The organism is Winogradskya consettensis, assembly GCF_018332715.1.
Lineage (GTDB): Bacteria > Actinomycetota > Actinomycetes > Mycobacteriales > Micromonosporaceae > Actinoplanes > Actinoplanes consettensis.
Map to the genome: position 1 here is coordinate 1 of NZ_BOQP01000032.1, position 99107 is coordinate 99107.

94 protein-coding genes and 1 pseudogene are annotated in these 99107 nt (G+C 69.5%); 41 read left to right on the forward strand and 54 right to left on the reverse strand.

What is annotated here, in order from left to right:
• Positions 1-254: 254 nt before the first annotated feature.
• Entirely contained in the window at positions 255-1211 is a 957-nt protein-coding gene (locus Aco04nite_RS28215) for a Dyp-type peroxidase (RefSeq protein WP_244876359.1), read from the reverse strand.
• 69 nt (positions 1212-1280) lie between these two features.
• Here Aco04nite_RS28215 and Aco04nite_RS28220 point away from each other — a divergent pair, with 69 nt between their 5' ends.
• A complete protein-coding gene (locus tag Aco04nite_RS28220; RefSeq protein WP_213000295.1) occupies positions 1281-2111 on the forward strand; it encodes an SDR family NAD(P)-dependent oxidoreductase in 831 nt (276 codons plus the stop codon).
• A 50-nt stretch (positions 2112-2161) separates the two neighbouring features.
• On the opposite strand, the gene Aco04nite_RS28225 is transcribed toward Aco04nite_RS28220, so the two are convergent.
• Together Aco04nite_RS28225 and Aco04nite_RS28230 are read right to left on the reverse strand one after the other, a co-directional pair.
• A complete protein-coding gene (locus Aco04nite_RS28225; protein WP_213000296.1) occupies positions 2162-2887 on the reverse strand; it encodes a hypothetical protein in 726 nt (241 codons plus the stop codon).
• 2 nt (positions 2888-2889) lie between these two features.
• Complete coding sequence (locus Aco04nite_RS28230) at positions 2890-3417, reverse strand: SigE family RNA polymerase sigma factor (RefSeq protein ID WP_213000297.1); 528 nt, start codon at positions 3415-3417, stop codon at positions 2890-2892.
• Between the two features lie 96 nt (positions 3418-3513).
• On the opposite strand from Aco04nite_RS28230, the gene Aco04nite_RS28235 reads away from it, so the two are divergent.
• The 5 genes from Aco04nite_RS28235 to Aco04nite_RS28255 all read left to right on the forward strand — a co-directional run bounded on the left by Aco04nite_RS28235 (position 3514) and on the right by Aco04nite_RS28255 (position 8974).
• Complete coding sequence (locus Aco04nite_RS28235) at positions 3514-3984, forward strand: SigE family RNA polymerase sigma factor (protein WP_213000298.1); 471 nt, start codon at positions 3514-3516, stop codon at positions 3982-3984.
• Complete coding sequence (locus Aco04nite_RS28240; protein WP_213000299.1) at positions 3981-5096, forward strand: hypothetical protein; 1116 nt, start codon at positions 3981-3983, stop codon at positions 5094-5096. The genes Aco04nite_RS28235 and Aco04nite_RS28240 overlap by 4 nt, the downstream gene beginning before the upstream one ends.
• Before the next feature lie 8 nt (positions 5097-5104).
• Positions 5105-6013 (forward strand): hypothetical protein, encoded by a 909-nt coding sequence (locus Aco04nite_RS28245; RefSeq protein ID WP_213000300.1) that lies wholly within the window; start codon positions 5105-5107, stop codon positions 6011-6013.
• Between the two features lie 40 nt (positions 6014-6053).
• Positions 6054-7379: an NAD(P)/FAD-dependent oxidoreductase gene (locus tag Aco04nite_RS28250; protein WP_213000301.1), complete on the forward strand. Its 1326-nt coding sequence runs from the start codon at positions 6054-6056 to the stop codon at positions 7377-7379.
• 98 nt (positions 7380-7477) lie between these two features.
• Entirely contained in the window at positions 7478-8974 is a 1497-nt protein-coding gene (locus Aco04nite_RS28255) for an MFS transporter (protein ID WP_213000302.1), read from the forward strand.
• Positions 8975-9028: 54 nt separating this feature from the next.
• Here Aco04nite_RS28255 and Aco04nite_RS28260 read toward each other — a convergent pair whose 3' ends face one another.
• From Aco04nite_RS28260 to Aco04nite_RS28275, 4 genes are read right to left on the reverse strand one after another with little or no spacing between them, the layout of a single operon-like run.
• Positions 9029-9397 (reverse strand): VOC family protein, encoded by a 369-nt coding sequence (locus tag Aco04nite_RS28260; RefSeq protein WP_213000303.1) that lies wholly within the window; start codon positions 9395-9397, stop codon positions 9029-9031.
• 30 nt (positions 9398-9427) lie between these two features.
• Complete coding sequence (locus tag Aco04nite_RS28265; protein WP_213000304.1) at positions 9428-9634, reverse strand: 4-oxalocrotonate tautomerase family protein; 207 nt, start codon at positions 9632-9634, stop codon at positions 9428-9430.
• A gap of 11 nt (positions 9635-9645) precedes the next feature.
• Positions 9646-10512 (reverse strand): SDR family oxidoreductase, encoded by an 867-nt coding sequence (locus Aco04nite_RS28270; protein WP_213000305.1) that lies wholly within the window; start codon positions 10510-10512, stop codon positions 9646-9648.
• On the reverse strand, positions 10512-11246 hold the full coding sequence (locus Aco04nite_RS28275) for an SDR family oxidoreductase (RefSeq protein ID WP_213000306.1): 735 nt from the start codon (positions 11244-11246) through the stop codon (positions 10512-10514). Before Aco04nite_RS28275 ends, Aco04nite_RS28270 begins: the two co-directional genes overlap by 1 nt.
• Before the next feature lie 90 nt (positions 11247-11336).
• Here Aco04nite_RS28275 and Aco04nite_RS28280 point away from each other — a divergent pair, with 90 nt between their 5' ends.
• From Aco04nite_RS28280 to Aco04nite_RS28305, 6 genes are all read left to right on the forward strand, one after another.
• Positions 11337-12098 carry a TetR/AcrR family transcriptional regulator gene (locus Aco04nite_RS28280; RefSeq protein WP_213000307.1) on the forward strand — a complete coding sequence of 254 codons (762 nt, stop codon included), beginning with the start codon at positions 11337-11339 and terminating at the stop codon, positions 12096-12098.
• Positions 12099-12137: 39 nt separating this feature from the next.
• Entirely contained in the window at positions 12138-13451 is a 1314-nt protein-coding gene (locus Aco04nite_RS28285; RefSeq protein ID WP_213000308.1) for a hemolysin family protein, read from the forward strand.
• Positions 13452-13461: 10 nt separating this feature from the next.
• Positions 13462-14502, forward strand: a complete 1041-nt coding sequence (locus Aco04nite_RS28290) for a sporulation protein (RefSeq protein ID WP_213000309.1) — start codon at positions 13462-13464, stop codon at positions 14500-14502.
• Between the two features lie 44 nt (positions 14503-14546).
• A complete protein-coding gene (locus Aco04nite_RS28295) occupies positions 14547-15521 on the forward strand; it encodes a hypothetical protein (RefSeq protein ID WP_213000310.1) in 975 nt (324 codons plus the stop codon).
• Between the two features lie 87 nt (positions 15522-15608).
• On the forward strand, positions 15609-16577 hold the full coding sequence (locus Aco04nite_RS28300; protein WP_213000311.1) for an ATP-binding cassette domain-containing protein: 969 nt from the start codon (positions 15609-15611) through the stop codon (positions 16575-16577).
• Complete coding sequence (locus Aco04nite_RS28305) at positions 16577-17368, forward strand: ABC transporter permease (RefSeq protein ID WP_213000312.1); 792 nt, start codon at positions 16577-16579, stop codon at positions 17366-17368. The genes Aco04nite_RS28300 and Aco04nite_RS28305 overlap by 1 nt, the downstream gene beginning before the upstream one ends.
• On the opposite strand, the gene Aco04nite_RS28310 is transcribed toward Aco04nite_RS28305, so the two are convergent.
• Both Aco04nite_RS28310 and Aco04nite_RS28315 read right to left on the reverse strand, forming a co-directional pair.
• Entirely contained in the window at positions 17343-20468 is a 3126-nt protein-coding gene (locus tag Aco04nite_RS28310) for an ATP-binding protein (protein ID WP_213000313.1), read from the reverse strand. The two genes, Aco04nite_RS28305 and Aco04nite_RS28310, sit on opposite strands and share 26 nt — an antisense overlap.
• 3 nt (positions 20469-20471) lie before the next feature.
• Positions 20472-21224: a TetR/AcrR family transcriptional regulator C-terminal domain-containing protein gene (locus tag Aco04nite_RS28315; protein ID WP_213000378.1), complete on the reverse strand. Its 753-nt coding sequence runs from the start codon at positions 21222-21224 to the stop codon at positions 20472-20474.
• Positions 21225-21277: 53 nt separating this feature from the next.
• Here Aco04nite_RS28315 and Aco04nite_RS28320 point away from each other — a divergent pair, with 53 nt between their 5' ends.
• Together Aco04nite_RS28320 and Aco04nite_RS28325 are read left to right on the forward strand one after the other, a co-directional pair.
• Positions 21278-21685 (forward strand): VOC family protein, encoded by a 408-nt coding sequence (locus tag Aco04nite_RS28320; RefSeq protein ID WP_213000314.1) that lies wholly within the window; start codon positions 21278-21280, stop codon positions 21683-21685.
• A gap of 72 nt (positions 21686-21757) precedes the next feature.
• Entirely contained in the window at positions 21758-22492 is a 735-nt protein-coding gene (locus Aco04nite_RS28325; RefSeq protein WP_213000315.1) for a hypothetical protein, read from the forward strand.
• Positions 22493-22506: 14 nt separating this feature from the next.
• On the opposite strand, the gene Aco04nite_RS28330 is transcribed toward Aco04nite_RS28325, so the two are convergent.
• Together Aco04nite_RS28330 and Aco04nite_RS28335 are read right to left on the reverse strand one after the other, a co-directional pair.
• Positions 22507-23649, reverse strand: coding sequence for a PQQ-binding-like beta-propeller repeat protein (locus tag Aco04nite_RS28330; RefSeq protein ID WP_244876360.1), 1143 nt, complete (start codon positions 23647-23649; stop codon positions 22507-22509).
• A gap of 11 nt (positions 23650-23660) precedes the next feature.
• The gene (locus Aco04nite_RS28335) at positions 23661-25754 is read right to left on the reverse strand and encodes an alkaline phosphatase family protein (protein ID WP_244876361.1); all 2094 of its coding nucleotides are present in this window, start codon (positions 25752-25754) and stop codon (positions 23661-23663) included.
• 224 nt (positions 25755-25978) lie between these two features.
• On the opposite strand from Aco04nite_RS28335, the pseudogene Aco04nite_RS28340 reads away from it, so the two are divergent.
• Positions 25979-27124 (forward strand): annotated as a pseudogene (locus Aco04nite_RS28340) (glycoside hydrolase family 18 protein); the annotation flags it as partial.
• Here Aco04nite_RS28340 and Aco04nite_RS28345 read toward each other — a convergent pair.
• From Aco04nite_RS28345 to Aco04nite_RS28375, 7 genes are all read right to left on the reverse strand, one after another.
• Positions 27111-27836, reverse strand: coding sequence for a LamG-like jellyroll fold domain-containing protein (locus tag Aco04nite_RS28345; RefSeq protein WP_213000317.1), 726 nt, complete (start codon positions 27834-27836; stop codon positions 27111-27113). The pseudogene Aco04nite_RS28340 and the gene Aco04nite_RS28345 overlap by 14 nt on opposite strands.
• Positions 27837-27924: 88 nt before the next feature.
• A complete protein-coding gene (locus tag Aco04nite_RS28350; RefSeq protein WP_213000318.1) occupies positions 27925-29541 on the reverse strand; it encodes a putative PEP-binding protein in 1617 nt (538 codons plus the stop codon).
• On the reverse strand, positions 29534-29806 hold the full coding sequence (locus Aco04nite_RS28355; RefSeq protein WP_213000319.1) for an HPr family phosphocarrier protein: 273 nt from the start codon (positions 29804-29806) through the stop codon (positions 29534-29536). Before Aco04nite_RS28355 ends, Aco04nite_RS28350 begins: the two co-directional genes overlap by 8 nt.
• Entirely contained in the window at positions 29803-30252 is a 450-nt protein-coding gene (locus Aco04nite_RS28360) for a PTS mannitol transporter subunit IIA (protein WP_213000320.1), read from the reverse strand. Before Aco04nite_RS28360 ends, Aco04nite_RS28355 begins: the two co-directional genes overlap by 4 nt.
• Positions 30249-30965 (reverse strand): hypothetical protein, encoded by a 717-nt coding sequence (locus Aco04nite_RS28365; protein WP_213000321.1) that lies wholly within the window; start codon positions 30963-30965, stop codon positions 30249-30251. Before Aco04nite_RS28365 ends, Aco04nite_RS28360 begins: the two co-directional genes overlap by 4 nt.
• Positions 30966-30997: 32 nt before the next feature.
• The gene (locus Aco04nite_RS28370; protein WP_213000322.1) at positions 30998-31318 is read right to left on the reverse strand and encodes a PTS lactose transporter subunit IIB; all 321 of its coding nucleotides are present in this window, start codon (positions 31316-31318) and stop codon (positions 30998-31000) included.
• Between the two features lies 1 nt (position 31319).
• Positions 31320-32321, reverse strand: a complete 1002-nt coding sequence (locus tag Aco04nite_RS28375) for a PTS transporter subunit EIIC (protein ID WP_213000381.1) — start codon at positions 32319-32321, stop codon at positions 31320-31322.
• 181 nt (positions 32322-32502) lie between these two features.
• Here Aco04nite_RS28375 and Aco04nite_RS28380 point away from each other — a divergent pair, with 181 nt between their 5' ends.
• Positions 32503-33522: a lysylphosphatidylglycerol synthase transmembrane domain-containing protein gene (locus Aco04nite_RS28380; RefSeq protein ID WP_244876362.1), complete on the forward strand. Its 1020-nt coding sequence runs from the start codon at positions 32503-32505 to the stop codon at positions 33520-33522.
• On the opposite strand, the gene Aco04nite_RS28385 is transcribed toward Aco04nite_RS28380, so the two are convergent.
• The 3 genes from Aco04nite_RS28385 to Aco04nite_RS28395 all read right to left on the reverse strand — a co-directional run bounded on the left by Aco04nite_RS28385 (position 33485) and on the right by Aco04nite_RS28395 (position 35841).
• Positions 33485-34195 carry a tetratricopeptide repeat protein gene (locus Aco04nite_RS28385; protein WP_213000323.1) on the reverse strand — a complete coding sequence of 237 codons (711 nt, stop codon included), beginning with the start codon at positions 34193-34195 and terminating at the stop codon, positions 33485-33487. The two genes, Aco04nite_RS28380 and Aco04nite_RS28385, sit on opposite strands and share 38 nt — an antisense overlap.
• A 75-nt stretch (positions 34196-34270) precedes the next feature.
• Positions 34271-35236 carry a cyclase family protein gene (locus Aco04nite_RS28390; RefSeq protein WP_213000324.1) on the reverse strand — a complete coding sequence of 322 codons (966 nt, stop codon included), beginning with the start codon at positions 35234-35236 and terminating at the stop codon, positions 34271-34273.
• Between the two features lie 14 nt (positions 35237-35250).
• A complete protein-coding gene (locus Aco04nite_RS28395; RefSeq protein WP_213000325.1) occupies positions 35251-35841 on the reverse strand; it encodes a TMEM165/GDT1 family protein in 591 nt (196 codons plus the stop codon).
• Positions 35842-36077: 236 nt separating this feature from the next.
• Here Aco04nite_RS28395 and Aco04nite_RS28400 point away from each other — a divergent pair, with 236 nt between their 5' ends.
• The gene (locus Aco04nite_RS28400; RefSeq protein WP_213000326.1) at positions 36078-37031 is read left to right on the forward strand and encodes an NAD(+)/NADH kinase; all 954 of its coding nucleotides are present in this window, start codon (positions 36078-36080) and stop codon (positions 37029-37031) included.
• Here the strand turns inward: Aco04nite_RS28400 and Aco04nite_RS28405 are convergent.
• Together Aco04nite_RS28405 and Aco04nite_RS28410 are read right to left on the reverse strand one after the other, a co-directional pair.
• Positions 37025-38620, reverse strand: a complete 1596-nt coding sequence (locus Aco04nite_RS28405; protein WP_213000327.1) for an alpha/beta hydrolase — start codon at positions 38618-38620, stop codon at positions 37025-37027. The two genes, Aco04nite_RS28400 and Aco04nite_RS28405, sit on opposite strands and share 7 nt — an antisense overlap.
• A gap of 90 nt (positions 38621-38710) precedes the next feature.
• Positions 38711-39949: an MFS transporter gene (locus Aco04nite_RS28410; protein ID WP_213000328.1), complete on the reverse strand. Its 1239-nt coding sequence runs from the start codon at positions 39947-39949 to the stop codon at positions 38711-38713.
• Positions 39950-40027: 78 nt separating this feature from the next.
• Here Aco04nite_RS28410 and Aco04nite_RS28415 point away from each other — a divergent pair, with 78 nt between their 5' ends.
• Positions 40028-40615, forward strand: coding sequence for a TetR/AcrR family transcriptional regulator (locus Aco04nite_RS28415; RefSeq protein WP_213000329.1), 588 nt, complete (start codon positions 40028-40030; stop codon positions 40613-40615).
• Between the two features lie 15 nt (positions 40616-40630).
• On the opposite strand, the gene Aco04nite_RS28420 is transcribed toward Aco04nite_RS28415, so the two are convergent.
• Entirely contained in the window at positions 40631-42433 is a 1803-nt protein-coding gene (locus Aco04nite_RS28420) for an MFS transporter (RefSeq protein ID WP_213000330.1), read from the reverse strand.
• A gap of 40 nt (positions 42434-42473) precedes the next feature.
• Complete coding sequence (locus Aco04nite_RS28425; RefSeq protein WP_213000331.1) at positions 42474-42926, reverse strand: MarR family winged helix-turn-helix transcriptional regulator; 453 nt, start codon at positions 42924-42926, stop codon at positions 42474-42476.
• A gap of 137 nt (positions 42927-43063) precedes the next feature.
• Between Aco04nite_RS28425 and Aco04nite_RS28430 the strand changes: the two genes are divergently transcribed.
• The gene (locus Aco04nite_RS28430; RefSeq protein WP_213000332.1) at positions 43064-43591 is read left to right on the forward strand and encodes a hypothetical protein; all 528 of its coding nucleotides are present in this window, start codon (positions 43064-43066) and stop codon (positions 43589-43591) included.
• Positions 43592-43882: 291 nt separating this feature from the next.
• Here Aco04nite_RS28430 and Aco04nite_RS28435 read toward each other — a convergent pair whose 3' ends face one another.
• The 7 genes from Aco04nite_RS28435 to Aco04nite_RS28465 form a co-directional block, all read right to left on the reverse strand.
• Positions 43883-44437: a Panacea domain-containing protein gene (locus tag Aco04nite_RS28435; protein WP_213000333.1), complete on the reverse strand. Its 555-nt coding sequence runs from the start codon at positions 44435-44437 to the stop codon at positions 43883-43885.
• A gap of 184 nt (positions 44438-44621) precedes the next feature.
• Entirely contained in the window at positions 44622-45920 is a 1299-nt protein-coding gene (locus tag Aco04nite_RS28440; RefSeq protein ID WP_213000334.1) for an APC family permease, read from the reverse strand.
• Between the two features lie 62 nt (positions 45921-45982).
• Positions 45983-46960 carry a zinc-dependent alcohol dehydrogenase family protein gene (locus Aco04nite_RS28445; RefSeq protein ID WP_244876363.1) on the reverse strand — a complete coding sequence of 326 codons (978 nt, stop codon included), beginning with the start codon at positions 46958-46960 and terminating at the stop codon, positions 45983-45985.
• 8 nt (positions 46961-46968) lie between these two features.
• Complete coding sequence (locus tag Aco04nite_RS28450) at positions 46969-47838, reverse strand: carbohydrate ABC transporter permease (protein ID WP_244876364.1); 870 nt, start codon at positions 47836-47838, stop codon at positions 46969-46971.
• On the reverse strand, positions 47835-48764 hold the full coding sequence (locus tag Aco04nite_RS28455; protein ID WP_213000336.1) for a carbohydrate ABC transporter permease: 930 nt from the start codon (positions 48762-48764) through the stop codon (positions 47835-47837). The genes Aco04nite_RS28450 and Aco04nite_RS28455 overlap by 4 nt, the downstream gene beginning before the upstream one ends.
• Before the next feature lie 59 nt (positions 48765-48823).
• Positions 48824-50185, reverse strand: a complete 1362-nt coding sequence (locus tag Aco04nite_RS28460; protein WP_213000337.1) for an ABC transporter substrate-binding protein — start codon at positions 50183-50185, stop codon at positions 48824-48826.
• Positions 50186-50265: 80 nt separating this feature from the next.
• Positions 50266-51027 carry a DeoR/GlpR family DNA-binding transcription regulator gene (locus Aco04nite_RS28465; protein ID WP_213000338.1) on the reverse strand — a complete coding sequence of 254 codons (762 nt, stop codon included), beginning with the start codon at positions 51025-51027 and terminating at the stop codon, positions 50266-50268.
• 352 nt (positions 51028-51379) lie between these two features.
• Here Aco04nite_RS28465 and Aco04nite_RS28470 point away from each other — a divergent pair, with 352 nt between their 5' ends.
• Together Aco04nite_RS28470 and Aco04nite_RS28475 are read left to right on the forward strand one after the other, a co-directional pair.
• Entirely contained in the window at positions 51380-53569 is a 2190-nt protein-coding gene (locus tag Aco04nite_RS28470; RefSeq protein WP_244876365.1) for a putative bifunctional diguanylate cyclase/phosphodiesterase, read from the forward strand.
• Positions 53570-53701: 132 nt separating this feature from the next.
• Positions 53702-55468, forward strand: a complete 1767-nt coding sequence (locus tag Aco04nite_RS28475; protein WP_213000340.1) for an ATP-binding protein — start codon at positions 53702-53704, stop codon at positions 55466-55468.
• Between the two features lie 14 nt (positions 55469-55482).
• Here the strand turns inward: Aco04nite_RS28475 and Aco04nite_RS28480 are convergent, their stop codons facing one another.
• On the reverse strand, positions 55483-55833 hold the full coding sequence (locus Aco04nite_RS28480) for a winged helix-turn-helix transcriptional regulator (protein ID WP_213000341.1): 351 nt from the start codon (positions 55831-55833) through the stop codon (positions 55483-55485).
• Positions 55834-55919: 86 nt separating this feature from the next.
• On the opposite strand from Aco04nite_RS28480, the gene Aco04nite_RS28485 reads away from it, so the two are divergent.
• Positions 55920-56729 carry an NAD(P)H-binding protein gene (locus Aco04nite_RS28485; protein ID WP_213000342.1) on the forward strand — a complete coding sequence of 270 codons (810 nt, stop codon included), beginning with the start codon at positions 55920-55922 and terminating at the stop codon, positions 56727-56729.
• On the opposite strand, the gene crcB is transcribed toward Aco04nite_RS28485, so the two are convergent.
• On the reverse strand, positions 56720-57070 hold the full coding sequence (gene crcB, locus Aco04nite_RS28490; RefSeq protein WP_213000343.1) for a fluoride efflux transporter CrcB: 351 nt from the start codon (positions 57068-57070) through the stop codon (positions 56720-56722). The two genes, Aco04nite_RS28485 and crcB, sit on opposite strands and share 10 nt — an antisense overlap.
• On the reverse strand, positions 57067-57429 hold the full coding sequence (locus tag Aco04nite_RS28495) for a fluoride efflux transporter FluC (protein ID WP_213000344.1): 363 nt from the start codon (positions 57427-57429) through the stop codon (positions 57067-57069). Before Aco04nite_RS28495 ends, crcB begins: the two co-directional genes overlap by 4 nt.
• A 192-nt stretch (positions 57430-57621) precedes the next feature.
• Between Aco04nite_RS28495 and Aco04nite_RS49100 the strand changes: the two genes are divergently transcribed.
• Positions 57622-58440: a helix-turn-helix transcriptional regulator gene (locus Aco04nite_RS49100; RefSeq protein ID WP_244876366.1), complete on the forward strand. Its 819-nt coding sequence runs from the start codon at positions 57622-57624 to the stop codon at positions 58438-58440.
• Positions 58441-58472: 32 nt separating this feature from the next.
• Here Aco04nite_RS49100 and Aco04nite_RS28510 read toward each other — a convergent pair whose 3' ends face one another.
• From Aco04nite_RS28510 to Aco04nite_RS28540, 7 genes are all read right to left on the reverse strand, one after another.
• Entirely contained in the window at positions 58473-58832 is a 360-nt protein-coding gene (locus Aco04nite_RS28510; RefSeq protein ID WP_213000345.1) for a VOC family protein, read from the reverse strand.
• Positions 58833-58899: 67 nt separating this feature from the next.
• Entirely contained in the window at positions 58900-59910 is a 1011-nt protein-coding gene (locus tag Aco04nite_RS28515; RefSeq protein ID WP_213000346.1) for a hypothetical protein, read from the reverse strand.
• The gene (locus tag Aco04nite_RS28520; RefSeq protein WP_213000347.1) at positions 59907-60854 is read right to left on the reverse strand and encodes a hypothetical protein; all 948 of its coding nucleotides are present in this window, start codon (positions 60852-60854) and stop codon (positions 59907-59909) included. Before Aco04nite_RS28520 ends, Aco04nite_RS28515 begins: the two co-directional genes overlap by 4 nt.
• Positions 60851-62431, reverse strand: coding sequence for a hypothetical protein (locus tag Aco04nite_RS28525; RefSeq protein ID WP_213000348.1), 1581 nt, complete (start codon positions 62429-62431; stop codon positions 60851-60853). Before Aco04nite_RS28525 ends, Aco04nite_RS28520 begins: the two co-directional genes overlap by 4 nt.
• Before the next feature lie 18 nt (positions 62432-62449).
• Complete coding sequence (gene pseI / locus Aco04nite_RS28530; RefSeq protein WP_213000349.1) at positions 62450-63490, reverse strand: pseudaminic acid synthase; 1041 nt, start codon at positions 63488-63490, stop codon at positions 62450-62452.
• Positions 63487-63975 carry a GNAT family N-acetyltransferase gene (locus Aco04nite_RS28535; RefSeq protein WP_213000350.1) on the reverse strand — a complete coding sequence of 163 codons (489 nt, stop codon included), beginning with the start codon at positions 63973-63975 and terminating at the stop codon, positions 63487-63489. The genes pseI and Aco04nite_RS28535 overlap by 4 nt, the downstream gene beginning before the upstream one ends.
• Entirely contained in the window at positions 63972-65012 is a 1041-nt protein-coding gene (locus Aco04nite_RS28540; RefSeq protein WP_213000351.1) for a glycosyltransferase family 2 protein, read from the reverse strand. The genes Aco04nite_RS28535 and Aco04nite_RS28540 overlap by 4 nt, the downstream gene beginning before the upstream one ends.
• A gap of 121 nt (positions 65013-65133) precedes the next feature.
• Between Aco04nite_RS28540 and Aco04nite_RS28545 the strand changes: the two genes are divergently transcribed.
• Both Aco04nite_RS28545 and Aco04nite_RS28550 read left to right on the forward strand, forming a co-directional pair.
• Positions 65134-67452: a putative bifunctional diguanylate cyclase/phosphodiesterase gene (locus Aco04nite_RS28545; RefSeq protein ID WP_213000352.1), complete on the forward strand. Its 2319-nt coding sequence runs from the start codon at positions 65134-65136 to the stop codon at positions 67450-67452.
• 30 nt (positions 67453-67482) lie between these two features.
• Positions 67483-67656, forward strand: a complete 174-nt coding sequence (locus Aco04nite_RS28550) for a CsbD family protein (protein ID WP_203837046.1) — start codon at positions 67483-67485, stop codon at positions 67654-67656.
• Here Aco04nite_RS28550 and Aco04nite_RS28555 read toward each other — a convergent pair.
• From Aco04nite_RS28555 to Aco04nite_RS28565, 3 genes are all read right to left on the reverse strand, one after another.
• Entirely contained in the window at positions 67653-69785 is a 2133-nt protein-coding gene (locus Aco04nite_RS28555) for an MMPL family transporter (protein ID WP_213000353.1), read from the reverse strand. The two genes, Aco04nite_RS28550 and Aco04nite_RS28555, sit on opposite strands and share 4 nt — an antisense overlap.
• Positions 69786-69947: 162 nt before the next feature.
• Positions 69948-70592 carry a response regulator gene (locus Aco04nite_RS28560; RefSeq protein WP_213000354.1) on the reverse strand — a complete coding sequence of 215 codons (645 nt, stop codon included), beginning with the start codon at positions 70590-70592 and terminating at the stop codon, positions 69948-69950.
• 17 nt (positions 70593-70609) lie between these two features.
• Positions 70610-71872, reverse strand: a complete 1263-nt coding sequence (locus Aco04nite_RS28565; RefSeq protein WP_213000355.1) for a sensor histidine kinase — start codon at positions 71870-71872, stop codon at positions 70610-70612.
• A 106-nt stretch (positions 71873-71978) separates the two neighbouring features.
• Here Aco04nite_RS28565 and Aco04nite_RS28570 point away from each other — a divergent pair, with 106 nt between their 5' ends.
• The 6 genes from Aco04nite_RS28570 (at position 71979) to Aco04nite_RS49735 (ending at position 78539) form a co-directional block, all read left to right on the forward strand.
• A complete protein-coding gene (locus Aco04nite_RS28570; RefSeq protein WP_213000356.1) occupies positions 71979-73082 on the forward strand; it encodes a serine hydrolase domain-containing protein in 1104 nt (367 codons plus the stop codon).
• A gap of 34 nt (positions 73083-73116) precedes the next feature.
• Complete coding sequence (locus tag Aco04nite_RS28575) at positions 73117-74559, forward strand: SulP family inorganic anion transporter (RefSeq protein WP_213000357.1); 1443 nt, start codon at positions 73117-73119, stop codon at positions 74557-74559.
• A 29-nt stretch (positions 74560-74588) separates the two neighbouring features.
• Complete coding sequence (locus Aco04nite_RS28580; protein WP_244876367.1) at positions 74589-74996, forward strand: MerR family transcriptional regulator; 408 nt, start codon at positions 74589-74591, stop codon at positions 74994-74996.
• 98 nt (positions 74997-75094) lie between these two features.
• Positions 75095-76285: an MFS transporter gene (locus tag Aco04nite_RS28585; RefSeq protein WP_213000358.1), complete on the forward strand. Its 1191-nt coding sequence runs from the start codon at positions 75095-75097 to the stop codon at positions 76283-76285.
• A gap of 1340 nt (positions 76286-77625) precedes the next feature.
• Positions 77626-78120: a MarR family winged helix-turn-helix transcriptional regulator gene (locus Aco04nite_RS28590; protein WP_213000359.1), complete on the forward strand. Its 495-nt coding sequence runs from the start codon at positions 77626-77628 to the stop codon at positions 78118-78120.
• A gap of 290 nt (positions 78121-78410) precedes the next feature.
• Positions 78411-78539: a hypothetical protein gene (locus tag Aco04nite_RS49735; protein WP_280519389.1), complete on the forward strand. Its 129-nt coding sequence runs from the start codon at positions 78411-78413 to the stop codon at positions 78537-78539.
• Here the strand turns inward: Aco04nite_RS49735 and Aco04nite_RS28595 are convergent.
• The gene (locus tag Aco04nite_RS28595; RefSeq protein WP_213000360.1) at positions 78509-79093 is read right to left on the reverse strand and encodes a TetR/AcrR family transcriptional regulator; all 585 of its coding nucleotides are present in this window, start codon (positions 79091-79093) and stop codon (positions 78509-78511) included. The two genes, Aco04nite_RS49735 and Aco04nite_RS28595, sit on opposite strands and share 31 nt — an antisense overlap.
• Before the next feature lie 53 nt (positions 79094-79146).
• Between Aco04nite_RS28595 and Aco04nite_RS28600 the strand changes: the two genes are divergently transcribed.
• A complete protein-coding gene (locus tag Aco04nite_RS28600; protein WP_213000361.1) occupies positions 79147-80136 on the forward strand; it encodes a glycoside hydrolase family 113 protein in 990 nt (329 codons plus the stop codon).
• Here Aco04nite_RS28600 and Aco04nite_RS28605 read toward each other — a convergent pair.
• The 7 genes from Aco04nite_RS28605 to Aco04nite_RS28635 are packed head-to-tail and all read right to left on the reverse strand — an operon-like array spanning position 80121 to position 87934.
• A complete protein-coding gene (locus tag Aco04nite_RS28605) occupies positions 80121-82412 on the reverse strand; it encodes a hypothetical protein (RefSeq protein WP_213000362.1) in 2292 nt (763 codons plus the stop codon). The genes Aco04nite_RS28600 and Aco04nite_RS28605 overlap by 16 nt on opposite strands.
• Positions 82409-83389 (reverse strand): glycosyltransferase family 2 protein, encoded by a 981-nt coding sequence (locus Aco04nite_RS28610; RefSeq protein ID WP_213000363.1) that lies wholly within the window; start codon positions 83387-83389, stop codon positions 82409-82411. The genes Aco04nite_RS28605 and Aco04nite_RS28610 overlap by 4 nt, the downstream gene beginning before the upstream one ends.
• A 14-nt stretch (positions 83390-83403) precedes the next feature.
• Entirely contained in the window at positions 83404-84603 is a 1200-nt protein-coding gene (locus tag Aco04nite_RS28615) for an acyl-CoA reductase (RefSeq protein WP_213000364.1), read from the reverse strand.
• Positions 84600-85637 (reverse strand): LuxE/PaaK family acyltransferase, encoded by a 1038-nt coding sequence (locus tag Aco04nite_RS28620; RefSeq protein ID WP_213000365.1) that lies wholly within the window; start codon positions 85635-85637, stop codon positions 84600-84602. Before Aco04nite_RS28620 ends, Aco04nite_RS28615 begins: the two co-directional genes overlap by 4 nt.
• Positions 85634-86965, reverse strand: a complete 1332-nt coding sequence (locus Aco04nite_RS28625) for an AMP-binding protein (RefSeq protein WP_213000366.1) — start codon at positions 86963-86965, stop codon at positions 85634-85636. Before Aco04nite_RS28625 ends, Aco04nite_RS28620 begins: the two co-directional genes overlap by 4 nt.
• A complete protein-coding gene (locus tag Aco04nite_RS28630; RefSeq protein ID WP_213000367.1) occupies positions 86962-87699 on the reverse strand; it encodes an SDR family NAD(P)-dependent oxidoreductase in 738 nt (245 codons plus the stop codon). The genes Aco04nite_RS28625 and Aco04nite_RS28630 overlap by 4 nt, the downstream gene beginning before the upstream one ends.
• On the reverse strand, positions 87692-87934 hold the full coding sequence (locus Aco04nite_RS28635; protein ID WP_203837107.1) for an acyl carrier protein: 243 nt from the start codon (positions 87932-87934) through the stop codon (positions 87692-87694). Before Aco04nite_RS28635 ends, Aco04nite_RS28630 begins: the two co-directional genes overlap by 8 nt.
• A gap of 205 nt (positions 87935-88139) precedes the next feature.
• On the opposite strand from Aco04nite_RS28635, the gene pseB reads away from it, so the two are divergent.
• The 7 genes from pseB to Aco04nite_RS28670 are packed head-to-tail and all read left to right on the forward strand — an operon-like array spanning position 88140 to position 94517.
• Complete coding sequence (pseB, locus tag Aco04nite_RS28640) at positions 88140-89114, forward strand: UDP-N-acetylglucosamine 4,6-dehydratase (inverting) (RefSeq protein WP_203837106.1); 975 nt, start codon at positions 88140-88142, stop codon at positions 89112-89114.
• Positions 89114-90238: a DegT/DnrJ/EryC1/StrS family aminotransferase gene (locus tag Aco04nite_RS28645; protein WP_213000368.1), complete on the forward strand. Its 1125-nt coding sequence runs from the start codon at positions 89114-89116 to the stop codon at positions 90236-90238. The genes pseB and Aco04nite_RS28645 overlap by 1 nt, the downstream gene beginning before the upstream one ends.
• A gap of 4 nt (positions 90239-90242) precedes the next feature.
• Positions 90243-91052, forward strand: coding sequence for a hypothetical protein (locus tag Aco04nite_RS28650; RefSeq protein ID WP_213000369.1), 810 nt, complete (start codon positions 90243-90245; stop codon positions 91050-91052).
• Positions 91049-92473 (forward strand): hypothetical protein, encoded by a 1425-nt coding sequence (locus Aco04nite_RS28655; protein WP_213000370.1) that lies wholly within the window; start codon positions 91049-91051, stop codon positions 92471-92473. The genes Aco04nite_RS28650 and Aco04nite_RS28655 overlap by 4 nt, the downstream gene beginning before the upstream one ends.
• On the forward strand, positions 92470-93204 hold the full coding sequence (locus Aco04nite_RS28660) for a cytidylyltransferase domain-containing protein (protein WP_213000371.1): 735 nt from the start codon (positions 92470-92472) through the stop codon (positions 93202-93204). The genes Aco04nite_RS28655 and Aco04nite_RS28660 overlap by 4 nt, the downstream gene beginning before the upstream one ends.
• The gene (locus tag Aco04nite_RS28665; RefSeq protein WP_213000372.1) at positions 93201-94190 is read left to right on the forward strand and encodes a PseG/SpsG family protein; all 990 of its coding nucleotides are present in this window, start codon (positions 93201-93203) and stop codon (positions 94188-94190) included. Before Aco04nite_RS28660 ends, Aco04nite_RS28665 begins: the two co-directional genes overlap by 4 nt.
• 9 nt (positions 94191-94199) lie before the next feature.
• A complete protein-coding gene (locus Aco04nite_RS28670; protein ID WP_213000373.1) occupies positions 94200-94517 on the forward strand; it encodes a nucleoside triphosphate pyrophosphohydrolase family protein in 318 nt (105 codons plus the stop codon).
• Here the strand turns inward: Aco04nite_RS28670 and Aco04nite_RS28675 are convergent.
• Positions 94506-96755 (reverse strand): putative bifunctional diguanylate cyclase/phosphodiesterase, encoded by a 2250-nt coding sequence (locus Aco04nite_RS28675; RefSeq protein ID WP_213000374.1) that lies wholly within the window; start codon positions 96753-96755, stop codon positions 94506-94508. The genes Aco04nite_RS28670 and Aco04nite_RS28675 overlap by 12 nt on opposite strands.
• A 128-nt stretch (positions 96756-96883) precedes the next feature.
• Here Aco04nite_RS28675 and Aco04nite_RS28680 point away from each other — a divergent pair, with 128 nt between their 5' ends.
• Both Aco04nite_RS28680 and Aco04nite_RS28685 read left to right on the forward strand, forming a co-directional pair.
• Complete coding sequence (locus Aco04nite_RS28680) at positions 96884-97357, forward strand: response regulator transcription factor (RefSeq protein WP_244876369.1); 474 nt, start codon at positions 96884-96886, stop codon at positions 97355-97357.
• Positions 97358-97449: 92 nt separating this feature from the next.
• Entirely contained in the window at positions 97450-99030 is a 1581-nt protein-coding gene (locus Aco04nite_RS28685) for a DHA2 family efflux MFS transporter permease subunit (RefSeq protein ID WP_213000376.1), read from the forward strand.
• Positions 99031-99107: the final 77 nt, after the last annotated feature.

A 99107-nucleotide genomic window follows, 5' to 3' on the forward strand; every position in this document is an offset into this window, starting at 1 on the left:
GACGCCCTGCCCAGGGCCCGGGGCGATGCCGTGGTCGGGGGTGTGGTCGGCGGTGACTGAGACCGGGCGGGTGCCGATCGGATGGGCGTCGAGCACGACGGGCTCTGTTGGGGTGGGAGCCCAGAGCCCGTCGTGGGGGCGTTCGTTGACGGTCATCGCAGCGCATCTCCTCGGTGATCAGCCAGATCTACCGAGAAGAGTGCGCATTGTGCCTGTGCGCCTGCTGTGCCACGAATAGGTGCAGCGTGTGCTTTTCAGGGCGAGTCTGGGAGATCGTCCAGGAAGTCGCCGGTGGGGGCGAAGAACAGGCTGCCGGTCAGCGCGGTGGAGAAGTCGAGGATGCGGTCGTAGGTGCCGTAGGGATCGCCGAGGAACATGCGGCGGAGCATCAGCTCGGGGACGTCGGGTGTGGCTGCGTACGCGATGTAGTAGGTGCCGTATTCGCCCTTGCCGAGCTCTCCGAACGGCATGTTGTCGCGCAGGATCTTGAGTTCGTTGCCGTCCTTGTCCTCGACGACGTTGAGCTTGACGTGCGAGTTGGCGGCCTTCTGCTCGTCCGGGATCTCGATGTTGTCGAGTTTGGTGCGGCCGATCGCCGCCTCCTGCTCCTCGACGGTCAGTTTGTTCCAGGCGGACATGTCGTGCACGTACTTCTGCACCATGACGTAGCTGCCGCCGGAGAAGTCCGGGTCGTCGTCGCCGACCAGGACGGCCTTCTCCGCCGTCACGCCGGCCGGGTTCTCGGTGCCGTCGACAAAGCCGAGCAGGTCGCGCTCGTCGAAGTATTTGAAGCCGTGCGTCTCGTCGACGACGTCCGCCGCGCCCGCCAGCCGTCCGACGATCTTGGCGGCCATCTCGAAGCAGACGTCCATCTGCCCGGCCCGCAGGTGGAAGAGCAGGTCGCCCGGGGTCGAGGGCGCGGTGTGCGCCGGGCCCTTCCACTGGCGGAACGGGTGCAGCTGCGCGGGGCGCGGCCCGGTGAAGAGGCGGTCCCACAGCTGCGAGCCGATGCCGGTCACGCAGGAGAGCTGCGCGGCGGGCACGCGGAACCCGACGGAACGCTGCAGGGCGCTGAGGTCTCCGAGCAGGTCGCGGACGACCCCCTCGCCACCTTCCCGGAGCGTCGCGACCAGGAAGATCGCGGCGTCGGTGAGCGGGGCGAGCACCGCTTGCGAGGTAACGGTCGGTCCCACTGATCGAGGTGCGGTCACAGGGACAACCTAAGGCGTACGACGGCGATAATCAGGGCACGTGGTTGTAATCACGACGAGGGGACGATCATGGACCGTTTCGTTTTCGCCGGGCGTACGTGTGTCATCACCGGCGCCGCGAGTGGCATAGGCGCGGCACTCGCCCTCCACCTGGCCCGTCGCGAAGCGTTGCTCTTCCTCGTCGACCGCGACGCGGGCGGCCTGGCGCGGGTCGCCGCCCAGGCCAAGGCGGCCGGCGCGCGGGACGTGGCCACCGAGGTCGTCGATCTCGCGGACGGCGGCGACCGGCTGGACCTGGCGGCCGCCGTCGAAGCCCGGTTCGGCGGGACGGATCTGCTGATCAACAACGCGGGTGTGACGCTGAGCGGTTCCTTCGAGCAGGTCTCGATGGACGACTACGACTGGCTCATGGAGATCAACCTGCGCGCGGTGGTGCGTACGACAAAGGCGTTTCTGCCTCAGCTCCTGGCCCGGCCGGGTGCCCATCTGGTGAACCTGTCGAGCCTGTTCGGGCTGGTGGCGCCGCCGCGGCAGGTGGCCTATGCGACGAGCAAGTTCGCCGTGCGTGGCTTCTCGGAGGCGTTGCGCCACGAGCTCGCCGGGCGGCAGGTCGGCGTGACGGTGGTGCACCCGGGCGGCGTACGGACAAATATCGCCACCAGTGCCCGGCTCAGCGGTCCCGACCTCGACGGGCAGCAGGCCGCGGCGGCCAAGGCGTTCAGCGAGAAGGCGCTGACCATGCCCCCGGAGGAGGCGGCCCGGCAGATCGTAGCGGCGGTCGAGTCCCGCAAACCGCGGCTCGTCATCAGCAAGGAGGCCAAGGCGGGTGACCTCTTGGCCCGGCTCATCCCCGGCCATTACTGGAACGTCATCGCCCGTGTGCTGCCAAAGGGCCTGTAAACGCACCGAACCGGCTCGGCATCTGCCGGTCCGGTTGGGTGGGGTACAGCCTATTTCTTGATGATTCCCTCGGCGGCGGCGGTCTTGTTGATGGCCTCCTGGTGGACGTGCAGGCCGGCGCCGAGGGCGAGGACCTGGTCACGGCTCAGCGGAACGTCGACCTGGATCGTGGCGTAGACCTCCGGGGCGACCGCCATGAGCAGCTGCTGCGTCGTGCCGATGGTGTGCAGAACCGCCTGGTAGTCGCCGACGGTGAGCTTCTCGCCGCTCAGCTCGCCGCGGTAGTCCTTCCGCTCCAGGTAGACGCCGATCTTGCCGGTGAGCACCCGCGGGTCGTACATCGGTTCCGTCGACGGGTTGACGTCGGGGCCGGGGTTCTTGAACCGGTCGGGTGCGATGGTCAGGCCGGTGAAATCGTCGTTCTGGACGAAGTAGCCGTCCGGCACCTTGTCGATCGTGAAGTCCTTCGGCTGCGGTCCCCGGTAGTCGACCAGCGTGAGACCGCCCGGTGCGACTTCCGTCGCCGCGGAACTACCTGTGGGTGCCTGGGCCACGGCCGGCGCCCGGTTGGGGACCCCGTCGGTGCCGGGGGTGCCGCCCACGAAGGCGACGGCGGCGACGATCGCGGCGACGGCGAACGCGGAACCGGCGGTGGCCTGGACCGTACGGCGACGGCGCACCGCACTGCGGCCGCGGCCCAGATCGGCGGCGATGTCCTCGGCCGACGCGGATTCGACCGGGCCGCCGAAGCGCTCGAGCCTGCTGTGCAGATCCATGATCAGTTCACTCCTTGCAAGGTGGTTGTGGTGAGGATGGCGCGCAGCTTGTCCAGCGCCCGCGCCGTCTGGCTCTTGACCGTGCCGGGGGATACGCCCAGCGCCGCGGCGGTCTGCGCGACGTCGAGCTCGTGGAAGAACCGGAAGACGATCGCCGCGCGCATCTTCGGCGGCAACTGCCGCAACGCGGTGGCGAGCTCCGGGTCGAGCAGCTCCGCCGGTCCCCCGCCGGCCTGGTCGGGTGGCTCCGGGACGCTGCGCTCGAACCGCCGCCAGATCCGCTTGCGCTCGTCGACCAGGGCATTGACGAGCACCCGCCGCACGTACCCTTCCGGGTTGTCCGCCCGCCGGAACGCCGACCACGAGACATACAGCTTGGTCAGCGCCGTCTGGACGAGGTCCTCGGCCAGATGCGCGTCGCCCGCGGTCAGCAGCCGCGCGGTATGCAGGAGTCGCCCCCGCCGCTCGGCCACGAATTCGTGGAACTGCCGGTCACGCTCGCTCTCGCCCGGCCCTCTGTTTGGTCTCACACCCTCAATGACCGCCTCCGGCCGCCGAGGGTTGCACGCAATGAAAACTCTTCGTGCGCGGCACAGCAGATCGCTCCCGTAGAGCGTTACGGGCACATGCGGTTCGAAGAGTTCATGGCGGCGCGGCTGCCCGCGCTGCTGCGGTACGCGACAGCGCTCAGCGGCAACCGCGCTGAGGCTGATGACGTGGTGCAGGAGGCGCTCACCCGGGCCCTGGTGCGGTGGGGGCGGATCGGGAGGCTCGAGGAGCCGTACGCGTACGTGCGCACCATGGTCACCAACGAGTTCCTGTCCCGTCAACGGCGCCGCCGGTTCTGGCTGGTCCCCCTGGACCGCCACGACCGGGCCGAACCACCACCACCTCAGGGCGGCGGCGATCTGTGGTCGCGGCTCGAGACGCTGCCCCGCCAGCAACGGGTCGTGCTGGTGCTGCGGTTCTACGAGGGGCTGAGCGACGACGAGATCGCCGAGGTGCTCGGCTGCCGCGGCGGGACGGTCCGCGGATATGCCAGCCGGGCGCTGGCCACACTGCGCGTCGAGCTTGCGAACGAAGGGGTGCTGTCATGACGACGACCGACGATCTGCTGCGCTCCATCGAGGAGATGGCGGCGACCGCCTCGGACGGGGCCGGGATGGCCGAGCGGGTGCAGGCCGGCGCGCGGCGGGTGCGACGCCGGCGACGGATCGGTGCAGCTGCTGCGGTGGCCTGCCTGGTGCTGATCGGAGCATTGGTCCCGGCCGCGGTGGTCAGGCTGCGTGCCGACGATCCACTGCCCGCTTCGAGTACGCCCACCAGGGCACCCGGCCAGCTGACCGTACGCGGGGCCGCCGGGTCGCCGTACACCTGGTATCGCGGCACCGATGGAGCCCTGCAGTGGATGACGCCGTTCCGCAAGGGCGGGGACGAGGGGGCCGAGGTCCGCGTCTACGACCCGGGCACGTACGACGCCCGCAAGCTGAAGAAGGGCGAGCGCGTCACCGTCGGGGACCACCAGGCGTACTGGGGCACGGCAGGCGTCGACGTCCACCTCAGCGGCGGCGGGAACTGGGCCGGCACGAAGGAAGGGGTACAGCTGCTCCCAACCGTCGGCTGGCAGGACAAGTCGGGCGTCTGGGTCACCGTCATCGACGCCGAACCGAGCCAGCCCCGCCACCAACCGGTCAAGAACCTGCTGATGGACGTCGCCAAGTATGTGGAGATCGGCCCGGCCGAGGACCTCAAGGTCCCGGTGCACTTCCCCGCCATCCCCGGAAACCGGAAAATGACCTTCGCGGACGTCGACGAGCTGCCCAACACCAGCGGCACCTACCAGGCCGACCTGGGCTTCGGCGGCGACCGTACGCCGACGGTCGACCTCTATCACCCCAGCTACATGAGCATCGACACGCCGCTCCAGATCAAGGTCATGACGCTGGGTGCGAGCTGGAACGAGATGACCTACGACCCGGTCAACACGACCATCGCGGGCCGCCCGGCGCGTTACTTCGAGGGGAAAGCCCAGAGCGTCATGGTCCCGAAGGGTGGCAGCTCGCTGCTCGTCGAGGTCGGCACCTGCGGCATCCTGGTCCAGGTCAGCGATCGCAGGGCCATCCCCCGCTCTGCCCTGGACGCGATGTTCAAGGGTGCCACGTTCGACAGGTGCGATTCCCTCACCACGTGGACCAGGCTCGCTCCATAGGATGCGGCGTGGGCTATTGGGGGACGATCGTGGTGGCCCGGCCGGCCGGGCTGCTTGTTGAGCAGGCCGGTGTGGACGGTTTCGGGTACGAGCACCGGTGGCTGCGGGAGCTCGGCGACGGCTGGCAGATGCTGGAGACGACGGGGTTCGACGATCCGCCGGACCTGTGTGCGCCCGCCGGGGCGGTGGCGGCGTCGACCGGGCAGCCTGTCTTCGCCGCGTACGTCAGTGACAGCGACTGTGCGGTGATGTGCTCGGCGGTGCCGGGAGCGGTAGCGGCGCTGACCCATCTGTGGGACGTCGGTGGGCCGTGCGGGTCGTACCGGCATCAGCCGCGGCACCTGCCGGAGCCGGCCGGCCGTGAGCTCGACGATGTCGTCGCGGAGCTGATCGGGTGGGCCGCGGTGGCAGGACTGCGGGCGGACGTCGCGGCGGTCCGGACCCTGCTGCTCAGCGACGGGCCCGCCGACGATCTGGTGTTCGGGCTGGTGAAGGCGTTCGGCGCGGCCGGCATCGGGCGGACCCTGCCATGGTCGTTCGATCCGATGGCCGGGCCGTTCCGATTGGTGACCGGCACCTGGGGCCTGCCCGAGAAGGCGCGCACCGAGGCGAACTGGCGGCGCACTCCGGAGCAACCGTGGGAGGCGGCCTCGCTGGTGCTGGCGCGGGAGATCTGGGCTTCGCTCTACACCGCGTCGCCCGACGTCGCGGGGCTGGCGCGGCGGGCAGTCGCGGTGCAGGCCGAATACTGCGCGATCCATGATCCCGACGAGGAAGCGGAAGCGTTCGAGTCGTACTTCGCCGGGCTGGCGGACGGGAGCCTGCCGCCGGAGAACCCCGAGTGGTCCGGGCGGGAGTGGGCGGATTCACGGGCCACCGGGGGTGTTTCGACGGCGTCCGGTGGGCAACGCTCGTAGGGGCGGCGCCCGCCCGGCGCCCGGGACGGAAGGATCGCCGATGGCTCGTCCGCGGATCGTCATCGTCGGGGCCGGGTTCGCCGGCTTCGAGGCCGCTCGTACGCTCGCGAGACAGTCGCGCGGGGCGGCCGACATCGTCATCATCAACCCGACGGACTACTTCCTCTACCTGCCCCTTCTTCCCGAGGTGGCGGCCGGGATCCTGGAGCCACGGCGGGTTTCCGTGTCGATCACCGGGGCGCTGCCCGGCGTGAAGCTGGTGCTCGGGGAGGTCGACGGGTTCGACTTCGACGCGCGCACCGTCTCCTATGTCGACCCGGACGGCAGCAAGGGAACCATCGGCTATCACCGGCTCGTCATCGCGGCGGGCAGCGTCAACAAGCTCCTGCCCGTGCCCGGGGTGACCGAGTATGCGCACGGGTTCCGCGGCATTCCCGAGGCGCTCTTCCTGCGCGATCACATCATCCGGCAGATCGAGATGGCCGACACGGCCGAGGACCCTGCCGAACGGGAGGCCCGCACCACCTTCGTCGTGGTCGGGGCCGGTTACACGGGTACGGAGGTCGCCGCCCAGGGTGTCCTCTTCACCGAGGCGCTGACCCGGCACCGGCCGCAGCTCGCGGGGCGGGCGCGGTGGCTGCTCATCGACACCGCCGACAGGGTGCTGCCGTCGCTGGACGAGCGGCTCGCCCGGACCGCCGGGGAGGTGCTGGGCAGGCGCGGGGTCGAGGTGCTGCTCGGGACCTCGGTGAAGGAGGCGGGGGCCGAGGGCGTACATCTCAGCAATGGTGATTTTGTGCCGACGCGGTCGTTGATCTGGTGTGTCGGGGTGCGTCCCGATCCGCTCGTCGACAACCTCGGGCTGGAGGTCAAGCAGGGGCGGCTGGTCGTGGACGAGTTCCTCAACGTGCCCGGGCTGCCCGATGTGTACGCGATCGGCGACGCCGCCGCCGTGCCCGACCTGACGCGTCCCGGCGAGATCACCGGCATGACCGCGCAGCATGCGAGCAGGCAGGGCAGGACAGCCGCGCACAACATCGCCGCTTCGTACGGTAAGGGGCGGCGGCGGGCGTACAAGCATCATGATCTCGGCTTTGTAGTCGACCTCGGTGGGCTCGACTCGGCGGCGAACCCGGTTGGCGTACCCCTGAAGGGGTTCCCGGCAAAAGTCGTCACCCGCGGATATCACCTGATTTCCATGCCGGGCAATCGGGTGCGTGTCGCCGCGGACTGGTTGCTCGACGCCGTGCTCCCCCGCCAAGGGGTACAACTCGGACTTGTCTCCGCCACCGCCGTGCCGCTCGACAGCGCGCTGCCGCAGGGGCTGCCGGATACGGGTCAAACCCAGGAAAAGAGTGATTCCTGACGCAGCGGTATTCCCAGGTCAAGGCCTACGAACATCTGTACGATCGCGGTTTCGAGGGTCGGTGCACGACGGCCCGCAAACCGTCGAAAGGCACTGCCATGTCCGCAGCACCCGACACTCATCACGAGGCGGGGCCGGGGCTCTACCCGCGTCGATGGGCCGCACTCGGTGTCATCGCGATCTCGCAGCTGATGGTCGTCCTCGACGCCACCATCGTGAACATCGCACTGCCCAGCGCCCGCGCCGACCTCGGCATCAGCGAGGCCGACCAGCAGTGGGTGGTCACCGCCTACACGCTCGCGTTCGGCGGGCTGCTGCTGCTCGGCGGTCGCATCGCCGACTACTGGGGCCGCAAGCGCACCTTCATGGTCGGCGCGATCGGCTTCGCCGCGGCGTCCGCGATCGGTGGCCTCGCCACCGCCGGCCCGATGCTCTTCGGCGCCCGCGCGCTGCAGGGTGTCTTCGGTGCCCTGCTCGCGCCGGCCTCGCTGGCGCTGCTCACGGTGCTGTTCACCAATGCCAAGGAGCGGGCCAAGGCCTTCGCCGTCTACGGCGCGATCGCCGGTGGTGGTTCCGCGGTCGGCCTGCTGCTCGGTGGCGTGCTCACCGAGTATGCGAGCTGGCGCTGGTGCCTGTTGGTGAACATCCCGATCGCCCTGCTTGCGCTCGCCCTGGCGATCAAGTTCGTCCCGGAGAGCCGCGCCGACGGCGACACCACCTACGACATCCCGGGCGCGGTCATCGTCACGCTGGGTCTCGCCTCGCTGGTCTACGGCTTCACCGAGGCCGCCAAGGTGGGCAAGGGCTGGGACTCCGGCACGACCTGGGCCTTCATCGGCGCCGGCATCGTCCTGCTGATCCTGTTCGTGGTGGTGGAGACGCGCACGAAGAACCCCCTGCTCCCCCTGCGCATCGTGCTCGACCGCAACCGGGGCGGGGCCTACCTGACCTCGGTCCTGGTCGGCGCCGGCCTTTTCGGGGCGTTCCTGTTCCTCGCGCTCTACCTGCAGAACGTCCTCGGCTACACGCCGCTCAAGACGGGCTTCGCGTCCCTGCCGGTCACGCTCGGCGTGCTGATCGCGGCCACGGTCGCCTCCAACGCGCTGCCCCGGACGGGCCCCAAGCCCCTGATGATCCTCGGCCCGGTCCTGGCCGCGGCGGGCATGGTGATGCTCCGCTTCATCGACCTCGACACGTCGTTCTGGGCCCACCTGTTCCCGGCCCAGATCCTGCTGGGCCTCGGCCTCGGCTTCACGTTCGTGCCGCTCTCCAGCCTGGCCCTGGTCGGCGTCCCCGAGCACGACGCCGGTGCCGCCAGCGCCGCACTGAACGCCACCCAGCAGGTCGGCGGCTCCCTGGGCACCGCCCTGCTCAACACGATCGCCACCAGCGCGATCACCGCCTACCTGGTCGCGAACCCGCCGCAGAACCCCGCGGAGGGCCGCCGCGCCGGACTCCTGGCCCAGGCGGACGGCTACTCCCACGCGTTCACCTGGTCGGCCGCCCTGATCCTGCTGGCCGCCGTCGTGGCCGCCGTCTTCATCAAGGTCGGCAAGCAGGACCTTCCCACCCCCGAGGGTGCCCACATGGGCTGACCAGCCCCCGACGCAGCCCGGTCCTCCTTCAAGGAGGGCCGGGCTGCGTTCGTTCTAGTCGAGGCAGAACTCGTTGCCCTCGATGTCCTGCATGTTGAGGCACGACTCGTTGTCCTCATCGGCAAGCAGCAGTCGCCCCCGCGTCGCGCCCAGCGGGATCAGCCGTGCACACTCGGCCTCCAGCGCGGCCAGCCGCTCCGCACCCACGAGCCCGGTGCCGGCACGCACGTCGAGATGCACCCGGTTCTTGACGACCTTGCCCTCGGGAACCCGTTGGAAGTAGAGCCGCGGTCCCGCTCCGGTCGGATCGACGCACGCCGTCGAGCCCTGCGCGACGTACCCCAGCGCTTCGCACCAGAACTGAGCAACACGCTCGGGTTCTTCGCAATCGAACGTGATCTGGACCTGCCTGAGCGTTGCCATTGATCCACCATAGACACCGACCGGCGGGCCTCAGCTCCTGCCGAGCATCTCGGCGGTCAGGACGTCGCCACCGAGGCCCCAGCCGCCCTCGGTGACCTCCTCGACGAGGACCAGGGTCGTGGCGCGGGCGCGCTCACCGTAGACGTCGGCGTAGGCGTCGGTGACCGCGTCGATCAGCTTCTTCTTGGACTCCGGGGTGAGGGTGTCAGCGGGGACCTTGAGGTTGGCGAACGGCATGGTGATCTCCTTCAGAGTGCGGGGTTGGCGGACAGCAGGTCGGCGATGCCGGCCCGGTGGTAGAACTCCTGGCGGATCCGGTCGGCGACCGCCGAGACGACCTCGCTGCCGTCGCGGCTCGGGTCCACGTGGGTGCGGAACGGGCGGGCGTCGGAGGGCAACCCGATGACGCGGACGATCTCGTCGGCGACGCTCTGCGCCTCGCTGCCGGGCGGGATCAGCGCGGCGAGCCGATCGCTGAGCCCGGCCCGCAGCTCGCCGTAGCGTTCGTCGTACGCCTTGTCCCGCTCGGTGTCGGCAGGGGTGCCGGCATGCGCGAAGTGGTTGGTGCCGGAGGTGAACGCGCCGGGTACGACGATCGAGGTGTCGATGCCGAAGCGGATCAGCTCGCCTGCGTAGCTCTCCGCGAGCGCGTCCATCGCGGCCTTGGCGGCGAAGTAGGGCGCCAGGAACGGCGGGTGGCCGCCGCGGGTCGACGAGCTGCCGACCCAGACGAGCAGGCCGGAGCCCTGTGCCCGCAGGTGTGGCAGCACGGCCCGGTTGACCCGCTGGGTGCCGAGCACGTTGACGTCGTAGACCGCGGCGTATTCCTCGGGGCTGAACGCCTCCGCCGGGCCGAGGACCATGTGCCCGGCGTTGTGCACGACCACGTCGATGCGACCGTGGCGGTCGAGGACGGCGGCGACGGCGGCGTCCACCGACTCCTGGGACTGCACGTCGAGTTCCACCGCCCGGCCGTCCAGCGCCGCGGCGGCGGGTGCGTTGCGGCCGGTGACGTCGCGCATTCCGGCGGCGACCTGGTGGCCCGCGGTGGTCAGGGACTCGGCGGTGAGCCGGCCGAAGCCGCTCGACGCGCCGGTGATCAGGACGACGGCCATCAGATGATCCCGCCGTTGGCGCGAACGGTCTGGCCGTTGACCCAGTGGCCGTCGGGGCCGGTGAGGAAGGCGACGACACCGGCGATGTCGTCGGGGGTGCCGAGCCGTTCGAGTGGCGGCTGCTTGGCCAGCTGGTCGATCTGGGCGTCGGTCTTGCCGTCGAGGAACAGGTCGGTGGCGGTCGGGCCGGGGGCCACGGTGTTGACGGTGATGTCGCGGCCGCGCAGCTCGCGGGCGAGGATCAGGGTCAGCGCCTCGACCGCGCCCTTGCTGGCCGCGTATCCGCCGTAGGTCGGGAACTGCAGGCCGACCACCGACGTGGAGACGGTGACGACGGCGCCACCGTTGCGCAGGCGGCGGGCGGACTCGCGGGCCACCACGAAGGTGCCGCGGATGTTCGTGCGGTGCATCCGGTCGAGGTCGGCGAGGTCCAGGTCGGCGATGGTCGACAGCGCCATCCGGCCGGCCGAGTTCACCACCACGTCCACGCCGCCGAAGGTCTCCTGCGCAGCGTCGAACATCGCGGCGACCGCCTTCTCGTCCGCGACGTCCGCCTGCGCGGCGATCGCCCGGCCACCGGCCGCGGTGATCTCGTCGACAACCTCCGCGGCAGCGTCCGCGCCGCCCGCGTATCCGACGACCACGGCCGTGCCCTGCGCCGCCAGCTTCGTGGCGATCGCACGCCCGATGCCCCGCGAACCGCCGGTGACGATGGCTACCCGTTGCTCGTTCATCGTGACTCCATATCGGTGTTATTAACGTTGATATGACGACGGTAGCACGACCGCCATAGCGCCGCTACAGGTTTGGCGTAGCATTGATTCATGACGACGATCACCCCCGACCTGCGCGCCGCGATGATCGCCGCAGCCGATCAGCAGCTCGTGGTCTCCAAGGACGGCGACATCGCCACCCGGGCGGTCTGCGAGGCGGTCGGCGTCACCCAGCCCGTGCTCTACCGGCTCTTCGGCGACAAGAACGGCCTGCTGGACGCGCTCGCCGACGACGGGCTGCGCCGATACGCCGAGCAGAAGGCCCGGATGCCGCAGACCGGTGACCCGGTGGCAGATCTGCGGGCGGGCTGGGACGACCACATGGCGTTCGCCCGCGACAACCCGGCGCTCTACCAGCTGATGTTCGCCCCGCGCCCGCGCTCACACGCGCAGGCGCGCGGCAAGATCATGGAGCTGCTGGAGGCCAACCTGCTGCGCTGCTCGGCGGTCGGTGCACTGCGGATCGCGCCGCCGCTCGCCGCCCAGCTGATCCTTCCGGCGAATGTCGGGCTCGCACTCAGCCTGATCGCGCAGCCCTCGCTCTTCGCCGACCCCGGCCTCTCGCACCGCATGCGTGACGCGGTGTTCGCCTCGGTGCTGTCCTCTTCACCGAGGCAGCCGTCCTCTTCACCCGGGCAGCTGTCCTCTTCACCCGGACAGCCGTCCTCTTCACCAAGGCGGGAGGACGACTCGCAGGTGAAGCCGGTGGCGATGCAGTTGCGGTCCCAGCTCGCGATCTCCGGCACCGACGCTCTGGAACCGGTCGAGACCGCGTTGCTCGACCGCTGGCTCGAACGCCTCACACAGTCCTGAGCGGGTGTCCGCTCATCGCCGGGTGGGTATGTGCCGGGGATGGGTGGATATACAGGGCAGATCGCGCTCGTCGTAGTGCTGGTTCTGCTCAACGCGGTCTTCGCCGGCAGCGAGATGGCGCTGGTCTCGTTGCGCGAGAGCCAGCTGCAACGGCTCGAACGCGAGACCAAGACCGGGGCCACGCTGGCCAAACTCGCCCGTGACCCCAACCGGTTCCTGGCCACGATCCAGATCGGCATCACCCTCGCCGGCTTCCTGGCCTCGGCGGCCGCGGCCGTATCGCTCGCCAAGCCGCTGATCGAACCGCTCGGCTTCCTCGGCGCGCTCGCCTCGCCCGCCGCGATCTTCCTCGTCACCATGGTGCTGACGTTCTTCACCCTGGTGGTCGGCGAGCTCGCCCCGAAACGCATCGCCATGCAGCGGACCGAGGGCTGGGCGCTGGCCGTGGCCCGGCCGCTCGACGTGCTCGCCACCATCACCCGGCCCGCGGTGTGGCTGCTCGGTAAGGCCGGGGACGCCGTGGTGCGGCTGGCCGGCGGCGACCCGAACGCCGGCCGCGACGAGGTCACCACCGAGGAGATCCGCGAGATCGTCGCCGGGCAGGAGGACTTCTCCGCCGAGCAGCGCACGATCATCAGTGGTGCCTTCGAGATCGACGACCGGACGCTGCGGGAGATCTTCGTCCCGCGGCGTGACGTGTTCATGCTCCCCGCGGTGCTGCGCGCGGACGACGCACTCAAGCGGATGGTCGAGGCCGGTCACTCCCGAGCGCCGGTGACCGGGCCGCTGGGGCTCGACGATGTGCTCGGCGTGGTGCATCTGCGGGATCTGGTGGGGGCGGAGGGGCCCGTCATCGCGTACGTGTATGAACCGCTCTTCCTGCCTGGGACCGTGAAGATCGCGGGCGCGATGCGCGAGATGAGGCTGCAGCGCCAACAGCTCGCGCTCGTGGTGGACGAGCACGGCACGGTCGGCGGGATCGTCACGATGGAGGACCTCGTCGAGGAGGTCGTCGGCGAGATCTACGACGAGACCGACGCCGACGTGCGCGGCGTGATCCACGAACCGGACGGCGCGATGCTGCTGCCCGGGACGTTCCCGATCCACGACCTGTCGGACATCGGCGTCGACACCGAGGGCCTCAGCACCGGATACACCACAGTGGCCGGTCTCATGTTGTCGCTACTCGGACACATTCCCGAACAGCCCGGCGAGACGGTCACTCTGGACGGGCACCTCGCCGAGATCACCGAGGTCACGGGCCGGGCCATCACAGGGGTACGGCTCCGCGCACTCTCAGCAACCACTCAGCCGGACTTGTTAGCTTCTGCCCGACCTGACAGTCCTGTGTAGGGGGAAGTTCGTGGGTTTCAAGAAGATGCTGGGCGCCTTCGGTGTGGGCGGACCGAGTGTCGACACCGTGCTGACCGACATGAACACGCGGCCCGGTGCGCCCCTGGTGGGGCACGTGAACCTGGTCGGCGGCAACCATGACGTCGACATCGAGCACATCACGCTGGGTCTGGTCACCCGCGTCGAGGTCGAGGGTGGTGGCGGCGACTACGCCGCGAACGGCGAATTCCACCGCGTCGGGGTCAGCGGCCCGATGCGACTCGCCGAGGGTCAGCGCCTCTCGCTGCCGTTCCAGATCGTGATGCCGTGGGAAACCCCGATCACCGCGGTCTACGGCCAGCACCTGCACGGCATGACCATGGGCGTACGCACCGAGGTGTCCATCGCCAAAGCCGTCGACAAGGGTGACCTCGACGCCGTCGCCGTGCACCCGCTGCCGGTCCAGGAGCGCATCCTCGACGCCTTCGCCCGGCTCGGCTTCCGGTTCAAGCACGCCGACCTCGAATACGGCCAGATCAGCGGCGTCCACCAGACCCTGCCGTTCTACCAGGAGATCGAATACTTCCCGGCCCCGCAGTACGCGCAGGGCATCAACGAGGTCGAGCTGACCTTCGTCACCAACCCGCAGACCGTCGAGGTCATCCTCGAGTTCGACAAGCGCGGCGGCATGTTCAGCGGCGGCCACGACTCCTACGGCCGCTACACCGTCCCCCACGGCGACGCCGACTCGGCCGACTGGGCCCAGGTCGTCGACGGCTGGGTCAGCCAGGCCCTCAACCAGTACCGCAGCTTCGCCCCCGGCCACGGATTCGCCGGCGGCCAGCCCGGTTACGGCCAGCCCGGTTATGGGCAGCCGGCCTACGGCGGTCACGGCGGCGGCTACGGCCATGGCGGCGGGCACGGCGGTTATGGCCACGGCGGCGGTCATGGCGGCTCGGGTATGGGTGGTGTCGTCGCAGGCGTGGCCGGCGGCATGGCGGCCGGCTACCTCGCGGGCGAGGTCATGGACGAGGTCTTCGACGATGACGAAGGCGGCGGCGACGAGGAGTGATCGAAACCCCCTGCGGACATGATCCGCAGGGGGTTTCGCGTTACATGAACATTCGGTGGCGCGCGCAGCAGATCAGCTTGTGCGGGCGTTACTCGCACATGCGCTTCAAGGAATTCATGGCTCGACGCCGTTTCTGGATCACCGTAGTCGCCGGCCTCGCCCTGATCGGGGTCGTGTTCTCGGCGGCGGTGGTCCGGGTGCGGGCTGACGCCGCACCTCCCGCTTCGAGCAGCACGCACCCTCGCGGGCCGGGCCAGCTGACGGTGCGTGCAGCCGCCGATTCGCCGTACACATGGAATCGCGGCACCACCGGCTCCCTGCAGTGGATGCAACCGGACGGCCAGGCGGCCTGCTGTGCCGAGGTTCGCGTCTACGATCCCGGCACCTACGACAGCCAGGCTCTGGAAAGCGGCGAACGGATCACTGTCGCGGGCCATCAGGCGTACTCGGCCACGACGGACGTCAAGAACCTGTCCGGCGCAGCCGACCGGGTTTCGAAGATGCCGACGGTGGGCTGGCAGGACAAGTCGGGTGAGTGGGTCACCGTCGTGAACATCGACTCGGTCTCGGCCCGGAAGAATCCCGGCACGGACCTGCTGACCGGGATCGCAAAATATGTGGAGATCGGGGCACCGGCCGACGTCGAGGTGCCGATGCACTTCCCGGCCGTCCCCGGAGCTCTGCCGTTGAAGTACGTGAACGTCGGCGACGGCACGGCCACGCTCGGGTTCGGCGGCGACGCGACGCGGACGCCCTGGCCGCTGCAGGTTCAGGCGTCGGCGAAGGGTTCGCCGGACATGGCCCCGTCGTTGCGCGGAGCGCCGAACACGACGGTGGCGGGGCGCCCGGCGTACTACTTCGAGAAAAGTGGCAGCATGCGCGTGCCGGCGGGCGGCAGCGGGTTGGCCGTCGAGATCGACACATGTGCCGTCCAGGTCACCGTCGCGGACCGGACGGAGATCACCCGGGACGACCTGGAGAAGATGTTCGAGGGCGCGACGTTCGACAGGTGCGACTGACCTGAGCGGCACCGGTGTGGCCGGGGTGTCAGGCCGTGTCGGTGGAATGTCGGTGGCGTGTCAGCGGGTGGGTGCAGGCTCATTGGCATGACATCGGAGCTGATTATCGAGGCCGTTGGGCTTCAGAAGCATTTTGGGGCGACAAAGGCGCTACAGGGCGTCGATCTCGCGGTGCGGCGTGGCACGGTGCTGGGTGTTCTCGGGCCCAACGGCGCCGGTAAGACCACCGCCGTCCGGATTCTTTCGACGCTGCTGACGCCGGATGCGGGCAGGGCGACGATCGCCGGGTACGACGTGGTGCGCGACGCCGAGAAGGTGCGCCAGAAGATCGGGCTGACCGGGCAGTACGCGTCCGTGGACGAGGATCTCACCGGGCGGCAGAACCTCGAGCTGTTCGGGACGCTCCTGGAGCTGGGGCGGGCGGGGTCGCGCAAGCGGGCCACCGAGCTGCTCGAGTGGTTCGACCTGTCCGACGCGGCGAACCGGGTGGCGAAGACGTATTCCGGTGGCATGCGGCGACGGCTCGACCTGGCCGCGAGCCTGGTCGGGTCGCCTGACGTGATCTTCCTGGACGAGCCGACGACCGGGCTGGACCCGAGCAAGCGCGAGGACATGTGGGACGTGGTCCGGCAGCTCGTCGCGAACGGGTCGACCGTGCTGCTCACCACGCAGTACCTGGAGGAGGCCGACGCACTGGCCGACGAGATCACCGTGATCGACCACGGCCGGGTGATCGCCCATGACACCCCCGAGGGGCTGAAGCGGGTGGTCGGTGGGCTGACGCTGGAGGTGCGGCCCGCCGAGCCCGGTGACCTGCCACGGGCGGCGGAGATCCTCACCAAGGTCTCGTCGGGGACGAAGGCCGATGAGATCCGCCGCGGTGTGCTGGCCGTGCCGGTCGCCGACGACTCGGCGATGACGGAGGCCGTCTCCTGGCTCGCCGCCGCGAAGATCCCGGTGACCGAGCTCTCGCTGCACCTGCCCAGCCTGGACGAGGTGTTCTTCACCCTCACGGGCCCCAAGAGCAACACCAAGAAGGAAGAGGTGGCGGTCTGATGGTCTCGCTCGCCATTGCCCCCGGCCCACGGCCGCTCCGGCTCGTGCGGCACTCGTTCGCCCTGGCGAAACGCAGTCTGATCAAGACGTGGCGTACGCCCGAAGCCCTCATCGACGTGACCCTGCAGCCCGTGCTGTTCCTGGTCCTGTTCGTGTACATCTTCGGCGGCGCGATCAGCGGCAACACTCATGACTACCTGCAGTTCCTGCTCCCCGGCATCCTGGCGCAGACGATCGCGACGGGGTGCATCTCGATCGGGGTCAACCTGAACACGGACATGGAGAAGGGCATCTTCGACCGGTTCCGATCGTTGCCGATTCCCCGGGCGGCGCCGCTGCTGGGCGCGGTTCTCGGTGACATCGTGCGCTATGTGATCGTCACCGCGGTGACGATCGGGTTCGGTTACATCCTCGGCTTCCGGGTCACCACGAACTTCTTCGAGGCGCTCGCCGGGTGTGCGCTGGCGGTGCTGTTCGCCCTGTGCCTGAGCTGGATGCCGGTGTTCGTGGGCATGAAGGTGCGTACGCCCGGCGCGGTCCAGGGCATGATGTTCGCTCTGATCCTGCCGCTGAGCTTCGCGTCCAGCGTGTTCGTCTCGCCGACGACCCTGCCGGGCTGGATGCAGGCGTTCGTCAAGGTGAACCCGTTGACCCACCTCGTGGGTGCGATGCGGGGGCTGTTCCTGGGCACACCGATCGGCAATCACATCTGGTGGACGCTCGCTTGGTGCGCGGGGTTCGTGGTGGTGTTCATGCCGTTGGCGCTCAGGGCGTACCGGAAGAAGGTCTGACCAGATCTGTCATGAGCTCGCGAATGCGGCCGGAGACGTTGTCCGGCCTGGTGTCCCGGCGGTGGTCCTCGTTCTCGAGGGCCGCCGCCAGCCGCATCGTCTCCCCCGGCGGGAAGAGGCTCGTGATGTTGGCCCCGCTCCGCATGCCCAGTGACCACAGCTCGCGTGCAGTCCGCTCGTCGCCGTTGTGCGCCGCGAGGACGGCCCCGCCGACGGACCACGCCCCGATCATCTGGGCGTCGTGCGAGGCGAACGCCTCCTCCTGGGTCAGGGCCAGCAGGGATTTCGCGGTGGTGGCCGCGCCCGGCGTGGGATGAACGGCCGTGACCGAGAGGTAGAGGACCGCGGCTGCGATCCGCAGGCCGACCGACTGCTCGGGCAGGGGCCCCCGGGTGTCGTGACTCGGCTCCACCCGGGTGATGGCGTCGGCGTAGCGCAGCACCTCACCCCAGCTGTGGTGCTGCCAGGCGAGGTGGGCGAGCCCGAGATAGGCCTGTGCCTCGTCCCAGGCCTCGGCCAGCCCGGACGACGCGATGTCCCGCAACCGCTGCTCGGCGTCGGCGTCGCCGCCCAGTGCCAGCTGGGCGTCGAGCACCACCCGCAGCGACCGGGCGTCCTGGGCCGCGCCGACAAGGTCCATGTTGTGCACGCCGCGGGCCAGCCACTCGACCGAGCGACCGGCGTCACGGGTGAGCACCGAGTTGCCCACCACCTGCGCTGCCATCGCCATGCCCCAGTGATCGCCGACCGCCTCGAAGTCGGCGTACGCCGCTTCGGCGTTCACCAGTCCCTCCGCGAGCAGGCCGGAATTCTCCTGGAACGCGGCCCGGGCGAAGAGGCCGAGCGCTCGTACGTAGCGGTCGTCGCTCGCGATCATCCGTTCCACGCCGGCCCGGCTCTGCGGGGACTCGAAATTGTGGAACATGGGCAGCACGTCGGCCAGCGCGGTGTTGCGGGCGGACACCTCGGCCGCCCGGGTGGCCATCAGTGCGCGCAGGACCCGTGCCGACAGCGCCGCGAGCCGTGGTGGCCCGGTGATGCCGGAGTTGATGGTGATCAGCAGGCAGACCCAGGCGAGCCGGTCGGCGTCGGGCAGCGGGTCGGCGTCGAGGATGCGCCGGCGGTTCGCGGGTTCGTCGATGTGCAGCATGATCCGGCCCAGCGCCGACACCTCGAGGTGCAGCCCGCGGACCGTCCACAGGTGCAGGACCGCAGCGGCGACGTCGACCATGGCCGCGGTGTCGTCGTGGGCCATCGTCCAGCGCAGCGCGCCGGCGAGGTTTTCCAGCTCGCGGGACGCGGTGGCGAACGCGTCGAGCTGGTGCGGCCCGATGAACCGCCCGGCCAGTTCGACCGAGACCGTCCGGGCCCACGCCACCAGCCCGTCCATCGCCGGGTTGCGGTCGCCGAGCCGGGCCTCGCCGTATTCGCGGACCGTCTCCAGCATCCGGTAACGCGGCGGCCCGCCGTCCCCGTCCTCCAGCACCAGCAGGGACTGCTCGACGAGGGCGGCGAGGCCACGGCGTACGTCGGGGCGCCCGGCAACGGACGCGGCCGTCGCCGCGGTGAAGGATGCGGGGATCACGGCGAGGCGCTGCATCAGCTCCTGGTCGGCGGGAGCCAGCAGCTCGCGGCTCCAGTCGACCATCGCCCACAGGCTCGCGTGCCGTTCCGGCAACCCGCGCAGCGCGTCGTCCAGCAATGCGAACCGGTCGCCCAGGCCGGACAGGACGTCGTCGATCGGCATGTATCGCAGGCGGGCCGCGGCGAGCTCCAGCGCGAGCGGCAGATTGTCGAGCCGGTGACAGAGCCGCAGGGCCCGCTCGTCGTCCCAGGTGGGCACCGCGCCCCCGGCCCGCGCGCGGCGTTGGAGCAGGTCGAGGGCCTGCTCGTCGGGGAGTGCCGCGAGCCGGTGCACGATCTCCCCGGCGAGGCCCAGCGGCGCCCGGCTGGTGGCCAGCACCGCGACCTCCGGAGCGGCGGCGATCAGGTCGGCGACCACGGTCGCGGCCGCGTTGAGCACGTGCTCACAGTTGTCGAAGACGATCAGCCCGTCGAGGTCCGGGGCGACCGCGCGCAGCCGTTCCGGCGGGGTCAGGACCCGGCGTTCCAGGGTGATGGTCGAGGTCGTGTCCGCCCCGCCCAGAGCGGCGAGCACGGCCGGAAGAACCTCTCCGGGGGTACGCACACCGGCCAGCTCGATGACCCGGACAGCCCCCTCGGCCCGCCTCGACACCTCGGCCGCCAGCCGGGTCTTGCCCGCGCCCCCGGTCGCCACCACGGTCACGAGCGGGGCTTCGGCGAGCCCCTCGACAACGGCCGCGAGGTCGCGTTCGCGCCCGACCAGCGTGGTGCCGGACCGTCGCCACGACGCGGGCAGGGCTGTCGTCCTCGGCTTGAGTCTCGTCACGGGTGCCGGGGTCAGCTCGCCGCGCAACAGCGCGAGGTGCACCTCCGTGATGGCCTGCGAGGGATCGGTGCCGTACCGGTCGGCCAGCTCGGCACGCAGCCGCTCGACGACCTCGAGCGCCTCGGCGTCGCGGCTCTGCGCGGCCAGCACCCGCACCAGCAGGGCGGCGGCGGGCTCGTCGGGCGGTGTCCGCACGACCAGCCGGCGCAGATCATCCTCGTCGGGTGCCCCCGCTCCGGCCAGCGCGGCCTGCGCACGCACGGCGGCGATCTCACTGAAGAGTCGTGCCACCCCGGCGTCCACCAGGTCGGGAACCGGCGGAAACAAGGCCCGCGCCTCGTCGGCGTCCTTGCGCGCGGCCGCCGGATCTCCGTCGTTCAGCGCGGCGCGGGCCCGATCGGCGAGCGTCCGGGCCGCGACGACGTCGGTCTCGACCTGGTCGGCAGGCACCCGGTAACCACCGGCAACAGCGTTGACCGGCACGCCCAGACGACGCACCCGCGACACGAGAGCCTGCACAGCCCCGGCGGCGTCATCGGGCGGATCGCCGTGCCAGACGGCCTCGGCGAGCGCCCCGGCGGAAACGGGCCGCCCCCGCGCCCCGACCAGCTCGCGCACCACGACGGCCAGCCGCTCGCCCCGCACCGGCTGCCCGTCGACGGCCAACGGCCCGAGCGTCGTGATCCGCACCCGTCAAGTATGTCGGGGCAGGACCAGAGCCACGCCGTCGAGGACGCGCCCGAGTCCGAACTCATAGACATGCTCGGGTTCGTACGCGCTGCCGTGCGCCTCCCCCGCCGCTGCCCCGACCCTGCTGGCCAGCGGAAACGCGTCGGGATCGACCAGCCGGCCGAGCACCGGCCCAGCGGCGGCCCACCACTGCTCGTCGGTCATCGCGGTGGCTTCCCGGACGACGCGGGCCTCATGCTCGGTGCGGGCGGCGGCGTGCACGAACAGCAGCAGGTAGGTCAGGCAGTCGTCCATCTGCACATCGGTCAGCCCGAGGCCGTCGAGAGCGGCCAGCTCATGCTCGTACTTGCCGAGCGCACCGGGCCCGAGCGCCGGCCGCTGCGTGGAGACGGCGATGGTCCACGGGTGGTCGCGGAACAGCGTGCGGTTGTCCGCGGCCACCGCCGTCAGCTTCTCTCGCCACGGCCGTCCCGCGGTGCCGGTCCGGGGCATCCGGGCGTACGCCGAATCGATCATGAGGTCGAGCAGTTCGGCCTTGCCGGGGACGTGGGTGTAGAGGGTCATCGGCGAGGTGTCCAGTGCCTGCGCGACCCGCCGGATCGACAGCACCGCGAGCCCCTCGGCATCGGCCACGGCGATCGCGGCGTCGACAACCTGGTCCAGGCTCAGCCCCCGCCGCGGCCCCCGCCGGGGAATCGCCGCCTCGTCACGCCAGAGCAGCGCGAGCGTACGCGCGGGGTCGCCGCCATTCGTCATCTCCGTGGGCACGGAGACATTCTGCCCTTGCCCTACTCTGTACACTGTACAACGTGAACATCACCGGTTCCGCCGTGTCCCTGAACGTCGACGACGTAGCAGCCTCCACCGACTTCCTGAAACGGCACTTCGGCTTTCACGAAGAGATGGCCGCCGACGGGTTCTCCTCCCTCACCCGCGACGATGTCGGCCTCAGCGTCGTCCTTCTGCGCCGCGGCCTGGCGACACTGCCCGCCGACCAGCGCGACGACCACGCGAAGGGGCTGATCCTCGCGTTCGTGGTCGACGACCTGGAGGGCGAGCTGGCCCGGCTGCAGGGCGAGGGCGTCACGATCACCATGCCGCTGACCAGCGAGGAATGGGGCGAGCGGGCCTTCCAGGTCCGCGACCCGAACGGCGTCATCGTCCAACTCGTCGACTGGAACGGCGCCGAATCCGACGCTGAATCCGACGCGGCGTAGCTCAACTCGCCGCGTGTCCTGCCGATCCTGCTGTCCGTGCCGGGCGGACGCGGCGGCACGCGGTGAGGGGACATGCAGACGACATTGCCAACCGGTTCCGCGGGCGGCCCGTGGCGGGCGGGTGCCGGGCCGATAGGAATGCTCCTCGTCGTGATCGCATCGCTGCTGCTGCTCGCCGCGCCGTTGAGCGTGCTGCTGATCAGCGCGGCGGAGCACGATGAGATCTTCGATGCCAACGTCGGACTCTGGATCGCCCGGAGTACGAACGAAAGCGACAAGGGCAAAGCGTCCGGCTACGCCGAGAACATGGGTCGTGCAGTGATGTTGGCCCGGGACGAGTCCGGCACGAGCAGGGGCGGGGTCGCGCAGGAAATCGAGGACGCCTACCAGGACGCTCTTCCTGGAGTGGCCTTCAGACTGCCGCCGGAGTTCTCGCCGACGGGGACCGCGCAGACGCTGGGGATCGTGGACGCGGACGGCAGCCCCGAGGAAGAGCAGCTCGTAGCCGCGCTTCAGCAGTTCCGTGATGAGTGTTTGACGGAACTCAACCGACCAGGCCCGCGCGCAGGGTTTCCCCTGCGGGAGCCCGCCGGGCTGGCCGCCGCACGGGAGCGCGTGGTCGCGGCCGCCGAAGCCTGGGGGCGCTCCGAGAACATGTCCAGCCAGCGGGACGCCGACGAGGAGATTCGCCAGATCCGGCAGGAACGCGGATGGCAGAAGATCCACACCGCGGCCGCGCTCGCCCTGAGCGGCCTGCTCGCCTTGAGAACCGCTCGCTCACTGGCCCGACGACGACGCGCCGCGTAACGGCATCGCCGGGGTCAGCCGAACAGGGCGTAGCGCTTGTGGGTGTGGCCGGCGACGCGGGTGAAGTCGCCGACTGCCGACAGCGTGTGGCGTGCCGGGTCGGCGGTGAGGGCTCGGACGCCGATTACGCCGTTGGCCTGCGGCGACCAGGCGGTCAGGGTGCCGGTGGGAGAGAAGGCGGCGAGCTTCACGCGGGGGATCGCCCCACCGACGCAGGCGCCGCGGGGGTTGATGCCGGTCGTTGTGCAGGCACGGTCGAAGTGGCCGCCGACATAGATCGTGTTGTCGAGCGCCGCGATCGCGGAGGCGTCGCCGTCGAAGGCTCGCTGCCAGCGCAAAGTGCCCCCGGCGCCGTACGCGAGTGCCCGGCCCCCCGTGCCGCCCGTGGCCGCGTACACCTGGCCGGTGGGGTCGACGGTGATCGCATTGACCCTGGCCGGTGGCTGAGGGCGGAATGTCCCGGTCACCGAGCCGGTTGTCGCGTCGAGCCCGGCCAGTCGCAGCATCGCGACCCCGCCGACCCGGTGAAAAGCGCCGCCGGCGAACACCCGCGAACCGTGGACCACGACAGCGTGCACGGCGGCGTCGGCGGCGGGGTGCCAGGTGGGGTCGAGGCGACCGGTGGCCAGGGAGAACGCCGCCAGGTTGCGTCTCGGGGTGCCGTCGATCGCGGAGAAGCTGCCCGCGGCGTAGAGGCGGCCGTTGCCGGTGGCCAGGGCGTACGGCGCTCCGGTGACGGTGTGGGCGAGGGCGTCGACCCGGCCGGAGGTGGCGTCGAGGCGGGCGAGATTGTCGCGGCGGTGGCCGGAGACGGTGCTGAAGTCGCCGCCGGCGTAGACGGAGGTCCGGTCCACCGCGAGCGCCCGGACCAGGCCGTTCGCGCTCGGGGCCCAGCTCAGCACCCGCCCCGAGACCGCGTCGAGGGCGGCGAGGCGGTTTCGCGGGTACGTCGTGCCGCCCCAGGTCAGCCTCGTGAACGATCCGCCGACGTAGATCGTGCTGCCGCGGTGGGCGATCGCGTAGACGGAACCGTTGAAGAGGGGTGCCTTCTGCGGGACAGGGCTGACTGCCAGCGCCGGGGCCGTGGTGCCGACGACTAGCGCGGTGGTGAGGAGGGCAGTCAGAACAAAACTTCGGACAAAGCGGATAAAACGCACATGTCGTTCAACTACCCCGGCTGCAGGAAGGACGCGTCGAGCGTGCCCTCTTGCCGGTCGGTTTCGAGTAGATCAGCCCTGTCGGCGGTGAGCTCGTCCTCGCGGGCTGCCTGCGTGCGCAGGCCCAGCTGGTCCAGCCACTCGACGAGCTGGCGGTGCACGGAGTCTGGCCCGATCAGCTCCGCGTGGGTGACCTGCCACTCGGCCGGGTGCACGAGCATCGCGTCGGTCTGCCAGCCGCCGATGCCGCCGTGCGAGCCGACCAGCTCCTCGAACGCCGCGACCTCGCTGGTCACCGGGTCGACGCTGCTGATCAGCACGAGGTCGCCGACGTGGGCGGCCTCCTGGTGGCGCAGCAGGTCGGCGCGGGCGTGGTCACCGTACGGCAGCAGGGGGTCGATGCCCTCCACCTCGCCGTCGGTGAGCCGATGCCGCCCGGCCGGCCCGTAGGCGACCGGGCAACCCTCCTCGCGGACGACGACCAGCCCGACGCCGGGGTGCCCGGCGAGACCGGAGACGAGCTGCGGGTAGGCCTTGTCGATCCGCGCCTTGTCGAGGCGCTCCCTGTAGCGGGTGAGGTAGAGCAGCGCGAGGTTGCCCGAGGAGACCACCAGCAACGGCGCGACCGGCGAGGGCGGAAAATCCGGCTCCTCGGTCGCCTCGTCCTCGGCGGCACTCGCCGGGGCGTCGGCCGGGTCGGGCACCGAGAAGCGCTCGACCGCCTGGTCGAGGGTCTCACCGTGCCGCTGCCGGAACGTGGCGCCCTGGCTCTGCCCGTGATCGGAGAGCACCACGATCTTGTACGCCCGGGCCGCCTCCGGGCCGAGCCGTTCGAGCACGCCGAGCATCCGGTCGAGGCTCTCCAGCTGGCGCATCGATTCCGGCCGCGCGGGCCCGGCGTGATGCGCGACCTCGTCATAGTCGACCAGGTCGCAGTAGACGGCCGGGGCGCCACGGGCCATCTGCTCGGCGATCAGGGAGATGTTCACGTCGCGAAGCAGCATCGAGGCCGGGCGCAGCGCCAGGAACGCACCCGATCGGCTGACCCGCGGCTGCAGGTTGCGCCGCCGCTGCAGCCGGGCCTGGTAGAGCTCGGTCATCACCTCGCCGACGCCCAGCACGAGCGCGCGGGTGAAGCCGAACGGGCTGGCCATGAACGCCGCCCAGCCCCGGGCCGAACGCCCCGGCAGGGCCGCGTGGCTCACCGTCAGCAGGTTGATCGCGGCGTCGCCGGAGAACGCGTTGCCGATGCTGACACCGCCGTCGCGCAGCAGCCCCCGCCCGTCGGAGAGTCGCGGCTGGATCTGCGCGGCGTCCCGGGGCCGGTTGGAGACCATCAGCTTGCCGGTCTCCTTCTCGAACCAGCGGAAACCGGGGATCTGCCGGGAGGCGCCGTGCAGGATGCCGGCCTGCGATGCGGGTGTCGTAGACGGGATGCCGGTGTGCCAGCCGCGCATGGTGTGGGTGCCCGAGCGCAGCCAGCGGCCGAGCGTGGGCAGGTTGCCGGCCCGGACCGCCCAGCGCAGCACCGGCTCACTGACCCCGTCGAGCTGGACCATGAGCAGCCCCGGCTCGGTGCCGGGGGCCTGGCGCCGGAAGGTGAGCAACCGGGCACCGGCCTGCCGGGCCTGGCGGCGCCGGATGCCGCGCATCAGCCGCTTGGCTTCCTTGATGAACGTGTCCTCGGTGCCGCTGTCCACCATCCAGTCGAGGATCGCGGCGCCGATCACGGCGAGCAGGGCGGCGACACCGACCGTGGGCCAGCCGCTGAGCCGTTTCGACGGGTCAAGCTCCAGGGCCACCGCCATCACGATGACCTGGGCGGTCACGCCGAGCAGCATCGCACCCCAGCCGCCGAGCGCGGTGACGCCGAACAGCAGCAGGGGGCGCAGGACCGCACCGACCCCGGCGACCATCAGCACGAGACCGATGGTGTCGATGACGTCGGTGCTGCGCACGCCGGGCATCAGCCACAGCGTGAAGGTCAGGACGAGGAACGTGATGATGCCGTTGCGGAGCACCGCCTTGACCCGGTCGAGAACTCGCGGCCAGGCGAACAGCGCACGCCACTCGTCGGTGCGGCTGCCCCGGGTTTGTACGACCACCGGAAAACGATCGCACAGCCGGGCCCACCTGCGCTCGCTACGTAGTGAAGGACACTCCCCCACCAGGTGGAGCGTCGTATTACTGACATCCATCGTTCGGATTACCCGGGAACTTCTCACCTTGCCCTACCGGTAGCTTCGGGTTCCACCGAAGCCCGGAGGTCCGCGTGCGGGTCAGACCCGTTGTTGGCGTCATCGCCCTGCTGCTCGCCGGTTGCTCGTCTCCCGGGCCGGAGACGCCCGCGATGGCCGTCCCCGCGGAGAAGCGAGTGGTGGGCTACTTCACCGACTGGGGTGTCTACGGCCGCAACTTCCAGGTCCGCAACGTCGAGGCCAGCGGTGCGGCAAAGAGCCTCACCCATCTGCTGTACGCGTTCGGCCAGGTCAAGGATGGCACCTGCGCGCCGAGAGACACGTGGGCCGACTACGAGAAGCCGATTGCCGCCGCCGACAGCGTGGACGGCACCGCCGACCTGGCGGGTAACGCCCTGCGCGGCAATTTCGGACAGCTCCGCAAGCTCAAGGCGCGCCACCCTCAGCTGCGGGTGCTGTGGTCGTTCGGCGGATGGAACGGTTCCGGCGGTTTCCCGGCAGTGGCCAAGGATCCCGCGAAGTTCGCCGCCTCGTGCGCGAAGGTGCTCCGTGATCCCCGCTGGGCCGGGCTCTTCGACGGCATCGACGTCGACTGGGAATATCCGAACGCCTGCGGCCTGACCTGCGACACGAGCGGACCGGACGCCCTGCCCCGGATCGTGTCGGCGCTGCGTTCCGAGCTCGGCCCGGACGCCCTCGTGACCGCCGCGATCCCGGCGGACCTCGCCAAGATCACCGCCACGGACTATGCGGGTGTGGCGGCGCAGACGACGTGGCTCAGCGCCATGACCTATGACTTCTTCGGCACCGGGGACACCGCGGGACCTACGGCGCCGCATTCGCCGCTCAGTGCGTACCCGGGAATTCCGAAGGAGACAGCGACCACCGACGCCGCCGTCCGTGGCCTGCGAGGCCTGGGAATTCCCGCCGGAAAGATCCTTCTCGGCGTGGGTTTCTACGGCCGCGGCTGGACCGGGGTCAGCGCTGCCGCACCCGGCGGTAAAGCGACCGGCGCGGCCCGGGGCACGTATGAGAAAGGCATCGAGGACTACGCCGTTCTCAGCCAGAAATGCCCACCGACAGGCACGGTCGCGGGCACGGCCTATGCGTTCTGCCGCGGGCAATGGTGGAGCTACGACACCCCGGAAACCATCGGGACCAAGATGTCGTACGCCCGGAGCAACGGCCTCGGTGGCGCTTTCGCCTGGGAATTGTCCGGCGACACCGCGGACGCGAAACTGCTGACCGCCATGGCCGAAGGTCTCACCCGACCCTGACCCAGACGTCGTCCAGAATGCCCTGGAACTGATCGTTGTCCCGAAAGGCGCCCTTGCCCCCGATGCTCAGCGGAAGCTCGTTCGAAATGGCCAGCTCCGCGGAGATCGTGCGATTGCCCCGCACCACGCCGTCGACAACGATGGTGAACTGCGTGCCCCGGCGCAGACATTGCAGGGTGTGCCAGTGGCCGTCGGTCACGGACACCGAGCTGCGCACCATTTTTATGCCCGGCCGCGCGCCGACGAGCACACAACTGGGCTGCCCGGCCTCGCCGTCGATCTGCATCTTCCACTGGCTGCTGGTCGCCGAGTAACCCTTCTGGACGATGTTCTGGCCCTTCGTGGTCTGGCTCTCGGCAAGCAACACGGAAGCGCCGAACGCCAACGGTCGCGTGCCGGGGTTGAGCGACGCGGTGCTGGGGCTCTGCAGGGCGATGTGCGGGCACTTGCTCTGGTCCTTGAGGCCGCACTTCGCCGGAAAACGCAGCGCCTGGCCACTGCGGTGCGCGACCACTCGCACGGCCCCGCCACCGCTGCTGACCTGCCCGAGAACGTGGCCGTTCCCCGACTCGTCGACGATCGCCCCGGACCGCCCGCCGTCGAAGTCGTACCGCGCGACGAAGTCAGTGGTGGCGGCCCGGGCGGACGCTGTACCGACGCCCAGCACCATTGCGGTGAGGACCACAGCAGGAACGGAACGACGAAGAGTCATGCCCGAATTATTACTTGTGAAGTGAATATTCCCTTTGCGACCTGACGGATTCGGCGATCCGCCGGGCTGCTTCGGCCTCGGTGTCCACCTAAAAACGGGAGACCGCTGCGCGCGCCGCTGCGGGGTCGGTCGCGGCGAGGGCCTGCTGCGCTGCCATCCGGGCCTCTTCCAACGTGTACGCCGCCAGCGCCGCCCGCACCGGGGGAACAGCAGCGGGTGTCATCGACAGGCTCGTCACACCCAGCCCGGCGAGCACCACCGCGAACGCCGGGTCGGCGGCCGCTTCACCGCACACCCCGACCGGGCGGCCGGCTGCCGAACCCGCCGCAGCACAGAGCGCGACGAGTGACAGCAGGGCCGGCTGCCACGGGTCGAGCAGGTCGGCGAGCTCGCCGCTGCGCCGGTCGGCGGCGAAGGCGTACTGGCTGAGGTCGTTGGTGCCGATGCTGAGGAAGTCGACGGCCCCGAGGATCTGAGCGGCGCGGACGGCGGCGGCCGGCACCTCGATCATCACTCCGACGGTCGCGAGCCCGGCGTCGCGGCAGAGCGCGGCGAACTGGGCCGCCTCGGCGACGGTGGTGACCATGGGGGCCATCACCTCGACCCGGGCCTGCGAGCTGCGGGCCGCGGCGGCGATCGCGGCGATCTGGGTGCCCAGGATCTCGGCACGGCGGCGGACCACGCGCAGGCCACGGATGCCCAGCGCCGGGTTGGGTTCGTCGCCCGCGGACAGGAACGGCAGCGGCTTGTCGGAGCCCGCGTCGAAGGTGCGCACCACCACGCGCCGGCCCGGCATCGCGGCGAAGACCTGCTCGTACGCCGTGACCTGCTCGTCGAGCCCGGGCGGGTCGACGTGATGCTGGAAGAGCAGCTCGGTGCGGAACAGCCCGACCCCTTCGACGCAGGCCCCGGCCAGCTCCGCCGCGCCGCCGATGTTCGCGAGCAGCGCGATCCGATGCCCGTCGGCGGTCGATCCGCGCGGATCGCCGTTGTCCGTGGGCGCTGTCACCGCGGGGGCCGGCGGGACGCTGCCAGAGGTGACCCGGCCGGTTGTTCCGTCCACAGTGATCACGGTGCCGTCGGCGATGTCGAGCGCTCCCCCGCAGGCCACCACCGTCGGCAGGCCGCGGGCGCGGGCGAGGATCGCGGTGTGGCTCACGAAACTCCCGGCCGAGGTGACCACGGCCAGCACCTGCGAGAGGTCCAGCAGGGCCACGTCGGCGGGGGCGAGGTCCACGGCGATCAGGACGTACGGGCGCCCGGGCGCGGGCATCGCGGGCATCGGCAGGCCCAGGCACCACGCGACGATCCGGTCCCGCAGGTCGTCCAGGTCGGCGGCCCGGGCGGCGAGCAGACCCCCGACGGCGAGCAGCGCGGCCCGGTGCTCGGCGAGGACGGCGGCCACCGCGTGCGGTGCCTCCAGACCGTCGCGGATGACCACGGCGACGCCGTCGCGGAGCGTACGGTCAGCAGCGAGGTTCGCCTGTCCCCGCAGGATCTCCGCGGTTGTCGAATCCGTTGCGGCAGCCGCGCGCCGGCCTATGTCATCGCGCACCGCGTCCATGGCCGCGAAGGCCCGGGCCAGCTCGCCGTCCACGTCGGTGACCGCACGCGGGCGTGGCAACCGTGGCGGATCGCCCAGCCGGTAGGCAGGCCCGGTCGCCGCCCCGGAACTGGCACCGAGCCCCTTGAGCAGGTCAGGCACCGACGGCGTCCGGGTCGACGGCGAACAGCTCGGCGAGCCGGTCCAGTGATTCGGCCGCGCCGTCGCCGTACGCCTCCAGGATCAGCTCCGTGCCGCAGAGCGCACCCAGGCCGAGCAGCGAGAGCACACTGTCGGCCGGCACCGGTCTGCGGTCGAGGGTGCGGACCGTGACCTGCGTCGGCAGCGCGGACGCGGCGTCGGCGATGCGGGAAGCCGCACGCAGGTGCAGACCGGCGCGCCCGGCGAGGAGAACCGTGCGGATCATTCTTCGTCGTCCGCCTCGAGCATGGCCACGATCGCCTCCGGGTCGGTGGCCGAGCGCAGGATCTCGGCCTTGCGGGGGTCGAGCAGGATCAGGGCGAGCTGGGAGAGCAGGGCGACGTGTCCGTCACCTCGGGCTGCGATCGCTACGCAGACGGTGACCCTGCCGCCCTCCCAGTCGATGCCGCCGGGGAAGCGCAGCACCGCCAGCGAGTCCCGGCGTACCAGGTCACGTGACATGTCGAGGCCGTGCGGGATCGCCACGCCCTCGCCGACATAGGTGGACATCGCCCACTCGCGGTCCAGCATGGCCTCGCGATAGGCGGGGTGCACCGCGCCGATCTCCTCGAGGACATCGGCGCAGCGGTGGATGGCCGACTCGCGGTCGGTGGCGATCTCGTGCACTCGCACGGCGCGCGGCTCGAGCACACCGCTGATGTTCGTCGTCATCCCGCCAGCCTCACCAGCGCACGTCCCAGCACGCCGTCATTGTCGCCGCTCTCCCAGACGACCACCAGAGCGGGCGGCTCCCGCGACGGTACAGGTACCTCGGTCGTGAAGGCATTCGTCACGATCAGCACCCCGTGTACCTGACGTTGCGCAAAGACCCGGTGCGCGTCCGCGACTGCGACCGCCGGCAGCGGACCGTCGGCCACATGCCGCAGTGCGACCCCGAACAGCCGGTGGAAGACGCCTGCGAGCAGGTTGCTGCCGTGGTCGTCCGGCACCCATTGCAGGGTCGCGGCGGTGCCGCGCAGGGCTTGGATGACCGCTTTCTCGTACGCGACCCGGCGCAACTCCGCGTCCCGCAGCGGATCGAGCACGGCGACGAGCCGGGTCCGCTGAGCCGCGGGCATCGCCTCCAGCAGCATCGCGACGTGCTCCGGCGCACCCCGTTCGAGCTGCGGGCGCGCCCGCTCGGTGGGAAGCACGGCCAGCACCGCCGCGGCCTCGACCACCGGCAGCAGGGCGAGCTCGGCGGCGAGGCGGGTGTCGTCGAGATGGCCGAGCAGCGCCAGCCGCCGGGCCGCGTCGGTGGCGATCAGCATCCGCGCGATCAGCCTGCCGTCCATCACCGCGAGGAGCCGGTCGATCCGGTCCTTGGGCATGGCGAGCAGCGCCCCGGCTGCGCGTTGGGGCGGGGAGGCACGGAGCATCGTCACGATGTGCTCCGTCGGCATGGAGCCGAGCACGGTCAGCTCCCCGGCGTACCGAAGACAACGCCACCCTGTTTGACCGCGGCGACCACCCGGGCCACCGCGGGGTCGCCGAGGAACATCCGGAAGCCGACCACGACCGAACCGGGTGCGCCGGCCCGGGCCCGGCCCGCGAGGCCGAGCTGACAGAGGACCACGTCGGCGTCGTCGGGGATGGTCGCGATCGAGTGGTGTTCGACGATAACCGGAGCCCCGCGCAGCTCCCGACGCAGCTGCGAGGCGAGCATCACGCTGCTGCCCATGCCGGCGTCACAGGCCACCACCACTTTGCGGATGCTGCCGCCGTGGATGCTGGTCATCTCAGAGCTCCCCCTCGCTGCGGGACAGGTCGTCGCGGGTCAACCGGCCGACGCCGAGCAGCAGGGAGCCGATCAGGAAGGACACGCCCGCGGCCACGGCGACACCGGCGAGGACACCGAAGTAGCCACCGCGGGGGGTCTCGGCGAGATAGGCGAAGATGCTGCCCGGCGATGGCGTGGCGACCAGACCGGCCCCGGTCGCCATGAACGTCACGATGCCCGCGGCGCCGCCCGAGATCGCGGCCAGCACCATGCTGGGCTTCATCAGGACGTACGGGAAGTAGATCTCGTGGATGCCGCCGAGGAACTGGATCGCCATCGCGGCCGGCACGCTGGGCCGCAGCGAGCGCGGGCCGAACAGCAGATAGGCGAGCAGGATGCCGAACCCGGGCCCCGGGTTGGTCTCGAGCATGAACAGGACCGACTTGCCGGCCTCGGAGGACTCGGCGATGCCCAGCGGGCCGAGCACGCCGTGGTTGACCGCGTTGTTGAGGAAGAGCACCTTGGCGGGCTCGATCAGCACCGCCGCGAACGGCAGCAGGTGATGCTGGACGAGGAACCGCACGCCCTCGCCGAGCGCGTCCGTGAAGACCCGCATGACCGGGCCGACGGCCAGCGCCCCGAACAGCGCCGCGAACGCGCCGACGATGCCCGCGCTGAAATTCTCGACCAGCATCTCGAAGCCGGACCGGATGCGGTTCTCGGTGAGCCCGTCGACGTACTTCAGCGCCCACGCGGCGAGCGGCCCGACGATCATCGCGCCGAAGAACATCGGCGACGGTGACCCGACGACCAGGCCCATCGTCGCGACCGCACCGACCACGGCCCCCCGCTGGGCGTGCACCATCCGCCCGCCGGTGTATCCGATCAGGACCGGCAGCAGCACGTGCGACATCGGGTCGATCAGGGCCGCGAACCGCTCGTTGGGCCACCAGCCGTGCTCGAAGAAGACCGCGGTGATGAGCCCCCAGGCGATGAACGCCGCGATGTTGGGCATCACCATGCCGGAGAGATAACCGCCGAACCGCTGGACCTGCGCTTTCAGCCCGGACTCCCGGGTGGGAGGCGCGTACAGCTCCGACAAGGCACGGCTCCTCACGCTCTGGTGGAATCGTTGTACCGACGAGATCACCTACTGTCAATCTCCCCAGCGTGCGCACGGGATCTTTGCGACGATCGATCAAGTGGCCGACACCGTCCAGCCGTGGTGGCGCCGCGGGCCCGTAGTGGCCGCGGCGGTCCTCGCCGTGTTCGCCGTCGAGCTCGTGTTCGGGTGGCGGTCGCTGCTGGAGGCGCTGGGCCAGTTGCGTACGCCGCACTGGAACTGGGTGGCCGGCGCCCTGGTCGCGGAGATCGCGTCGATGGGCAGTTACGCCCGCATGCAGCGGGCTCTGCTGCGTGGTGCGGGCACGAAAGTGGGCATCCGGCGGCACGTGGCACTCGCGTACGCGGCTCATTCGCTGAGTGCGACGCTGCCCGGCGGACCGCTCTTCTCCACCACCTTCAACTTCCAGCACCTGCGCCGCTTCGGTGCCTCGTCGGCGGTCGCGTCCTGGTGCATCGCGCTCAGCGGGGTGCTCTCGGCGGGTGCGCTGGTGGTCATCGGCGCTGTCTTCGGGATCCTGACCCGCAGCACCGGCAGCTGGCGCACGCTGCTGGTCTACATGGGCGGGGCGTTGCTGGTGGCGGTCGGCGTCCGGCTCGTGGCCCAGCACCCCGAATGGCTGATCAACCCGGCGCGGATGCTGCTCGGCCTGCTCAACCGGGTGCGGCACCGGCCCGTCGACACCGGCCAGGCGGGGCTGACGAGCTTCATCGACCAGTTGCGCTCGGTGCGGATGCGGCCGGCCGAGCTGACGTACGCGATCCTGCTCGCCGTCGCGAACTGGCTCCTCGACGCGCTGTGCCTCTGGATGTGCTGCATCGCGCTGGACGCCGAGGGGATCCATCCGAGCCAGCTCGTCATCGCGTACTGCGCGGGGATGGCCGCGGCCAGCGTCCCGATCGTGCCGGGCGGGCTCGGCGTCGTCGACGGCGCGTTGATCCTGGGCCTGGTCGCGGGCGGCCTGACCACCGGTTCGGCGGTCGCGGCCGTGGTCCTCTACCGCCTGATCAGCTTCGTCTTCGTGATCGGTACGGGCTGGCTCGTCTGGCTCGTGATGCGCTCTAGGGCAGGAACTCCTCCGGGCGTGATGGCCCGTTAGCGCCACGGCGGCCGAAGATCTTCCAGCCACGCTTCTTCTTCTCGGGCTCCTTGACCGCCTCGCCGTTCAGGACGGCGAGGCGGTGCCGCGCGACGGGGTTCTCCGGCTCCATCTTGAGCGAGATCAGGAACGCCTGGCGGGCCTGGTCGGAGTGGCCGAGCGCGTCGAGTGTCACGCCGTGGGTGAAGTAGTAGTGCGCCTCGTGTGGGTCCAGCCCGACGGCCGTACGCGCGGCCTGCTCAGCGTCCGCATACTGCCGGTCGGCGGCGAGCAACGCCCACGCGACCCGGTCGTGCCACAGCGGGTTCTTCGGCTCGACGATCACCGCGCGGTAGGCCATCGTCACGGCCTCCTCGTGCCGTCCGAGCAGCGTCAGGGCCCGGCTCGCCGTCGCCAGCGGGCGCGGGTCCTCGGGCGCGACGGCGACAGCGCGTTCGGCCGCCTCCAGCGCCTGCGGAACCTGGTCGAGTGCCAGCCGGATCCGGGCCATCAGGATCCACCCGGGCCCCGACACCGGGTCGGCGGCGAGGATCGGCTCGAGGTGCTGGGCCGCCGCGGCGGGGTCGACCCGTTCGAACAGGGCGGCGGCCCGGGCCACGCCGATCTCCGTCGGGGTCTTGAGACCTTCGGACCCGATCCGCAGGACACCCGGCACGGCGTCAACATCGGTCATCGGCGCGCGCCGGCCATGCGGAAGATAAAGGTCACACGGCCATCATCGGCACCAACGGTACGGATCTGAGCCCGTTCACGCTTTTTCGGTGGGCAACCAGCCCGCGGAACGCCGGTGGTCGTGCGCTTCCTCCACGGGCATCGTCGCGTACGCCCGCACGGTGAACGTCCCGAATGCGACCACCCGCGGCGGCACCGCCGTGAAGCGCGCCCCCGTCGGCGGCAGCTCCTCCAGGCCCGTCAGGTGCTCGACCACGGGAATGCCCGCGCCCAGCAACAGGCTGTGAGCGGGACGGGCACCGGCGGCGTCCGGGGAGGTGTCGTCGATGTTGATCGCGTCGATGCCGACCAGAGCCGCACCCCGGTCGACCAGCGACTGCGCGGCGGCTCCGGTCAGGAACGGGGCATTTTCCGCGTACGCAGGAGTGCCCCAATGCACGTCACCGCCCGTGTGCAACAGCACCGCCCGCCCCGCGACGTCGAGGTCCTCCAGCGCGTCGACGCCCACGCCACGGACGCCGCTGCCAACCGTGCGGACCACGACGGCGGGCAGGTCGGCGACCCGGTCGAGCGGGATCCCGGCCAGGTCGGCGCCGTCGGCGTACCGGTGGAACGGGCTGTCGAGATAGGTGCCGGTGTTGCCGATCATCGTGATGACGTCCATGGCGAACTCGGTGCCCTCGGCGTAGATACCGCGGGAGTCCTCCCTGGTCAGGTGGGGTGTGATCACCGGCGTCGGCAGACCCGGATAGGTGATCATGCCGGCCTCGATGACGTGGCTCAGCTCGACCCAGCGCAGCCGGCGCCGGATGTCGGACGGCCCGGCGGGGGTGCCGAGGTGCGGGTCGGCGAAGATGCGCACGTTCGACAGCTCGACGCTGCCGACCATGAGCAACCGGCACGCCGACACGAAGAGCGCGGAGATCTCCGCCTCGGTCACATCGGCGTGCGGCACGTCCACCCGGAAGCCCTGCGTCTGCAGGCCGCCGCCGTTGCTGAACGTCACGACGGCGTCGAATTCGGCGCGGTACTGCAGCGGCACGTGGTCCCCCGGGGTCAGGTGAGTTCGCGGATGGCTTCGATGAGGAGCCAGACGCCGAAGATAACGAACAGCGCGGCGGCGCCGTACTTGATCGCCTTCTCGGGCAGGTGCCGGCCGAGCAGCCGGCCCACCACGATGGCGAGGGCGTCCGCCGCCACCATGCCGAGCGTGGAGCCGAGCCAGGTGCCGAACCAGCCGTGCTGGGTGGCCAGGGTGATGGTCGCGAGCATGGTCTTGTCACCGAGCTCGGCCAGGAAGAAGGCGCCGCCGACCGCGAGGATCGCCGAGCCGGTGGTGCGCTCGGCCTTCTGCTTCTCGTCGTCGGTGAGCTTGTCACCCCGCAGCGTCCACGCGCCGAAGGCGAGGAACGCGATGGCGGCCACGAGCGAGATCCAGCCGGTCGGCAGGGTCGCGCCGAGGCCATAGCCGATGCCGACCGAGACGAGGTGTACGACCGCGGTGGCCACCGTGATGCCGATCAGCACCGGCACGGTTTTGAAGCGGGTCGCGAACGTCAGCGCCATGAGCTGCGATTTGTCGCCGAGCTCGGCCACGAAGATCACGGCGAAGCTGAGCGCTGTCGCGGCGAGGAAACCGTCGAACAAGGGGGACTCCCGGTGGAATGGTCAGACCGGGTTCTGGGCGCAGGGCGACCTCGACCCGGCCAGATGAATCGGCCAAGTCGAAGGTCTCGCTCGCCCCGGAGTGGTGAACCGAGGCCGTGCGGCCGGACTTCAAGATTTCTCTTGTCGTCAGTATGTCGACCGACACGTTGGGAGCTACTCCCCTTCGCACTCGCCAGCCTACCGGGTACGGAACGGATCATGGCTAGGGTGGGCGTGTGAGCCTGGAGACAGCGGTCAAGACGTTCGGCCTGGTGGTCCATCCGAACAAACCGGTCGGCGACTCGGTGGCGACCATCGTCGAGTGGTCCCGGACCCACGAGGGCACGGTCCTGATCCGCGAGTCGGAGGCCGCCCGGATCACGACCGACGGGCTCGAGGTCGTCGGTGACGAGGAATTCCTGCGCCGGGTCAACGGCGTGATCGCGCTCGGCGGCGACGGCACGATGCTCGGGGCGATGCGGCTGGTGATCGACCGGCCCGTGCCCGTGCTCGGCGTCAACCACGGCAACCTGGGCTTCCTGGTCGAGATCACCCCGTCGAGCCTGGCAGCCGCCCTGGAGCAGCTGGGCCGTGGCGACTTCACCATCGAGTCGCACGGCTGCCTGGTCGCCGATGCGGGGCCGGTACGGCTGCGGACCAGCTTCGGCTTCAACGACGTGGTGCTCGCGCGGCTGGGACGCAAGGGCGCGGTGAGCGCCGACCTGACCGTCAACGGGCGTCAGTACGGCTACTACCGCTGCGACGCCGTGGTGGTTTCCACGCCCAACGGGTCGACGGCTTACAACTACGCCGCCGGAGGCCCGATCCTCTCCCCCTCGGCCGCCGCGACGGTGATCACCCCGGTGGCGCCGATGGCGGGCATCGGCCGGGCGGTGGTGCTCGGGGCCGGCGACCAGATCACGCTGACCGTGGCACCGGACAGCGCCCCCGTCGCGGTGGACGTGGACGGCACCGACGCCGGCGAGCTGGCGGCGGGTGGCGTCCTCTCCGCGCGGTTCCGGGAGGACGCCGCCCAGGTGGTCCGGCTCTCCGCCGGGACCCACCAGAACCGCAGCCAGATCAAGCTGAGCCTGCTGGACCTGCCGCTGCGCCGGGATCAGCTGCTGGAGCTGATCCCGGAGAACCTGCGGCACAACGCGGCCCTGCACGACCGCCGGGCAGCTCAGTAACCGGCGATCCTTCGCTGCAGATCCAGCCGGGAAAGCGTGGCGATGCCGGCACGCTTCGCCGACGGCTCGGTCGGGTCCGGCTTCGGCACCGGGTCACAGCGCTTGTCCGCGGTGTTGCCCTTCGCTCGTTGCGGGAGCTTTCCGGACGCCAGATACTCCGCGACGGCGTTGTCGACACAGGCGTTGCCGAAGAGCGACCCGGCGTGGGTGGTTCCTCCGACGCCCTCGATCAGCGCGGCACGCGGGAAACGGCGGCGCACCTCGAGGCTGCCCGAGAACGGCGTCGCGGCGTCCAGGGTCTCGCTGAGCAGCAGGATCGGCGGGGCATTCGTGCCGCTTACCCTGACCCGCTTGCCCGGCGCCGCGGGCCAGGTCAGACAGGGTGCGTTGTACCAGGCGTTGCCCCAGGTCAGGAACGGCGCCGCGGAGTGGATCCGCGTGTTGTCCGCGCGCCACTTCTGCCATGAGGTGGGCCATGGGGCGTCGGTGCACTGGACTGCGAGGTAGACCGCGTACCCGTTGTCGGCGCCGTCGTCCGTGGGGTTGGCCGACTCGAACAGCGACCTCAGCGGGTCCGGGTCACGGTCGTTGACCCAGGCGGAGAACGCGTACGCGACCGACTCCCAGCCGAAGACGTAATAACCGGCCTGCAGGAACACGTCGGTGAGCTCGTCGGGCCCGAACTCGCCGTCGGCGGGATGCTCGAGCAGCCGGGCCCGCTCCCGGTAGAAGACCTTCTCGACAGCTTTCGCGTTCCGGCCCAGGTGGTAGGTCTTGTCGTACCGGGCGATCCAGGCGAAGTAGATCTTCATGTTGCGGTCGAAGGCGATGTTCTGATCGAGGTTGGCGTCGTACCAGACCCGGCGGGGGTCCACGTTGCCGTCGAGCACCATCCGGCGTACCCGCTGGGGGTAACGGGTGGCGTAGACCTGGCCCAGGTAGGTGCCGTAGGAGAAGCCGTAGAAGTTGATCTGCTCGGCACCGAGCGCGGCACGCAGGCTGTCGAGGTCCTGCACGGTGTCCGTGGTGCGCAGGTGGTCGAGCAGGTCACCGGCGATCCGCGCGCAGTCCGACGCGTACCCCTTGGCCTTCTTGAGCCAGGCCTTCTCGATCTTCGGACCGGTCGGCTCGTAGGGCGGGCGACCGTAGCCGAGATACCCCCCGTCGCAGCCCAGGGACGGTTCGCTCGCGCCGACCCCGCGAGGATCGAACCCGATCCAGTCGTACGCGTCCCCGGCGTCCTTCGGCACGTATTCGCCCAGCACCGACAGGTCCAGACCCGAGCCACCCGGCCCGCCCGGATTGACCAGCATGACGCCCTGGTAGTCGGCATCCTTCGTGGTGTGCTCGATACGCGAGACGGCCAGCTTGATCTGCTCGCCGCCGGGCTGCGCGTAGTCGAGCGGCACGCTGAGCAGGCCGCACTGCGCGTTGCGAGCCGCGAGGCCGGTGCTCTCGCAGGTCCCCCACCTGATCGGCTCGTAGGTGGCGGTGCCCCGGCGCGGGGTGTCGGATGCGGCGTACGCCACGGCCACGCCGGAGGAGAGCGCCAGGCCGAGCGTGACGACCGTTGTTAGAATTCGTCTCATATGTGGCCCTTCTTGGGGTTTCGCCACATATGGTCCGGCGTGGGCGGCGGGGTCAGCCGCCGCCCACGCCGGGACGCTCCTGTTTTCCGCTCAGGCCTTACGTGCCCTCTGGGCGATCATGGCGATGCCGCCGAGGGCGACCACGACCAGGCCGTAGACCAGAGCCGTCGAGTGCAGGCCGAACGTCGTAGCCGCGAGGCCGGCGATGACCGCCGGGATACTGAAGGCCACGTACGCGATGGTCAGCGCGACCGCGAACAGCTCGCCCCGCTCGTCGGGGGCCGCGAGAACCGCCAGTGTGCCGAAGGAGGCGAGCGACGAGGCGCCGAATCCCACCCCGGCCAGGACCGTGCCGATCGCCGCGACCAGCGTCGACTCGGTCTCCATGCCGATCAGGGTCACCGCGGTGCCGATCGTCAGCAGCGCGCCGGCGATCGTCAGGACCCGGCTGGTGGCCCGGCTGCGCAGCGCATAGGCAGCCAGCGCGCCGGTGCCGCAGAGCAGGGTCACGACCAGGCCACCGATCAGGTGACTGCCGAGACCGAAGACGCCGACCGCGACGGACGGGCCGAGCGAGAGATAGAGGCCGCCTAGCGCCCAGCTGGCCACGATGATCGGGACGAGCGCGAAGAGGTCCTTGCGCAGCCGGGCCGGCACGCCGAGCTTCGGCAGCAGGGAGGACATCACGCCGGGACGGCGGGTCGAGGTCTCCGGCAGCAGCAGCACGACGACACCCGCGATGACCATGATCGTCAGCAGGATCGCCCACACCAGGTGGGTGGGGCCGGGGGCGTACTGGACGAGCGCTCCGGTGCCCAGCGAGCCGAACGCGAGCCCGGCGGGCGGCACGATGCTGTTGAGCAGGCCGGCGCGGCCGGGGGCGTGCGGCGGGTTCAGGTCGACCAGGGTCGCACCGAGGGTGGTCAGCGCCGCACCGGTCGCAATGCCCTGCAGGAAGCGGGCCACTAGCAGCACGTTCACGTCACCGGCATTGAGGAACAGCACCAGCGCGACGGCTTCGAGCACGATCGCGGCGGCCAGCACGGGCCGGCGGCCGACGTGATCGGAGAGCGCCCCGAGGATCAGCAGCGATCCGACGAGCCCGACCACGTAGACGGCGAAGACCAGCGTCAGGGTCGTCGCGGAGAAACCCCAGAGCTGCTGGTAGACGACGTAGAGCGGGGACGGTGCGCTGGACGCCGCGGTGAACGCCACGAAGATCGCGGCGATGGCGGCGAAGGCCACCGGATGGGAGAGCCGTCTCCGGCGCGTGGCCACCTCACCGGGGGTCGTGGTCACGGGTGGGGCGGTGGTGGGTGAGGTGGTCATGTCGCTCCCAGAGTCGCACAGACAGGTCTGTCTGGTAGATCACGACAGTAGACAGATCTGTCTGCTATCGTCAAGGGCATGTCCGCTGCATCACCTGCCGTGCGCAAGCAATCCGCACGGGACCGCCTGCTCGCCGCCGCCGATGAGCTCTTCTACGCCGAGGGGGTGCACACCGTCGGCATCGACCGCGTCATCGAGCAGGCGGGTGTCGCCAAGGCCTCGCTCTACAGCTGTTTCGGCAACAAGGACGGGCTGATCCGGGCATATCTGCAGGGCCGGCACGAGAGCCGGCAGAAGCGGATCCTGACCGGGCTCGAACGCTTCGACACCCCCCGCGACCGCCTCGTCGGCGTCTTCGACGTGCTGATCGACTACGTGTCCGCGCCGGCCTACCGCGGCTGCGCGTTCTACAACGCGAGCGCGGAATCGGAGAAGGGCGGCGTCGCCGAGGAGATGAGCGACGCCAACCGCGCCTGGACCCAGGAGCTGCTCGTCGGGCTGGCCCGCGAGGCCGGCGCACCCGATCCGGCGACGCTGGCGGCCCAACTGGTGATCCTCTACGACGGCGCCTCCGCCGGGGCCCGGCTCGACCGCCACCCCGAGGCCGCTGTGACGGCAAGGGCGATGGCGGCAATCCTGGTGGACGCCGCCATCACCGCTCTCTGAGCTTGCTGCCTTTGTCTAGGCCTTGACCCCTGGGGCGTCGATCGGCTCGGCGACCCGCGTGGCCGGGGCCAATCCCTGCGCCTCGGCCAGCTCCGAGGCCAGTTCGGCCTCGTGCGCCACGAACTCGCCCTCCGCGGCGACCTCGGGCGTCTCGGCCTCCTTCGGCGCGGGCTTGCCGCGCAGGAGCGAGGCCAGGGCACCGATGACCGTCATCGCGATCGCCAGCCAGAAGACGATCACCAGGCCGTCGTGGAACGGGCCGGAGATCAGCCGGGGGAAGAACTCCAGGCCGGTCAGGGTGTCGGCGTTCTGCGTGGGCAGGCTGTCGAGGGTCGGCTGACCCAGCAGCTCCGCGATCGGGTTGTACCCGAGGAACGCCGCGAACAGCGTGCCGACCGGCGGGATCTGCGCGACCTGATCGGCGGTCGCGGCCGAGACGCCCTGCGCGGTCAGTCCCGAGCTGAGCGTCGACGGCAGCGACCCGGCCAGCCCGGCGACCATCAGCGAGAAGAACAGCCCGATCGACAGCACCTGCCCGGCGTTCTGGAACGTCGCCCGCATCCCGGACGCGGCGCCACGCATGTTGGCGGGAACGCTCGACATGACCAAAGACGTGTTCGGCGCCGCGAACAGGCCGCCACCGAGCCCGTTGACGAAGATCAGCACCGCGAAGACGGCGTAGTTGAAGTCGCTCGGCAGCAGCAGCATCCCGACGAAGGACCCGGCCATCACCAGCAGACCGCCTGCCGCGAACAGCCGTGGACCGAAGCGGTCGGAGAGGGCACCTGCCAGCGGACCCGCGACGAGGAAGCCGATCGTCAACGGGACGAGGTAGATACCGGCCCACAGCGGCGTCTGCTCGTAGTCGTACCCGTGCAGCGGCAGCCAGATCCCCTGCAGCCAGATGATCAGCATGAACTGGAGCCCGCCCCGCGCCACCGCGGAGAGCAGGCTGGCGATGTTGCCGCTGGTGAACGCGGTATTCCGGAAGAGTGCGAGCGGGAACATCGGATCGGCGACCCGGGTCTCGATGATGCCGAAGGCCACCAGCACCAGACCGCCACCGATCAGCCCGGTGAGCACCCACGGACTCGTCCAGCCCATGGTGTGACCGCCGTACGGCTGAATGCCGTACGTGATGGCGGCGAGCACCGCGGTGAGCCCGACCGCGAAGGTCGCGTTGCCCCACCAGTCGATCTTCGCCTTGCGCCGGACCCCGGTGTCGTGCAGCGACCGGTACGCCCAGACCGTGCCGAGAATGCCCAGCGGGATGTTCACCCAGAACACCGAACGCCAGTCCCACTCGGCCAGCACGCCACCGACGACCAGGCCGATGAACGAGCCGGCCAGCGCGGCGACGATGTTGACGCCGAGCGCCATGCCGCGCTGCTTCGCCGAGAACGCGTCGGTGATGATCGCAGCGGAGTTGGCCATCAGCATCGCCCCGCCGACCGCCTGCAGCACCCGCCAGCCGATCAGCCACAGCGCTCCCCCGCCGCCGTCGAACGGGTCCAGCGCCAGGATCACCGAGGTCAGCGTGAAGATGGCGAACCCGGCGTTGTAGATCTTCACCCGGCCGTACATGTCACCGAGGCGGCCGAGCGTGACCACCAGCACCGCCGTGACGAGCATGTAGCCCATCAGCATCCAGAGCAGATAGCTGACGTTGCCCGGCTCGAGGGCGTTCAGGTGGATGCCCTTGAAGATCGCCGGCAGCGAGATCAGGACGATCGAGGAGTTGATGGTGGCCAGCAGCGTGCCGAGCGTGGTGTTCGACAGAGCGACCCACTTGTACCTCGGATGATCAACTGTGAGCACGGCGAGATGACCCCCCTTCAGGGCTTCGGTGGTACGGAGTTCAGGTGGTGGTGTGCGCTGCGACGGCATCGACGAGCCGTTCCATGGCCGGCAACGCGGCGATGATCGCCGCACGGTCCGGCGCGGAGAGACTCGCCAGCACGGTGTCGAGCGCCTCGGCATACGCGACTCTGCGCTGCTCGACGAGCGCGCTCCCGGCCTCGGTGATGCTCACGAGCACGGCCCGGCGATCGGCGGGGTCTCCGCCGCGCACGGCGAATCCGTCCTTCTCCAGCCGGGTGACCAGCTGGGTCATCGCGGGCTGCGTGACACTCTCGGCGGCATGCAGCTCGGAGAGCCGCTGCGGGCCGAGCTGATCAAGGCGTTTCAGGGTGGAGTGCGCGGTCAGGCTGAGCCCCATCCGCGGCGCGAGCCGTCGCAGCGCGTCATAGAGCCGCGCGAGCCCGAAGGCAACGAACGCACTCTCAGGCTGGGACTCGATCACCGGCTGCATACCAAGATTTATATCACTGGCTTATACATGTATCTCCGCGAAGTGACGCACCCCTCACCCCCGACGCACATTGACCACCCTTACGCGCGCACCCCGAAGTCCCCCGCGCCCCACACCCGAAATGCCACGATGCATCCATGGACCCGCGCCGCCACCACAGTTGGCTGCATCCCCACCTGGGAACAACGACGCTCCACAGCCCCACCCCCGAGGCCTACCTGGCAGCCCTCCGCCACGTAGCCCGAACCCTTGACGAGGACCCCGCCTGGCGCCTCTGGTGGCAAGCCGCCGGAATCCCCCACTGCGAACTGGGCATCGTCGCCGAAAACCACCTGGACCACCGACGCCCCAGCGCCGACATCCGAAAAATCAAAGGCAATCTCCACGCCAACTTCACCTGCGCCGCCCCCGCAGCCACAGCCCGCCCCGCAGCCCTCCTACCCCTGGCCATCCACGAGGTAACGGGCATATTCGAAGTCATCCGCGAAGCAATCGGCCTACCACCCCTGCCCCCGGCCCCACCCCTGCCGGCCCTCCCCGAACACCTGACCGACCTGCAGGTAACCCACCGAACCCTCCCGCCGGACCAGGGCCCCCTCGAACCCCAGGGCTACCTCACCCTCACCCAGATCCAGGAATTCTTCACCGACGACCCCACCCGCTGACGGCCCTCAAACGGGCCAGCTCAACGTGCCGAACCCCTTGCAGCGCACCTCACACAACGACTCGAAGACTTCGTAATGCAGATGACTATTTGCCCATTCCGGTTGGACTGCGGGACCGGCGCGAACCAGAGGTTCGGAAACCCAGATTCGCGACGGGCCCCCTGATAAGGGTTTTCATCGCGGCGCATGGCCCAAGCCAGGACATGGATTCGCAGATCGACGTCGGGCTTCTCGAGGCCGATCCAGATGTCGATATGCTCGATGAACTCCTTGAGGCGCCACGGGGAAGGCTCAGGATTCACGCCGCATCCTTGCCAGGATCTCTTCCCGGGTGTCGACCTTCCCGGACGTCGAAGGTGGCCGGCTCATCACCTCTTCGAGCATCCGACGCAGCTCACCACCGTCGAGCGGGATGGCATCGTCCGTTCCCTGGGCGCCCCGGGTCTGGAAATAATGCGTGAGCGATTCAAGCTCGATCGGGACACTCCGCAGGGGACTGCGGCCCCGATCAGCCGATTTCCAGGGAGTCTCGTTACGGGTCAGATTCTCGAGATCATTACCCGTGAGATTGCCGTAACGACTCAGCACATAGCCGATCGTGTTGAGCTCCGCCTCTCCCAGCGGCCTCGGTGAAGGGCTCGGCTCGCTCGTCGCCTCCTGCCGCCAGAGCGCCCCGACCACAGGGCCCCCGTCCCAGGCATGAATCGTCTCTGCGAACAGCGGTGCTTCGAACGTCGCCAGGTGGTGGCCCTGGCAGTAGTAGAGCAGCTTGTGGAGCTTATTGACCGACAGCTCGGGGAGCCGATCACGGAGGACAGCGGCGACGTCGCGTGCGGAGACGGTCATTCGCGAATGGTATGGCTGGTCAGGGGTGTCAGGCGAGACCTCGACGGGGTGCTGCGCCAGGGAACTTTCGGATGCCGCCGGGGCATCAGCGAGTGTGACTGACATGGTGATGAGGCTAGTCGTTGCGCAAGGGTTGCGGAAGGCCTAGTAGGCGTTTGTCAGGTATTGGCACGCGACAAGGTCGTCAGCCGGTCATTTTCTCCGGGTTTATCCGCTCCGGGCGATGGGCGCCGGGCACCCGGGACGGCGGAATCGAGGGGGCGATGGGTTCAGTGGAAGCGGACGGGGAGGGGGCGACCACGATCGCTGCGCCGCCGAGGCCGATTCCGGCATATACAACGGGTTTGGCCAGGCGGAGCACCGCCGCGTGCAGCAGCCCGACGACCAAGGGTCCCGCGGCGCAGGCCAGCAGGACGCGGTGGTTCTCGCAGGCGAGCCACCCCAGCACCCCGAACCCCACAGTGGACACTGCGGGTGTGAAGAGGCGGCGCCAGAACCCCTCGCCCGATGGGTGACGGTTGAGGAAAAGCAGCGCGGAGAGGGAGGCGCCGAGGAGCAGGACCACGATGCCCAGCCCACCCGCGAGCATGATGTCCTGGGGATCCACCGGGACGAAGATCAGTGCTGCGATGGACAGTCCGGCAACAACGGACTGCGTTGCGGACGCGGGGCGGAGCCGGGCCAGCGCGGGCGGCAGCACGCGTTCTCGGCCCAGGGCGGCGAGGTAGCGGACCATCACGTGGTGCAGGGCGAGCTGGCCGGCGAGGAGGCTCGCGGTGAACGCCCAGGTGGTGGCTTGGACGTCGGTGGACGACCTGAGCGCGTACAGGATGATCAGAAGCAGGACCACGACGTAGGTCGCGGGGGCCGTGGAGCGTCGCACGTCCTGACTGAATGCCGCAGTGACCTCGATGCCCGCGAAGGTGAGGGTCGCGGTTAGCAGCAGCAGACCAAGCTCCGGGCGACCGGTTTCGGTCAGGCGGAAGGCGTCCAGGGTGTGCGGGAGGTCGGCCGCGACCGGGATGGCGAGGGAGGCGAGGGCGCCTACGACCAACAAGATCATCAGCCAGGCGGCGAAGCCGATCGGGAGCATTCCGCTGAGCGCGACCACCGCCCAGCACGCACCCGCCACCGCCCACCACGGTGCTCCGAAGCGCGGCGCGAGCACTGCATAAAGACCGAGTTGCATTGATTGGTACGCCGTGAGCGCCAACCACCCCGCCGCCACCCCGAACGGCCGCCCGAGCCCCCGCGCCGCGAACGTGTACAGCGCACCCGAGGACGGCAGCCGGCGGGTCAGTCCCGCGTAGGCAGTGGCGAAGATCAGGAGGAGGAGCCCGGCGGCCGCCACGACCAGCGGCGGCGGGAGATCGGCGGGGAGCAGCGGGGTCGCCGCGGCGAGGGCGACGCCGATCACGGACGCTCCGCCGAGGCGCCCCGCCTTCAAGGTCAGCGGCGTGGGCACCGCTCCATTGACGCCCATGCCGGACGTCGTTGGCAACTACCTGTGATCACGCAATGACCAATGGTGAAAAGATTGGCACATCAGGGTTCTATCAGCGTCTTCCTGCCCACGCCGGCGCGGAACTGGGAGAGGGCCTCGGCGTAGTCGGTCAGCGGGAAGCGGTGACTGATGAAGATGGCCGGATCGAGGACCCCCGCGGCAAGGAGTTCGCCCGCGCGGTCGAAGCTGTGCAGGACTGCCATCGAGCCGGTGATGGTGATCTCGCGGCGGTAGATCTCGTACGGCTCGATCTCGACGCGGGCGTCGTACGCGGAAACGCCGAACTGCAGGAACGTCCCGCCCCGGCCCACCCGGGCGAGGCCGTCCCGGATCGCGGCCGGTGCGCCGGTGCAGTCGATGACGACGTCCCAGCCGCGGGGTGCGTCCAGCTCGTCGGCGTTGGTGACCGCAGCCGTACACCCCAGCAGTTTTGCCGTTTCGAGCCGTTCGGGGTTGATGTCCACCATGGACACCGTTGCGGCGCCGGCCCGTTTCGCGAGCTCAAGCATCATCAGGCCCATCGTGCCCGAGCCGTAGATGAGGAACGTGTCGGACATCCGGCGCGGGAGGACGTCGAATCCGCGTACCGCGCAGGAGAGGGGTTCGATCAGGGCCGCGTCGCGGGCCGCGAGGTGCGACGGGAGCCGGAAGAGGTTGGCCCGGGGTGCGAGGACGAATTCCGCCGCCGCACCGGGCCGGGTGACCCCGATGGCGTTCCAGTTCTCGCACTGGTTGCCGCGGGCCCGCTTGCACTGGTAGCAGTAGCCGCAGTACAGCGACGGGTCCACCGCGACCTGGTCACCGATGGCGAAGTCGGTGACGGCCGCGCCGACCTCCACGATCTCCCCGGCGAACTCGTGACCGGGGACGATCGGGAAGGCCGGCGCGAACTCGCCGTCCATGATGTGCGCGTCGGTGCCGCAGATGCCCACCGCCGCCGGCCTGACCACCACGTCGGTGGGGCCGGGCGCCGGGTCCGGCACGTTCTCGATCCGGATCGTGCCGGGCGTGACAACCACGGCGGCTCTCATTTGACCGCGCCCATCGAAAGACCGCGGACCAGCTTGTTCTGGGCGACCCAGCCGGCGATCAGCACCGGCAGCGAGACCAGGGTGGCCGCCGCGCAGAGCCGGGCCAGGAAGAGGCCCTCGGAGGAGATGAAGCCGACCAGGAAGATCGGGGCGGTGCCGGCGTTCGTCGCGGTCAGGTTCACCGCCAGGAAGAACTCGTTCCAGGCGAAGATGAAGCAGATCAGGGCCGTCGCGGCCAGGCCCGGCGACACGATCGGCAGGATGATCTTCCGGATCGACGTGAGCAGCCCGGCGCCGTCGACCTCGCCGGCCTCCAGCACCTCGCGCGGCACCTCGAGCAGGAACGACCGCATCATCCAGACCGCGAGCGGCAGGTTCATCGAGGTGTAGAGCAGCACCATCGTCCACACGTTGTCGAGCATGCCGAGGTTCTTCACCAGCAGGTAGACCGGCAGCAGCGCGGCGACCGCGGGCATCATCTTGGTCGAGATGAAGAAGAACAACACGTCGGTCCATTTCGCGACCGGGCGCAACGAGAGGGCGTACGCCGCGGGGGTGGCCAGGATGACCACCAGCAGCGTGGAGAACACGCTCGCCATCAGCGAGTTCAGCAGGAACGGCATGATGTTGCGGTCGAAGACCTGCGCGTACTGATCGAAGGTAGGCGTGAAGACCCAGGTGGGCGGGTTGCTGGCGGCGTCCTGCTCCTGCTTGAAGCTGGTGAGCACCATCCAGATCACCGGGAACACGAAGATGATCCCGGCGACCCAGGCGACGACTCCCCAGATCGCACTGCCCATGCGGCGCCGTGCGGCGGGTTTCAAGGCCGTGGAGGACTTCACTGCGGGCGTGGCGAGTGTCGTCATCGGGACTCCTCCATGCGGAACAGGCTCGAGATGACGCGCAGCGCGAACGTCGCCACGATGATCGTCAGGATCACCACGATGACGCCGGCGGCCGACGCCTCGCCGTACTCGAACTTGCGGAACGTCGTCAGGTAGATCTCGTACGGCAGGTTGGTCGTCGCCGTACCCGGTCCGCCCTGGGTGATGGTGAAGACCGCGTCGAACGTGTTGACCAGGTAGATCGAGCCGAGCAGTGCGCCCAGCTCCAGGTACTGACGCATGTGCGGGAGCGTCATGTGGGTAAAGATCTTCCAGGCGCCGGCCCCGTCGACGCGGGCGGCCTCCAGGATGTCCTCGCTCTGCGACTGCAGGCCGGCCAGCAGGATCAGCATCATGAACGGCGTCCACTGCCAGACGAGCGTGGCGATGACCGCGGCCTTCGGGTACGACGAGACCCAGTCGGTCGAGCCACCGAAGATGCCGTTGATCAGGCCGTACGCCGGGTTGTAGAGGGCGTGCTTCCAGAGCAGCGCCGCCGCGATCGGCATCACCAGGAACGGCGTGATCAGCATCGTCCGGACGACGCCGCGGCCGAAGAACTTGCGGTCCAGCAGGATCGCGAGCGCCAGCCCCAGGATCATCGAGAAGATCACCGCGCCGGCCGTCAGCAGCACCGTGTTGAGGAGGGCCGACTGCAGCCGCGTGTCGGTCAGCACCGTCACGTAGTTGTCGAGGAAGACGAACGGCCGATCACCCGGGCGCAGGGCGTTCCAGTCCAGCGTGGACAGGTAGATGGTGACCAGGAACGGCACCTGGGTCACGACGATGGCGAAGATGAGTGCGGGCAGCAACGGGGCCCGGCGGACCCAGCGGTCCTTGGCTCCGCCCTTGGGTGACACCACGGGAGCTTCCGGCTTCGGATCCGCCCGGGTGATGACGTCGGTCATTGTCGGCCTTCCGGGTAGGTACGGAGGCGCTGCCCGTGGGGGCAGCGCCTCCGCGGGCGCTACTTGTAGTTCTTCGCCACGTCTTCGGCGAGTTTCTGACCGTCCGTCAGGGCCTTGTCGACCGTGGAGCTACCGGCGATCGCCGCGTTGACCTCCTGCGACACCTTCGTGCCCAGGTCGGCGAACTCGGGGATGCCGACGAACTGCACGCCCAGTGCGGGCCGCGGCTGCACACCCGGGTTCTGCGGGTTGGCGTTCTCGATCGAGCCGAGGGTCACGTCGGCGAACGCCTTCGCGGACTCCTTGTACTCGGGGATCGAGTAGGTCGAGGTGCGCTTGCCGGAGGGCACGCGCGACCAGCCGAGGTTCTTGCCGACGACCTGCTCGTAGTCCTTGCTGGTGGCCCAGGAGATGAACTTCCAGGCGTCGTCCTCGTGCTTGGTGGTCTTGGGCATGGCCCACGCCCAGGTCCACAGCCAGCCGGAGTACGCGGTCTTGTCCACCGGGGCGTACGCGTAGCCGACCTTGCCTGCGACCTTCGACGCCTTCGGGTCTTCGAGCGTGCCGGCGGCCGACGTGGCGTCGTACCACATGGCGGCCTGGCCCTGACCGAACGTGTTCAGGCACTCGGTGAAGCCGGCCTGCGCCGCGCCCTTCTCGCCGTAGTTCTTGACGAGGTTGACGTAGAAGTCGGTCGCCGCCTTGAACTCCGGCGAGTTGACCTTCGGGGTCCAGTCCTTCTCGAACCAGGTGCCACCGTACGTGTTGACCACGGTGGTCAGCGGCGCGAACAGCTCGCCCCAGCCGGGCAGGCCGCGCAGGCAGATGCCGGCGACGCCCTTCTGCTTGTCGTCGAGCTTCTTGGCGAACTCGGCGACCTGCGCCCAGGTCGGCTTCTCCGGCATGGTCAGGCCCGCCGCGGCGAACATGTCCTTGTTGTACATCAGGAACGAGGACTCGCCGTAGAACGGAGCGGCGTACATCTTGCCGTCGTCACCGGTCAGCGACTGCACCATCGGCTTGAGTAGGTCGGCGCTGTCGTACGCGGTGTCCGCGGCCGACTTCGTGGACAGCTCGTGCAGCCAGCCGTTCTTCGCCCAGATCGGCACCTCGTACGCGCCGACGGTGGCGACGTCGTACTGACCGCCCTGGTTGGCGACGTCCTGGGTGACCTTGTCGCGGAGTTCGTTCTCCGGGAGGATCGTGAACTTCACCGTGATGCCGGTCTGCTTGGTGAAGTTCTCGGCGGTCAGCTTCTGGATGTCCTCCATCTGCGGGTTACCGACCATCAGAGCGGTGATGGTGTGGTCGCCGTCGGAGCCTCCGCTGGTGGAGCCCGCGCCGGAACAGCCCGAGAGCACGAGCGCGCCGGTCGCCGCCCCCGCGATCAGCAAAGAGAGCTTGCCATTTCTTTTGTGCACTGCAGATCCTCCGTTTGAAGACATGCGGGAACGTGCCGGCCATTCCGCGAAGGGCCGGTTCTGCTCTATCAGTTGTGGGGTCAGACCCGGATTACCTGTGGGCCCAGCCGTGAATAGCGGTGCGCCTCGGACGCGGGAAGACCCGTGTCCGTGACCAGTGACTCGAAATCGGATATCTCGGCGAAGCGGCAAAAGGTGCGTACGCCGAACTTGGTGTGCATGCCGACGAAGATCCGCCGGCGTGCCGCCCGCACGGCCCGCGCCTTCACGTCCGCCACGGCGGGGTCGGGGGTCGTGAGGCCCACCTCCCGGGAGATGCCGTTGGCGCCGACGAAGGCGAGATCCAGCACGAAGCCGGCCAGCATGCTGCTGGCCCAGTGGTCGACCGTGGCCAGCGTGCGGCCACGGACCCGGCCGCCGAGCAGGAGCACGGTCGCCGGGCTGTTGGTGGACAGCCACGCCGCTGTGTTGAGCGAGGCCGTCACCACTGTCAGGGGGCGGTCGATGGGTAGCGCCTCCGCGATGAGCTGAGGCGTGAATCCCTCGTCGATGAAGATCGTCTCCGCGTCGCCGATGAGTCCGACGGCGGCGGCGGCGATCCGCCTCTTCTCGGGGACCCCGCGCGTCGTACGCATCGCGAGGTCGGTCTCGAATTTGGCGGTCTCCACCGGGTAGGCGCCGCCGTGCGTACGCCTGAGCAGACCGTGCTTCTCCAGCAGGCGAAGATCACGTCGAATGGTCTCCGCCGAGACGGAGAGCTCCGCCGCGAGCTTGGCGACGTCGACCTCGCCCTGCCGCCTGGCCAGGGCGACAATCTGATGCTGTCGCTCGTCCGCGTTCAAACCACACCTCCCCCGCCTGCCGTACGCCATTTGTAACACCGAGGAAACGTGTGGCCGCCGTCACAATGTACGGTGATTCGGCCTGTCTCTGCCCGTTTGGCAACCGCTCCGCTCCGCCCTTTATCGTGCCATCCAGGCACGAAACAGGATGAAAGTCATGCCCGTTTGCCCGAAAATACCGCCCAGGTAGTGCCCGAGGCTGTGAGGTCGGTTAGCTCCGCGCTGTGGGTTCGGGCGTCCGAGGCCCGTCCCGGACCGCCCCGGACCGGACCGGACCGGTCGCCATGACCAAACGGTCACGCCGTTTTTGCTCAACTCCCGCCCTCGCAGACCGTTAGTCGAGGTCATGGGCATGCTCGCAACGCAGCAGCTGACGGATTTCCTCTCCGCCGTTGCTGACCGGCCGGACGGACCAGCGGCGCAACACGCCGCCGTGGAGTGCGCTGCGCGCGCCCTCGACGCGCAGATCGCCGCGCTGGTGATCGACGGAGAGATGGTCGCGTCGGTCGGGCAACCCGCCCCGGGCGACTTCGTCGGAGACGACTACGCGATCACCTCCGCCCCGATCGGTGGCCCCACCCCCGGCCGGCTCCTGCTCGGCCGTCGCGGCGCCCAGTTCACCGACCAGGAGATCTGTCTGCTGCGCGGCATGGCCCGGGTCCTCGAACTCAGCCTGCAGGCGCTGCACGTCACCGCCGCCGAGCGCCGGCGTGCCCAGGAGAACGTCCGGCTGGTCGGCTCGCTGCAGGAACACCAGCGCCTCCTCGACCACCTCACCCGGGTCCAGCGGCTCATCGCCCGTCGCGCGCCGCTCGACCAGATCCTCGACTCGATCACCGCCGGCGCGGCCGAGCTGCTCAACGTCGAGATGGCCTCGCTCAACCTGCTCGAACGCGACGACCGCTCGGTCGGCAGCATGGTGTCCAGCGTCGGCTTCGCCCCGGACATCCTGACCCGCATGCAACGCGTACCGCTGCCGTCCGCGGGCGCGGCCGGACTCGCCGTCATGGGCGACGAACTGGTCATGGTCGAGGACTACGCCGGCTCCCCCATCGCCATCCCCGATGTCGTCCGCTCCCGCCTCAAGGCCGTCATGGCCGTGCCCGTGCACGAGAACGGCGAGGTCGTCGGCGCGCTGACCGTCGGCACGTACGTGGGCCCACGCCAATGGGACAAGACAGCCCAGGAAGTCCTGCGCGCCTTCGCGGAACACGTCAGCCTGGCACTCACCGACGTGCAGACCCTGGAGGCGATGAACCAGGCGTTCCACGACTCTCTGACCGGACTGGCCAGCCGCGCGCTGTTCCTCACCCGGATGGAACGCGCGTTCGCCACGTCGACAGGGGTCGCGGTCCTCTTCGTCGACCTCGACCGCTTCAAGGTGGTCAACGACTCCCTCGGGCACGCCGCCGGCGACCTGCTGCTGCGTGGCGTCGCCGAACGCATCCAGGCCTGCCTGCGCTCCGGCGACACCGCCGCCCGCCTCGGTGGCGACGAGTTCGCCGTGCTGCTGCCCAACGGCGCCGGGATCGAGGAGGCCGTACCCGTCGCGAAGCGCATCCTCGAATCCCTCCGGCAGCCCTTCGACCTGGCCGGCAAGGAAACGTTCATCAGCTGCAGCATCGGCGTCGCCTACAGCGTGACCTCCGGCCCGGAAGAGCTGATGGTCCGCGCCGACCTGGCCATGTACCACGCGAAGAAGCAGGGCAAGGACCGCTACGAGATCTTCGAACCGGAGCTGCAGGCAACGTTCCAGGCCGGCCTGCAACTGGAGGCGGACCTGCGCCGAGCGGTCGTCCGGCACGAGTTCGAACTGCGCTACCAGCCCATCGTCCACCTACGAACCGGCGAGATCACCGGCCTCGAGGCCCTCATCCGCTGGCAGCACCCCGAACGCGGCGTGATCCCCCCGCTCGACTTCATCCCGCTCGCCGAGGAAACCGGCATGATCGTCCCGATCGGCGAATGGGTCCTGCGCGAAGCCTGCCGCCAGGCCGCGACCTGGAACGCCCGCCGCGACAGCCAGCACCCGCTCAGCGTCAGCGTCAACCTCTCCGCGGTCCAGCTCGACCAGCCCAACCTCCCCGCGGTCGTCGCCTCAGCCCTGGCCAACAGCGGCCTCCCGGCCACCTCCCTGATCATCGAACTGACCGAATCCCTGCTCGTCGATCACCGCGACTCCACCCTGCACCAACTCGAACAGATCAAGGAACTGGGCGTCCGCCTCGCCATCGACGACTTCGGCACGGGCTACTCATCCCTCGCCTACCTGCGCCGCTTCCCCGTCGACATCATCAAGATCGACAAAAGCTTCGTCGACGACGTCGGCGACGAACCGACCGCCGCCGCCCTCACCATGGGCATCATCCAGCTCGGCCAGGCCCTCAGCCTCTCCACCATCGCCGAGGGCATCGAGGACAAATTCCAGCTCACCGAACTCACGGACGGTAACTGCGAACTCGGCCAGGGCTACTACTTCGCCGAACCCCTCACCGACATCGCCACGGACGAACTCCTCTTCCCGACCGGCGCTTCCTCCTAAGCTTGCTCCTAAGTCTGGATGTTTTTCCTCCTAAGTTAGGAGCAAAACCGCTCCAACCCGTGCCCGGGGCCGGTTTTCTCCCAAGTAAGTTAGAATTTCTCCTAACTTGCTCCTAACTGAGGAGGAACGGCCGTGGATGCCGAGTTCGTGCGCAACACCATCTGGGCCTTGCGGACCTTCGGCTCCGAGGACTCCGGCATTGAGGCAAAGCGGGCAGAGTCAAAGCTCCCCGAATCCCTGGCCGAGAGCCTCTCCGCCTTCGCGAATACGCCCGAGGGCGGCACTGTCCTTCTCGGCGTCGACGAGAGTGCCAACTTCGCCGTTACGGGTGTCACCAACGCCGCCAAGGTCCAAGCCGATCTCGCGGCCATGGCTCGGGATCGCTTCACGCCACCGCTGCAACCGTCGATCGGGATGTTCGAGATCGAGGGGAAGGTGGTCATATGCGCGGAGGTAGTGGAGCTTCCCAGAGACCAGAAGCCTTGCTACGTCACGTCGAAGGGCATCAGCAGGGGTAGCTACATCCGCATCGGCGACGGTGACCGGCGGCTGACCAGCGAGGAGGTGCAGCAACTGATCTCCGATCGCGGTCAGCCGAGGTTCGATCAGGAAACAGTTCAGGAGGCCGAGCTCGATGATCTGGACCCTAGAGCGATCCAGGTCATGCTTGCCCGGGTCCGGTCCAACAACCCCCGACTCTTCGCCAACGAATCGGATGACGTCGTTCTCAAGATGCTCGGCGTGCTCAAGAAGGCTCCGGACGGCGACCTGCGACCCACAGTGGCCGGACTCCTGACACTAGGCAGATACCCCCAGCAATACTTCCCACAGCTATGCCTTACGTTCGTGCATTACCCCACCACCACTGGCGAGAATCCGGCGACATCAACGCGGTTCCTGGACAACGTTCGAGTGGACGGCCCCATCCCAGAAATGGCCCGGGAAGCGCTGGCGGTCATTCAGCGGAACATGAGCCGGCGGGCGCTCATCAGTGGAACCGGCAGGCAGGATGTTTGGGAGTATCCGCCTGAAGCTCTCCGCGAAGCCGTCGTCAATGCGCTGGTGCACAGGGATCTGAGCCCCGGATCGCGCGGAACTCAGGTTCAGGTGGAGATGTACCCCGATCGTCTGCGCATCCTGAACCCTGGCGGCCTGTTCGGTGCCGTCGACATCACGAGGTTGGGCGAAGAGGGTGTCTCTTCATCCCGCAACAGTTCACTGCTCAAGATCCTCGAGGACGTCGTCATACCTGGAGAGTCGCGGACCATATGCGAGAACAGAGGCTCCGGGATCAGGACCATGCGAAACGAATTGTCGAGGGCCGGCATGAGCCCACCGAACTTTTACGATCGGGTCACATCCTTCGAAGTCGTCATGCCGAACCACACTCTGTTCGACGAAGCCACAGTTCGCTGGCTCGCAGTGATCGGTCGTGACGGACTGCGGGACACTCAACGAACTGCGCTGGCCCTGATGCGGCGCAACGAAGTTCTCGACAACGCCAAGTACCGGGCAGCCACCGGGATTTCCGACAGCCGGATCGCAACAACTGAGCTGCAGGATCTGGTGGCTCGCGAGCTGGTAGAGCAAACCGGCACCCGGGGCAGTGCTCGGTATTCGCTCAGCGACTCTGCGAAGTCCTGGGAAGAAGCCGACGACACGAAGCGCGTCCGGCCAAATCGCCGGCGGCAGTTCCTCGACCTCTTGGCCGCGCACGGAAACTTGTCAAAATCAGAGGTTTCTTCGCTGCTCAACGTCAATGTCAAGACCGCTGAGCACTGGCTTGGCACGCTCCGGCGCGAAGGGAAGATCCAATTTGCCGAGCCGGGACGCGGCTCAAAGAACACCAGATACCGGCTCACCGACAAAGCTGACCAGGGCGAGATTTTTGAGGTCTGACCTGACGACCCGCCCTATCGGCCGTCGTAATCGGTGCGGGCCTCGTCGACCTTGGGGAGGTTGTCTTCGCCCCAGGCTGCCAAGTGGTGGAAGAGGGGGGCGAGGCTGCGGCCCAGGGCGGTGATCTCGTATTCGACGCGGGGTGGGACCTCGGGGTGGTAGGTGCGGGTGACCAGGCCGTCGCGTTCGAGTTGGCGGAGGCGTTGGGTCAGGACCTTGGGGGTGATGGTGCCAATGTGGGTGGCAAGTTCGACGAAGCGTTGGCGGCCGTGTTCGTTGAGGGTCCAGAGGATCGGGGTGGTCCAGCGGCTGAAGACCAGGTCGACCACGGGGGTGATGGGGCAGGTCTGCACGGAATCGGCCACGGCGGGATAGTCGCTTTCTTCTAGGTACCTACTATCCGCATGATGTTAGCGTCCCTCGAACTCGACGGAGTGTGAGGGAGATTTCCATGTTTGTGATCACGGGGGCTACCGGGAACGTCGGCCGGGTGCTGGTTCGGGCGTTGACCGAGGCCGGGGAAAAGGTTGTTCCGGTGTCTCGGAATGGTGGGGTGCGCGCGGATCTTTCTCAGCCGGAGACGTTGCGGCCGGTGGTGCAAGGCGCCGAGGCGTTGTTCCTGCTGGTCTCGGGGGCTGGGGCTCACCTGGATCCGGAGGCGATTCTGGGTGTGGCGAGGGACGGCGGGGTGGAGCGGGTCGTGTTGCTCTCGTCGCAGGCTGCCGGCACTCGGCCCGACTCCGGGTCGCACGCACCGCTGCGGGTTCTGGAGAATGCTGTGCAGGGGTCCGGGCTCGGGTGGACGATTCTGCGGCCGGGTGGGTTCGCTTCCAACGCGTACGCCTGGGTGGAACCGATCCGAAAGAGCCGGACGGTTGCGGCGCCGTTCGGGGATGTCGGGTTGCCGGTCATTGATCCTGCGGACATTGCCGCCGTCGCCGATGTGGTGTTGCGGACGGGCGGGCATGACGAGCGGGTCTACGAGCTGACCGGGCCGGAGTTGAGCACGCCACGGCAGCGGGCCGGGGACATCGGGGTTGCGCTGGGTGAGCCGGTCACGTTCGTGGAGCAGACACGCGATGAGGCGTACGCGCAGATGTCGGCCTTCATGCCCCCGCCCGTGGCCGAGGGGACGCTGGCCATCCTCGGCGCACCCACCCCGGCCGAGCAGCTGGTCAGCCCGCATGTCGAGCAGATCCTCGGCCGCTCGCCCCGCACGTTCGCGCAGTGGGCAGCCGGCAACGTGCAGGCCTACCGATGACCGCCGGCAATGAGTATGCCCAGGTAGGCGGCCGCGAGACCCGCCACAAGACTGATGATCACGTAGGCGCCGGCCCGGAGTCGCTGACCGCCGCGGGCCAGTTGCAAGGTCTCCAGGCTGAAGGTGGAGTACGTCGTCAGCGCTCCGCAGAACCCCGTGCCCAGCAACGCCGCTAGCCAGGGAGCGACCGGGAGCCCGATGAGGAAGCCGAGGAGCAGCGATCCGGCGACGTTGACCGTGAGCGTGGGCCACGGGAACTTGGCCGATGTGACCCATCGTCCGGTGAGGTAGCGCAGCGCGGCGCCGGCGGCGGCGCCCAGGGCAACAAAGAGGACGGTCATCGGGCGACCACCCGCTCGGCCAGTGCCGTGCCCAGCCAGACGGCGAGCAGCGCTGAGACGATGGTCGCGCCGAGCAGGGCCAGAGCCGTGGCGGGCGTCGCGCGGACCACGTCGACGCTCGCCGTCGAGAAGGTGGTGTAACCGCCGAGGACGCCGGTGGTCCAGAACGGGCGGATCAACCGGGACTCCGGCCGGCGCCGGGTGATCAGAACGGTCAGGACGCCGATCAGGAAGCAGCCCGTGACGTTGATGGCCCAGACCGTCCACACGGACGGCCACAGCGTGGACAGGCCGTACCGGGCGAGCGCCCCTACGACCCCGCCCACAGCGACCGCCACGACAACCGGGATGTTCCGCACCTGATCAAGCTAGCCCGCCGGACTCCCGCCGCGCGGAGCGGTGGTGCATCCACACACCTCGGCACGGTCAGCGGAGGTGGCCACCATCGTGATCTGGTCGATCTCCACACCGGCGGCGCGTTCGACGAGGATCGGGGACCAGGCGTCGCCGGTGCCGGCAGAGTGTCGTACCCCCGGTCTAGCGTTCGGTAGGTGAACCGCACCGACCGCCTCTATGCGCTCGTCGAGGAGTTACGCGCTGTCGCCCCGCGCCCGCGCAGTGCGCGGTGGCTCGCTGACCGTTTCGAGATCAGCGTCCGGACAGTCGAGCGCGATATCTCCGCTCTGCAGCAGTCCGGCACCCCGATCTGGGCCGAGCCGGGCAGGACCGGGGGTTACTGCCTCGATCGGGCGCACACGTTGCCGCCGGTCAATTTCAGGCCCGACGAGGCGGTGGCCATGGCCGTCGCGCTACAGCAGCTGTCCGGCTCGCCGTTCCACGCCGCCGCTGCGGCCGCGCTGCGCAAGCTGGTCAACTCCATGCGTCCTGCGGACGTCGCCCGAGCCCAGGATCTGGCCAGCCGGGTGCTGCTGGCCGACCGGCCCCAAAGCGCAGGCCAGCCCCAAAGCGCGGGCCAGCCCCAAAGCGCGAGCCAGCCCCAAAGCGCGAGCCAGCCCCAAAGCGCGAGCCAGCCCCAAAGCGCGAGCCAGCCCCAAAGCGCGAGGCGGCCCGAGAGTGGCATGCCCCGGTTGGTCGCCGACGCGCTGTCGGCACGCCGGGTGCTTCGCATCCACTATGCCGACAAGGCCGGCGTGATGACCGTGCGCGAGATCGAGCCGCTGGTCTTCGTGGGTTTTCCCGCGAGCTGGTATCTGGTGGCCTGGTGCCGGCTGCGCCAGTCGGTGCGGGTGTTCCGCACCGACCGGATCGCCGCCGTCACCGTCACCGCCGAGGAGCCGCCGCAGCGCCACCTGGAGTTCGGCGATCTCCAGGTCCCGGGCGAACCGATGGATGCCCTGAGCCTGGTCTAGGACGCAGCTGAGGGATCACGACGGCCTGCGCCCTAATGGTCTGCCGGTGTGTAGATGCCGATTAGGTTGCCGGACGGGTCGAGTAGGTGGGCGAAGATCAGGCCGCCACCGCCGTCCTGGGGCGCCACCAGCACCTTTGCGCCGACGGCTTCGGCACGGCGGCAGGCTTCCGCGGTGTCGGGGACGTTGATGAAGAAGATGGCGTGGTTCGACGGGCTCGCGGTGAGGCCGCCGCTCGGGCCGGTCTGACCTGGCGTGGTCGCCAGCCGGTAACCGGGGGCGTCGTCGTCGCCGGTGAAGGTCCAGCCGAAGACCTCGCCGTAGAACCGTTCGGCCTCGGCGGGCTCGCCGACGCCGAGCTGGAACCAGTCGACCTTGTTGATCGCGGGCATGTCGTGCTCCTTGAGGTTGGGAGAAACCCACCCTCGCCGGTGGCAGCGACAGCCCCCTGTCGGTGTTTCAGCCGAGGTGGAGCCGGCAGCAGTCCTCGGAGCCCGCGGTCGTGAGTGTGATCTGGTCGATCTCTACGCCGACGGCGCGTTCGACGAGGATCGGGGACCAGGCGTCGCCGGTGCCGGCGCCGCGGAGGGTGCAGTTGCGGATCGCGGTGTCGCGGTAGGTGAGGACGCTGACCTCGCCGTCGATCTCGCTGCGGCCCCAGCCTGCGACGCGGATCGCGTAGCGGGGGCCGTTCCAGGTGACGCAGACGTCGGAGATGTCGATGCGGGAGCCGACGAGGTCGGACGTGACGAAGCGGTCGGTGTTGTCGCCGGGGAGCAGGCGGAAGCCCATCTCGACGTCGGTCAGGCAGGCGCCGTCGACGCGGACGTCGTGCACCGAGCTGAGGTAGAAGCCTTCGAGGGCGTCGCTGACCCGCAGGTCGGTGATGGCGAGCCGGTGCGGGTGGTAGGTCGGGCCGACGATCGAGGCGACGTCCGCGCCGACGGCTCCCCAGTGCACCGCCACGCCGGTGTAGCCGCCGCGGATGGTGATGTCGTGCAGGGTGATGTCGCTGACCGCGCCCATCAGCGCGATGCAGTTGGCGTGTTTTTCCCCCGCGCGCTCCACCTGCATACGGCGCAGGTCGACGTGCGTGATCCAGTCGGGGGCCGCGGCGTAGAGGTAGTCGCCGACCGTGATGGCCGTGCCGCGGTCGCCGCCGTGCTCGCCCGGGTCGGCCGGCGGCGGGCGCAGGCCGAGGTCGCTGACCGCGACGTCCGAGCCGACGATGTGCAGTACGGGGTGCCCGGTCAGGCCGGCCGAGACCAGCCAGGTGCCGGGCGGGCCGCCGTTCGCGCCGGCGACCTCCGAGCCGCGGATCGTCCAGCCACCGGGCACCCGCAGGCCGTCGGCGATGGTGTGCGTGCCGGGCGGCAGCTCGAGTTTGCCGGCCGGCACGGTGTCCAGCACGTCCTGCAGCACGCGATGGTTGTCCTCGGCGTTCGCGCCGAGGACCGGGCGGTGGATCACGGGACGATCCGGCACGACAGGCCGCGGTCCGGCTGTTCCAGCCCGAGCAGGATCGGGCCCTGGGCGGCACCCCGGCTCAGCGTGACGCTTCCGGCTCCGCGGGACACGACCGTCAATTCGACGGGTACGCCCGTCAGCAGGTCGGTCGCGCGCACCCCGAAGTTGTCGGTGGGACGGGACTTGACCACCTCGGCGGCGACCCGGGTGCCGGCGCGGCGGGCGATCCGGAGGGCCTTGAATCCGGCGCGGGCCGGCTTGCGGCGACTCCACTTGTGCGTGGGTGAGCGCGGGAGCGGCGGCGCCGGTGTCACGGGGCTGACTTCCAGGCGGAACTGCTCCGGCCCGTCCGATGCCAGGAGTGCGAGGTCGCAACCCGTGGCATAGGGAGACGGCGCCGGTGCGGTCGTGGTCGGCTCCGGGCGTACATAAATCTTGTCGATGCGCAGGCCGAGAGCGGAACGCGCGGCCACGCGGCCGGACATCCACTCGGGTCGCGGGGGTTCGGCCAGCTCGATCATGAGCAGGCCGTCCTCGTCGAGCTCCTCGGCGGTGAGGTCGAACTCGACCGTGACCTTCGCACCGCCCGCACTGCGCAGGCCCTGCCGCCGGGCGAGCAACGCGGCGCCACGCAGCTCGCCCTGAGCGCGCACCAGCACCAGCCGGGGCAGTTCGGGGGCGTGCCGCGGCGGGCGCACCCGGTCGGACCACCAGCGCGTGCCCAGCTCGTCGAGATGGACCACGACCGAGACCCTGGTGGGTACGCCCGGACCACGCACCTTCAGCCCGACAGCCCCGAAATCCCCGGTGACCCGTCCGACGATCGCGTTGCCCCGCACCACCTGGTCGACGATGCCGAGGTCGCTACCGCTGCTCACCTCGATCGGCAGGCCTTCGATGAAGCGCACCGGCTCGTCGTAGTCGGTGGCGAACCAGCGGCCGATCATGCGCCGAAGTCCGTCCGGGTGAGCATCGGCTCGCGCCGGGTCCACATCCGCTCGACGGAGTCGTACATGGGGTCGGCGTCGGCCTCGATGTGGCGGAACGTCGCCCGCATGGTCTTGAGCAGGATGTCGGCCGGCCACACCTCCCACTGCGGGACGAGCGGGGTGACGACGTCGGTGCCGCTGCGGTAGAGCCACAGCCAGAGCCGCGCACGACGCACCTGCTCCTCGGTGACCAGCTCCTCACCGGCGCGGATGGCGGTGATGCTCTGCTCGAGGGTCTTCCAGTACGCGTCCTGGTCGTCGACGACGATCGACAGCCCGCACGAGCTCCACTCCGACCAGCCGGCCTGGATCACCGGGATGCCGTACGCGGGCAGCTCGTTGCTGACACTGCCCCGCACCGTCACGCCGAGGTCGGTGAGGCTCCACAGCGCGTTCTTGCTCAGCGTCGCGCTGGGCCGGAACGCCATGTACTTGACCTTTTTGTACTGCGCGGCAACCGAGTCGAAGAAGCTCGTGGAGTCGTAGAGCGCCTGGCTCGGGTGGTCCAGGAAGAGCCACTGCGCCTCGGGGTGCTCGGCCGCGTACGCCGCGGTGTCGGCGAACCAGTCGGCGAGGCTCGGGAACAGCTCGCGGTTGGTGCCGAGCGCGTCGGAGACAGCGTGGTTGTAGACCGTGATGATCGGCTTGGTGGCGTCGAAGCCCAGCCGGTCGACCACGTGGGTGCGCAGCCGCGCCCGCTCGGCCGGGTTGTTGAGGTCGACCGACGCGGTGACGCCGCCGCGCCACCAGCTCGGGCGGCCCAGGTTGACCTTGGCGCGCCAGGCGACCAGCTCGGCTGTGGAGCGCAGCTCCTCGCGGCGGGTCCAGACCTTGGTCTCGAAGACCTCGCCGATCTGCCGGGTGAGCTCCTCGCGGAACGTGCCGGTCCCGCTGTCGTGCTCCGGGAACAGGCCGTACGCCTTCATGCACCCGGTCTGCTGGGTGTGGATGATCGGTACGCGGGCCTGCCGGGCGGCCTCCGACGCGAGCCCCCACTGGTCGTAGTCGACGTGACTGGTGACCAGGGCGACGACGTTGCGCTGGAAGAGCTCCTGGTAGATGTCGTGCAGGCGGGTCGCGTACGCGTGGCGTTGCTGGTAGTCCGGCCTGGACCTATATCCCTGCGGGAGCCGCGGCAGCTTGGCGAGCCGGCAGTAGGTGGCGTCGGTGTAGGCGACGATGGTCTCGTCGTCGCGGGCCGGCGTAGTCGAGCGGCGCACCTGTTCCCAGACGTCGATCACCTCGGAGCCTGCGAACGCGTCGCTGACCTTGCGGACGACCTCGACGTCGAAGCCGCTCCACAGCGTCCGCATCCACGCGTCCTCGACGCCGGTCAGCACCACCATCCGGGCCGGGTGCAGCCGCCGGAGCGCGTTCGCGAACACCAGGTTGCGCAGGTTCACCCGGATGTCCTGGTGGAACATCTCCACCACGATCACGGCATCGTCAGCCGGATGCGGGAGGTTCTTCTCCCAGTACACCGTCGCCGACTCCAGGAAGACCTGGAGTTCCTTGCTGTTCGCCTTCAGCCACACCGTGTTTGTCCGTGCCTCTCAGATCAGTTCCCAGGAAAGCGGCGTGCCCTTGGCCGCGTCCTGCGTGAAGGTGCGGCCCAGCACGAGGCCGATGGCGTCGGGTGCGAGTCCCCCGGTCGGGCGGATCGAGCGCACGTTCTCCTCGGTGACCAGGTCACCGGCGCGCACGTCGGTCACCACGTAGAGGGACCGGCGGAACCGCAGCCCCTCCTTCTCGGCCTCGGTCGGACCGATCGCGGTGGTGCCCAGCCCCTGCCAGGCCCGCTCGGACTCGACGACCAGCGCCGCGAGCTCCTGCGGGTTCAGCGAGAACGCCGAGTCCACGCCACCGTCGGCGCGGTCGAGCGTGAGGTGCTTCTCGATCAGGCAGGCGCCGAACGCGACGCTGGCGATCGGTACGCCGATGCCCATCGTGTGGTCGCTGAGCCCGATCGGCACCCGGAACGCCTCGGCGAGCACGGGGATGCGGCGCAGGTTCGTGTACTCCGGCGGGGCGGGGTAGGAGGCAGTGCACGAGAGCACCACGATCTCCTGCGCACCGGCACCCCGGGCAGCGTCGACAGCGGCGGCGATCTCCTGCACGCTCGCCATGCCGGTCGAGATGATCAGGGGTTTGCCGGTGCTCGCGCAGAGCCGGATCAGCGGCAGGTCGGTGATCTCCGAGGAGGCGATCTTGTACATCGGGGCGTCGAGCTTCTCCAGGAGCTCGACCGCGGTCCGGTCGAACGGGCTGGAGAACGGCGTCAGGCCGCGCTCGCGGGCCCGCTCGAAGATCGGCTCGTGCCACGCCCACGGGGTGTGCGCCCGCTCGTACAGGTCGTAGAGGTACTCGCCGCCCCACAGCTCGTGGCCCTGGGACAGCTGGAAGCGCGGGTGCTTGACGTCCACGGTCATGGTGTCGGCCGTGTAGGTCTGGATCTTGATGGCGTGGGCGCCGGCCTCCGCGGCCACGTCGACCAGGGCGAGCGCCCGGTCGAGCGAGCCGTTGTGGTTGCCGGACATCTCGGCCACGATGTACGGCCGCTTGCCGGCGCCGATCTCCACGTCGTTGACGATCACTGGTCAGTTCCTCTCTCGGTCCACACCACGGTCTGTGGCACACCGTCGATCAGCCGTTCGTAGCGCCGCTTCTCCAGGAATCCGAAGCGCCGGTGCAGGGCGATGACCTGCTTGTTGGCGGCGAGCGTCTCGCCGCCGAGCCGGGTCAGGCCCAGCGGGCCGAAGGCGTACTCGACCGCTGCCTGTTCCAGCCGCATCCAGGCCGGCAGCAGCTTGCCGTCCAGGCCCTCGACGTCGAGGTAGAAACTCCAGCTGGACGGATCCTCGCGCAGGTCGAAGATGACGACGCCGCAGTCCCGGGTCTCCTCCGCAAAGATCATGATGTGCCGTTGCGGGTCCGCGGTTGCCGCTTCCCACCACTTCGCGTGCTCCTCCGGGAGGATCTCGTGGGTGGTCAGGCTGACAGCGCGCACGTCCGGGTGGTTACGCCAGGAGAGCACGATGTCGCGGTCGGAGTCACTGGCGGGGCGAAGCACGGGCGTCAACGTATGGTCACCGTTTGAGCCGGTTGTGGCGCGGAGGCGAGGACGGGCTGAACCGCAGGTGACGGCTCGGGGTTGCGCTTGACGACCCGGTACGCCTGCCGCATGGTCGCGTACGCAGCGTAACTGCGCGCTTGCACCAGCTTGTGCTTGATGCCCGGGTGACCCGGGTAGTCCGCGGGCAGATAGCGGCGGTAGTGCGCCGCGAGCCGCTTGAAGAAGGCGCGCCGCTGCCTCGGGTGGACACGACCGTCGTTACCCAGGACGACCAGCAAGTGGTTGACCATCAAGGTGAACAACGCGTGTCGTAGCCACGGCTCGAGATCGCGCTCGGCGGTCCACGCGAGCATCCGGTCGTACTGCTCGAACGCCTCGAAGTGCCGCTCGCTGCGGGTCGCGGTGATCGCGCCAAGCCGGCCGACCCGGTAGTGGTAGCAGACCCGGTCGAGCACGGCGACCCGGTCCGCGGCAATCAGAACGGGGTTGCTGAACGGGACATCCTCGTACCAACCGGGCAGGAAGCGCAGGTTCAGCTCCTCCAGCAGGCCGCGCCGCACGATCCTGTTCCAGGCGGTGTGCTGCAGCTTGATCAGGCTCGCGAGCGTGGGGTCCCTGAGCGCGCCGCTGCTCGCGTCGCGCTCCAGCCGGCCGTTCTCCTGCACCCGCAGATGGTCGATGAGCAGCAGGTCAGGACCGGTGCGCAGCTGCTGCAGCACGGCACGCACCGAACCGGCCGGCAGCCAGTCGTCGCTGTCCACGAACCAGACGTATTCCCCGCGCGCCTCGGCCAGGCCGGCGTTGCGGGCCAGCCCCAGGCCCACGTTGTGGCTCAGGTGCACCACCCGCAGGTCACCGTGGCGGGCCGCGTAGCCGTCGAGCATCTCCCCGCAGCCGTCCGGCGAGGCGTCGTCGACGGCGATGACCTCGACCGACGCCGATTCCTCGGCGGTCAGGCCCGCCCGGATCGACTCCAGGCACTGATAGAGGTAGCCCTCCACCGCGTACACCGGGACGACGACCGTCAGCAGCAAGGAATTCATTCCGCTCACGTTCGACCTCTTGAGTGACGAAAGCCGAAACCCTGGTTGGCCACGCCACGAATAACTCACGCGCGCCCCGGCACGACCGATAGGACCTTTGACCGATCGGGAAGGGGCGAGCGTGGACCGGCTGATGCGGGCCTCCGCGGGCACAGCGCTGTTCGCCCTGCTGTGGGTCGCCTTGAACCTTGTCCACCCGGTCGGCCCCCGGTTCCTGCTCTGGCTGCCGGTGGTCGCCGGCGGCATCGTCGCGTTCCTGGTGCTCCTGCGCACCGCCCGCAGCGACGCACTCCCCCAGCCCACCCGCCGGTTCTGGAAACAACTGACCGGTGCGGTCGCCCTGGTCACGGCCGGGATGGCGGCGCAGGCGATCGAGGTGCTCACCTCCGCAGACCCGCGCGGCCCGCACAGCGGTGCGGCCATGCTCTCGTTCTGCGGCCCGGCGGTCCTGATCATCATGTACGCCCTCTTCCGCCTCCCCCTCGGCCGCCAGTCCGCCGGGGAGATCGTCCGGATCGTGCTCGACGCCGCCACGGTCGCGCTGGCCGCCGCCGTGTTCATCTGGCACTACTCCACCCGTCAGGCGCTGGAGAGCAACGACAAGACCGGCGTCTACCTCTCGCTGCTGGTCACCCTCATCGCACTGCTCGCCGTGTTCGCCGTCGTCAAGTTCGTGCTCACCAGCCGCCTGCACGTGGACAACAAGGCGCTGCGGCTGCTGGGCGTGGCGATGTTCGTCGGCGCGGTCGGCCCGATGTTCCGGCCGCTGTTCGAGCGTGCGGACCCGACAGTCTTCCCGAACATGGCCGGCCCGCCGCTCGTCTTCTTCCTCGCCGCGTGGGCCGCCGACCGTCAGCGGAGCGCCGCCACGGTGGCGACGCGGCGCCGGGGCGTGGTCGAGCCCCGGCGGCGGCCGTTCAGCCTGCTGCCGTACGCCGCCGTGGCAGCCGTCGACACCCTGCTGATCTCGGTCACGGTCAGTGACAGCCCCGACGAGGGTGTCGTCGTCGGCTCCGCGGTCCTGCTCATGGCCCTCGTCGTCATCCGGCAGAGCCTCGCCTTCCGCGACAACGGCAAGCTGCTGGCCCGCCTCGACCACGGCGCCACCCACGACGGGCTCACCCAGCTGCCCAACCGGGTGCTGTTCCACGCCAGGCTGGACACGGCGCTGACCGCACCCGGGGACCGGCCCGTCGCCGTGGCGCTGATCGACCTGGACGACTTCAAGGAGGTCAACGACACGCTCGGCCACGAGGTCGGCGACCAGTTGCTGATCGGGGTCGCCAAGCGGCTGGAGGGGTGCGTACGCGTCGAGGACACCGTCGCGCGGCTCGGCGGCGACGAATTCGTGGTGGTCCTCGACGACGCCGATCCGGGCGCCGCCGACCTGGCGGCCGAGCGGATGATGAACGCGCTGCTCCAGCCGATCTACGCGGACGGGCACGAGCTGCCGATCAGGGCCAGCATCGGGATCGCCGACGGGCGGACCGGGGATGAGGCGTCGGTGCTGCTGCGGCACGCCGACATCGCGATGTACGCCGCGAAGAAGCTGCACGGGACGGCGTACCTGCACTACGACCCGACCATGGCCACCACCGGCAGCGACCACGCCCACCTCGGCGCGGAGCTGCGTGAGGCGATCACCGACGGCCAGTTGTTCCTGCTCTACCAGCCGATCGTCTCCCTCGACGACGGCCGGATCATCGGCGCGGAGGCGCTGGTCCGCTGGGCCCACCCGACCCGCGGCACGCTCGCCCCGGACTCGTTCATCCCGGTCGCCGAGCGCACCGGGCTGATCGTCCCGCTGGGCCGCTGGGTGCTGCGGACAGCCTTCGCGCAGCTCGCCTCGTGGATCGCGGAGTACGACGAGGCCGCCCCGCGCGTGCTCAACGTCAACGTGTCGGCGCGGGATCTGCGTGAGGCCGGTTTCGCGGACGCAGTGGCGGCGCTGCTCGCCGAGCACCGGATCACCGCGGACCGGATCGTTCTGGAGATCACCGAGACCATGGCGGTGGAGCCGGGGCAATCGGTCACCAACCTGCACCGGCTGCGGGCGCTGGGCGTACGCATCTCGCTCGACGACTTCGGCACCGGCCACTCGACACTGACCCTGCTGCACGACTGCCCGATCGACGAGATCAAACTCGACCGTTCGTTCACCCAGACGCCGATCGACAACCGGGTGCCGATCTCGGCGGCGGTGATCCACCTCGCCCAGGTGCTCGGCCTGCACGCGGTCGCCGAGGGTGTGGAGACCGCCGAGCAGGCCGAGCAGCTGCTGGAGCTGGGCTATCTCGCCGCGCAGGGCTACTACTTCGCGCGCCCGATGCCGCCCGTCAGGCTCGGTGAGCTGCTCGGCGCGGGTGTTTCGCTGACCCCGGCTTTCTCACAGCCCGATACAGGGTTGCCGGAGCTGACGGCGGGTACCCCCAGGTCGTAGGAAGTTCTCACCGTCCCCCTGGAGGTTGACATGGCTGCCGATGACAAGATCGAGAACAAGTCCGAGGAGCTCGGCGGCAAGGTCAAAGAGGGCGTCGGCAAGGCGACCGACAACGAGCGCCTCGAGGCCGAGGGCAAGGCCGACCAGTCCAGCTCGAAGCTGAAGCAGGCCGGCGAAGCCATCAAGGACGCCTTCAAGAGCTAGTAATTCGCTTGTACGAGTTCCCGCTCCGGTGCGTTCTCCACCGGGGCGGGCTCGTGTGAGACCTTCGGCAACCAGTTCAGCCAGCGCGGCAGCCACCAGTTGCGCTCGCCGAGCAGCGCCATCACCGCGGGCAGCAGCACCGCCCGGATGAGTGTGGCGTCCAGCAGCACCGCGGCGGCCAGCCCGACTCCCAGCTCCTTGGTCGAGATCAGCGGCAGCGTCGCGAAGAGGGCGAAGACCCCCACCATCACCACTGCGGCACTCGTGATCACCCCGGCCGTGCTGCCGATGCCCCGCGACACCGCTTCCCGGGTGGACATGCCCCCGTCGTAGCCCTCGCGGATCCGGCTGAGAACGAAGACGTGGTAGTCCATCGACAATCCGAACAGGATGATGAACAGGAAGAGCGGCATCCACACGGTGATCCCGCCGCCCGACCGGAAGTCGAGCACGTTCTCGAAATGCCCGTACTGGAAGACGAAGACCAGCATTCCGTACGCCGCGCCGACCGACAGCAGGTTCAGCAGCACACCGGTCGCCGCGACCACGACCGACCGGAACGACACCAGCAGCAGCAGGAACGCGAGCCCCAGCACGAACCCGAAGACCCAGGGCAGCGAACTGGTCAGCCGGTTCGCGAAGTCCATGTTCTCGGCGGTGTCCCCGGTGACCAGCACGGTCGCGCCCTGGAAACCGTCCGGCGCCTTCGCACGCAGGTCCTCGACGGCGGCCTTGGACGTACTGTCATTGCCATCACCCGGGATCGGAACCCTGACCACCGCGACCGTCCCGGCGGGGTTGATGTCGATCTCCTTGCCAAGCCCGGCCAGCGCCTTCTCGTACTTCTCGACCGCGGGCGCCTGCACGACGACCTGCGCCGTGGCCTGGTCACTCGGGTAGGCCTCGTTGATCCGGGCCATGGCCTGCGCGATCGGCAGCTTCGGCGACAGGTCCGTCACGCCACCCTCGCCCCGGGTCTTCATGTCCAGCATCGGCGCGGCCAGCGCACCCAGCGCCACGACGGCGAGCACCGCCGAGATCAGCGGCTTGGCGAGCACGACCCGCAGGATCGCCTTCCACACCCGGCCCTCGCTGTTCCGCCGGTACAGCCCCGGGATCTTGATCGAGTCGACCCGGTCACCCAGCGTGGAGAGCAGCGCAGGCAGAACGGTCAGGCTCCCCAGCACCGCGGTCGCGACGACCAGGATCGTGCCGACCGCGAAGCTCGTGAACACGGCGTCCCGGGTGAGGAACATGCCGGCCATCGCCACGATGACAGTGAGACCGGAAACCCAGACCGAACGCCCCGACGTCTGCGCCGCGATGACCAGCGCCCGGTGCGGATCGGCCCCACGGCGCCGCTCGTCGCGCTCCCGCCGGATGTAGAACAGGCAGTAGTCCACCCCGACCGCGAGCCCCACCAGCAACATCACGTGCATGGTCGTATCCACGGTCGGCGCCCACCGGCTTGCGAAAGCGAGCAACCCCGTCGCAGCGACCACCGCGGTCACGGCAAGACCCACCGGCAGCAGCGCGGCCACCAGCGCCCCGAACGCCACCAGCAGAATCCCCAGCGTGATCGGGATCGACAGCATCGACAGCCGGGTCAGCCCCTCATCCAGCGCATCCCCGATCAGCAGGTCACCGCTGGCATCCCCGGCCTCGGCGACATACAACTGCGGATACTTCTTCTGTACGCCCGCCACGGCATCCAGCACCGGCTGCACTCGGTCCTTCGCGGTCTCGGAGTCCCCCGCCATCGTGAACGACACCAGCGTCGACCCCTTGTCGGGCGACACCACCGGCTTCGCCACGTCCCCGACCGCCGCAAGCCCCGTCAAGGACTTCGTGACATCGGCGACGGCCGCCTCCCGCCCGGCCCCCTGAACCAGCACCGACTCCCCCGCCGGCCGCTCCGGGAACCCCGCCGCCGCAACGATCCGATCCGCCCGCCCCGAATCCCCGTGCCCCGTGTCGCTCTCCGTCGCCTCGAGCGTGCCGAAGTGTCCACTCAGCACGGTCACCCCGACCACAAACGCAATCCACCCAAGAATCGCCAGAGTGCGATGCCGCGCACTCCACACCGCGGCCCGAGCCGCGATCCCCGTGACGTTTTCGCTCTTCTTCATACCGAAAACGCTATGAAGAAAGCTGCCCGGTAACGAACCCGCCAGCCACCCGCTTCATGGTGGTGCTACCCCCACCATCCACCGGTTGACGGATGGGTTTCGCCGCCCGTCGGGCGCGACGGGCTGACCGGCCGGATCGGGTGCGATCGCCTGCCGGGCGCCCTAGCCCTGCAGGTAGGTGAGGACGGCGAGGACGCGGCGGTGTTGTTCTTCGTCCTGGTGCAGGTTGAGTTTGGTGAAGATGTTGCGGACGTGCTTCTCGACGGCGCCGTCGGTGACGACGATCTTGCGGGCGATGGCGTTGTTGGAGCGGCCCTCGGCCATCAGGCCCAGCACCTCGCGTTCGCGGGGGGTGAGGGCGCGCAGGGGGTCGTCGCGGCGCCGGCGGACCAGGAGCTGGGCGACCACTTCGGGGTCGAGGACCGTGGCGCCGCCGGCTACCTGGCGCAGGGCCGTGAGGAATTCGGCGACCTCGGCGACGCGGTCCTTGAGGAGATAGCCGACCGCGCCGCGGCGGTCGGCGAGCAGGTCGTCGGCGTATTCGACCTCGACGTACTGCGAGAGGACCAGGATCGGGCTGCCCGGGACCTGGAGCCGGGCCTCGACCGAGGCTCGCAGGCCCTCGTCGGTGTGGCTGGGTGGCATCCGGACGTCCACGATGGAGACGTCCGGGCGGTGCTCGACGATCGCCTTGACCAGGGACGGGCCGTCGGCGACCGCGGACACGACCGTGAAATCGTTCTCCTCCAGGAGCCGGACCAGGCCCTCCCTCAGGAGGACGGCGTCGTCGGCAATCACCACCCGCATGCCGACGAGCGTAGCGGTCAGACCGGGAGGGCCACCGTCAACGTCGTGCCCGCCCCGGCCGGGCTCTCGAGGCTGAGGACGCCGCCGGCGGCCTCGACCCGGTCGGCGAGGCCCGCGAGTCCGTGGCCTTTCGCCTGGCTGGCGCCGCCCACGCCGTCGTCGGCGACGGTGAGCATCAGCCCGTTGCCCGCTCGGCGGACCGTCACCTGGACCTCCAGCGCGTTGCTGTGCTTGGCGACGTTCGTCAGGGCCTCCGCGACCACGAAGTACGCCGTGCTCTCCACCGACGGGTCGAAGCGGTCCATCGCCGGGGCGTCCAGGTCGACCGGGATCGTGCAGCGGCCGGCGAGGGCGGTCAGGGCCGCTTTCAGGCCGCGGTCGACCAGGATCGGCGGGGCGATGCCGCGGGAGAGGGCGCGCAGCTCGTCGAGGGTTTCGCGGGTCTGGGTCAGCGCCTCGGCGACGGTGGCCCGGGCCTTGTCGGGGTCGGTGGCGAACTGCTGCTCGGCGCGGCCCAGGTCCATGGCGAGCCGGACCAGGCGCTGCTGCGGGCCGTCGTGGATGTCGCGTTCCAGCCGGCGCAGGGCGATCGCCTCGGCGGAGACGGCGGCGGCTTTCTGGGCCCGGGCCGTGTCACGGTCGGCGTTCGCCTCGGCGACCTGGGCTCGCAGCGTGGTCATGCCGCTGAGCAGGGCCCGGCCGAACTGGGCTTCGAGCAGCGCGACACCGCGGACGACCGGGAAGAGCGTGCCGACGAAGAAGAAGCCGAGGCACATGTGGAAGATGATCCGGGTGGAGGCGGCGTCGCCCAGGCCGAGCAGTTCGGGCAGGTCGTGCTGGTCCGGGCCGCGGGGGATCGCCCAGTCCCAGAGCGGGGTGGTGATGCCGCCCAGCGCCACGGTGAACCAGGTGATCACGACGATGAAGCCGAACATCGCGGGGACCAGCCGGAAGACGGCGTGCAGCAGGTCGAGCCAGGACTGGCCGTCGGTGGCCGGGGTGATGAGCTTGCGGCCGAACCCCGCCTCCGGCTTCGCGCTCTTGTAGCGGGTCGGCGGCAGCTGGTATCCGAGGACCGGGCCGATCCGGTTGCGCTCGAGCACGGCGAATCCGCGGGACATCATCAGCGTGCCCATCAGGATGGGCACGCCCAGCCAGATGATCGCCGTGCCCAGGCCCAGGCAGAAGCCGGTCACGCCCAGGACGAACGTGATCAGCGACAGCGGGAAGCCGAGCAGGACATAGGAGGAGTCGGTTCCTAGCTGACGCAGAGCTCTCATGGGTCAAACCCTAGGCATCGGCGGCGGCCGGGCCGAGCCCGCAGACCCCCCGCGCGAAAGTAGGGTTAACCCCACCCAGCTGTCCGTTCTGCGCCATGCTGGAAACGTGAGCGACTGGGCGCAGCTGCAGACAAAGGTGCAGCGACAGATCGAATCGCTGGTCTTCGCGGGCCGGGAGATCGGCGTGCAGGTCGCCGCCTACCTCGACGGGCAACTCATCGTGAACTCGGTGTGCGGGCTCGCCGACGAGTCGACCGGCGCGCCCGTCACACCGGAGACGCCCTTCTTCAGCTTCTCGACGGGCAAGGGTCTGACGAGTACGGCGGTGCACGTCCTGGTCGAGAAGGGGAAACTCGACTACGACCTGGTCATCGCGGACGTCTGGCCGGAGTTCGGTAAACACGGCAAGAAGGGCGCCACGCTGCGCCACGCACTGCTGCACGCCGCCGGGGTGCCGACGCTGCCGTCGTACACGACCGCCGAGGACTTCCTCGACTGGGACAGGATGTGCCGCACCATCGCCGGCGCCACCCCGACGTGGGAGCCCGGCACCCGGCACGGCTTCCACGAATGGACGTACGGCTGGCTGATCGGCGAGGTCGTGCGGCGCGCCACGCAGCGACCGCTGGCCTGGGTGCTGGCCGAGGACATCGCCCGGCCACTGGGCTGCGAGCGGGAGCTGTTCTTCGGGGTGCCCCCGCAGGACGTCAACCGGGTCGCGCGGCTCAAGGACCGCAACTGGCGCCAGGCCCTGGAGCTGCTCAGCCAGCACATCGAGAACTTCGACGCGATCGCCCCGCCGAACGTACGCCCGGAGTCCGGCCTCGCGAACCGCCGCGACATCCTGCAGACCGACATCCCCGCGGTGGCCACGGTGAGCGCCCGCGCCATCGCGCGCATGTACGCGGCGCTGATGGGCGAGGTGGACGGCGTACGCCTGATCTCCCCCGAACGCCTCAAAGAGGTCACCACGGTCCTGACGGAGGGCCCGGACTGGGCATTCGGCGGCGACCTGCCCAAGACGATGGGGTACGTCTCCCAGCTCGGCGGCACCCGGTTCGGCTGGAGCGGCAACGGCGGCAGCCTCGCCGGCTTCTACCCGGAGCTGGGTCTCTCGCTGGCGATCACCAAGAACTACCTGGGCACGACCGACGACGACCCCATGGAGGGCATCGCCGCCACGATCCACGCGGCTGTCGTGGGCGGGTAGCAACTCTCCTCTTACGGGAGGGTAGGGTTCGCCGGTGCTGATCTCTCCCCGCGTCCTGCGTACCGAGGTGCTGGCCGGGCTGGTCGTCGCCCTGGCGCTCATCCCCGAGGCGATCTCCTTCTCGATCCTCGCCGGGGTCGACCCGCGGGTGGGGCTCTTCGCGTCGTTCACGATGGCGGTGACGATCGCGATCTGCGGTGGGCGCCCGGCGATGATCTCGGCGGCCACCGGGGCGGTTGCCCTGGTCGTGGCGCCGGTTGTTCGTGAGCACGGCGTCAACTACCTGTTCGCCACGGTCATCCTCGGCGGGCTCATCCAGATCGTGCTGGCCCTGCTCGGGGTCGCCAAGCTGATGCGCTTCATCCCCCGCAGCGTCATGGTCGGCTTCGTCAACGCACTGGCCATCCTGATCTTCGTAGCCCAGGTGCCGCATCTGATCGGCGTCCCGTGGCTGGTCTATCCGCTGGTCGCCGCCGCGCTCGCGATCATCTGGATCCTGCCCCGGTTCACCAGGGTCGTGCCGGCGCCGCTGATCGCGATCCTCGCCCTGACGGTGCTCACCGTGAGCGTGCACGTCGCCGTGCCGACGGTCGGTGACGAAGGTGCGCTGCCCGACAGCCTGCCGATGTTCGCACTGCCCGACGTGCCGTTCAGCTTCGGGACTCTGCAGACGATTTTTCCGTACGCACTGGCTGTCGCTCTGGTGGGTCTGATGGAGACCCTGATGACCGCGAAGCTGGTCGACGACATCACCGACACCCGCTCGAACAAGACCCGCGAGGCCTGGGGCCAGGGCGTGGCCAACATCGTCACCGGCTTCTTCGGCGGCATGGGCGGCTGCGCCATGATCGGTCAGACGATGATCAACGTGAAGACGTCGGGCGCGCGTACCCGTATCTCCACGTTCCTGGCCGGGGTCTTCCTGCTGATCCTGGTCGTGGCCCTAGGCGACGTGGTCGCGCTGATCCCGATGGCCGCCCTGGTCGCGGTCATGATCGTGGTCTCGGTCGGCACGTTCGACTGGCACAGCATCACCCCGGCCACCCTCCGGCGCATGCCCCCGGGCGAGCTGGTCGTCATGGTCGTGACGGTCGCGGCGACCCTGGCCACCCGCAACCTGGCGATCGGTGTGGTGCTCGGCGTCCTCACCGCGACCGTCATCTTCGCCCGCCGCGTCGCCCACCTGGTCGAGGTGACCAGCGTCCTCGACCCCGCCGGCGGCACCCGGATCTACTCGGTGCACGGGTCGCTGTTCTTCGCCTCCAGCAACGACCTGGTCACCCGGTTCGACTACGCCACGGATCCCGACTCGGTGATCATCGACCTGTCCCAGGCACACATCTGGGACGCCTCGTCGGTCGCCGCCCTGGACGCCATCAGCGCGAAGTACGCCGCGCGCGGCAAGACGGTGGAGATCACCGGTCTCAACCCCCCGAGCGCGAAGCTGCGTGACCGGCTGGCCGGGACGCTTTCCTGACCTTTTCCCCCGACGGGCACACTATGGGGATGACCACGGGACGGCACATGCAGATCGGCGAGGCAGCCGAGCGCGTCGGACTGAGCATCCGCACGATCCGGCACTACGAGGAAGCCGGACTGATCATGCCGTCGGCCCGCAGCGAGGGCGGCTTCCGCCTCTACACCGAGCCCGACCTCGCCCGTCTCGCCGTGGTCAAGCGCATGAAGCCGCTCGGCTTCACCCTCGACGAAATGCGCGACCTCCTCGAACTCCTCGACTCGCTCACCGAGGCCAACCCCGCCGACAACCGCGCCGCGCTGCTCGACCGCCTGACGATGTTCCACGAGGCGGCCCAGGCACGGGTCACAGCCCTGCGCGACCAGCTGACCATGGCCGAGGGATTCGCCGGCCAGATCCAGGACCACATCGACATTCATGTCGTACCCCCCGCCTAGTTTGGGGGCATGAGCGATTGCACCGAGCCTCGCTGTGCGCAAGCTGCGGACGGCCGCGACGGCGAGGGCCATGAGCGCATGCCAAAGGCCGGCTCAGCGTGAGGGTTCCGCCGCTCGGTCGTGACGCCTGGCTCGCGCTGGGGATGAACGCGCTGTCCTGCCTGGGCAGCGGCCTCACCATGCCGTTTCTCCTGGTCTATCTGCATGCGGTGCGAGACCTTCCCTTGGGTACGGCCGGAGCCGTCCTCGCCGTCTCCGGTGTGGCCGGGCTCGTGGTGGTGCCCCTGACCGGCCCGCTGGTGGACCGTGTCGGGGCGCGCCCGGCGTTCGTGGGCGGGCTGCTCGTGGGCGGAGCCGGGATCGCGCTCTTCACCGTGGCCACGAGCCTGGGCTGGGCATTGCTGGCCGCCGTCGTCTACGGCTTCTCGGGTGGCCTGACGTGGAACAGCTTCGCGAGCCTGCTGGCCCAACTGGTGCCGCCCTCGTCGCGGGGCGCCGTTTTCGCGCTGCGCTACACGAGCGCCAACGCGGCTTTCGGCGCGGGCGCCCTGATCGCCGGGTTCGTGACGGTGGGCTCGACGGCCGGGCCGTACGTGGCGATTCTGCTCGTGGATGCCGTCTCCTACGTGGCACTGGCGGCGGCGATGCTGCTGGTCCCGGCCCCCGTGGTGACGTCCGCCGACACCGGTGGCGGTTACCGCGTCGTGCTGCGGGACCGGGCGCTGTTACGGGTGCTGGTCATCAACACGCTGCTCACGGTCTTCGCCTTGGCCCAGCCGAGCGCGATCTTCACCGCCTGGGTGACCGGCCCGGGCGGCGAGTCGTCGCGGGTGGCCGGGATCGCGTTCGCGGTGAACATCGCGGTGCTGCTGGCCTGCCAGCTCCCGGTGCTCGCCTGGGCCCGCGACCGCTCCCGACTACGCGTGGCCGCCGCGTCGGCCGTCGTCTTCGCGGGCGCCTGGGTGCTGCTGGGCCTCGGCGCGGGAAACGCTGCGCTGATCGTCACGGCGCTCGGGGTCTTCGCCGTCGGGGAAACCCTGCTCGCGCCGACACTGCCCGCGCTCGTCAACGACCTGGCACCCGACGAGCTGCGCGGACGCTACAACGCGGCGCTCGCGCTCTCCCAGCAGTCCGGCCCGGTGCTCGCCCCCCTGCTCGGCGGCCTCGCCCTCGGCCACGACCTCGGCGTGCCCTACATCCTCCTACTGGCCGCCGTCTGTCTCGCCACTGCCGCGCTGGCGCTGCGAATCAGGACTCAGACGGAAACCCCGACCCTGGCCGGCAAATGAGGCCCTCGCGGCTCGGACAGGGAGCTGAGACCCCTGCGGCCCGGACGGGAAGCTGAGACCCACGGCCCGGACGGGAAGCTGAGACCCACGCGGTCCGGACAGCCCACTGGGACCCGCGCGGTCCGGACAAGCCCGCTGAGGCCTGCGCGGTCCAGACAGGGAGCTGGCCTGCGCGGTCCAGACAGGGAGCTGAGGCCTGCGCGGGAGGCCGGGGAACCTGCGCGGCCCGCGCGGCAGTTATGTGGGACGCGTCACAGCGCGTAATGGGGCAAATATGCAACAAGTGTGACTGATTTTGGGCAGAGCTCCGCCCAAGTTCAGCGTTCCATTCTGGACAGTAACACCAACCGGCGACGCCGCAAAGGCCTGACCGACCGCCCTCGCAGGGCTCATCGCCCCCGGGAACGGAACCCTGCCCGAGCTTGCCGCAACCCTGACACCGGACCTCCGGACCACACTTCGGCGATGGCCTCCCCGCTGCAACAGGGAGGCCATCAAACGCCGGCGCCGGCCCCTACCAAAGATCGACTTCCAGGCATTCGTGCAGCTCAGCCGTAACAACATCACAGCAAACAGCCGCCCCGAGTATGCCACACCATATTCGTCGGCGCCGGAGCCGAGACGCAAAGATATCAAAATTGACGACTGCTCAAAACGCAATCACCGGCGCACAGCGAGCAATTAACGATAATCACGGATTGCGCTTCAACATTTTTAAAGCCGCCCCGGCAAACCGCGCAACATCAGGACGATTTACATTCGACACCTTCGGGACCCATAAGCTCAATACTCCTGCGAAGATCAGGCAAAATCGCTCAAACAGCATCTCATTTTTCCAAGTTTTTCCTGCTCAGAGCCCATGCAGCAGCTCGCACGGCCATAAGACACACACCTTTCTCAGGGCAATCACAACGAGACGATGCATGCGCGACGGCGTGACGGTCGATTCGCTCGGCCGACAAGCAACGCGTGATCGGGTACTGTCCCCTGCGTCGGGTTTTCCGCGAGTCGGGATGGGACTGCAATTCCATCCTCCGCCGGAAGCGCCAGAACCCGGCCGGCCCCTACTGAGCATCGATCCAAGGAGAGCCCTATGCAGTCCGATGAGCTGTTCGTACAGGTCCGCGCTTCACCGAAGGTCGTTATCTACATCGTCGTGGTTGTCCTGATCCTGACCGGACACGTTGCCATGTAGGGGTCACGCCGATCGGGCAGGCGAACCCGCCTGCCCGCTGAGGCGGCGGCCAAAGCGGGCGGCGGTCAAGCCGGCGGCGGTCAAGCCGGCGGCGGTCAGAGTGGACCGTGGCTTGCTTCAAGTTCGAAGTAAGTACAATTGACCGGTGACCGACACCGCGCCGCTCGACCCGCGACAGCTGACCGCCTATCTGGCGCTCAAGGACGTCGCCGCCCTGCTGGAGCATGCGGTCGAGCAGCAACTGAAGGAGGACGGCGGGCTCACCACGCCGCAGTTCCAGATTCTCGCGACCCTGGCCGACGCCCCGGACGGGCGGCGCCGGATGACCGATCTCGCCGACGGGCTGGTCTACAGCCGCAGCGGGCTCACCTACCAGGCCGCCCAGCTGGAGAAGGCCGGCCTGGTCACGCGCGCGTCAGCCGAGGACGACGAACGCAGCGTGATCGTGACGCTGACCGAGGCCGGGCGCGCGGTGCTGTTCAAGGTGATGCCCGGGCACATCGAGGTGGTGCGCCGGCTCTTCCTGACGCCCCTGGGAGACGCGGACATCACGGCGATCACTGACATCCTGGGGCGGGTCCGGGCCCAGATGCGCAGCGCGCCGCCCCGCTCGGCAAAACCGAGACGGACCAGATCGTGACCGACGACGAGATCGCCGCAGCCCTGGCCCCGATCGCCGCAGGGGCCTCGTTGTTCCCTACCCCGGCACGTGGGTCGCCCCGCCCTACCCGGCCCGCGACGGGCGGCTGGTGGTCGCCGAGGACCCCGGGTTGTCCGTGATCGCCGTCGATCCCGGCCCGGACACGTGCTCGTTCGAATCCGTGGGACCGACGCGGAAGCAGGAGATTCCTGGGCTTTCGCCGCCGAGGAGGTCGGCTACGGCATGCACGGAGCGGCACGGCCACGCGCAGCCGTGGGGCCACCTCCCGCATGACCGAGCAGGAAAGCGACGCGACGTTCGCCGCCGACCAATGGCTCGCCGACCCGGTCAGTGCGATCGTTGCCGCTCTGGTCGACCAGGGTCTGATTCAACGCGGGGAACGCAACAACGGCAGATAGACGTCGTCGATGATCTCGATGAGGATGTCGTCCGGGACCGAGGACGTGCCGCGGGTGACGTATTCATTGCGCAGCAACGCGATCGCGACCGTGGCCACCCGTGGCTTCAGGGCTTTCTCGGAGATTTCGCCGCGGGTCACCGCACGGCCGAGGACGGTCAGCCACAGGCCTGAGCCCGCGTCGATGATGCTGTCGCGCAGCTGGGCCATCAGGTCCGGGTCGTCGGCGGCGGCTGCCAGTAGTCCCAGCACGATGCCGCTGACCGCCGGGGCGGACAGGTGGTTGTTGGCACCCCGGAGCAGTTCCAGGACGTCGCCTCGGAGGGTGCCCGTGTCGGGCGGCTCCCGGTCTGCGCCGATCAGTTCGCGATAGGCGGCCAGGGCGAGTGTGGCCCGCGAAGGCCAGCGGCGGTAGATCGCGTTCTTGTTGGTGCCGGCCCGCGTGGCTACGCCGTCCATGGTCAGGCCCACGTAGCCGGATTCGGTGAGCTCCTCGACCGCGGCGCGCAGGATCGCCTGTTCGAGTTCGGACCCGCGACGCCGTGACGATCCCATGGGTACTGACCGTACCGTAGACGAGATAGGGTACGTCGAGTACCTTAATCGTCATGCGAGGTAGAGGCATCAGCTATGACACCGGATGGGTCCTCAGGGGACGGAACTCACGTGATTTCTTCGAGCCGGAGCAGGTCGAGCGGGACCTGACAATCATCCGCGACGACCTGCACTGCAACACCGTGCGCATCATGGGCGGTGACGCCGGGCGGATCGAGATCGCCGCACGGTACGCCGCCCAGCTCGGCCTGGAGGTCTGGTTCTCGCCATATCCGCTGGACCTCACCACCGACGAGATGCTGGACCTGTTCGCCGATTGCGCCGACCGGGCCGAACGTCTCCGGACGGACGGCGCCGAGGTCGTTTTCGTCACCGGCGCGGAGTTGAGCCTGATGGCGCTTGGCTTCCTGCCCGGCGCGAACACCGAGGAGCGCGTTGACGCCCTGCTGAGCAACCGGCAGTTGATCCCCGGGCTCGCGGCGCAGATCAACGAGTTCCTGGGCCGGGCGGTGAAGGTTGTCCGCGAGCGGTTCGGCGGCCCGGTCACGTACGCGTCCGTGCAGCTCGAGCAGGTCGACTGGACGCCGTTCGACATCATCTCGGTCGATCTGTACCGCTCGAAGGAGATCGTCGACCAGTTCGCGGCGGGTGTGAAGATCCTCGCCGCGGAGGCCAAGCCGGTGGCGGTCACCGAGTTCGGGACGGCGAGCTACCGGAACGCGGGCGACCTCGGCGCGCAGGGGATGCAGATCGTCGAGAACGACGAATCCGGCACGCCGGTAAAGCTGAAGGGCGTCTTCGAGCGCGACGAGGCCGGCCAGGGCGCGTACCTCCGCGAGCTGCTGGAGATCTTCGACGCGGGCGGGATCGACACGGCGTTCGTGTTCACCTTCGCGCTGTCGTCGTTCCCGCACCGGCCCGACGGCGACCCACGTGACGACCTCGACCTGGCCAGCTATGGCATCGTGAAGATCGGCGAGGACGGCACGTGGGAGCCGAAAGAGGCGTTCCGGGCGGTGGGTGACTTCTACTCGAGCTCGTAGATCGTGACGCTGCCCGCGGTGTAGGCGACCTTCGCCTGCATGGCCAGCTGCGGGGAGACCGTTCCGGCACGGCTGTCGGCAAAGAGCCACTTCACGCCGTACGCCTCCCGCAGCGCACGAACATCAGCCACGTCGGCAACGGTGAACACCCGCTCGTTCAGCGCGAACAACGCCGGGTCGGGAGCGGGCTGCAACGGGTACTTGATCCCGTTCACCCCGTTCGCGGCCACGGTGGCGTCCGAGTATCCCCAGCTCTCGACGAGGGTGCGCCGGCCACCGAGACCCGCAACCCAGAAGGCGCGGGCGTCGCACGGCTTGGCGCGCCCGATCGGCTGGCAGTGCACGTTGGTGGCGACCACGGCGTCGTTGCCCGCGTTCTCGTCGAGCCACAGCGCGGCCCGCATCTCCGCCCTGGTGAGCTGCCGGGCAGGTGCGGCCGCTGCCGGCGCCGGGCCGAACTCGGCGTTCCACCACGACTTCGTGTAGCTGGACGTGCCATAGGCCAGGCTCGCACCGACAACGGCGGCGACCACCGCGACAACCAGCGACCGGTAGCTCTTGCGCAGGACCAGGACGAGGATCGCGCCCGCGACGACGAACCCCAGCGTGCGCAGCACGGGCAGACCCAGCGCCCACGACCACTGGGACCACGACGTGCGGTACTCCGGCCGGGCCACCGCGGGTGCGATCAGCGCCCACGCGGCGCCCGCGAGCAGTCCCGCGACGGGCACCCACCAGCGGCGTACGTTCTCGGCCAGCAGCCAGACGGTCAGCACCGACCCGAACGGCACCATGCAGAGGAAGAAGTAGAGCATGCTGGCCGACGGGTGCCAGAGCAGCCACGTCGCGGCCGTCCCGGCGACGATCATGCCGCCGAACATCCAGGCGACCGGGTCCGCGCGCATCCGGCGGTTACCGATCCCGAGGATGCCGAGCAGCCGTGGCGACTCCATCAGCAGCCACCAGCCGATGATGCCGACGGCGAAGACCCAGCCCTTGGCGTCGGCGCCGGCGAGACCCGGCGGCAGGAAACCGTTGGGCGCGATGCCGTCGTTCTGACCGAGGCTCATCGAGTACGGGTCCATCCACCGGATGACCGCGAACGGCTGGAGCCCCAGGGTTCCCGCGCCACCACCGGCGAACAGCTTGGTGCCGATGATCATCGGGATGAGCACCGCGACCAGGAACAGCGCGATCCTGAGCGGGAATTTCCGGTGCCGGATCCACAGCACCAGACCGGCCAGGCCGATGCCCGCGACCAGCGGTGGCAGGGCGCTGGACTTCGATCCGGCGACGGCGAGCGCGAGCGGCGGGGTCACGTACCAGAGCGGTCCGAGCGGCCGGCCACGCAGCACATCCACGGCGATCAGGGCGAGAAGACCGAGCAGCGGCATGGCGTACGTCTGGGAAGGGCTCGCAAAAACCAGAGCCGATGTCCCGTACGCCATGAGCGGCGCACCCAGGCTGAGCGGAATCCCGATGAACGCCAGCGCCCCGGCGAGCGGCCCGGCCCACCACTTGCCGATCACCTCACGGGCCAGGACCGCGGTCACCAGCACCCCGATCGCCCCGATCGGCACGTTCCACAGCCGCAGCAGCACGACGTGCTCGGGAATGCCGGTGATCATGCTGGCCGCGGCCATGTCGGCGTCGGACAGGTAGTGGTAGCGCAGCGTGTCCCCGGCGAGCTGGGGCACCTCGAACGGCATCGAGCGCGTCATCTCGTGCACGAGCGAGAGGTGGTACATCACGTCCTGGTAGTACGCCCCGGAGAACGGCGGCATCGGCGCACCCGACCAGGCCACCGCGCCCCAGGCGACGATGACGAGCAGCGCGGCGCAGATCATCCAGGCCCAGCGCAGCGGCAACGGCCGCGGGTCGTCGATCCGCCAGTGCCGGCGCAGCGACGGCACGGCGATGAAAGCCGCGATCACGAGCAGCGGCCAGGCCCAGAGGACCTGCTGGAGCCCGATGGCAGCGGCGATCGCCCAGCCCACGAGCTGCACGAACAGGCCGGTCCCCGCGCCGAGTCCGAGGTCCTCGGGCAGGTTGCCACGGCTGCCGCGCACGGCCCGCCAGACGAGCGTGCCCGGCACCACGATGCCGAGCACGAGGTAGACGCCGTAGATCGCGATGTCCCTGGCGGGCGTGTCGGCGTTGAGCAGCGCGGCGACGTAGACGACCGTCACCAGTGCCCAGGGGAGCAGCGCTCCGGCCCTGAACCGCGGTGGAGTCGCGACCGCGGGTGGAGCGGGCCGGGTCAGAACGCTGGTCACCGGGCTCCCGCCGCGGTCCGCTGCTGCGGGATCGCCGGCGGCTCGGCCGCGGCGGAGTCGAATCCAATGTGGAACGTGGGGCGGTTCTGCACGGTCTTGTAGATCCGCGCGACGTACTCGCCCAGCAGCCCCAGGCAGATCAGCTGCACCGCGGAGAGGAGCAGCACCGCGAGGAAGAGCGAGGTCCAGCCCGGGATCACCGTGCCGTTGGAGTAGACCACGATGCCGAAGATCATCAGCGCGATGCAGGCCGCGAACGCGATCGCGCCGAGCCACGTTGCGATCCGCAGCGGGGCGGCCGAGAAGTTCGCGGCGCTGTCCCAGGCCAGGGCCACCATCTTGCGCAGCGGGTATTTGGTCTCGCCGGCGGCGCGCTTCTCCCGGGCGTAGGCCACCTTGCCGGAGGAGAAGCCCAGCGACGGCACGAGCAGCCGGTAGACGGGGGTGCGCTCGGGCAGGACCTTGAGCACGTCGACCACCTCGCGGCTGAGCAGCCGGAAGTCACCCGCCTGCGAGGGCACGTCGGCGCCGACCATCCGGCGCATCAGCTTGTAGTACGCCCCGGCCGTGTGCCGTTTGAAGAACGTGTCGGTGCTGCGGTCGGAGCGCACGCCGTACACGACGTCGAGACCGTGCTCCTGCGCCGTGTGCAACATCTCGGCGATGGTCTCCGGCGGGTCCTGCAGGTCGGCGTCGATGCTGACCACCCACTCGCCGAGCGAGCGGTGCAGCCCCGCGGTGAGCGCCGCCTGGTGGCCGCTGTTGTGCCGCAGCTTGATCAGGCGCAGCTCCGGCCACGTGCGGCCGTTCTCGAACAACAGCTGGGCCGTACGGTCGGCGCTGCCGTCGTCGACGGCGACGACCTCGTAGCTGACGCCGAGCCCGTCGAGCGCCGGCCGCAGACGTTCGACCAGGGCGGGGATGACCGCTTCCTCGTTGTACATCGGTACGACGACCGACAGGACGATGCTGCTCACGGCTGGCGGATCCCCTATGTCTCGAGCGTGGTCAGCCGCGTGAACTCGCGCGGCAGGTCGTAGCCGTCCCAGATCGCGCTGAACGTCAGCGCGGAACCGAACGGGACGATGCGGTCGACGCCCCGGCCACCCAGCGCCTCGGCGAACGAGCGCAGGTCGGCCGGCGCGAAGCCGAAGTGGCTGAACGTCTGGTCCTGGCGGTTCATGGCGGGCACCAGATCGGCCAGCGTGGCGACGTGCGCGAAGGGGAACGCCCCCGCGCCGATCCAGCGCCGCGGCGCGTCGCCGGGTTCGCTGAGGGACAGCGAGGTGATCGTGTTGTCCGGGAACGCCACCGCCGACACCGCTCCGGTCGCGGCCAGCTCGTACGCGTTGACCCGCTTCTCCACCGCCATCGCTGCGTCGATGACCCAGCCGCGCTGCGCGACCACCTCGGCGAGGACGGTCAGGAACTCCTCGCGTACCTCGCCGGCCTGTTCCGGGGTGCCGCCGACCAGGAACACGGTCCGGGGTGAGGAGCAGGCGGCCTGGTCGAACCAGTACGCGTCGTTGGAGAACCCGAGCACCGCGGCACGCTGGGCACCGGGGTCGGCCGAGCGCCACCCGGGCACCGACAGCGCGGCCCACGAGGTGCGGTCGGGGAACGTCAGGTCGCGGCCGGACGGGCGCAGCGGGTGCTTGCGGATCGTGGTGACCGCCGAGTCACCACCCCAGATGACCCGCAGGTCGGACCACGCGCTGAGCGCGGCGGTCAGGGCGTCGTCGCGGCCGTACGTGATCATCCGCTGGGTACGCGCGATCACCGGGTCGGCGTCCGGCAGGGTCGCGTTCAGCGTCTCCAGCACGGTCTCCGCGGCGCCGGCCGAGCGCGACGAGATGCGGACGACGTTGTGGTTGCCGGCGAGCGCGGACAGCGCCCACGAGTACACGAAGATGGTGTCCACATTGGCCGGGGGCACGTGGAAGACGTTGCCGCGCGGGAAGACGTACGTTCCGTCGTCCCTGGTCATCCGGGTCGCGGCGCGCTTGAGCTCCGCCGGCCGCAGGAAGTAGCCGAGCGACCCCAGCTCCGGGTGCTTACGCGCGACCGCGGGTGCCAGCAGCTTCCGCGCGAACCGCGACAGAAAGTCCACCACCCGCGGATCGCCGACAGTCAGCCGATCCTCGGAAGGCGCGGTCAGGTCCTCGGTGGCGTCACCAAATCGGAAAATCATGAAGCCTCCCGGTACGTGTCAGAGCAGCCCCGGGCCTCCGCACGCGGAAGGCGGCCGAGGACGGAGAAGCGCTTGCCGGGCCAGTCGCCGTCGTCGACGCCGTCGAGGACTCCGAGGTCCTCGGTGAGCAGGACGTGCCCCGGGTACGAGGTGGGCAGCGTGCTCACGACCTCGATCAGCCCCGGCTCGCCGACCGGCTGTTCTTCCCAGGTCCGCGGGTTACGGATGATGACGTCGGCGAAGTCGGGGCAGTAGAGCGAGCCGCCGGAGGGACCCTCCAGGAAGACCGTGCCGATCTGCTCGACCATGCCGTAGAAGTTGTGCATCCGGGTGAGCCCGGTGTCGTCCTTGAGCCGGCGCCGGAATTCCTCGGGCGACACTGCCTGGTCGACGAGCTTCTTCCAGCCGCCGGAGTGGATCAGGATGCCGTTGCTCAGGTCCAGCCCGTTGTCCCGCGCGACCTCGTAGAGGTGCAGCCAGACGAGGTAGGTGAAACCGAAGATGAGGAACGGCTCGCTGCCGTGCTTGCCGAGGAAGGTGCGCAGCGCCTCGATGTCCGGGTGGCCCTCGGGGTCGAGCGCCCAGGCGTGGTCCCGCCCGTAGGTCGCCATGCCCAGCACCCCGGCGCCGCGCGCGCTGAACGAGCGGCGGTCCTTCAGCAGGCCCTTCGAGTCGACCAGGATCATCGGCAGCCGGCGCGGGCCGAGCACGGTCTGCATGGTCGCGCCGAGCTGGCGGGTCTGCGTGGCCGCCGCGGCCTTGTCCAGGTAGATCCTGCTGACCTCGCCGGTGGTGCCGCTCGAGGTCAGGACCTTGAAGACCTCGTCGTCCGGGATGCTCTTCAATTCCAGGTTCTTGAAGAGGCGTACGGGCAGCCACGGCAACTCAGCAACCGTGGCAGCCGACGTGAACCCCGACGCGGCGAGTATCCGGTCGTACTCGGCACAGTTCGCGCGGTGATGCTGCGTGAGCTCGGACAACTCCTTGTGCAGCAACACCTCCCGCTCAGGCTGGGACAACGTAAATACGCTCACTTGTGGGCCTCCAGCGACCGGTAGTCGACTTTCCCGGTCGGAAGCAGCGGCAGCGCGTCGATGCCGCGGACGTCGAGCCCGGTGAAGTGGGTGCCGAGGAACGCGGCCAGCTCGCCGCGGATCGCGCGGGCCCGGTCGGCGTCCGCGCCCTCGACGAAGACGTGCAGCTTGTCGTCGCCGGCGACGGCGGCGATCGCGCCGTGCGCGGCGAGGGTGCGCTCGACGTCGTCCAGGTTGACGCGGACACCGAAGACCTTGCCGATGCGTTTCAGCCGGCCGGTGAGGAAGAGGAAGCCCTCGTCGTCGAGGTGGCCCAGATCGCCGGTGCGCAGGATCCCGCCGAGTTCGTCCGGCTTGGCGAGATCTGCGGCGCTGTCGGCGTACCCCATCATGACGTTGGGTCCGGTGAAGACGACCTCGTCGTTGTCCACGGAGAACGACCCACCGGGGATCGGCAGTCCGGCGGAGCCGAGTTTGTCCTTGATCCGGTCGGGCGGGAGGACCGCCATCCGCGCGGTGGCCTCGGTCTGGCCGTACATCACGAAGAGCCGGCCGCCGACGGTTGCCATCCGCTCGGCGAAGTCCTGCACCAGCTCGGTGCGCAACCGCCCACCCGCCTGGGTGAGGGTGCGCAGCCTGGGGTGCGCGGCCGGGTCGAACCGCAGGCGGCGCAGCATCTCGTACTGGTACGGCACCGCCGCGAGCGTGGTGATGCCCCGCTCGGCGACCACCGTCCAGAAGCCGCGCTGCAGGATGCCGCCGCGTTCCAGCACCACCGTCGCACCGCGCAGCAGGTGACTGTTCAGCACCGACAGGCCGTACGTGTAGAACAGCGGCAACGTCGTGGGGGCAACGTCGTCCAGGGTGATGTCGAGGCTGTCCGCGATGGCCGCGGCGTTGGCCTCGACCGCCGCCCGCGACAGCCGCACCAGCTTCGGATTGCCGGTCGAGCCACTGGTCGTGAGCAGCAGCGCGAGGTCGGGGTGCGGCTCGATCGCCGGTGTCTCACGCAACCAGGTGTCACCCTCGGCGCGGTAACCGGCCGGCGGAGCCGAGCTCACGCCGGTGACCTGCACGGGGCCGAACCGTTCGACCAGCGCGTGCAGCACCTCGGGGTCGAGCTCGGGGTCGAGCAGCGCGATGGGACGCCCGGCGGCGAGCGCACCCAGATAGCGCGCGACCGCGCCGAGCTCGGTGGGGGTGAGTGCGAAGACGATGCCGGGCGGCAGCTGCGCGAACGCGGCTGCGGCGGCGTCGACCTCGCCGGGGCTCAGGGTCGCGCCGGTCTCGGCGTCGAGCACCCGGGCCCCGGGATGGAGCAGGTTCACAGCGAGATTCCTCCGTCGACCCCGAGCACCTGGCCGGTGACGAAACGTGCCTGCTCGGAGAGCAGGAACGCCACGACGTCGGCGACCTCCTCGGGCTCGCCGAGGCGGCCGAGGGCGGTCTGCGCGATCCGCTGCGCGCGGCCGTCGGTGTCGAGCGTGTCGAGCATGTCGGTGGTGATGAAGCCCGGCGCCACGGCGTTGACCCGGATGCCACGCGGGCCGAGCTCCTTCGCGGCGGACAGGGTCAGACCGCTGACCGCGGCCTTCGACGCGGCGTAGATCGCCTGACCGGCCACGCCCGCGCCGCCGGTGACCGAGGACACGAAGACCACCGCGGGGGTACGCCCACGGCCCAGCAGCCGCACCGCCCCCTGCAACGTGTTCACTGCCCCGACCGCGTTGACGGCGAAGAGCCGCTGCACGGTCGCGTCGTCGATCATGCCGAGCATCCCGGCGGCGTGCGTGCCCGCGTTGACCACGAGCGCGTCGAGCCGGCGGAATCGCTCGAAGGCGAGCCGCATCATCGCTTTACTCGTGGCCGGATCGGAAATGTCACCATGCGTAGAAACAACAGTTACGCCGTGCTTATCGGCGAGCTGTTCGGCAACTTCGTCAATAGCGTCGGCGCGATGACCGTGCACGACGAGGTCATAACCCTGCTCGGCGAGCCGGCGAGCGACCGCGTTGCCGATACCCCGGGATGCGCCGGTAATGAGCGCAACCCGATCAGGCATCGAAGTCCACCCCGTATTTACCAAGAATTCGCACAGCCTCCGCGAATGAGGACATGTTGATGACGTCGTCGGTGTCGATCATTACCGAGAATTCATCTTCGATCGCCGCGACGAGCGCCATGTGGGCCAGCGAATCCCACTTCTCGTTGTCCTGGTAGTGCAGGTCGTCCACGGGGGCGTCCGGCGGAAGGTCAAGCGCGGTCCGGAACGTTTCACGCAGTCGCTGCAGCTCAATCACGGTGTTACTCCAAGGGCGGATGGGCGAAGGAACCCACCATGCCGCAGCTCCCGCAACGGCACGACCAAGCCGAGCTGAACTCGACGTGAATTGCGGCTGGCATCTGTCAGCGCCACTGGAATTGCCAGATCACGCGGTTATGCTTCCGCTCCGAAAGCCGAATGACCAATCCCCGTGCCACCCCCCGGGAGCAATTATGAGTGTGTTGAACGGATCCTCCATCCTGGTGACCGGTGCCACCGGTTCCTTCGGGAAGGCGTTCCTGGGTTACGCGCTGGCCAATCTCGACCCGCAACGCATCGTGGTGTTCAGCCGCGACGAGCTGAAGCAGTACGAGGTCCGCCAGATGTTCGGTGACGACCCGCGCCTGCGCTTCTTCATCGGCGACATCCGTGACAAGGACCGGCTCGCCCGGGCGATGCACGGCGTCGACCACGTGATCCACGCCGCCGCCCTCAAGCAGGTCGACACCGCCGAGTACAACCCCTCGGAGTTCATCGCGACCAACATCAACGGCTCGCAGAACGTCGTCGACGCCGCGATCAACGCCGGCGTGCAGCGCGTCGTCGCGCTCTCCACGGACAAGGCGTCGAGCCCGATCAACCTGTACGGCGCCACCAAGCTGGTCGCCGACAAGCTGGTCATCGCGGGCAACCACTACGCCGCGACGCACCCGACCCGCCTCTCCGTCGTGCGCTACGGCAACGTGATGGGCAGCCGCGGCTCGGTCGTGCCGTTCTTCCGCAAGCTCAACGCCGAGGGCAAGAGCCTGCCGATCACCGACAAGCGGATGACCCGCTTCTGGATCACCCTCGACCAGGCGGTCAAGTTCGTCGTCGATTCGTTCGACGTGATGCAGGGCGGCGAGCTGTTCGTGCCGCGCATCCCGAGCATGCGCATCCTCGACCTGGTCGAGGCCGTCGCGCCGGACGCTCCCACGCACGAGATGGGCATGCGCCCCGGCGAGAAGCTGCACGAGGAGATGATCGCCTCCGACGACAGCCGCCGGACGCTGCGTTTCCCGGACCGCTACGTCGTGCAGCCCGTCGTCGCGAGCTGGGGATACAAGACGCCCGAGGGCGGCGAGCTGGTGCCGGACGGCTTCAACTACCGCTCCGACAACAACGACCTCTGGCTGGAGGTCGACGAGATGCGCGACCTCATCAAGGAGCCGTGATGCTGCCCTACGGGCGGCAGAACGTCACCGACGCGGACATCGAGGCGGTCACCGCGGCACTGCGCAGCGACTGGCTCACCACCGGGCCGAAGGTCGACCTCTTCGAGAACGATCTGACCCGGATCGCCGGTGCGCCCTGCGTCTCGGTCAGCAACGGAACGGCGGCGCTGCACACGGCTTACGCCGCGGCCGGGATCGGTGCGGGCGACGAGGTCATCACCACCCCGATGACGTTCTGGGCCACCGCGGGCACGGCGACCACGCTCGGCGCGACCGTGGTCTTCGCCGACGTGGAGGAGGACACCGCCAACCTCGACCCGTACGCGGTCGAAGCGGCGGTCACCCCGCGCACCCGGGCGATCGCGGCGGTCGACTACGCCGGGCACCCCGCCGAGTACGACGAACTGCGCAAGATCGCGGACAGCGCCGACGCCACGTTGATCGCGGACGCGGCGCACGCCATCGGCTCCACGTACCGGGGCAGGCCGGTCGGCACGCTCGCCGACCTGACGACGTTCTCGTTCTTCCCGACGAAGAACCTGACCACCGCGGAGGGTGGCGCGGTCGCGTCCACCGATCCGGCGTTGCTGGAGCGGGCCCGGATCTTCCGGACCGTCGGGCTCGTCCGGGACCCCGCTGTACTGCGCCGCACCGACGAGGGCCCCTGGTTCTACGAGGTGCAGGAGCTCGGTCTCAACTACCGGCTCCCCGACGTGCTGTGCGCGCTGGGCAGCTCCCAGCTGCGCCGGCTCGGGGACTTCAAGGCACGGCGGGCCGCGCTGAGCGCGCGCTACGACGAGTTCCTGGCGGACGTGCCCGGCCTGCGACTCCCGGTCACCCGGGACCATGTGGATCCGATGCGGCACCTCTATCCCGTACGCATCCAGGGCGGTCGCCGTCGTGAGGTGTTCGAGCGGATGCGGGCGGCCGGCATCGGCGTCCAGGTCAACTACATCCCGGTGTACTGGCACCCGCTCTACGAGGACCTCGGCTACCAGCGCGGCATGTGCCCCAACGCCGAGGCCTTCTACGCCGAGCAGCTGTCCCTGCCGCTGTTCTACGACCTCACCGACGCGGACCAGGACCGCGTGATCGAGACCCTGCGCACCATTCTGGAGAGCTGACCCCGTGCACCACGCCAACCACTTCTACGGCCACGCGCACGTGCTGGCCGAGTACTGCGGGCTGAACCCCGACGATCCACCCCGGATCGACGGCTACCTGCAGCACGGCTGGAACGTGGTGGACGGGCTCGGGGCGGGGACGCCGTACGTCTCCGGCCGGCCGATCTTCGTCTGGTCCGAGCAGACCCGGCGGCGGGCCCGGTCCATGGGCCGCCGCTACGCGACCGTGGTCGGCGCGCCCTTCCTCTACCTGCGCGAGATGGCTTCCCCCGCACCTTCGCCGGAAGAGCGGGAAGGCACCATCTACTACCCGTTCCACGGGTGGGAGGGCCAGCACATCGCCGGTGACCACCAGCGGCTGATCGACGAGATCATCGAGACCGAGGACGGCCCGGTCACCTTCTGTCTCTACTGGCACGAGTACCAGGACGAACGCACCCGGCGTCGCTACGAGAAGGCCGGGCGGGTCATCTGCCACGGCTACCGCGGCCTGCGCTGGCGTGACACCGACACCAAATTCCTGCACAACCAGCTCGGGGAGCTGCGCCGGCACCGCCGGGTCGCGTCCAACCGGCTGAGCAGTGCGGTGCTCTACGGCGCCTCGGTCGGCTGCGAGCCGGCCGTCTACGGCGACCCCATGCACCTGGCCGGAGAGGAAACGACGATCGCCCAGCGGATCCGCCGTCAGTGGCCCGAGCTGCACGGCAAATTCCCGGACCCGTCAGCCGCCGTCGAGTCGGCGCTGGCCGAGCTCGGCGCGGACGTGCTGGCCTCGCCGGACGAGTTGCGCGTGACGCTGGGATGGGCGGCATGACACTTCGACTTCTCGGGGGTGAGATGGCCGGCTGGTCCGATGCCGCGCCCGCCGGTGGATCCGCGTACGGGTTCCTGCTCTCCGAACTGCGGTCCCTGGTTCCTGCCGGTGGGCGGGTGCTGGTCGCCGGACCGCATGACCCGGCGCTTCTTACGGGACTCCGGGCGTACGCGGAGATCACCTGTTTCGTGCGCTCCCAGCCGGATGCCGACGCACTGAGCTCGGCCGGTTTTTCGGTCCTCTGTGGAAGCCTGGCGAAACTGACCGACAGTGATCAGTACGACCTGGTTGTCGCGCTGGACGGCGTCGGGCGGCTGTGCTCGGTGGAGGGCCCGCAGTTCGACTGGGCCGAGAGCGTGCAGGTGCTGCGGCGCAGCCTACGACCCGGCGGCGCGCTGCTGCTGGCGGTCGAGAACGAGCTCGGCGTGCACCGGCTCGTCGACCGGGTCACGCCGACCGCCGCGCATACGGATGGTGACTGGCGCCCGCTCGGTGAGTACGACGAGACCAAGCCCGGCACCCCCTCCCGGCTGCGCGAACGCCTCGCGGCCGACGGGTTGACGCCGGGCTGGCTCGCCACCGCCTGGCCGCTGCCCTCCGCGCCCACGCTGGTGATCGACGAGCCGCGGCTGCGGTACGGGCCGGCGGGTGCGCTCGCGGCCGTCGCTTCCGGGGTGACCGCTACGGCCTATGCCACCCGGCGGGTTCTGAGCGATCCTCGGCGGCTGGCGTCCACGGCGATCCGGGGTGGGCTGGGGGCTGAGCTGGCGCCAGCCTGGCTGGTGCTCGCGTTCCGGGGGCCCGCACCGTCACTTTCCCTGCCGCCGGCTGTGCTCAACGACGGCCCATTGGGGCCGCTGCCGGACGGGCGGTTGCTGGAGGAGCTGCTGATCGGGGCTTGTCTGCGGCATGACCTGCCCGCGCTTCGGCAGTTGCTCACCTCCTGGGTTGCTGCTGCTCCCGGCGTTTCGGCCGACAACGTCATCGTCGGTGATTCCTTCGCCGTGCTCGACCCCGCCCGGGCCGCAGTGGCACCCGCGGTTGCCATCGGACATTTCGCCGCCACGCTGCTCGCCGGGGGTTATGACCAGCCCTGGCCACATGCGCACGACGTGCCGTCGCTCACCGCGGTACTGCTTGCTGCGGCGGGTGTCTCAGGTGCTGATCTGCCCGAGATCTCGGACAGTGCCCCGGACTCGTTGCGGGAGCACGAAGAGCGCGTTCGGCGGCTGGAAGAGCAACTCGCCGACGCCGCCATCCGGGTGAAGTACGTCGAGACCGAGCTCATCCACCGCGACGCCGAACTGCGCAAGGCCCGGCTCCAGATCGACATGTTCAGCGGCAAGGTCGGCTATCGCATCACCCGGTTCGGGATGCGCGCCGCCAGGGCCGCACGCCGCTCGCTAAGGAAGATGACATGAAGACACTCGGCATAGTCCAGGCTCGGATGGGATCCACCCGCCTGCCCGGCAAGGTACTGCGCCGCCTCGGTGGGCGTACGGTGCTGGACCGGGTTGTGCAGGCAGCGCGGGAGAGCGGCGTCCTCGACGACGTCGTGGTCGCCACCACCGTGGAGGACCGGGACGACGCCGTGGCCGCCGAATGCGAGACGCTCGGCGTGGCGGTCTATCGAGGGCCGGTCGACGACGTGCTCACCCGTTTCCTGGGCGTGCTCGACGAGCGTGGCGACGACCCGGACGCCGTGCTGCGGTTCACCGCCGACTGCCCGCTGCTCGACCCCGAGCTGATCATGCTCGCGGCCAACGTCTTCGCGGCGACCCCGGACCTCGACTACCTGAGTACGTCGATCGCGCGCACGCTGCCCCGCGGGCTGGACGTGGAGATCGTGCGGACCGAGGTGCTGCGGCAGATCGACAAGGTCGCGACCGATCATCACCGTACGCATGTGACCTCGTACGTGTACTCGCATCCGTACGATTACAACGTGCTCGGACTGACCCTGCAGCCGGACCTGTCGCACCTGCGGCTGACCCTCGACACCGAGGACGACTGGCACCTCATCGAAGCCGTCGTCGCGCACTTCGGTGACCGCCCGGTCCCCGTCCGCACCCTCGCGGACTGGCTCGCCGACCGCCCCGAGCTCGCCGGGATCAACGCCCACGTGCGGCAGAAGGAGCTCGCACAGGCGTGAGCGTCACCGTCGGCATCCGCTGCGACGCCGGCCCCTCCACCGGCGTCGGCCACCTCGTCCGCTGCGTCGCCCTCGCCGAGGAACTCACCTCGCGGGGCGTCGCCGTGCACTTCCTCAGCGACCTCGGCGGCCTGGCCTGGGCGGAACAGCAGCTCACCAGCCGCGGCCTGGCCTGGCACCCGGCACCGTACGACCCGGTCGGCCTGGTCGCCGCCGCGGATCGGCTGGGGCTCGACGCGGTGGTCGTCGACTCGTACACGCTGCCGGCGTCGCACTCGGTGGCGTTGCGGGCCTCGGGACGAACGGTGCTCGCGATCGTGGACGGTTCGCTACGCGGGCAGTCCGCTGACATCTACGTCGACCAGAACCTCGACACGCCGTTGACGGGTGCGCTGACCGGGCTCGACTATGCGCTGCTCCGGCGGGCCGTTCGCGACCTCCGGCCGACTGCTGTGCCCGCTCCCCGCACGGGGACTCCGCGCGTTGTCGCGTTTTTCGGCGGAACCGACGCGTACGGTGCGGCTCCGGTTGTGGGTCAGTTGTTGATCGACACGGGGGTGGCATTCAGCGCGACCGTGATCGCGGCCAACGCTGCGCTCCGCGCCGGCTTACTACGACTCTCACCCCTTCCCTCCCAGCACCTGGAGATCATCGGGCCGACCGACGACCTGCCGAAGCTCCTCGCCGACTCGGACCTGGTCATCAGCGCCAGCGGCACATCCACCTGGGAGCTCCTCTGCCTCGGCCTCCCGTCCGCCCTCGTCTGGGTGGTCGAGAACCAGATCCTCGGCTACGAACGAACCACCGCCCGCGGCCTCGCCGCCGGCCTGGGCCACCTCCCCACCCTCGGCCCCGACGCCGTCAACACCCTGCGCCAGCTGCTGCTATCCCCCGGTCTGCGAGGCGAGATCGCCGCCCGGGCCTGGTCCGCAGTCGACGGCAACGGCTGCGCCCGAGTCGCGGACGCGCTCCTGGCCACCCAGTAACTTCGGGTCATGGACCTGCAGCGACTCTCCGACGACGTCGAGCTCATCTCCCAGCGGTACGCCGAGGTTTTCGACATCCGGCGCGACGAGGCGTGGTTCATGCTCAAGCTGCAGGAGGAGGTCGGCGAGCTGACCCAGGCGTTCCTGATGCGATCCGGGCAGGCGCGACCCAAGGGCCACACGCCGGAGGAACTCCAGGCGAACGTCGGTGCCGAGGTGGCCGACGTGCTGTGCCAGTTGCTTCTGCTGGCCCGGCACCTCGACGTCGACGTGGCTGCTGAGGTTGCGGCGAAGTGGCTCGTACGGCTACCGGTCTCAGGCGCGTAGGCGGCTTCCGTAGCGGTTGCCCTTCCAGGCTGCGATCCGGTCGTCGATCTCGGAGGCCGGTAGCGGGCGGGCGAAGTAGTGACCCTGTGCCTTGGTGGCTCCGAGCAGGGTGAGCTCGCGGGCCTGGGCTGCAGTCTCGACGCCCTCGGCGACGGTGTCCATGCCGAGCACCCGGCCCAGTCGCAGCACCGCCTGTGCGACCGCGGCGCCCTCCGCGGAGGCGTCCAGGGTGGCGACGAAGCAGCGGTCGATCTTGAGCATGTCGATCGGCAGGGTGGTGAGGTTCTTCAGGGACGAGTAGCCGGTGCCGAAGTCGTCCAGTGCGACCCGAATGCCCTCGTCGCTGAGGATCCGCAGGTGGGCGGCCGGGACCTCGCTGGCGATCAGCTGGCTCTCGGTCACCTCCAGCACCAGCTGGTTCGCGATCATCCCGGTCTCGCGGACGATGGTGCGCACCTCGGTGCTGAAGCCGTCCGCCTCGAGCTGGCGGGCCGAGACATTGACGTGCAGGGGGAGCTGGGGCCAGCGGCGGGCGTACGTGCAGGCCTCGCGCAGCACCCAGCGGCCGAGCTCCTCGATCACGCCGATCCGCTCGGCCAGCGGGATGAACGCGTCCGCTTCGAGCAGCCCCAGCCGCGGGTGCTGCCAGCGGCACAGTGCCTCGATCCCGGCCAGTTCCTCGTCGGGCAGCCCGACGATCGGCTGGAACACCAGCCGCAGCTGCCCGGCACCGACCGCGACCTGCAGCTCGTCCTCCAGCGAAGGCTCGTTGCCGCCGCCCATGGTGTCCGCGAAGCACGCGAAGCGGGTCTCACCACCTCGCCGCTTGGCGTGGTACATCGCCACGTCGGCGCGGTGCATCAGCTCATCCGCGTCGAACTGACCCGGCCCGGAGAGCGCGATACCGATGCTGGCGGAGGCCCGCACCGGCACCCCGTCGATCACGATCGGCTCCTCGGTGCCGGCCGCGATCCGCCGCGCGACAGCCTCCGCGTTCGCCTCCGACCCGATGTCGTGCAGCACCACCGCGAACTCGTCCCCGCCGAGCCGCCCGGCCATGTCCGCACCGAGAATCGCATCCCGCAGCACCCGTGCGAACCCGGTCAGCAGCTGGTCACCGGCCTTGTGCCCCTTCGTGTCATTGATCTGTTTGAAGCCGTTCAGGTCGATGATCAGCACCGCCGTACTCTGCGCCGCCTTGGCATCGCGCTCCAGCGCCTGCACCAGATGCCCGGTCACCCGCGCCCGATTGGCCAGTCCGGTGAGCCCGTCGGTGGCGGCGACCTCGTCGCTCTCCCGCTGCATCGTGACCTGACGCAGCACCACCAGCAGCGTGATCCCGATCCCGCCCACCGTCAGGCCGCTCCACGGGAACACGTGGTCGTCACGAACGGTCGCGGCAATCATCAGCCCGTAGCCGACCGCGATGGCAACGTACGGAAGATTGCTGCGCATCAGGCATGTCTCGGACCGCAGTGCCGAGGTCTCGGGCTGCCGGTTGCGCTCGACCACCGCCGCGGCCAGCAACGCCAGCACGCTCAGGATGCAGATGAGCTGTTCAGGGGCATCATGCCGGGCGCCACCCCCGTACACCTGCTGGTAGCTCGCCCAGGCATCCGCCCCGAACTGGACGATGACCGCCGCGGTGAGCGGCATGACGGACCACTTCCCGGCGGCCGCCGTACCCCGCATGAGCAATCGGGTGAACCCGAGAATCAGCAGCAGATCGAGCACGGGATAGGCGGCGGTCTCCACCGCGGTCCGCACCTGCGCGTCCAGCGACGGCCCGACGGCCAGGTACCAGACCAGCATCGACCCGGCGACCATCACGGTCAGCAGATCAAAGATGGACTTCCGCCGCTCCAGCGGCGTAATGGTCCCCAACGGGAACGAATAAGCGGCGAAGAGCAGCACAGCGATGATCGCCGTCCGCACCAGATCCCCCGGCGCCGGGAACGACCGCGTCGCGCCGGGCAGGACAAAGATCACCAGGGTGGCCACCTGCAGGGCAAATCCGACAGCGAGCGCCTGCCAGGCCCTGCGCGCCCGCCCCCCGATGCCCGCCTGCCGTGCCGCCCGCACCCCGGCCACCACGCCGATCACGCTGATAGCGGCCATGGTCAACCCCGCAACCGGCGCGGAAATCACCGGGAACGCCTGCCCCACGACCCCGAGCACGTAGAGCCCGATGATCGCGGCGAGGACTCGATTCCAGTTCACATCTGCCTGATCGGTCACAACCCCTTCGTCTTGAGCACAGCTTTACTTTTGCTTCTCGCCCGGAAACGGCTCAGCGGATCTTGGGGGTTGGCCGAACAGGGTGGTGGACCCCGAATCGACCGGCTGGAGGTGCCGCCTTGGCTACCGTGCTCATCGCCGACGATGATGTTGATCATCGTGAGCTCATGACGCTCGCTCTGCACCGGTTCGGCCATGAGGTCGTGGTGGCGCAGGATGCTGAGGCGGCCGTCCGGGCTGCTCAGGGCGGTGGGATCGATGCCTTGCTGCTGGACATGCGGATGCCGGGGGCCTCGGGGATCGTGGTCTGCGGGCGGCTGCGGGCCGCGCCGGAGACGGCGAATCTGCCGATCATGATGGTCAGCGCGGATGTGAGCGGCGGCCGGATCATGGCCGCGATGAACGCCGGGGCCGACGACTACCTGACCAAGCCTTTCCACCGCTCAGAGCTGGAAACAAGACTTCAAGCCCTGTTGGTACGCCGTGAGCGCACCGGTTCCAAGCCCTCCGCCGCCGCCAACGCTGCCCTGCTCGCGGCGCGGGCCGCAGTCGGCAAACCGGTTTCGCACCCCGTTCACGTGCCGCTGCGCCGGATCGCTTGATCCTTTATCGGGTCCCGGCGGCTGCTCAAGGGTCCCGCGCCACAGTCCTTTTACCGATGCCGCGGCCATGACCCACGCGTAGCGTGACCGCTATGGATCTCAGGCCGGACTCCCGCCTCGTGCGTTACAGCACCCCCGCCGGCCGGTGGGTGCTGCTGGCCACCGTGCTCGGCTCCTCGCTCGCCTTCATCGACTCCACCGTCGTCAACATCGCGCTCCCGGCGATCGGCAAGGAACTGGACGCGGACGCGGCCGGCCTGCAGTGGACGATCAACGGCTACGCGCTCAGCCTGGCCTCGCTGATTCTGCTCGGCGGCTCGCTCGGCGACCGTTACGGGCGCAAACGACTCTTCATGATCGGCATCGCCTGGTTTGCGACCGCGTCCCTGCTGTGCGGGATCGCCCCCAACGTCGAGCTGCTGATCGCCGCGCGGGTCCTCCAGGGCATCGGCGGCGCGCTGCTCACCCCCGGTGCACTGGCTATCCTCGAGGCGTCCTTCACCCGTGAGGACCGGGCCAGGGCAATCGGAGCCTGGTCCGGGCTCGGCGGTATCGGCGGTGCGCTCGGCCCGTTCCTCGGTGGCTGGATCGTCGAGCTCTCCAACTGGCGCCTGATCTTCCTGATCAACGTCCCGATCGCGGCGCTGGTCCTGCTCGTGACCGCCCGCCACGTCCCCGAGTCGCGCAACCCGGCGGCTGCCCGCGAGCTCGACGTGACCGGGGTGCTCACCGGAGCAGCCGGCCTGGGCGGTCTCACCTACGGCTTCACGGCCTGGCCGGAGAGCGGCCCGGGCAGCCCCGCTGTGCTGGTGTCCCTGGCGATCGGCATCCTGGGCCTGGCGGGCTTCGTGCTCAACGAACGCCGCTCCCGCCACCCGATGCTCCCGCTCACCATCTTCGGCTCGAAGGCCTTCAGCGCCGCCAACCTCGTCACTTTCCTGGTCTACGCGGCCAACGGCGGCGTCTTCTTCCTGGTCGTCCTCAACCTCCAGGTGGTGGCCGGCTTCAGCCCGCTCACCGGCGGCCTCGCCCTGCTCCCCGTGACGGTCCTGATGCTGCTGCTCTCGGCCCGCGCCGGCGCCCTCGGCCAGCGGATCGGCCCCCGCATCCCGATGACCGTCGGCCCCCTGATCTGCGCGGCCGCCCTGATCTGGATGTCCAGGATCGGCACGAACGCCTCCTACCTCACCGACGTCCTGCCCCCGGTCATCGTCTTCGGCCTGGGCCTGTCCCTGTTGGTGGCACCCCTGACAGCAACAGCCCTCGGCTCCCTGGACGACGCCTACGCCGGCGTGGCCAGCGGCGTGAACAACGCGGTGGCCCGCGCGGCCGGCCTGCTCTCCGTGGCGATCCTCCCGCTGGCCGCGGGCATCGGCACCGGCAACCTCACGGACCCGGCCACCCTCCACCCGACCTACCAGAACTCCATGCTCCTCTGCGCCGCCCTCATGACCGGCGGAGCGATCCTCGCCCTGATCTTCGTCCCCACCCGTCTCCCGGCCCACTCCCCCGACACCCCGTCCGACACCCCGACCTCGGATGCCGACGCAGGCGCGGATTCGACCGCGGGTCTGGGCACGGGTAACCCGATGCCGGCCGACCACGCCAGAGAGGACAGCCCCGTCCGCACTTACTGCGACGTGGCAGGCCCACCCGTCCACCCTCGCGGCTGACGGTGAGCTGCCGACGAGCCTGGTGGAATTGCGGGTGACCCGCGGACTGCCGAGACCCTAGTATGGCAGCCGCCGTT

Coding starts and splice junctions, on each gene's coding strand:
- Aco04nite_RS28220 (WP_213000295.1), top strand. CDS start 1,281: ATGGACCGTTTCGTTTTCGCCGGGCGTACGTGTGTCATCACCGGCGCC.
- Aco04nite_RS28225 (WP_213000296.1), bottom strand. CDS start 2,887: ATGGATCTGCACAGCAGGCTCGAGCGCTTCGGCGGCCCGGTCGAATCC.
- Aco04nite_RS28235 (WP_213000298.1), top strand. CDS start 3,514: ATGCGGTTCGAAGAGTTCATGGCGGCGCGGCTGCCCGCGCTGCTGCGG.
- Aco04nite_RS28240 (WP_213000299.1), top strand. CDS start 3,981: ATGACGACGACCGACGATCTGCTGCGCTCCATCGAGGAGATGGCGGCG.
- Aco04nite_RS28250 (WP_213000301.1), top strand. CDS start 6,054: ATGGCTCGTCCGCGGATCGTCATCGTCGGGGCCGGGTTCGCCGGCTTC.
- Aco04nite_RS28255 (WP_213000302.1), top strand. CDS start 7,478: ATGTCCGCAGCACCCGACACTCATCACGAGGCGGGGCCGGGGCTCTAC.
- Aco04nite_RS28260 (WP_213000303.1), bottom strand. CDS start 9,397: ATGGCAACGCTCAGGCAGGTCCAGATCACGTTCGATTGCGAAGAACCC.
- Aco04nite_RS28265 (WP_213000304.1), bottom strand. CDS start 9,634: ATGCCGTTCGCCAACCTCAAGGTCCCCGCTGACACCCTCACCCCGGAG.
- Aco04nite_RS28270 (WP_213000305.1), bottom strand. CDS start 10,512: ATGGCCGTCGTCCTGATCACCGGCGCGTCGAGCGGCTTCGGCCGGCTC.
- Aco04nite_RS28275 (WP_213000306.1), bottom strand. CDS start 11,246: ATGAACGAGCAACGGGTAGCCATCGTCACCGGCGGTTCGCGGGGCATC.
- Aco04nite_RS28280 (WP_213000307.1), top strand. CDS start 11,337: ATGACGACGATCACCCCCGACCTGCGCGCCGCGATGATCGCCGCAGCC.
- Aco04nite_RS28285 (WP_213000308.1), top strand. CDS start 12,138: ATGGGTGGATATACAGGGCAGATCGCGCTCGTCGTAGTGCTGGTTCTG.
- Aco04nite_RS28295 (WP_213000310.1), top strand. CDS start 14,547: ATGAACATTCGGTGGCGCGCGCAGCAGATCAGCTTGTGCGGGCGTTAC.
- Aco04nite_RS28300 (WP_213000311.1), top strand. CDS start 15,609: ATGACATCGGAGCTGATTATCGAGGCCGTTGGGCTTCAGAAGCATTTT.
- Aco04nite_RS28305 (WP_213000312.1), top strand. CDS start 16,577: ATGGTCTCGCTCGCCATTGCCCCCGGCCCACGGCCGCTCCGGCTCGTG.
- Aco04nite_RS28315 (WP_213000378.1), bottom strand. CDS start 21,224: ATGACGAATGGCGGCGACCCCGCGCGTACGCTCGCGCTGCTCTGGCGT.
- Aco04nite_RS28325 (WP_213000315.1), top strand. CDS start 21,758: ATGCAGACGACATTGCCAACCGGTTCCGCGGGCGGCCCGTGGCGGGCG.
- Aco04nite_RS28345 (WP_213000317.1), bottom strand. CDS start 27,836: ATGACTCTTCGTCGTTCCGTTCCTGCTGTGGTCCTCACCGCAATGGTG.
- Aco04nite_RS28355 (WP_213000319.1), bottom strand. CDS start 29,806: ATGATCCGCACGGTTCTCCTCGCCGGGCGCGCCGGTCTGCACCTGCGT.
- Aco04nite_RS28360 (WP_213000320.1), bottom strand. CDS start 30,252: ATGACGACGAACATCAGCGGTGTGCTCGAGCCGCGCGCCGTGCGAGTG.
- Aco04nite_RS28370 (WP_213000322.1), bottom strand. CDS start 31,318: ATGACCAGCATCCACGGCGGCAGCATCCGCAAAGTGGTGGTGGCCTGT.
- Aco04nite_RS28375 (WP_213000381.1), bottom strand. CDS start 32,321: ATGGTGATGCCCAACATCGCGGCGTTCATCGCCTGGGGGCTCATCACC.
- Aco04nite_RS28385 (WP_213000323.1), bottom strand. CDS start 34,195: ATGACCGATGTTGACGCCGTGCCGGGTGTCCTGCGGATCGGGTCCGAA.
- Aco04nite_RS28405 (WP_213000327.1), bottom strand. CDS start 38,620: ATGAGACGAATTCTAACAACGGTCGTCACGCTCGGCCTGGCGCTCTCC.
- Aco04nite_RS28410 (WP_213000328.1), bottom strand. CDS start 39,949: ATGACCACCTCACCCACCACCGCCCCACCCGTGACCACGACCCCCGGT.
- Aco04nite_RS28415 (WP_213000329.1), top strand. CDS start 40,028: ATGTCCGCTGCATCACCTGCCGTGCGCAAGCAATCCGCACGGGACCGC.
- Aco04nite_RS28425 (WP_213000331.1), bottom strand. CDS start 42,926: ATGCAGCCGGTGATCGAGTCCCAGCCTGAGAGTGCGTTCGTTGCCTTC.
- Aco04nite_RS28430 (WP_213000332.1), top strand. CDS start 43,064: ATGGACCCGCGCCGCCACCACAGTTGGCTGCATCCCCACCTGGGAACA.
- Aco04nite_RS28435 (WP_213000333.1), bottom strand. CDS start 44,437: ATGACCGTCTCCGCACGCGACGTCGCCGCTGTCCTCCGTGATCGGCTC.
- Aco04nite_RS28440 (WP_213000334.1), bottom strand. CDS start 45,920: ATGGGCGTCAATGGAGCGGTGCCCACGCCGCTGACCTTGAAGGCGGGG.
- Aco04nite_RS28450 (WP_244876364.1), bottom strand. CDS start 47,838: ATGACGACACTCGCCACGCCCGCAGTGAAGTCCTCCACGGCCTTGAAA.
- Aco04nite_RS28455 (WP_213000336.1), bottom strand. CDS start 48,764: ATGACCGACGTCATCACCCGGGCGGATCCGAAGCCGGAAGCTCCCGTG.
- Aco04nite_RS28470 (WP_244876365.1), top strand. CDS start 51,380: ATGCTCGCAACGCAGCAGCTGACGGATTTCCTCTCCGCCGTTGCTGAC.
- Aco04nite_RS28485 (WP_213000342.1), top strand. CDS start 55,920: ATGTTTGTGATCACGGGGGCTACCGGGAACGTCGGCCGGGTGCTGGTT.
- crcB (WP_213000343.1), bottom strand. CDS start 57,070: ATGACCGTCCTCTTTGTTGCCCTGGGCGCCGCCGCCGGCGCCGCGCTG.
- Aco04nite_RS28510 (WP_213000345.1), bottom strand. CDS start 58,832: ATGCCCGCGATCAACAAGGTCGACTGGTTCCAGCTCGGCGTCGGCGAG.
- Aco04nite_RS28520 (WP_213000347.1), bottom strand. CDS start 60,854: ATGATCGGCCGCTGGTTCGCCACCGACTACGACGAGCCGGTGCGCTTC.
- Aco04nite_RS28540 (WP_213000351.1), bottom strand. CDS start 65,012: ATGAATTCCTTGCTGCTGACGGTCGTCGTCCCGGTGTACGCGGTGGAG.
- Aco04nite_RS28550 (WP_203837046.1), top strand. CDS start 67,483: ATGGCTGCCGATGACAAGATCGAGAACAAGTCCGAGGAGCTCGGCGGC.
- Aco04nite_RS28555 (WP_213000353.1), bottom strand. CDS start 69,785: ATGAAGAAGAGCGAAAACGTCACGGGGATCGCGGCTCGGGCCGCGGTG.
- Aco04nite_RS28560 (WP_213000354.1), bottom strand. CDS start 70,592: ATGCGGGTGGTGATTGCCGACGACGCCGTCCTCCTGAGGGAGGGCCTG.
- Aco04nite_RS28565 (WP_213000355.1), bottom strand. CDS start 71,872: ATGAGAGCTCTGCGTCAGCTAGGAACCGACTCCTCCTATGTCCTGCTC.
- Aco04nite_RS28580 (WP_244876367.1), top strand. CDS start 74,589: ATGACCACGGGACGGCACATGCAGATCGGCGAGGCAGCCGAGCGCGTC.
- Aco04nite_RS49735 (WP_280519389.1), top strand. CDS start 78,411: ATGACCGAGCAGGAAAGCGACGCGACGTTCGCCGCCGACCAATGGCTC.
- Aco04nite_RS28595 (WP_213000360.1), bottom strand. CDS start 79,093: ATGGGATCGTCACGGCGTCGCGGGTCCGAACTCGAACAGGCGATCCTG.
- Aco04nite_RS28600 (WP_213000361.1), top strand. CDS start 79,147: ATGCGAGGTAGAGGCATCAGCTATGACACCGGATGGGTCCTCAGGGGA.
- Aco04nite_RS28615 (WP_213000364.1), bottom strand. CDS start 84,603: ATGATTTTCCGATTTGGTGACGCCACCGAGGACCTGACCGCGCCTTCC.
- Aco04nite_RS28630 (WP_213000367.1), bottom strand. CDS start 87,699: ATGCCTGATCGGGTTGCGCTCATTACCGGCGCATCCCGGGGTATCGGC.
- Aco04nite_RS28645 (WP_213000368.1), top strand. CDS start 89,114: ATGCTGCCCTACGGGCGGCAGAACGTCACCGACGCGGACATCGAGGCG.
- Aco04nite_RS28655 (WP_213000370.1), top strand. CDS start 91,049: ATGACACTTCGACTTCTCGGGGGTGAGATGGCCGGCTGGTCCGATGCC.
- Aco04nite_RS28660 (WP_213000371.1), top strand. CDS start 92,470: ATGAAGACACTCGGCATAGTCCAGGCTCGGATGGGATCCACCCGCCTG.
- Aco04nite_RS28670 (WP_213000373.1), top strand. CDS start 94,200: ATGGACCTGCAGCGACTCTCCGACGACGTCGAGCTCATCTCCCAGCGG.
- Aco04nite_RS28685 (WP_213000376.1), top strand. CDS start 97,450: ATGGATCTCAGGCCGGACTCCCGCCTCGTGCGTTACAGCACCCCCGCC.